Annotated in this window: 94 protein-coding genes, 1 pseudogene and 1 riboswitch; of the genes and pseudogenes, 54 read left to right on the top strand and 41 right to left on the bottom strand. The window is 62.4% G+C overall.

From position 1 onward, the window contains the following. Positions 1 to 554: 554 nt before the first annotated feature. Complete coding sequence (locus tag VWZ87_RS19425; protein ID WP_416537062.1) at positions 555 to 1292, bottom strand: hypothetical protein; 738 nt, start codon at positions 1290 to 1292, stop codon at positions 555 to 557. A gap of 299 nt (positions 1293 to 1591) precedes the next feature. Here VWZ87_RS19425 and VWZ87_RS19420 point away from each other — a divergent pair. Beyond that, positions 1592 to 2250: pseudogene (locus tag VWZ87_RS19420) on the top strand (IS5 family transposase); the annotation flags it as partial. A 23-nt stretch (positions 2251 to 2273) separates the two neighbouring features. Here the strand turns inward: VWZ87_RS19420 and VWZ87_RS19415 are convergent. Together VWZ87_RS19415 and VWZ87_RS19410 are read right to left on the bottom strand one after the other, a co-directional pair. After that, positions 2274 to 3377 carry a Hint domain-containing protein gene (locus VWZ87_RS19415; protein WP_416536714.1) on the bottom strand — a complete coding sequence of 368 codons (1104 nt, stop codon included), beginning with the start codon at positions 3375 to 3377 and terminating at the stop codon, positions 2274 to 2276. A gap of 1216 nt (positions 3378 to 4593) precedes the next feature. Next, positions 4594 to 4905, bottom strand: coding sequence for an ETC complex I subunit (locus VWZ87_RS19410; RefSeq protein WP_416536713.1), 312 nt, complete (start codon positions 4903 to 4905; stop codon positions 4594 to 4596). 228 nt (positions 4906 to 5133) lie between these two features. Here VWZ87_RS19410 and uvrB point away from each other — a divergent pair, with 228 nt between their 5' ends. Next, positions 5134 to 7332, top strand: a complete 2199-nt coding sequence (gene uvrB, locus VWZ87_RS19405; protein ID WP_340547280.1) for an excinuclease ABC subunit UvrB — start codon at positions 5134 to 5136, stop codon at positions 7330 to 7332. A gap of 125 nt (positions 7333 to 7457) precedes the next feature. Here the strand turns inward: uvrB and VWZ87_RS19400 are convergent, their stop codons facing one another. After that, entirely contained in the window at positions 7458 to 7763 is a 306-nt protein-coding gene (locus VWZ87_RS19400; protein WP_340547281.1) for a hypothetical protein, read from the bottom strand. Positions 7764 to 7912: 149 nt separating this feature from the next. Here VWZ87_RS19400 and VWZ87_RS19395 point away from each other — a divergent pair, with 149 nt between their 5' ends. Further along, positions 7913 to 8098, top strand: coding sequence for a PLD nuclease N-terminal domain-containing protein (locus tag VWZ87_RS19395; RefSeq protein WP_340547282.1), 186 nt, complete (start codon positions 7913 to 7915; stop codon positions 8096 to 8098). A gap of 154 nt (positions 8099 to 8252) precedes the next feature. Here the strand turns inward: VWZ87_RS19395 and VWZ87_RS19390 are convergent, their stop codons facing one another. From VWZ87_RS19390 to VWZ87_RS19380, 3 genes are all read right to left on the bottom strand, one after another. Then, entirely contained in the window at positions 8253 to 8519 is a 267-nt protein-coding gene (locus tag VWZ87_RS19390; RefSeq protein WP_340547283.1) for a zf-TFIIB domain-containing protein, read from the bottom strand. A gap of 107 nt (positions 8520 to 8626) precedes the next feature. Continuing rightward, entirely contained in the window at positions 8627 to 9034 is a 408-nt protein-coding gene (locus tag VWZ87_RS19385) for a universal stress protein (protein WP_260098957.1), read from the bottom strand. Between the two features lie 100 nt (positions 9035 to 9134). After that, on the bottom strand, positions 9135 to 9452 hold the full coding sequence (locus VWZ87_RS19380; protein ID WP_061049879.1) for an antibiotic biosynthesis monooxygenase family protein: 318 nt from the start codon (positions 9450 to 9452) through the stop codon (positions 9135 to 9137). A gap of 146 nt (positions 9453 to 9598) precedes the next feature. On the opposite strand from VWZ87_RS19380, the gene VWZ87_RS19375 reads away from it, so the two are divergent. Continuing rightward, positions 9599 to 10327 carry a hypothetical protein gene (locus VWZ87_RS19375; protein WP_340547284.1) on the top strand — a complete coding sequence of 243 codons (729 nt, stop codon included), beginning with the start codon at positions 9599 to 9601 and terminating at the stop codon, positions 10325 to 10327. 15 nt (positions 10328 to 10342) lie between these two features. On the opposite strand, the gene VWZ87_RS19370 is transcribed toward VWZ87_RS19375, so the two are convergent. The 3 genes from VWZ87_RS19370 to VWZ87_RS19360 all read right to left on the bottom strand — a co-directional run bounded on the left by VWZ87_RS19370 (position 10343) and on the right by VWZ87_RS19360 (position 14980). After that, positions 10343 to 12628 (bottom strand): glycosyl hydrolase family 28-related protein, encoded by a 2286-nt coding sequence (locus VWZ87_RS19370; RefSeq protein ID WP_416536712.1) that lies wholly within the window; start codon positions 12626 to 12628, stop codon positions 10343 to 10345. A gap of 147 nt (positions 12629 to 12775) precedes the next feature. Beyond that, positions 12776 to 13189 carry a DUF4864 domain-containing protein gene (locus VWZ87_RS19365; RefSeq protein ID WP_416536711.1) on the bottom strand — a complete coding sequence of 138 codons (414 nt, stop codon included), beginning with the start codon at positions 13187 to 13189 and terminating at the stop codon, positions 12776 to 12778. 147 nt (positions 13190 to 13336) lie between these two features. Next, positions 13337 to 14980, bottom strand: a complete 1644-nt coding sequence (locus tag VWZ87_RS19360) for a lysine--tRNA ligase (protein WP_416536710.1) — start codon at positions 14978 to 14980, stop codon at positions 13337 to 13339. Positions 14981 to 15413: 433 nt separating this feature from the next. Here VWZ87_RS19360 and VWZ87_RS19355 point away from each other — a divergent pair, with 433 nt between their 5' ends. Further along, positions 15414 to 15836: a tellurite resistance TerB family protein gene (locus VWZ87_RS19355; protein WP_416536709.1), complete on the top strand. Its 423-nt coding sequence runs from the start codon at positions 15414 to 15416 to the stop codon at positions 15834 to 15836. A gap of 147 nt (positions 15837 to 15983) precedes the next feature. On the opposite strand, the gene VWZ87_RS19350 is transcribed toward VWZ87_RS19355, so the two are convergent. Next, complete coding sequence (locus VWZ87_RS19350) at positions 15984 to 16526, bottom strand: winged helix-turn-helix transcriptional regulator (protein ID WP_416536708.1); 543 nt, start codon at positions 16524 to 16526, stop codon at positions 15984 to 15986. 39 nt (positions 16527 to 16565) lie between these two features. On the opposite strand from VWZ87_RS19350, the gene VWZ87_RS19345 reads away from it, so the two are divergent. Then, positions 16566 to 16940 carry a VOC family protein gene (locus VWZ87_RS19345; protein ID WP_416536707.1) on the top strand — a complete coding sequence of 125 codons (375 nt, stop codon included), beginning with the start codon at positions 16566 to 16568 and terminating at the stop codon, positions 16938 to 16940. A gap of 85 nt (positions 16941 to 17025) precedes the next feature. On the opposite strand, the gene dacB is transcribed toward VWZ87_RS19345, so the two are convergent. Continuing rightward, positions 17026 to 18510, bottom strand: a complete 1485-nt coding sequence (gene dacB, locus VWZ87_RS19340; RefSeq protein WP_416536706.1) for a D-alanyl-D-alanine carboxypeptidase/D-alanyl-D-alanine-endopeptidase — start codon at positions 18508 to 18510, stop codon at positions 17026 to 17028. 153 nt (positions 18511 to 18663) lie between these two features. Here dacB and VWZ87_RS19335 point away from each other — a divergent pair, with 153 nt between their 5' ends. Further along, positions 18664 to 19470, top strand: a complete 807-nt coding sequence (locus tag VWZ87_RS19335) for a DMT family transporter (protein WP_416536719.1) — start codon at positions 18664 to 18666, stop codon at positions 19468 to 19470. On the opposite strand, the gene VWZ87_RS19330 is transcribed toward VWZ87_RS19335, so the two are convergent. Continuing rightward, the gene (locus tag VWZ87_RS19330) at positions 19450 to 20064 is read right to left on the bottom strand and encodes a nicotinate-nucleotide adenylyltransferase (RefSeq protein ID WP_416536705.1); all 615 of its coding nucleotides are present in this window, start codon (positions 20062 to 20064) and stop codon (positions 19450 to 19452) included. The genes VWZ87_RS19335 and VWZ87_RS19330 overlap by 21 nt on opposite strands. Before the next feature lie 210 nt (positions 20065 to 20274). Here VWZ87_RS19330 and ettA point away from each other — a divergent pair, with 210 nt between their 5' ends. The 4 genes from ettA to VWZ87_RS19310 all read left to right on the top strand — a co-directional run bounded on the left by ettA (position 20275) and on the right by VWZ87_RS19310 (position 23278). Then, entirely contained in the window at positions 20275 to 21930 is a 1656-nt protein-coding gene (gene ettA, locus VWZ87_RS19325; RefSeq protein ID WP_340547292.1) for an energy-dependent translational throttle protein EttA, read from the top strand. A 263-nt stretch (positions 21931 to 22193) separates the two neighbouring features. Next, entirely contained in the window at positions 22194 to 22445 is a 252-nt protein-coding gene (locus VWZ87_RS19320) for a hypothetical protein (RefSeq protein ID WP_416536704.1), read from the top strand. Positions 22446 to 22644: 199 nt separating this feature from the next. Beyond that, a complete protein-coding gene (locus VWZ87_RS19315) occupies positions 22645 to 22845 on the top strand; it encodes a hypothetical protein (protein WP_340547294.1) in 201 nt (66 codons plus the stop codon). A gap of 214 nt (positions 22846 to 23059) precedes the next feature. Next, positions 23060 to 23278 (top strand): hypothetical protein, encoded by a 219-nt coding sequence (locus tag VWZ87_RS19310; protein ID WP_340547295.1) that lies wholly within the window; start codon positions 23060 to 23062, stop codon positions 23276 to 23278. A gap of 76 nt (positions 23279 to 23354) precedes the next feature. Here VWZ87_RS19310 and trxC read toward each other — a convergent pair whose 3' ends face one another. Continuing rightward, complete coding sequence (gene trxC / locus VWZ87_RS19305; protein WP_340547296.1) at positions 23355 to 23780, bottom strand: thioredoxin TrxC; 426 nt, start codon at positions 23778 to 23780, stop codon at positions 23355 to 23357. Between the two features lie 115 nt (positions 23781 to 23895). Beyond that, positions 23896 to 25137 (bottom strand): hypothetical protein, encoded by a 1242-nt coding sequence (locus VWZ87_RS19300; RefSeq protein WP_416536701.1) that lies wholly within the window; start codon positions 25135 to 25137, stop codon positions 23896 to 23898. A gap of 412 nt (positions 25138 to 25549) precedes the next feature. Between VWZ87_RS19300 and VWZ87_RS19295 the strand changes: the two genes are divergently transcribed. Beyond that, entirely contained in the window at positions 25550 to 26101 is a 552-nt protein-coding gene (locus VWZ87_RS19295; RefSeq protein ID WP_340547298.1) for a L,D-transpeptidase, read from the top strand. Positions 26102 to 26396: 295 nt separating this feature from the next. Then, entirely contained in the window at positions 26397 to 26603 is a 207-nt protein-coding gene (locus VWZ87_RS19290; protein ID WP_014875536.1) for a cold-shock protein, read from the top strand. 111 nt (positions 26604 to 26714) lie between these two features. On the opposite strand, the gene VWZ87_RS19285 is transcribed toward VWZ87_RS19290, so the two are convergent. Beyond that, positions 26715 to 27356, bottom strand: coding sequence for an arylesterase (locus VWZ87_RS19285; RefSeq protein ID WP_416536700.1), 642 nt, complete (start codon positions 27354 to 27356; stop codon positions 26715 to 26717). 51 nt (positions 27357 to 27407) lie between these two features. Between VWZ87_RS19285 and VWZ87_RS19280 the strand changes: the two genes are divergently transcribed. Continuing rightward, positions 27408 to 28124 carry an ABC transporter ATP-binding protein gene (locus VWZ87_RS19280; RefSeq protein ID WP_416536699.1) on the top strand — a complete coding sequence of 239 codons (717 nt, stop codon included), beginning with the start codon at positions 27408 to 27410 and terminating at the stop codon, positions 28122 to 28124. Then, positions 28121 to 30640 carry an ABC transporter permease gene (locus tag VWZ87_RS19275; RefSeq protein WP_416536698.1) on the top strand — a complete coding sequence of 840 codons (2520 nt, stop codon included), beginning with the start codon at positions 28121 to 28123 and terminating at the stop codon, positions 30638 to 30640. The genes VWZ87_RS19280 and VWZ87_RS19275 overlap by 4 nt, the downstream gene beginning before the upstream one ends. A 91-nt stretch (positions 30641 to 30731) precedes the next feature. On the opposite strand, the gene VWZ87_RS19270 is transcribed toward VWZ87_RS19275, so the two are convergent. Next, positions 30732 to 31196, bottom strand: coding sequence for an RrF2 family transcriptional regulator (locus tag VWZ87_RS19270; RefSeq protein WP_416536697.1), 465 nt, complete (start codon positions 31194 to 31196; stop codon positions 30732 to 30734). 231 nt (positions 31197 to 31427) lie between these two features. On the opposite strand from VWZ87_RS19270, the gene VWZ87_RS19265 reads away from it, so the two are divergent. Together VWZ87_RS19265 and VWZ87_RS19260 are read left to right on the top strand one after the other, a co-directional pair. Then, the gene (locus VWZ87_RS19265; RefSeq protein WP_416536696.1) at positions 31428 to 32015 is read left to right on the top strand and encodes a gamma-glutamylcyclotransferase family protein; all 588 of its coding nucleotides are present in this window, start codon (positions 31428 to 31430) and stop codon (positions 32013 to 32015) included. Further along, positions 32012 to 33211, top strand: a complete 1200-nt coding sequence (locus VWZ87_RS19260) for a DUF2254 domain-containing protein (protein ID WP_416536695.1) — start codon at positions 32012 to 32014, stop codon at positions 33209 to 33211. The genes VWZ87_RS19265 and VWZ87_RS19260 overlap by 4 nt, the downstream gene beginning before the upstream one ends. 278 nt (positions 33212 to 33489) lie before the next feature. Here the strand turns inward: VWZ87_RS19260 and gltX are convergent, their stop codons facing one another. Next, positions 33490 to 34815 (bottom strand): glutamate--tRNA ligase, encoded by a 1326-nt coding sequence (gltX, locus tag VWZ87_RS19255; RefSeq protein WP_416536694.1) that lies wholly within the window; start codon positions 34813 to 34815, stop codon positions 33490 to 33492. Positions 34816 to 35009: 194 nt separating this feature from the next. On the opposite strand from gltX, the gene VWZ87_RS19250 reads away from it, so the two are divergent. Beyond that, positions 35010 to 36527: a diguanylate cyclase gene (locus VWZ87_RS19250; protein ID WP_340547306.1), complete on the top strand. Its 1518-nt coding sequence runs from the start codon at positions 35010 to 35012 to the stop codon at positions 36525 to 36527. A 110-nt stretch (positions 36528 to 36637) separates the two neighbouring features. Here VWZ87_RS19250 and VWZ87_RS19245 read toward each other — a convergent pair whose 3' ends face one another. Further along, complete coding sequence (locus tag VWZ87_RS19245; protein WP_416536693.1) at positions 36638 to 38296, bottom strand: NAD+ synthase; 1659 nt, start codon at positions 38294 to 38296, stop codon at positions 36638 to 36640. Positions 38297 to 38466: 170 nt separating this feature from the next. Here VWZ87_RS19245 and VWZ87_RS19240 point away from each other — a divergent pair, with 170 nt between their 5' ends. Together VWZ87_RS19240 and VWZ87_RS19235 are read left to right on the top strand one after the other, a co-directional pair. Continuing rightward, positions 38467 to 39954, top strand: coding sequence for an MORN repeat-containing protein (locus VWZ87_RS19240; protein ID WP_416536692.1), 1488 nt, complete (start codon positions 38467 to 38469; stop codon positions 39952 to 39954). Positions 39955 to 40330: 376 nt separating this feature from the next. Next, positions 40331 to 41902, top strand: coding sequence for a 2-isopropylmalate synthase (locus VWZ87_RS19235; RefSeq protein WP_340547309.1), 1572 nt, complete (start codon positions 40331 to 40333; stop codon positions 41900 to 41902). 88 nt (positions 41903 to 41990) lie between these two features. Here VWZ87_RS19235 and VWZ87_RS19230 read toward each other — a convergent pair whose 3' ends face one another. Next, a complete protein-coding gene (locus tag VWZ87_RS19230; protein WP_340547310.1) occupies positions 41991 to 42791 on the bottom strand; it encodes a 23S rRNA (adenine(2030)-N(6))-methyltransferase RlmJ in 801 nt (266 codons plus the stop codon). A gap of 72 nt (positions 42792 to 42863) precedes the next feature. Continuing rightward, positions 42864 to 43934: an agmatine deiminase family protein gene (locus tag VWZ87_RS19225; RefSeq protein ID WP_416536691.1), complete on the bottom strand. Its 1071-nt coding sequence runs from the start codon at positions 43932 to 43934 to the stop codon at positions 42864 to 42866. 336 nt (positions 43935 to 44270) lie between these two features. Here VWZ87_RS19225 and VWZ87_RS19220 point away from each other — a divergent pair, with 336 nt between their 5' ends. From VWZ87_RS19220 to rodA, 5 genes are read left to right on the top strand one after another with little or no spacing between them, the layout of a single operon-like run. Further along, positions 44271 to 45317 (top strand): rod shape-determining protein, encoded by a 1047-nt coding sequence (locus VWZ87_RS19220; protein ID WP_061049901.1) that lies wholly within the window; start codon positions 44271 to 44273, stop codon positions 45315 to 45317. A gap of 52 nt (positions 45318 to 45369) precedes the next feature. Further along, positions 45370 to 46305 carry a rod shape-determining protein MreC gene (mreC, locus tag VWZ87_RS19215; protein ID WP_340547312.1) on the top strand — a complete coding sequence of 312 codons (936 nt, stop codon included), beginning with the start codon at positions 45370 to 45372 and terminating at the stop codon, positions 46303 to 46305. Then, on the top strand, positions 46295 to 46831 hold the full coding sequence (locus VWZ87_RS19210) for a rod shape-determining protein MreD (protein ID WP_340547313.1): 537 nt from the start codon (positions 46295 to 46297) through the stop codon (positions 46829 to 46831). The genes mreC and VWZ87_RS19210 overlap by 11 nt, the downstream gene beginning before the upstream one ends. After that, positions 46831 to 48780: a penicillin-binding protein 2 gene (gene mrdA / locus VWZ87_RS19205; protein ID WP_416536690.1), complete on the top strand. Its 1950-nt coding sequence runs from the start codon at positions 46831 to 46833 to the stop codon at positions 48778 to 48780. Before VWZ87_RS19210 ends, mrdA begins: the two co-directional genes overlap by 1 nt. 45 nt (positions 48781 to 48825) lie before the next feature. Further along, entirely contained in the window at positions 48826 to 49965 is a 1140-nt protein-coding gene (rodA, locus tag VWZ87_RS19200; protein WP_340547315.1) for a rod shape-determining protein RodA, read from the top strand. A gap of 7 nt (positions 49966 to 49972) precedes the next feature. Here rodA and VWZ87_RS19195 read toward each other — a convergent pair whose 3' ends face one another. After that, positions 49973 to 50797 (bottom strand): LysR family transcriptional regulator, encoded by an 825-nt coding sequence (locus VWZ87_RS19195; RefSeq protein ID WP_416536689.1) that lies wholly within the window; start codon positions 50795 to 50797, stop codon positions 49973 to 49975. A 92-nt stretch (positions 50798 to 50889) separates the two neighbouring features. On the opposite strand from VWZ87_RS19195, the gene VWZ87_RS19190 reads away from it, so the two are divergent. The 3 genes from VWZ87_RS19190 (at position 50890) to VWZ87_RS19180 (ending at position 54490) form a co-directional block, all read left to right on the top strand. Beyond that, complete coding sequence (locus VWZ87_RS19190; protein ID WP_416536688.1) at positions 50890 to 51300, top strand: VOC family protein; 411 nt, start codon at positions 50890 to 50892, stop codon at positions 51298 to 51300. Beyond that, on the top strand, positions 51297 to 52223 hold the full coding sequence (locus VWZ87_RS19185; RefSeq protein ID WP_416536687.1) for a 2-hydroxyacid dehydrogenase: 927 nt from the start codon (positions 51297 to 51299) through the stop codon (positions 52221 to 52223). The genes VWZ87_RS19190 and VWZ87_RS19185 overlap by 4 nt, the downstream gene beginning before the upstream one ends. Positions 52224 to 52804: 581 nt before the next feature. Next, the gene (locus tag VWZ87_RS19180) at positions 52805 to 54490 is read left to right on the top strand and encodes a tryptophan halogenase family protein (RefSeq protein ID WP_340547319.1); all 1686 of its coding nucleotides are present in this window, start codon (positions 52805 to 52807) and stop codon (positions 54488 to 54490) included. A 110-nt stretch (positions 54491 to 54600) separates the two neighbouring features. Here VWZ87_RS19180 and VWZ87_RS19175 read toward each other — a convergent pair whose 3' ends face one another. The 8 genes from VWZ87_RS19175 to VWZ87_RS19140 form a co-directional block, all read right to left on the bottom strand. Then, positions 54601 to 56616 (bottom strand): M3 family metallopeptidase, encoded by a 2016-nt coding sequence (locus VWZ87_RS19175; protein ID WP_416536686.1) that lies wholly within the window; start codon positions 56614 to 56616, stop codon positions 54601 to 54603. 96 nt (positions 56617 to 56712) lie between these two features. Next, a complete protein-coding gene (locus tag VWZ87_RS19170) occupies positions 56713 to 57546 on the bottom strand; it encodes an amino acid ABC transporter permease (RefSeq protein WP_416536685.1) in 834 nt (277 codons plus the stop codon). Between the two features lie 65 nt (positions 57547 to 57611). After that, complete coding sequence (locus VWZ87_RS19165) at positions 57612 to 58424, bottom strand: transporter substrate-binding domain-containing protein (RefSeq protein WP_416536684.1); 813 nt, start codon at positions 58422 to 58424, stop codon at positions 57612 to 57614. A gap of 49 nt (positions 58425 to 58473) precedes the next feature. Further along, entirely contained in the window at positions 58474 to 59580 is a 1107-nt protein-coding gene (locus VWZ87_RS19160) for a HesA/MoeB/ThiF family protein (RefSeq protein ID WP_416536683.1), read from the bottom strand. Further along, positions 59580 to 60035 (bottom strand): dUTP diphosphatase, encoded by a 456-nt coding sequence (gene dut, locus VWZ87_RS19155; RefSeq protein ID WP_340547324.1) that lies wholly within the window; start codon positions 60033 to 60035, stop codon positions 59580 to 59582. Before dut ends, VWZ87_RS19160 begins: the two co-directional genes overlap by 1 nt. A gap of 42 nt (positions 60036 to 60077) precedes the next feature. Beyond that, entirely contained in the window at positions 60078 to 61280 is a 1203-nt protein-coding gene (gene coaBC, locus VWZ87_RS19150; RefSeq protein ID WP_340547325.1) for a bifunctional phosphopantothenoylcysteine decarboxylase/phosphopantothenate--cysteine ligase CoaBC, read from the bottom strand. A gap of 100 nt (positions 61281 to 61380) precedes the next feature. Then, positions 61381 to 62340 (bottom strand): ChaN family lipoprotein, encoded by a 960-nt coding sequence (locus tag VWZ87_RS19145; protein WP_416536682.1) that lies wholly within the window; start codon positions 62338 to 62340, stop codon positions 61381 to 61383. Next, positions 62337 to 63215, bottom strand: coding sequence for an RNA polymerase factor sigma-32 (locus tag VWZ87_RS19140; protein ID WP_340547327.1), 879 nt, complete (start codon positions 63213 to 63215; stop codon positions 62337 to 62339). Before VWZ87_RS19140 ends, VWZ87_RS19145 begins: the two co-directional genes overlap by 4 nt. Positions 63216 to 63507: 292 nt before the next feature. Between VWZ87_RS19140 and cobU the strand changes: the two genes are divergently transcribed. From cobU to VWZ87_RS19120, 4 genes are all read left to right on the top strand, one after another. Next, a complete protein-coding gene (cobU, locus tag VWZ87_RS19135; RefSeq protein ID WP_416536681.1) occupies positions 63508 to 64026 on the top strand; it encodes a bifunctional adenosylcobinamide kinase/adenosylcobinamide-phosphate guanylyltransferase in 519 nt (172 codons plus the stop codon). Continuing rightward, entirely contained in the window at positions 64023 to 64628 is a 606-nt protein-coding gene (locus VWZ87_RS19130; protein ID WP_416536680.1) for a histidine phosphatase family protein, read from the top strand. Before cobU ends, VWZ87_RS19130 begins: the two co-directional genes overlap by 4 nt. A gap of 58 nt (positions 64629 to 64686) precedes the next feature. After that, a complete protein-coding gene (locus tag VWZ87_RS19125) occupies positions 64687 to 65370 on the top strand; it encodes a glutathione S-transferase (protein ID WP_416536679.1) in 684 nt (227 codons plus the stop codon). A gap of 144 nt (positions 65371 to 65514) precedes the next feature. Beyond that, a complete protein-coding gene (locus VWZ87_RS19120) occupies positions 65515 to 67017 on the top strand; it encodes a YifB family Mg chelatase-like AAA ATPase (protein ID WP_416536678.1) in 1503 nt (500 codons plus the stop codon). Positions 67018 to 67038: 21 nt separating this feature from the next. Here the strand turns inward: VWZ87_RS19120 and gshB are convergent, their stop codons facing one another. The 3 genes from gshB to rsmI all read right to left on the bottom strand — a co-directional run bounded on the left by gshB (position 67039) and on the right by rsmI (position 69336). Next, positions 67039 to 67971: a glutathione synthase gene (gshB, locus tag VWZ87_RS19115; RefSeq protein WP_340547332.1), complete on the bottom strand. Its 933-nt coding sequence runs from the start codon at positions 67969 to 67971 to the stop codon at positions 67039 to 67041. Between the two features lie 97 nt (positions 67972 to 68068). Next, a complete protein-coding gene (locus VWZ87_RS19110; RefSeq protein WP_340547531.1) occupies positions 68069 to 68425 on the bottom strand; it encodes a YraN family protein in 357 nt (118 codons plus the stop codon). 50 nt (positions 68426 to 68475) lie between these two features. Next, positions 68476 to 69336 carry a 16S rRNA (cytidine(1402)-2'-O)-methyltransferase gene (gene rsmI, locus VWZ87_RS19105; RefSeq protein WP_416536677.1) on the bottom strand — a complete coding sequence of 287 codons (861 nt, stop codon included), beginning with the start codon at positions 69334 to 69336 and terminating at the stop codon, positions 68476 to 68478. Between the two features lie 84 nt (positions 69337 to 69420). Between rsmI and VWZ87_RS19100 the strand changes: the two genes are divergently transcribed. From VWZ87_RS19100 to murJ, 3 genes are read left to right on the top strand one after another with little or no spacing between them, the layout of a single operon-like run. Beyond that, entirely contained in the window at positions 69421 to 70593 is a 1173-nt protein-coding gene (locus tag VWZ87_RS19100; RefSeq protein WP_340547334.1) for a penicillin-binding protein activator, read from the top strand. After that, positions 70553 to 73381, top strand: a complete 2829-nt coding sequence (locus VWZ87_RS19095; RefSeq protein WP_340547335.1) for a [protein-PII] uridylyltransferase — start codon at positions 70553 to 70555, stop codon at positions 73379 to 73381. The genes VWZ87_RS19100 and VWZ87_RS19095 overlap by 41 nt, the downstream gene beginning before the upstream one ends. Next, positions 73378 to 74931: a murein biosynthesis integral membrane protein MurJ gene (murJ, locus tag VWZ87_RS19090; RefSeq protein ID WP_416536676.1), complete on the top strand. Its 1554-nt coding sequence runs from the start codon at positions 73378 to 73380 to the stop codon at positions 74929 to 74931. The genes VWZ87_RS19095 and murJ overlap by 4 nt, the downstream gene beginning before the upstream one ends. 146 nt (positions 74932 to 75077) lie before the next feature. Here the strand turns inward: murJ and bhcR are convergent, their stop codons facing one another. Beyond that, positions 75078 to 75902, bottom strand: coding sequence for an HTH-type transcriptional regulator BhcR (gene bhcR / locus VWZ87_RS19085; RefSeq protein ID WP_416536675.1), 825 nt, complete (start codon positions 75900 to 75902; stop codon positions 75078 to 75080). 210 nt (positions 75903 to 76112) lie between these two features. On the opposite strand from bhcR, the gene bhcA reads away from it, so the two are divergent. From bhcA to VWZ87_RS19055, 6 genes are all read left to right on the top strand, one after another. Then, on the top strand, positions 76113 to 77303 hold the full coding sequence (bhcA, locus tag VWZ87_RS19080; protein ID WP_416536674.1) for an L-aspartate--glyoxylate aminotransferase BhcA: 1191 nt from the start codon (positions 76113 to 76115) through the stop codon (positions 77301 to 77303). Continuing rightward, a complete protein-coding gene (bhcB, locus tag VWZ87_RS19075; RefSeq protein WP_416536673.1) occupies positions 77303 to 78277 on the top strand; it encodes a beta-hydroxyaspartate dehydratase BhcB in 975 nt (324 codons plus the stop codon). The genes bhcA and bhcB overlap by 1 nt, the downstream gene beginning before the upstream one ends. 41 nt (positions 78278 to 78318) lie before the next feature. After that, positions 78319 to 79482: a 3-hydroxy-D-aspartate aldolase BhcC gene (gene bhcC, locus VWZ87_RS19070; RefSeq protein ID WP_416536672.1), complete on the top strand. Its 1164-nt coding sequence runs from the start codon at positions 78319 to 78321 to the stop codon at positions 79480 to 79482. A gap of 86 nt (positions 79483 to 79568) precedes the next feature. Continuing rightward, complete coding sequence (gene bhcD / locus VWZ87_RS19065) at positions 79569 to 80561, top strand: iminosuccinate reductase BhcD (RefSeq protein WP_340547341.1); 993 nt, start codon at positions 79569 to 79571, stop codon at positions 80559 to 80561. A gap of 343 nt (positions 80562 to 80904) precedes the next feature. Further along, the gene (locus tag VWZ87_RS19060) at positions 80905 to 81951 is read left to right on the top strand and encodes a TRAP transporter substrate-binding protein (protein WP_340547342.1); all 1047 of its coding nucleotides are present in this window, start codon (positions 80905 to 80907) and stop codon (positions 81949 to 81951) included. A gap of 78 nt (positions 81952 to 82029) precedes the next feature. Continuing rightward, positions 82030 to 84096, top strand: coding sequence for a TRAP transporter large permease subunit (locus VWZ87_RS19055; RefSeq protein WP_416536671.1), 2067 nt, complete (start codon positions 82030 to 82032; stop codon positions 84094 to 84096). Between the two features lie 96 nt (positions 84097 to 84192). Here VWZ87_RS19055 and VWZ87_RS19050 read toward each other — a convergent pair whose 3' ends face one another. Then, entirely contained in the window at positions 84193 to 84879 is a 687-nt protein-coding gene (locus VWZ87_RS19050; protein ID WP_416536670.1) for a rhomboid family intramembrane serine protease, read from the bottom strand. Positions 84880 to 85007: 128 nt separating this feature from the next. On the opposite strand from VWZ87_RS19050, the gene trpS reads away from it, so the two are divergent. Both trpS and VWZ87_RS19040 read left to right on the top strand, forming a co-directional pair. Continuing rightward, positions 85008 to 86036, top strand: coding sequence for a tryptophan--tRNA ligase (trpS, locus tag VWZ87_RS19045; RefSeq protein WP_416536669.1), 1029 nt, complete (start codon positions 85008 to 85010; stop codon positions 86034 to 86036). A gap of 54 nt (positions 86037 to 86090) precedes the next feature. Continuing rightward, the gene (locus VWZ87_RS19040; protein ID WP_014875579.1) at positions 86091 to 86297 is read left to right on the top strand and encodes a cold-shock protein; all 207 of its coding nucleotides are present in this window, start codon (positions 86091 to 86093) and stop codon (positions 86295 to 86297) included. Positions 86298 to 86501: 204 nt separating this feature from the next. On the opposite strand, the gene VWZ87_RS19035 is transcribed toward VWZ87_RS19040, so the two are convergent. The 4 genes from VWZ87_RS19035 to paaG are packed head-to-tail and all read right to left on the bottom strand — an operon-like array spanning position 86502 to position 89662. Further along, positions 86502 to 87098 (bottom strand): TetR/AcrR family transcriptional regulator, encoded by a 597-nt coding sequence (locus VWZ87_RS19035; protein WP_416536668.1) that lies wholly within the window; start codon positions 87096 to 87098, stop codon positions 86502 to 86504. A 6-nt stretch (positions 87099 to 87104) separates the two neighbouring features. Continuing rightward, positions 87105 to 88415 (bottom strand): phenylacetate--CoA ligase PaaK, encoded by a 1311-nt coding sequence (gene paaK, locus VWZ87_RS19030; RefSeq protein ID WP_416536667.1) that lies wholly within the window; start codon positions 88413 to 88415, stop codon positions 87105 to 87107. A 33-nt stretch (positions 88416 to 88448) separates the two neighbouring features. Next, positions 88449 to 88874, bottom strand: a complete 426-nt coding sequence (paaI, locus tag VWZ87_RS19025; RefSeq protein WP_416536666.1) for a hydroxyphenylacetyl-CoA thioesterase PaaI — start codon at positions 88872 to 88874, stop codon at positions 88449 to 88451. Between the two features lie 2 nt (positions 88875 to 88876). Further along, complete coding sequence (gene paaG / locus VWZ87_RS19020) at positions 88877 to 89662, bottom strand: 2-(1,2-epoxy-1,2-dihydrophenyl)acetyl-CoA isomerase PaaG (protein WP_416536665.1); 786 nt, start codon at positions 89660 to 89662, stop codon at positions 88877 to 88879. Positions 89663 to 89785: 123 nt separating this feature from the next. Here paaG and paaZ point away from each other — a divergent pair, with 123 nt between their 5' ends. From paaZ to VWZ87_RS18990, 6 genes are all read left to right on the top strand, one after another. Continuing rightward, positions 89786 to 91816 carry a phenylacetic acid degradation bifunctional protein PaaZ gene (gene paaZ, locus VWZ87_RS19015; RefSeq protein WP_416536664.1) on the top strand — a complete coding sequence of 677 codons (2031 nt, stop codon included), beginning with the start codon at positions 89786 to 89788 and terminating at the stop codon, positions 91814 to 91816. Positions 91817 to 91882: 66 nt separating this feature from the next. Then, entirely contained in the window at positions 91883 to 92704 is an 822-nt protein-coding gene (locus tag VWZ87_RS19010; RefSeq protein WP_416536663.1) for a PaaX family transcriptional regulator C-terminal domain-containing protein, read from the top strand. An 80-nt stretch (positions 92705 to 92784) separates the two neighbouring features. Then, positions 92785 to 92999: riboswitch (cobalamin riboswitch) on the top strand. Positions 93000 to 93102: 103 nt separating this feature from the next. Continuing rightward, positions 93103 to 93546, top strand: coding sequence for a DUF1636 family protein (locus VWZ87_RS19005; protein WP_416536662.1), 444 nt, complete (start codon positions 93103 to 93105; stop codon positions 93544 to 93546). Next, positions 93543 to 94328 (top strand): ABC transporter ATP-binding protein, encoded by a 786-nt coding sequence (locus VWZ87_RS19000; RefSeq protein ID WP_340547353.1) that lies wholly within the window; start codon positions 93543 to 93545, stop codon positions 94326 to 94328. The genes VWZ87_RS19005 and VWZ87_RS19000 overlap by 4 nt, the downstream gene beginning before the upstream one ends. A gap of 15 nt (positions 94329 to 94343) precedes the next feature. Next, positions 94344 to 95324 carry an ABC transporter substrate-binding protein gene (locus VWZ87_RS18995; protein WP_416536661.1) on the top strand — a complete coding sequence of 327 codons (981 nt, stop codon included), beginning with the start codon at positions 94344 to 94346 and terminating at the stop codon, positions 95322 to 95324. Between the two features lies 1 nt (position 95325). Beyond that, positions 95326 to 96405 carry a FecCD family ABC transporter permease gene (locus tag VWZ87_RS18990; protein WP_416536660.1) on the top strand — a complete coding sequence of 360 codons (1080 nt, stop codon included), beginning with the start codon at positions 95326 to 95328 and terminating at the stop codon, positions 96403 to 96405. 60 nt (positions 96406 to 96465) lie between these two features. Here the strand turns inward: VWZ87_RS18990 and VWZ87_RS18985 are convergent, their stop codons facing one another. Beyond that, a complete protein-coding gene (locus VWZ87_RS18985; RefSeq protein ID WP_340547356.1) occupies positions 96466 to 96813 on the bottom strand; it encodes a RidA family protein in 348 nt (115 codons plus the stop codon). Positions 96814 to 97106: 293 nt separating this feature from the next. Here VWZ87_RS18985 and VWZ87_RS18980 point away from each other — a divergent pair, with 293 nt between their 5' ends. From VWZ87_RS18980 to VWZ87_RS18960, 5 genes are read left to right on the top strand one after another with little or no spacing between them, the layout of a single operon-like run. Continuing rightward, a complete protein-coding gene (locus tag VWZ87_RS18980) occupies positions 97107 to 98138 on the top strand; it encodes a BMP family protein (protein ID WP_416536659.1) in 1032 nt (343 codons plus the stop codon). 10 nt (positions 98139 to 98148) lie between these two features. Next, positions 98149 to 99729, top strand: a complete 1581-nt coding sequence (locus VWZ87_RS18975; RefSeq protein WP_416536658.1) for an ABC transporter ATP-binding protein — start codon at positions 98149 to 98151, stop codon at positions 99727 to 99729. Further along, positions 99719 to 100768, top strand: a complete 1050-nt coding sequence (locus VWZ87_RS18970) for an ABC transporter permease (RefSeq protein ID WP_416536657.1) — start codon at positions 99719 to 99721, stop codon at positions 100766 to 100768. The genes VWZ87_RS18975 and VWZ87_RS18970 overlap by 11 nt, the downstream gene beginning before the upstream one ends. Before the next feature lies 1 nt (position 100769). Then, positions 100770 to 101714: an ABC transporter permease gene (locus tag VWZ87_RS18965; RefSeq protein ID WP_416601207.1), complete on the top strand. Its 945-nt coding sequence runs from the start codon at positions 100770 to 100772 to the stop codon at positions 101712 to 101714. Further along, positions 101714 to 102994: an amidohydrolase family protein gene (locus VWZ87_RS18960; protein WP_416536655.1), complete on the top strand. Its 1281-nt coding sequence runs from the start codon at positions 101714 to 101716 to the stop codon at positions 102992 to 102994. The genes VWZ87_RS18965 and VWZ87_RS18960 overlap by 1 nt, the downstream gene beginning before the upstream one ends. A 6-nt stretch (positions 102995 to 103000) precedes the next feature. Here VWZ87_RS18960 and VWZ87_RS18955 read toward each other — a convergent pair whose 3' ends face one another. Beyond that, a complete protein-coding gene (locus tag VWZ87_RS18955) occupies positions 103001 to 103582 on the bottom strand; it encodes an exopolysaccharide biosynthesis protein (RefSeq protein WP_416536654.1) in 582 nt (193 codons plus the stop codon). Between the last annotated feature and the right edge of the window lie 528 nt (positions 103583 to 104110).

Here is a 104110-nt window from a genome sequence, read left to right as displayed (position 1 = left end):
CTTGTCCGTGAAAGCCAGAGATCGGGAAAGCTTAGCCTGTAATGGGCTTCTGTGTGGCGTAGTGAAACACTGGTGAAGTCCAATCGCAACAAACGCTTTGCTCGGCATCGGTGCCGTTCGATCCGAGTGCAGCATTCTTCACTATGGGCTCACTGCCGCCTTGCGGCGATGCGGCAGCTCGGTTGCAGCGATACCGCACTTGGTTTCTGCTGCCAGATAACACCAGTCAGCCCAATCACGACATTCAGGCAGGGCGCAGCGCAGGGGCCGCTGCGAGCGCGAAAGGTCTCCTGAAAGCGGACCTTCAAGCCTGTACAATTGATCCAGGCGATACTGCGATCAGTGTAGACGTCAGCGACGCGCAGAAGCGCCCTTTGCAAACTCAGCCGTTTGACGCAACTGGCCGAGGGTTTCTGCTGCGGCGCGGCCCGCCGTTCCTGCCGTTCGCTGCGGCTGCGAGGTGTTGGACCTGGTGAATTCACACACAGCGGGACGAAGCTGTCATTCGCTAGTGCTGGTGCAACGACCGCTTTGTTCTAAAAGGCGCTTTACGATCAGCGCGTCTCTGCGTCAATTGCAGTCATTGCTACTCCAGCTTCAGGATCAAGCAATACTTCGCGATAAAAGAGCTCTTTTTGAACCCCATACACGCGAAGGTCTCTCTCAATACTTCGCCAGAATTTGGACGTCATTAAATCGATAGAGAACATCGCGTCTCGCAAACTGGCGGCTGGGAACGGGCCAATCTCCATTTGAACTTCGCCGTTTAAAAAATTGAGCTTGAACTTGCATTGTGGAAACCGCCGTGCATCGGAGCGCCGACGGTACAGGGTTCCGCATTCTACTTGTCCTACAACCTTACCAGCGTGCCAAAGCCAGAACTCTCGATACTCCAAATCAAATTGGGACGACTCATCAAGTGCCAATGATGCCTGCCATCTGTCACGATGAAAGCAAAAGAACCAGGGTTCATCGGGTGACAAGAAGGTAACAAAAACAGCATTCTCGAAGTCAGTCCCATCGATTGATTTCCGCCACTTATCCAAAGCTATGAGGGCGCTTTCATCGCAACGTTTGTGAACGGAGAAATGCTCGCTCTCAAATGTTGAGCTTCCAAGGAGATTCTTCAAGCTGTGAGACAGAAAAGTCGTGTCTATGACATAAGTTGCTTCATCGCGCGTGAATGGAGCCTGGATATACTGAAACACCAAGCTATCGCAGGCGGCGGGTTCAAAGTTCTTTCGACAGTTGGGGATCAATGCGCTCTGAACCCAGATAATCCTCTCGCTCACCTCTCGATCACGCTCGCTAAGGTCCAAAGTGTTTAGCAGCTCTTGATGCTGAGAAGGTGTTTGCGACCCAGCGACGCCTGCGAAGCACAGAAGTAGACTGCATGCGAGGTGCCCTATGCTCTTCATTTCAATGCTCCTTCGGATTAGTCTGGAAGTAACATCAGCTGCGGATGTTGGCCATTCGCTGCAAAGCGGAAATCATGCAGGTTGGGCTCAGAGCCGCCTTGCGGCGATGCGGCGCCTGGCTGCACGCCGCGCCTGTGTTCCTGGCCAACCGTGATCGGCTCCAGCGGTAATCCTTCCCGAAGTCGCACGGCAAGCCACGGGTTGATGACAGACGGGTTCTGAATGGGATTATCTTCATTAATCGCGATGGGTTGCGCTGGCGGGATGCGCCGCGGGAATATGGTCCGCACAAAACGCTTTACAGCCGATGGAAGCGTTGGAGCGAGAAAGGCATCTTCGCGCAGATGATGGTCGGCCTGGCTGCCGAGCACGGCGAGGAGAAAACCGTGATGATCGACGCGACCTAGCTCAAAGCCCACCGCACTGCGACCAGCATGCCCGCGAAAAAGGGGGGCGTGGGCGCCTGATCGGCCGAACCAAGGGCGGCATGAATACCAAACTGCATGCCATCTGCGACAGCCACGGGCGACCGCTCAGCCTGTTCGTCACCGCTGGGCAGGTCAGCGACTACATTGGTGCGCGGGCGTTACTGAGTAGCCTGCCCAAGGTCGACTGGCTGCTCGGGGACCGCGGCTATGACGCCGACTGGTTCCGAGAAGCGTTGCAAGACAAAGGGATACGCGCATGCATCCCCGGCCGAAAGCAACGAAAGACACCGGTTCGATACGACAAACGACGCAACCGGCGGCGCGTGGCGACACGCTATGATCGCTGTCCCAAGGTCTTCCTCTCAGCCATCGCTCTGGCAGCGACCGTCATCTATTGGTTATGAATCCTGACCCTAGTAAGATATGATCACGATCGATGACGCCCAATCTCATTTAAGGGTTCATACCCCCTGGTGGCGTAAAGGTCCCGCCGCTGCAACGGCTGATTGTTCTCGTTATGTCGGACTGCCATTCGACTGGCTTTACCTAATAGTACATTCGCTGCTTGGGCTGCATGGTGCAGTTCCATTTTTTCAGCTTTGCCGGGTAGAAGGGTATCAATTTCTTCCAGCTGATCACTTGACAATATTTCGACCGCCTGCGTTCCAAGAAACAGCGTTTCCGAAAGGCAGCCATTGGCTACTAGAATTTCGTGACGTTTACAAAGGATATGGTGATAAGTTACACCGCCATCGGGAACAATCTGTTCAACCCCCTTAAGGCTCAGTAATTTTTTAGCTGCAAGAAGAACCTCACTCACGCCAAACATACGCTCTACGATGGGTGAGGAGATGAGAATTCTATGCTGCGGTGAAACCAATAGCGGAACTTCGGGTGTTCCAGGTCCAAGAGCATTTTCATGAATTAAGATTGGTCGAATCTTCTCGTTTAACAACAAAGACATGTATGTCTTGCTCTGACAACCCGTCCAGATCACTGGCTGTGGCCCACTGTCTCGGGTCAATACCAAGTCACCCTTTTTCAAGCTCTCCACAGGGATTTGACCGCCTGGCGTTTCTATGAGCGTGCCCGATGTGAAGCAAACGTATAGGTTGCTGTATGGAGTGGCGGGCGTTTGATTCTCTCCTGAAAGCGTGTACGTTTCTCCTGCGATTGGTTTAAAATCGAATGTAAACGCTTCGATATCGCTCAGGTTCGAGTTGTTGAGCGTGATTGCATACATCTCCCCCATGAACTGTCCATTTGAATCATAAATGTAATATGAGAACTCTGGGTTAACCATCCCATTATCGATTGATTGCCCATCAAGCTGCCCCCGGATGCGGTTGGTGACGAATCCATGGTCCCCAAAACTTCCCGTAAAGCTATCTTGGTCAATATATTCAACAATATCACCAGATACTGGAGGCAATGAGAAAGATTGACCTACCAGATCACTGGAAGTTCCCGTCTGTGGAAGAGATGGGAAGATATCATTCCAGGAAAATACGAGAAGATCATATGTGGCCATGGTCATGAGTTCCCTTCAGATGGCGGGTGAACGGAGAAGTCAACATGTCTATTTTTGGAGAGTAACCTGGATTAATTATTCACCCTAGTAACCAACTGGGTAATGGCACGAAATTGCAGGTTGCCATGCTCCGACGTCTCCTCACTAATCAACAGGCGCACATACACGCCCTTACTTTTGACGACAAAGTATGAATAATTGGTGGCAAAATGGCGAAAACACTTGGAAGTGCTATTTAATTTTCAGGCTGGAGGAGGCTTTGTTGCAGGCCTGCCCCTGGTCGTCGCTCGCTCATAGCGAGAGGCTCCGGGGTCAGTTTGTGTAGACGTCGGTTTTCCGACCATCTGGAAATCTTTCTTGGAACGAGACATGAGCACTGCCGGGCGTGCGAGGAAACCAATTTCAGTAGGCCGCAAGAGTTACCTGTTTGTCGGTCGCCAGGGCGGTGGGACAGCTGCTGCTTGAATGCAAGATTCGTGCCGCCGGACCGAACGGCAGCAAAGTCCCGCATCACGTCCGTTCGATGATGGTTGGTGGCTGCACTTGCGGCGAAGGTCTGCTCCATCCGTTGCTCGTGTAGCATAGGACCTCCGTCTGGCTGGCAGATTCCACGACTTTGCAAAGGTCACTAACTGCGCTTCGCGGTCCCCTTGGTGCCGACCTCAGCATCAGCCAAGGCTGCCACGTCTCTCTGCATGGCAACTATGGGGTCTGGAGGGATTTCTGCGCCTGCAACAGGCCGAAGCCGCGCGAAGCACGAATGTGTAAAGCAGCCCTTGGGTACGGCTCCGCCTCCTAGAGGCGCTGAGCAATGAGGCTAACTGCAGACCAATCGTGCTTACCGCCGATCAGGAGCAGTCTGTCGCAAGAGAGGGCGCCGATGCTGACAAGGCATGGGTGTTACTGAGCCGCTTTATCAGATGATCTGCCGAAGTTTTGGTGTAAATCCTAAGCTTTGCTTGACGTTCACGACTGTGAATTGATCAGGTTTCGAACCCAAAAAGGCACCCACTGGGTCGACTTGTATCCTCAGAAAATTGCGTCTGCCGGGTCTTGTGGACCATCCGGCCGCAACTTGATCCCGATTTACAACTGCCGCCACAGCTACCCTAGAAGTAGACAGGGCACCCTGTGAGCACCCTACATGCTGATTGGAGCTCGACTTCGCAACATCCTTGCCCCAATTTCGAGACAACTTTGCCCCGATTTACAGACTCTAGTGAGTCCAGGGGGCGCGGCGGTTGGTGGCGAAGTTTTCGCCGTAGCCGCCCGCCCGGATGTTGGCCTTGCGGGTCTTTGGTTCGGTCACGATGGCGTCGATGCCATTGGCCTCGGCGTATTCCAGCGCCGCTTCCTTGGTGTCGAACCGCAGGCGGACCTGGCTTTGGGTGTCATGTGAGGAGGTCCAGCCCATCAGCGGATCCACTTCCCGCGCGCTGGAGGGCACGAAATCCAGGACCCATTTGCGGGTCTTGGCCATACCGGAGGTCATGGCATTCTTGGCTGGCCGATAAATCCGCGCTCGCATGGGATATCTCCTCTCAGATCTCTGCCCCCTATATGCGCTGAACCCTGATCACGGGCAAGGTGGCAAATGCCGCAGATTGCACGGGTTTGGCAGGAAAAACCGGGATTTCCACCCTCAGCGACCGGCATTTTGCGCCGCTGCGAAGCCATCGCCGGGCGCGGGGTGGAAAAAGCCCCTTGAATAAGAACAAAAACAGACCAATCTCTGCCCCTAGCAGGAGAGAGCCATATGCCATACGCCCATTCCGACAAATCCATGCCCATGATGGCCGACCGCGCGCCGCAGCAGCGTCCCAAGCTGGAAGGCGGGCGGAAATTTGTCATGCACACCGAGTTCGATCCGGCGGGCGACCAGCCCACCGCCATCAAGGAGCTCTCCGAAGGTGTGCTGGAGGGCGAGCGCAATCAGGTGCTGCTGGGCGCCACCGGCACCGGCAAGACCTTTACCATGGCGAAGGTGATCGAGGAGACCCAGCGCCCGGCCATTATCCTTGCCCCAAACAAGACGCTGGCAGCGCAATTATACGGCGAATTCAAAGGCTTCTTTCCCGAAAACTCGGTCGAATACTTCGTCTCCTTCTACGACTATTACCAGCCGGAGGCCTATGTCGCGCGCTCTGACACCTATATCGAGAAGGAAAGCCAGATCAACGAACAGATCGACCGGATGCGCCACTCAGCGACCCGTGCGCTGCTGGAACGGGACGATGTGATCATCATCGCGTCGGTCTCCTGCATCTACGGCATCGGTTCGGTCGAGACCTATTCGGCGATGACGCAGGACCTGAAGGTCGGCGACGAATATGACCAGCGGCAGGTGATGGCCGATCTGGTTGCCCAGCAGTACAAGCGCAACGATCAGGCGTTTCAGCGCGGCTCCTTCCGGGTGCGCGGCGATTCGCTGGAGATTTTCCCGGCCCACCTTGAGGATCGCGCCTGGCGGCTATCCTTCTTTGGCGAGGAGCTGGAAGGCATCACCGAGTTCGACCCGCTCACCGGGGAAAAGACCGGCAGCTTCGACCAGATCCGGGTCTATGCGAATTCGCATTACGTGACGCCGAAGCCAACGCTGAAACAGGCGGTGATCTCGATCAAGGAAGAGCTGAAAATGCGGCTCGACCAGCTGGTTGGTGAGGGCAAGCTGCTGGAGGCGCAGCGGCTGGAACAGCGCACCAATTTTGACATTGAAATGCTGGAGGCCACCGGCCATTGCAACGGGATCGAGAATTATTCGCGCTATCTGACGGGCCGCGCACCGGGCGAGCCGCCGCCGACCCTGTTTGAATTCATTCCCGACAATGCCATTGTTTTTGCGGATGAATCCCATGTCTCCGTGCCGCAGATCGGCGGCATGTACAAAGGCGACCATAGGCGCAAATTCACCCTCGCGGAACATGGTTTCCGCCTGCCATCGTGCATGGACAACCGTCCCCTCAAATTCGAGGAATGGGACGCGATGCGTCCGCAGTCGGTGTTTGTTTCCGCCACGCCCTCGGCCTGGGAAATCGAACAGTCCGGCGGCGTCTTTGCCGAGCAGGTGATCCGCCCCACCGGCCTTCTGGATCCGCAGGTGGAGATCCGACCGGTCTCGATGCAGGTGGATGATCTGCTGGACGAGGTGCGCCGTGTCACCGCCGATGGGTTCCGCACCCTTGTGACCACGCTGACCAAACGCATGGCCGAGGACCTGACCGAATACCTGCACGAACAGGGCATCAAGGTGCGCTACATGCACTCCGACATCGACACGCTGGAGCGGATCGAGATCCTGCGCGATCTGCGGCTTGGCGCTTTTGACGTGCTCATTGGCATCAACCTCTTGCGCGAGGGGCTGGATATTCCCGAATGCGGATTGGTCGCGATTCTCGATGCCGACAAGGAGGGTTTCCTGCGCTCGGAGACCTCGCTGATCCAGACCATTGGCCGCGCCGCGCGGAACGCCGAGGGCCGCGTCATCATGTATGCCGATCGGATCACCGGCTCGATGGAGCGCGCGCTTGGTGAGACCAACCGCCGCCGTGACAAGCAGATCGCCTATAACCTTGAACATGGCATCACGCCTGCGACGGTGAAAAAGAACGTCGAGGATGTGCTGGCCGGTCTTTATGCGGGCGATGTGGATATGAACCGCGTGACCGCAACCCTCGACAAACCGATGCACGGCGCCAATCTGGAGGCCCATCTGGCCGGGCTGCGCGAACAGATGCGCAAGGCGGCGGAGAACCTGGAGTTCGAGGAGGCAGCCCGGCTGCGCGACGAGGTCAAACGGCTGGAAGCGGTGGATCTGGCGATTTCCGACGATCCGCTGGCGCGGCAGTCCGCCGTCGAAGCCGCATCGGAGGCGGCGGTCAAATCACGGGGCCGGTCCACTGCGGGCAAGGCCGGGACACGGGCCTATCGCGGCAAATCGCAGAAGAAATTTTCATAGGCGCCCACCGTTGCGGCGCGGCCTCGGCCCGGTCCGCAGCACCGGCGATCGGATAGGGGTCCAAAACGAAAATACCCCCCGCAAATGCGGGGGGCAGTGAATGCCGGGTCACAGGCGGACTGGCATTAGTTGGATTCGGCGGCAACTTCGTCAGCAGCGTCTTCCGGCGGGGTCACTTTCAGACCGGGCACCGAGATTTCGGCTTCTTCCATGGTCACATCAACGTCGGGAACCTTTACGGTGGCGGTTTCCTCGGTGATGGAGACGGAACCGACTTCGGCATCAAATTTCGGCAGGTTGCCACCTTCGACGCTGACATCCACGTCAGGCAGGCTTGCCTCTTCGGTCTGGTCGACGTCGACCATGTAGATGCCGACCGCAATGGCGATTACAGCAACAATACCCATAATAATTCCGGTAGCGGTTTTCATAGCGTGGTTCCTTTCAGATTGCGATACATCTCAGTGATGGTTCGAGAAGCAAACAACCCACCTCACAAAAAGGTTCCCAAAAATTTTAGCGGAACCTTTCTGGCGTCTGAAAGGTTGAGCAGACAGAACAAAATTGATGGAGAGAGAAAATGGGTTACAGTCTTCTTGGTCTGCTTATTCTTATCGCTGACCTCTACGCGATCTACCAGGTCCTGACATCCGGCGCATCGACCGCAGCCAAGGTGATCTGGACCCTTGTCATCCTGGTCCTGCCGGTGATCGGCCTGATCGCATGGCTAATCGCAGGCCCACGCGGCAGCAAAGCTCATATCTAACAGTGCGTTAGATAATGCCCCGGCAGCCAGATCATGGCGCCGGGGCATATTTTTATCTGCACTAAGTGGTGCGGCAGGCTGCCCGCGCATCTCACCAGACAGCTATGAACAAACCGCCCTTATTTACAAAAGGCGGTTTTCTGCATTTTTTAGATCAGAAATCAAACAGGTCCTCAAGAAAGCCACCTCGTTTTTTCTTGTAGCGTTTTTCCGAATAATGCCGGTCTGAATCGCGTTTTTCAGGGCGATAACTGTCCTGCTGCCGGGGCTGCGGCTGCGGCGCTGGCTGGCTGGACCGTTCGATGATTTTATCCAATTCACCGCGATCAAGCCAGACACCCCGGCATTGCGGACAATAGTCGATTTCCACACCGGCCCGGTCGGTCATTACCAGCTGGGCGCCGTCAATTGGACATTGCATCGTTTTCTCCTCGCTAAACCTGATTGCAATCCAAGTGGGGTCGGCTGCCGCGCGGGACAAGCCTGTCGGCGACGAATTGCTGGCCTCGCGTCAAAAAACCGCAAGTCTCAGCGCACGACATGCACCGCACAGGCCGCGTGGCGCACCACCTGCGTGGCGGTCGATCCCAGCAGCAGGTCCTGCATCCCCGGCCGGTGCGAGGCGATGATGATCAGGTCGGGTGCGTTCTGTTCGGCCCAGTCCAGAATCGAACGACCGGAATGGCCATCAATCAGCAGCCCGGTCGCGTTGGGCAATGTCTGGGCCAGGCCGTCCAGCTCAGCCTGAAGCGCCTTGCGTGTGCCCTCCAGATAATCGACCGGCATATAGGAAATCGCATAAGCCGGCACCTGTTCGACCACATGCAGAAGGGTGATCCGGGCCTCTGGCGTGGCCAGCAGCCCCGCCAGCTTTAGCGGGGCGCTCACATCGCGGTCGGGATCAAACGAAATCGGGACAAGAATATTATGATACATTTGCGGTCTCCTCTGTCTGCGGCACCCCCATCATGAGGCCGCGCCCACCGGCCTGCCTTGATCGAGATCAGCCGCGTACAACAGGGAAACGCACCAGAGATCAAAAGGTTGCGGCAACCTCATACATCACCGGTTCAAAACTGCGACAAAGCTCGTTGATCTTGCGATTTCGGTTGCGCATCTCGGTGCTGCGCAGCATGGCCATAAAATCCTCCCGCCGCCGCCACTGCGAATAATTGGCGATCCGCGTCTGGGCGTCATTCACATGCAGCCCGGCAGAGATAAAGCCCGGCTGATGCGAAATGAACTCCGCATAGGCTTCGGTCAGGGCATCCAGCAGATCCTGACAGGTGCCCGGCGTCATCTCAAAGGTGGTGATCACGGTTTGGGTTTCGGTATTGGTCGCTATCGTCGGCATGGCTTCCTCCGTTGTCCATCTCCAGCCTACGCCGGTTTGAGGAAATCCGGCAGAGGTTTTTGCCCGTTCCGGCAGGATCGCCGATCCTTGTCCAACAGACGCAGAAAAAGAGTGGTCAAAAATAAAATCAACTTTAAAGTGTTTTTATGCTGCACGGGTTCCTACGCTTACTGGCTGTCCTTGCCCTCTGCCTGATGCCGCTGGCCTCGGTTTCCGCCGGGGCGTGGTTGCAGCAGGAGGGTCAGGGGTTCAGCGCGACCAGCCTGACGCTGCGCCGCGACCTGGCCGCGCTGAAAGGGCTGAGCGAGGGGCAGCGCCTGCCGGCAGAGATCGGATTTTACGGGGAATTTGGCCTGCATCCGCGCTGGACCCTCGGCGCCGATCTGAATGTCAGCCGCGGCAGCTCCGCCCATGCGCTGCTGTTTCTGCGCCACCCCCTGCCCCGTCTGGGACAGGCAAATACCGCGGTGGAGCTGGCGCTGGGGGCCAATCAGAGCAGCGGGGTCTGGGCGCCGATGCAGCGGATCACCCTGTCCTATGGGCGCGGGTTCGACATCGCCCTGAAAGGCAGGCCGCTGTCGGGTTGGATCGCTCTGGATCTGGGTCATGAATGGCGCAGCAAGGGGCGGCAGCAGACCTGGAAACTGGATGCCACGCTGGGGCTGAACCGCCCCGGCAAGCTGGCGCCGCTGCTGCAGGTGGAAACCAGCAGGACAGCGGGCGCGCCGCTGTCCTTTTCCATCACCCCCAGCCTGCGACTGCCACTGGCAAAGCGGTTCGGAAAGAGCGCGCCGGAGCTGGTGATCGGCCTCCAGCACAAGCGCGCCGAAACACGCGCGCTGGGGATCAAACTGGCGATCTGGCACCGGTTCTGACCCCAGCGCTGCGGATCACCTGTCCACACGCACCGTTACCTGCACCGTGCCGCGCACCGCCTCCGGCCAGACCAGCTGGACCTGATCGCGACGGCTGCCGACGCGCAGCTTGGCATAGGGCATAGCATGGCGATCGGCGCCGCCGCCGAGCTCTACCGGGCCAATGGCGACGACGCTGTCGATGCCCCGTGCCTGACCGCGAAATGGCAGCGCATCCTGGGTGTCGACGGTCCAGGTCGTGGCCGCGCTGCCCTGCACATGTTCAATCCTGAGCGGGTTGGCCACCGCGGTTGAGACGTTGTGATAGGTGTTGCCCTCGTAGAAGATATCCCTGGTGCGGCTGAAATCGAGGTCGGAGAAGCTGGTATCGACCCGCTCTGCCCGGTCGATGGTGCCGTTGATGGAGCGGAATTTATTCCCCGACACGGTCATCCCGTTCAGAAAATGGCCGCTGCCATAAGGCTTTACCACGATGTAGCTGAACCAGGGGGCGACATCGCCGGACAGGAACACATTGTCGGTGATCGACAGGGCGCTGAAGGAGAAGCCGCTGGTGAAATCGGGGCGGGCATCGCGTTCATTGGTCCATTCGACAAAACAATTGTCGATGTAATTGTCCGACACGGTCGAGGCGCAATTGGTGCTGGTCAGGATCAGACCGGCGGTGCGGCTGCCATCGGCAACGGTATCGCCCTGAAAGAAGTGATTGCCGGTCACCGTCTGGTTCTGGCCACCCAGCAATGCGAAATGGCGGAACTTGGTGGCGCGATTGTTGCGCAGCTTGGCATCATTGGCGTTGACGTTCAGCGCGATGGATTGCCGGGCGCCGACATTCAGCGGCTCTTCATCGGACAGGAACTGGCAATTGTCGATCAGGATACCCTGACAGCCGGATCCGATGGAGGTGATGCCGCGGTTTCGTGGCCGCGAGATAAAGCAGTGGTCCAGGCTGAACACGGTGCCGGCCGGGGCCAGACGAATGCCGCTACAGCGCCCGTCGCACTGAATCTCGACCTCGGTCATGCCGAATTTACTGAGCGCGCTGAAGCCGCTGAAATCCAACATGTATTTGAAGTCGCGAAAGGTGTATTGCTGGGTGCCCACCGCATCATAAAGCGGCGCGGTCAGGGTCAGTTCGCCCGCGCCCACGTTCTTGTCCCTGACGTAGATTTCGCGCCCGACGCCGCTGCCTTCGACAAGCGCGCCAACGGGAATATTGGCGATATTGGCGACATTTGTCAGCTTGCGGGATGCGCTGGTGCTATAGGTTGCCTGAGCGGTGATGGTATCGGTGTCCCAGGCGGCATTGGCGGCAGCCTCCAGCTGGCCGTTGCGGATCACCCGGCGGGTCGCGTAGCTGGTCTTGTTGGGGACCGCCGCCTGCATATCGACGGGTCCGCGCAGGGTGACCTTGCGCCCGCACAGATCCAGCGATTCATGGTCGGCATTGTTCAAAAGCGCCTGAAACGCCTTCTTGAAGCCCAGTTCCTCATCCCCGAAAGCCGCGGCATAGCTGGGGAAATCGAAATTGCGGGTCAGCAGCAGCATCCGGCTGGTGGGCATGCGGACGGTGCCTTCAAACTGGACCTCATGGTTCATCGACACGGTGCTGCCGAGGTAGAATTCCCCCGCAGGGACCAGTACACGACGGCCGGCGGCCGCGGCATCAGCCGCCTCAAAGGCGGCGGTATTGTCGGTGCTGCCATCACCGATTGCGCCATAGTCGGTCACATCCACCAAGCTGATCATATTGCGCAGGAAGACCCCGGTGACATCGCGTACCTCGATATCATCGACCCGCACCACGCCGCCATTTGGCCCGATCAGATCCAGCCCCACATGGGCAAAGCGCCCCTCAAGCCCCCAGGCCATATCGACGCCATTGCGGCTGCCGGTGCCGATAATAGCCGATACCTCAACCACTTTTCCGTAGGTCGACAGGCTGGTGCCCGCCCCGCTCTCGACCACGCCGCCCAGATGACCGCCGCCCGACTGCCCGGCCCAGGCCGCGATGCGAACGGTTGGCAGGGCACCGCTGACCGCCTTTACCCGCGCGGTGACCTGCAAATAGCAGCCCGGCGTCAGCATGGTGCGGGTCATATTGCGCAGTTTCTGCACCGAAGCGGTCTTTTGCAGTTCCAGACAGCCGCCAAAATCGGCATCCGCCGCGACAAAGGCCGCATTGGCCGCGCCCTGATAGGTGTCCGACCCCGGTGTGCCATTGCCGCTGGACCAGTTGTTGAGCCCCTCGGCAAAGGCCGGGGGCATCAGCTCTACGCCGTCAGTGATCGCTATGTTCATCAGTCACCCTTTCTAATACCGCCGTTTCCGGCTGATCAGGCCGCAGCCCGGTTCACTCAGGGAAAGGGTTGTAAAGGACGGGGTTTAACGCGCCCTCAGAGGGGCGTTCGCAGGGTATGCACCGGGGGGGGAGAATCAGGCGATGGATCAGGTCGCGGGCGCATCCTCCGTCAGCAGCTGAACGGCGTTGATCTTCCAGCCGGCCGGGGTCTCAACCATCTGATAATCCAGAAGATGTACCCGCCCCTCTGGATCGGTGATCATCACCCGCTGCCACAGGCCACCGGCCACGGTGCGCAGCCCCAGATAGCGCACCTCATCCGGTTGCCAGACCATCGGGTAGCCCGACTGCACCATCTGTGCAAAACGCTCGGAATTGCCGAACAGCCCCTGAATCATCGGCGACGCATGGGCAAAGGCGGCCTCGGAATCACGCCTGAGAAAGGCGGCGATCTGATCTGCGATCACCCCGGTTATCGCGCTATCGCGCCCCTCGGCGGCGCCCGGAACCGGCAGCGACAACAGGGCGACAGAAACACTCATCAACAAAAACTTGCGCATGGCAGATCTCCTCTGATGCCCCTGTCAGCTAGCCCCGGCGCGGGCGCGGTCAATCACCGCTGCCTGTTTTGCCGCGCCGCTGCGCCCTGCCCGAAACAAAAAGGGCGCCCGTTACAGGCGCCCTTCCGTTGACATATGGCTGCGGAGTCAGACCAGCTCACCCGCCAGCGCCTGATCAATCAGCGTGATGGTGTCCTCGACCCCGTAAAGGGCGATGAACCCGCCGAAACGCGGCCCCTGCGTGGCGCCCAGCAGCACCTCGTAGATGGCCGAGAACCAAGCGCGCAGCGGCTCGAACCCGTGGATCTTGCCGATGGCAAAGACAACGGATTGCAGGAATTCCTCATCCGCGAAATCGGCCTCGGGCAGCGGGTCGGTGCTGCCTGCGATCTCGTTCTTCTTGGCTATCGCGGCCAGCGCGGCTTCGGGCGATTTCAGCGCATCCGCCAGATCCTGAAGCGCCGCACGCTCCTGATCGGTGGGCAGGCGATAGGTCTTTGCCGGTTTCACGAAATCGTTGAAATAGGCCACCGCAAAGCCCGCCGCCTGATCCATGGTCGGATTGCTCTCTGGCGTCGCGTCGGGGGCGTATTTGTTGATGAAGCCCCACATGGTTGCCTTGTCCTCGGCGCTGGAGGCCGAAGCGAGGTTCAACAGCATCGAGAATGGCACCACCATATCCGACTGCGGCACATCGCCTGCGTGGATGTGCCAGACCGGGTTGTTCAGCTGTCCCTTCAGATCCTGGGTGTGATAGGCGCGCAGCTGCTGGTGGTATTCGTCCACCGCCTTGGGGATCACATCGAAGTGCATCCGCTTGGCCGTCTTGGGCTTCAGATACATGAAATAGGCCAGGCTCTCGGTCGAGGCATAGGTTAGCCATTCATCAATGGAAATCCCGTTACCCGAGGTCTTGGAGATCTTCTGACCGTTGGCATCGAGGAACAGCTCATAGGTGAAATGCTCCGGCGCCGGGACGCCCAGCACCCGGCAGATGCCATCATAGATCGGCGTATTGGTGGAGTGATCCTTGCCGTACATCTCGAAATCAACGCCAAGTGCCGCCCAGCGGGCGCCGAAGTCGGGCTTCCACTGAAGTTTCACGTTGCCGCCGGTCACCGGCAGGGTCCATTCCTTGCCGTCCTCGTCATCAAAGGTGATGGTATAGGTCTCGGCGCAGACCTTCTTCATCGGCACATAGAGCACGCGGCCGGTGTCCGGGTGGATCGGCAGGAAGATCGAATAGGTCTGACGGCGCTCTTCGCGCAGGGACTTCAGCATGATCGCCATGATGTCGTCGTATTTGTCGACGGCGCGCTTCAGGATCTCGTCGAACTGACCGGAGCCGTAGAATTCGGTGGCCGAATAGAACTCGTACTCAAAGCCGAAGGTATCAAGGAACCGGCGCAGCATGGCGTTGTTATGATGGCCAAAGCTCTCGTATTCGCCAAAGGGATCCGGCACCGAGGTCAGCGGCTTTTGCAGGTGGTCCTGCAGGCTGTCGGCATTTGGCACGTTGCCGGGGATCTTGCGCATCCCGTCGAGATCATCCGAAAAGCAGATCAGCTTCGTCGGAATATCCGAGATCACCTCGAAGGCTTTCTTGATCATCGTGGTGCGGGCCACCTCGCCAAAGGTGCCGATATGCGGCAGGCCGGAGGGGCCATAGCCGGTTTCGAACAGGACATAGCCCTTTTCCGGCGCGCCCTTGGCATAACGTTTGAGAACCCGGCGGGCTTCTTCAAACGGCCAGGCTTTGCTCTTCAGAGCTTCTTCGCGCAGATCAGACATCATGTTCTCCATCGGCAACCGGAGGTGGCTCCGGTCGGACTGCTAGCCCCCCGTCTGCGGCGCTGTCTCGGGCGCCGGTGACTGCAGGCGGCTCACCACTGCCGGGCGCCCCATGCACCCGGTCGGCCTCACCTATGGTGAGCGGCGATACGTGTCAAGAAACCGCAGTGTTTCAGCACCAGAATAGCGCCCCAACAGCGCCCAAACGGCCCCAATGTCGCGCGATTTGCGCGGTCCCGGCGGGCGATCCCGCAGCGGCCTGCATTCTGCTGGCCCCTCGCCCCGCCCCCGCCTGCTGCGCGCCCCTCGCCGCACCGGTGAAGAGCGGGAGGCGGCAGCGGATTTCACCCGGTGACGCATTGACCCGTTGATTGGGCCGGGGGGGATGCCTATTCTTGTTCACGAACCCGTGCCAATTTACTGGAATCCCACAATGAACACCCAGACCGCCCACCCCTTTACCCCGCAGGATTGCCTCGTTGCGCTGATGGTGGCGGTCTCGGCCTCGGATGAGAATATCCGCACCGCCGAGCTGGTGAAAATCCAATCCGCCGTCAACATGCTGCCGGTCTTTGCCGATTACGACATCGACCGGATGAACCGCACCTCGCAGACGGTGTTTGACCTTTTTGAGCAGGAGGACGGGCTGGATGCGCTGTTCGGCCTGATCCGCGAGGATCTGCCCGAGCGGCTGTTTGAGACCGCCTATGCACTGGCCTGCGATGTGGCCGCGGCCGATGGCAGCCTTGCCGAGTCGGAGCTGCGGCTGCTGGAAGAAATCCGCTATGAGCTGAATATCGACCGGCTGCACGCCGCCGCTATTGAGCGCGGCGCCCGCGCCCGCCATATGGTCTGAGGCAGGCACCACGGCAGCACCGGGCGCGAACCCCACAGAAGATCCGCTGCCGGGGCCAGAGAACGGCCGCGAACACTCACGCGCTCAAGGGGCCGCGAGGCGGGGGCTTGCCCGACCTCAGCCACCTGTGACTAAATCGCCTGTTGTCTAGATGCCGGTGAATTCTGGGGCCATGACCCGGCTTATCAGACCACCGGTGTTCACCGCGTGATAGATGGACCGGGGCGGGCGGGCCGCACCATCCACGCTGCGGCACACCCAGCTTTTTGCTTCCATTGATTTCAATGACTGCGACAGGGCCCGATCCGTTATTGTCGGCAGGTTTCGCTTGATGTCGCTGAAATGACTTGGTCTGTGAAGCGTTGTCAGAACCGGCAAGGTCCATGACCGGCGCAGCAGGGGCCGGTCGTCCTCGCACGCGACATCGTGGATCTTGCAAGCGATGGCTGCGGCTGCCGCGCCTGATTGAGTGAGCCGAAATTCGGGGCGTAGCGGATGACCGTAGCCCGGATTGCGCTCAATCAGGCCAAGGTCAATCAAATGATCCATACTTTGCGCAAAGGCGGTCCGGCTGGCACCGGTCGCAGCCAGCAACGGCGCCTGCCGCCCGGCGATACCGGAACTGAGGCTCGACAGAATGGGCATTGCCCAGGCCCTGGATGTGATGTTGACAAGCGTCATTATGTCCATAAAGTATAGTTAGTATATTTTAGCTCATAAGGAAAGCCCATGTCACTCGTTTCAGTAGATCAAACCATCACCATCGCAATGTCGGTCAAGGATCGCCACGCCAGCGCCAAATGGTACGAAACCATGTTGGGCTTTGAGTTGCTCTATCATGCTGACGAGGCAGGCTGGTCCGAGGTTCAAACCAACACGCCCGGAGTCGCAATCGGCCTTGGCGAGCACACGAAGCCCGCGCCGGGAAACTGCGTCCCTGTCTTTGGCTGCGCTGATCTGGAGTCGGCCCGGCAGAAACTGGAACAGGCCAACGTCAAATTTGATGGCGAAACGGATGTGGTCGAAGGCATGGTCAAAACCGCGACCTTCTACGACCCCGACGGCAACGCGCTGATGCTCGCACAGGATTTGACCGGCGGTTAAAGCTGATCGGCCGGAGCCGTGGCAGAGCAGCAAACCAGTAACGGGCCACGCCTGATACGCCCGCGCGCATTTGCATCTCCACGGCTCAGCTGCCGTAGACGCGGCCCCAGCGTTCGATCAGGCTCTGTTGCAGTTTTTTGGCGCGGCGATTCCAGCTTTGCGCGCCTTTGGGGCGCTCGCGTTCGGCGCGGGGTATGCGTGCGCGGGCCTGCTGGTCGGCGCTGAATATGGCAAAGGCCAGCACGGTGCCGTCGGTCGCGGTCATGAAGCCGCCCAGACCCGATACGAAATTGAGCGTGCCGGTCTTGGCGGTGACCTTGATCGGATGCGCTTTCAGCACACGCCCCTTGCTGTCGCGCATCGGGAAGGATTTGAGCAGCGGTTTCAGCCGCCCGTCCCGATAGGAGGCCACCAGCGCGCTGACCATGTCATCCGGTGTGATCCGCGACGCCTCGCCCAGACCGGAATGATCCACCAGCCGGGTATTGGTCATGCCATAGGTTGCCGCAGCCCAGCTGTTCATCGCCGCCGCCGAATCCTTCAGCGTGCGCGGCCGGCCACCACGCGCCTGCGTTGCCGCCAGGCCGATCATCTCGGCCATCAGGTTGTTGGAATATTTCAGCGTCGCCTTCAGCATCAGATCAAGCGGTGGGCTGTTGTGATGGGCCACCACCTGCCCCGAGGGCGGCGCGTTGGCCGGTTTCGGCGCGCCCAGCTTGATCCCGTTGGCGCGCGCCATGGTGCGGAACACATCGGCGGCATAGGCGCCCGGATGGCGCACCGGCAGCCAGCGCGCGCCGCCTTTGCCCAGAGCCTGGCTGGCGACGGTCCAGTGATCGGTGTCGTTGCGTTCGGAATAGCTGTAGACTGGCAGGCTGCGCTGCGCGATCTTCATCGTGGCAACGGAGACTTCGGGGCGATATTTCTCGGTGCGGGCATCCATGGTCACCGCCCAGCCCTGCCCTGCGCGTTTCCATTCGAAATGCACCCGGTTGTAATTGAGCGCGAGGCCAGAAATGGCCGGGCTGTAGCCGACGTGATCGGGCTGACCCGGGTCGATCGAGGCGATCTGCGGCAGCGCCCCCTCCCAGATCCGGAAGGCACCGCGCACCTCGCGGACGCCGGCCGCCTTCAGCGCCTGCGCCAGCCGCGCGAGATTGTCGGTGTTGAGCATCGGATCGCCGCCGCCCACCAGCACCAGATCGCCGCCGACCACGCCGCCGCTGATCCCGCCGGTGGCCACAATCTGCGTGGTAAAGCGATGGTCCGGCCCCAGCGCATCGAGCGCATAAAGAGCGGTCAGCGCCTTGGCGACGCTGGCCGGCGGCAGGGCTGACGCGGCGCCCTCGGCCTCAAGCCGCAGTCCGCTTTTGACGTCCGCCACGGCGCAGGCAATCTGCCCAGAGAGGCCCGCGCGCGCCAAGAGCCCCTTCAGCCCGCCGCCGGCGCTGATCAGGCTGGCAGGATCCCGTGCCACCGGGCGCAGAGAAACAGCCGGCGCATTGGCCAGGGCTGTCTGCGCCGCCACCGAAGCAAGGCCGGAGGTCAGAAAAAATCGTCGCGAAATCATATCAGCAATAGTCTACTCAAAACCCCTACAATTCTGCAAACATGCGGCAGGTTATTATGCCGCAGCCCGACAGCCCCCCGACCGCAAACTGGCGGCTTTTCTTTGACCGAGCCGCCTGCTACCGCTGACGCGATGGTACGGGCAGTGATGATCATGTTTGTCGCCATGTCAATGATCCCTGCCGGGGACCTTTGCGGGAAACTGCTCACATCGGGCGGTCTGGCGACACCGGGATTCGTGGCCTGGTCTCGATTTGCAATCGGCACAGCGATGGTGGCGCCGTTTGCCTTGCGCAGTGCCTATCCGCTGCTGGCCGACTGGCGGCTGTGGCTGCGCGCGGCGCTGCTGAGCGGCGGCATCCTGTCGATCCAGATCGCATTGAAGACCGAACCGCTGGCAAATGTGTTTGCCGCCTTTTTTGTCGGGCCGATGGTCAGCTATGTGCTCTCCGTCCTGCTGCTGCGCGAACCTGCGACGCTGGCGCGCAGCCTGCTGATGGCGCTGGGATTCTGCGGCGTGCTGCTGGTGGTGCGGCCCGGGCTGGGGGGCTCGGTCAATCTGATCTGGGCGGTTCTGGCGGGGGTATTCTACGGCGGATTTCTCACCACCTCGCGCTGGCTGTCGCATCTTGGCACGCCGCTGCAGCTGAGCCTGACCCAGCTGTCGATCAGCGCGCTGCTGACGCTGCCGCTGGGGCTGACCGCCCTGCCCGCGCCTGGACTGGCGACTGCGGCGCTGACCTTTGGCAGTGCGGGGTTTTCGATGCTGGGCAATCTGCTGCTGCTCTTTGCCTATGCGCAGGCACCCGCGTCACGGCTGGCGCCGCTGGTCTATTTCCAGCTGATCGCCGCCGTCTCGCTCGGCTGGCTGGTCTTTGATCAATGGCCTGATGTGCTGACCTGGGCCGGTCTGTGTGTGGTCATCAGCGCCGGTCTGGTCTCAGCGCGGCTGCGTCGCTGACCAATCGCCACGCGCCCGGATCGCGCTTGAGCTGATATTGACCATCGGCACATTCACAAAACACCAGGCCGGGGCCTCGGCATGGGCCAGCAGACGGCTCTGCCCACCTTTCAGCCGATACGGTGCATAAAGCCGCGCGGCAGGCGACAGCCGCGCCGAGATCCGCTCACCCGGTCGCGCCAGCACTCCGACGGGTACGGTGTCCAGAATCTGCCGCCAGTCTTTCCAGCGGTGGAAATCGGCCAGATTATCCGCCCCCATCAACCAGACAAAGCGCACGCCGGGATGGCGCTGCCGCAGCAGGCGCAGCGTCTCGGCCGTGTAGCAGGTGCCGACATCGGCCTCGATCCCGCTGATCTGCACACGCGGATGGTCCATCAGCGCCCGCGCGGCGGCAATCCGGCGGTCAAGCGGCGCTGGCGGGTGCGCCTTCAGCGGATTGCCGGGCGACACCAGCCAGACCAGCTGATCCAGCCCAAAGCGTTTGAGCGCTGCCAGCGAGATGGCACGATGCCCCTGATGCGGCGGATCAAAGGACCCGCCCAGAAGGCCAACAGTGGTACCGGGCGGAATATGGGGCAAGCGGTGCATCATGCCTGCCTTGATGCACATAGTTGCAAGAGAGATCAATCAGCTGTTGCAGGCTCTGGTTGCGAAACTGTGAAAGCCGCCCCGCCAGTCTTTGCGATCATGGCGGCAGGCGTGCACGCCCCGCGCCCCCGCCCCTGCATCCCGCATTGCCCCCGCCTTTCCCATCCGCTATCACACCAGCCAGCAAATTCCCCCCTTACACGGAGCTGTCTCATGGCTGCCTATCAATACGTCTACCACATGCAGGGGGTCTCCAAGACCTACCCCGGTGGCAAGAAATGCTTTGAAAACATCCACCTGTCCTTTCTCCCCGGTGTGAAAATCGGTGTTGTCGGCGTCAACGGCGCCGGTAAATCAACGCTGATGAAGATCATGGCCGGGCTCGATACCGATTTCACCGGTGAGGCCTGGGCCGCCGAGGGCGCCAAGGTTGGCTATCTACCGCAGGAGCCGAAGCTGGACGAAAGCCTGACCGTGCGTGAAAACGTCATGCTGGGCGTCGCCGGGAAAAAGGCCATTCTTGATCGCTACAATGAGCTGGCGATGAACTACTCGGACGAGACCGCCGAGGAAATGGCCGAGCTGCAGGACAAGATCGACGCCGAGAACCTCTGGGATCTGGACAGCCAGATCGACGTCTCGATGGAGGCGCTGCGCTGCCCGCCGGATGATGCCGAAATCGCCAACCTGTCTGGTGGTGAGCGCCGTCGCGTGGCGCTCTGCAAGCTGCTGCTTGAAGCCCCCGACATGCTGCTCCTTGACGAACCGACCAACCACCTTGATGCGGAAACCATCGCCTGGCTGCAACAGCATCTGATCGACTACAAGGGCACCATCCTCTGCGTCACCCACGACCGTTATTTCCTGGATGACATCACCGGCTGGATCCTCGAGCTGGACCGGGGCCGCGGCATCCCCTACGAGGGCAATTATTCCAGCTGGCTGGAACAGAAGGCCAAACGTCTGGAGCAGGAAGCGCGCGAAGACAAATCCAAGCAGAAGACGCTGGAGCGCGAACTGGAATGGATGCGTCAGGGCGCCAAGGCGCGTCAGGCCAAATCCAAGGCCCGGATCAACGCCTATAACGATCTGGCCAGCCAGTCCGAGCGCGAGAAACTGACCCGCGCCCAGATCGTCATCCCCAACGGCCCGCGTCTGGGGTCCAAGGTGATCGAGGTCTCGGGCATCTCCAAACATTACGGCGACAAGCAGCTGGTGGAGAACCTGTCCTTTGACCTGCCCCCCGGCGGCATCGTCGGCGTGATCGGCCCCAACGGTGCGGGTAAATCGACCCTGTTCCGGATGCTGACCGGCCAGGAACAGCCCGATGAGGGCAGCGTCAGCTATGGCGATACCGTGAAACTGTCCTACGTCGACCAGTCGCGCGACGATTTGAACGACAATGACACCGTCTGGGAAGCCATCTCCGGCGGCGCCGAGATCATCGAGCTGGGTGACGCGCAGGTCAACTCCCGCGCCTATTGCTCGTCGTTCAACTTCAAGGGCGGCGACCAGCAGAAGAAACTGTCGCTGCTGTCGGGCGGTGAGCGCAACCGGGTCCATATGGCGCGGCTGCTGAAAGAGGGCGGCAACGTGCTGCTGCTTGACGAACCGACCAACGATCTGGACGTCGAAACCCTGCGCGCGCTGGAAGACGCACTGGTCGATTTCGCCGGCTGCGCCGTGGTCATCTCGCACGACCGTTTCTTCCTCGACCGGATCTGTACGCATATTCTGGCCTTTGAGGGCGACGCCCATGTGGAGTGGTTCGAGGGCAACTTCGAGGACTACGAAGAAGACAAGAAACGCCGCCTGGGCCCCGACGCGCTGGAGCCCAAGCGTCTGAAGCACAAGAAGTTCGTGCGATAAGTGAGCTTCAGGGGGTGATGCGATACCAGCTCACCCCCTGAAGTCTTCAAATCACTCCTTCCCCAAACGGCTTATTCGGCGTCGCCCTCTTAATAGAGGCGGGCGTCGCCTCTTATCCGGCTTTCCAGATCGTCGTCTTCCATTTGTCGGAACCAACCCGTTCCCACAGCCGCCATGACCCCGGCATAATTTGAACAAAATTAACCCTATTCTGAGATTTGCCGGGGCCTGTGCCCGTCGGCGAACCACAGAAGGGTGAGAGCATGGCAGGAATCGGGATCTTGGTAGGCGTCATTGGCGGGCTGAATGCGGCCGTATTGGGCTATACGCTGATCGGCCTGTCCTTCGGCATGAGCCTGCTGCTCTATCCGCTGTTCGGAGTGCCCTCGGCGATGCTGGCCATCCTGCTGCTGTGGACGCAAAAGGCCGCCCGCGATGCGCTGGCGGACAAGGCCGGGGACAAGCGGGCGCACGGAGCACATCAGGGGCTGTCGGCGAAACCCGCGCGGGCCTGATTTCCGCCGCAGCCGACCACTCCACGGGTCAAATACGTGCGATATGCGCACCAGAACAGCCCGTCGCGGCCATAATGCCAGAATAAGCTGCAACACATACCAATATACTCGCCATCTGACCGTAAGACATATTGATTGCATCGCCTGTTTCAGGGCAATTTCCCCTCAGTTGAGTGAGGGTGATATGGCTTGGTTGGCGATGTTGACGAGTACCGGTGTGACGATGATGGTCACGGTGATATACTATGTGGCGTACAACCTGCCCATCTGGGGGCTTCTTCTGCTCTATAGTGGCATCAGCAGCCTGCTTGGCGTCGGCCTCACCGTGGCGCTGGTTCTAAAAAGCGGCGGCTTCCCGCGCAAACGCCCAGAGCAAAATTCGCAGGATACATCAATTTGATACCTTCCACACCCGCAGCGAAGATCGCGCATCCATCTGATATTTTCAATTGAAATCATAGTATTACACACAATTCAGCAGATCCCATCACCTGCGCCATCCCCGATGTTAACCAAATTTAAAGACAATTTGAGCTATCTTGCTCGAACACAGAGAGTTGCACTCTGCCTGAAAAATTGTAGATTAAATGCGACTCAACCTAAGAGGTATAAACATGGCATGGATCGGGATCATTGTCGGTACTTTTGCAGGGATTTTCTCTGCGGTCGCCGCCTATACCCTCTATGCGCTGCCACTTTGGTATAGTTTGCTGCTCTACCCCACCGTTGGCACAACCGCCGCCATTGTGACCATGCTTGCAATGCTGCATCTGCCGCCGGGTCTGCGCCCGATGATGCCGCCGGACGGGGATGAAACCCACCGCATGGCCTGAGCCGACCGCAGGACCTGAGCCAACCGCAGGGCCAAAGCCCCCTTATCCGCGTTTCGATATCAGCCGAGCCTCCGGCTCATCCCTTCGCCCAGCTCACGATCTGGCCTGCGCGCAGGGCGCCTGCCTGCCGTTTCTGTTCCTTGCCGCGCACAAAGCGGACAAGTGTCGGGATCCCCTTGATCCGGTAGCGTGCGCCGGTGGACTGATGGGTCTGGGTGTTCAGCTTGACCAGCCGCACCTGCCCCTGCAGCGTTTTTGCCGCCTTGGCATAATCCGGGGCCATCATCTTGCAAGGACCACACCAGGGCGCCCAGAAATCCACCACCAGCGGCAGGTCATCCTGCGCGGCGGCCTTTTGCAGGGTCGCCGGGTCGACATCGACCGGCGTCGAGGGGATCAGCGCAGCCCCGCAGGTGCCGCATTTGGGGCCGGCGGCCAGACGGTCCTCGGGCACGCGGTTCAGCTGGGCACAGCTGAGGCAGGTCAGGGTCTTGGCACCCATGGGGCAATCTCTCCTTCGCATCACTGACCGCCGGGGCGGCGTGGCGCCTGTATTCAGGCCAGATATACTGGCCAGAGGCGGCAGGACAAGCCCTGCCCGCGCTGGTGCCCACCCGCTAGAAGGTGAGCTTGGCGCCCAGAATGACGCTATGCGAGCGCACGCTGGCATCGCCTGTGCGCCGGGGCAGGATCAGCGGCACAAAGCCATCGTTGAACAGGTATTCCGCCCCCAGCGTGACATTCGGGGCCAGCGCAACCTCCATCCCGAGGATGATCTGCGACATCGACTCCCATTCGGTGCCGGAGGCGCCTTGCCGCCCGTGGCTGGCGGAGAGTGAATAGACCGCCGGACGTCCCAGCACCTCCCCCCGGTAGCGCCCCTGCAGCGTCAGCGCGCTGACCTTGTGATCGGTGGCAGGCCAGCGGTCGGTGGTCTGGGTGAACTCGGCCATGACGTCGAAGCGCTCTGCGCTGAGGGTGGCGTGAATATCCCAAGCGCCGTTCCAGCCCCGGTCGATGCCGCTTCCGGGGGGATGATGGGCAATGGTGCTGTCGTAGATCGTGCCGCGCAGAAAACCGGCCCCCAGTTTCAGCCCCATACCATTGGCCAGCGGAATGCGATGGGAGGCGTTCAGCGCGTAATTGGTGTAGTGATCATCGTTCTTCGGGCTGCTGATCACCCGGTTGCCCCGGTGGTTGCGAATGATCGACAGCGCCAGTTCGGTACGCTCGGTGATATAACCGATCTCGATCAGCGGATCCTTGGTCTGGGCCCAGAAGTAATGGCTGTTATGGGTATGGGTGAAGGGCGCATAGCTGGCAAAATTGCCGAAATTCACCGTCTTGCGCCCAACCGCCAGATAAAAGGGCGACCGGTCCAGATCACCAACCGCCAGCCAGGCCTTGCGCAGCTGGATGTCGTTCTGGCCGGGATATTCGACCTCGGTATATTCGCCCTGCACAACCGCTGTCAGCAGCGGGGTGGTGGCGGTCGCGATCAGCGAGATATCATTGATCACACCATAGGTATCGGTGGTGCCGCTGGTGTGGGTCGGCGGCAGCCGCGACAGGATCGGAAATTTGCCGGGCGTATTGGTATTCTCATAGATCACCGTGCCTAAGAAGCGCCCGCCAAAGGTGATCCGATTGACCCCGAGCTGCCCCGATTGCCGCGCGCGCAGGGCAATGGCGACCTTGTTGGTCACATCTTCCTGACGGTCCAGCATCCGTTCTGAATAACGCAGTGAGGTGGCGAGAAACCCCGCATCTTCCTGAGCCTCAACCCGGTCCGCAGCCGCGAGGCCGACAGCCATAATCAGCGCGGTCACTGCCGCGCGCCCCCCAAATGAAACAGTCACAATGGTTACTCCAGTATACCCCCGACAAACCGCCAGACGGGCTGTAAACAGCCACCGGCCGGTTTCGGACGGGATCGCAGACCTGAAACGCAGAAGCCGAGAAATAGCCCCTGTCCGGGCCTGAGATCTCCGGCAGAGCTGCCCCCGCAGCCGTGCCGACATGACGCCCTCAAACGAGAAACCCGCCGGAAATGACGGTGGATCAGAAACGCGATCCGATCACAGGATATCACAGCTTCGTGATATCACGAAGCCTGATTTGCCAATGTCCTATGGCCCATCAGGGCATCGCGCTGTTGCACCAACGTCGCGCCGTCTGCCCGCAACGGCGGCCGTGCGGGCGCCGCTATTGACCGGATTGTTCGCGCACCGCAGACTGATGGCATCTGTTCCAAAACCGAAAGAGCCACGCATGTTGTCACGCCGCGCCTTTCTGGCCAGCTCCGCCGCCGCCTCTCTCTGGCCTCAGATCGGGTCAGCCGAAACGGCCTTTGACCCCACTCCGCAGGAGGTCCGCATCAAGAAGCAATTCGCCCCCGGGCAAATTCTGGTGCTGCCGCGATCCTATTACCTTTATTATGTGACAGAGCCGCGCCGGGCGCGCCGCTATGGCGTTGGCGTCGGGCGGGCCGGTCTTGAATTCACCGGCACCGCCGTCATCCAGGCCAAGAAAGAATGGCCAACCTGGCGCCCGACGGACGAGATGATCGAACGCGATCCGCGCAGCTATGCCCGCTTTGTCGATAATAAATACATCCAGCCCGGTGGCACTGATAACCCGCTGGGCGCGCGCGCGCTCTACCTGTTTCAGAACGGCATCGACACCTATTTCCGTATTCACGGCACCAATCAGCCGCAAACGATCGGCCATTCCGTCTCCAACGGCTGCATCCGCATGACGAACGAGCATATCGTCGACCTCTACGAACGGGTGCCCTTGGGAACCGTGGTGACGGTGCTCTGATCAGGACCAGACCAAGGTGGCAGCGCGTGATCTGGCGGCGCATCGGCGCCAGCTTGCCTGTCCGGGTGCCAAGCCCCGCCGATGGCCATCCACAGCGCCTCTGGCAGCGCCAAACTGACAGGCACCCCCCGCTATAACACTTGCACCGAGAGGACATTGGCGACAAGATCGTTCCCGCAAGGTTACGCAGAACTCATCGCTGTCCTAGGAGGCTCGGTCATGAATACGCAATGACATTGCCGGGCTGTCGCATGTCGCGGACAGGGATTTAGAGTAAGACTGGGAGAAGAAGACGATGGCCACAGGCACCGTCAAATGGTTCAACACCACCAAAGGTTACGGTTTCATTGCACCCGATGCGGGTGGCAGCGATGTGTTCGTACATATTTCCGCCGTTGAGCGGTCGGGGCTGACCGGCCTCGCGGACAACCAGAAAGTGACCTATGAGCTGCAACCGGGCCGTGACGGCCGCGAGTCTGCGGTGAATATCGAGCTGGCCTAACCCGCCTACCCGAAGAAGATCAGCTGTCGGCCCCCTTTCGGGGCCGTCTTTTGTTGTGGCGCCCAGTCATCTGCCGCAGCACCTCTGCGGTCATCCCGTGGCGCCCCCGCGTCAGCGGTCCACCCTGGCCACCAGATCCAGCACCTTCGGGCCGATGGCCGCCACATTCAGCGCCACGCCTTTTGCGTTGGGGTGAATCCCGTCCTCCTGCAGATACGGCCCCGCCGCCTGCGGATCATTGCCGGTTGCCGCGCGGATCCCGGCAAGGCTGTCGTCATGCAGCAGCGCGCCATAGTCGCGCGCCAGCTCGGGGAAGATTGCGTCGAATTCTGCCTTGAAGTCGGCGCCATAGTTGCCCGGCGCCGCGATACCAACCAACAGCACCGGCACCGCATTGGCCTTGGCGACCTCCAGAATACGGACGAGATTTGCGCGGCTCTCAGCCGGGGCGATCCCGCGCAGCAGGTCATTGCCGCCCAATGCGACGATCAGCGCATCCGGCCCGTCGGCCAGCGTCCAGTCGATCCGCGCCGCGCCACCCGCCGTGGTATCGCCGGAGACACCGGCATTGATCAGGCGCACCTCAGCCCCCTGTTCCCCCAGCCAGCGCTGCAGCTGCGGCACCCAGCCCTGCCCCTGCGGCAGCCCGTAGCCCTGCACCAGACTGTCCCCCAAAGCCGCCACCCGAACCGGATCGGCCTGCGCAACTGCGGCAGTTAATATAAAAATCAATCCGGCCATTATCTTGCGCATTGGTAGAAAGGCTCCATATCGAGAGTGATCCCAAAACAGGCGCGACGTCACATGCAGTCCAGCACGATCCCCCAGTCCGACCCTATCCTGAACCTCCAGCATGCGTCTTTGTCGCTGGTTGGCAATACCGGACCTGTCGAAATCCTGCATGACATCTCGCTCGCGGTCGAAAGCGGCGAGACGCTGGGCCTGATTGGTCCCTCCGGGTCGGGCAAATCCTCGCTGCTGATGGTGATGGGCGGTCTGGAACAGGCAACCGGCGGCACCGTCTCGGCGCTGGGGCAGGACCTGACCTCGATGGATGAGGATGCGCTGGCGCGGTTTCGCCGCGACAATATGGGTGTCGTGTTCCAGAGCTTTCACCTGATCCCCACCATGACGGCGCTCGAAAATGTCGCCACCCCGCTGGAACTGGCCGGGCACAGGGATGCCTTTGACCGCGCGCAGGCCGAACTGGAGGCCGTGGGGCTCGGCCATCGTGCCGGTCACTTCCCGGCGCAGATGTCAGGTGGTGAACAACAGCGTGTGGCACTGGCACGCGCCCTGGTGACCCGCCCGCGGATCCTGCTGGCGGATGAGCCGACGGGCAATCTGGACGCCACCAACGGCGATGCGATCATGGACCTGCTGTTTGACCTGCGCGACCGCTATGGCGCGACGCTGATCATGGTCACCCATGCGCCGGAACTGGCGGCGCGCTGTGACCGGGTGATCCGGCTGCGCGATGGCCGTCTCGACCTTGCCGCCGCGCGCGAGGCCGCTGAATGAACACCTTGTCGCTGGCGACACGCTTTGCCATGCGGGAGCTGCGCGGCGGGCTGCATGGGTTTCGCGTTTTCCTGATCTGTCTGGCGCTGGGGGTGGCGGTGATTGCCGGGATCGGCTCGCTGCGCTCGGCGATTGAAACCGGGCTGAGCGAGGAAGGCGCGGTCTTGCTGGGCGGGGATGCCGAACTGGGCTTCACCTATCGGCGCGCCAGCCCAGAGGAACAGGCCTGGATGCAGGCCACTGCCCTGCGCCGCTCCGAGGTGATCGACTTCCGGTCGATGGCAGCTGTCGGTGAGGAACGCGCCCTGACGCAGGTGAAGGCGGTGGACAGCGCCTATCCACTGGTTGGCACGGTGCGGCTCTCGCCGGATCTGCCGCTGCCACAGGCGCTGGATGGTCCCGGGGACCTGCCCGGTGGCGTGATGCAGCGGGTGCTTGCGGATCGGCTGGGCCTCTCTGTTGGTGACCGCTTTGCCCTTGGCACCCAAAGCTTTGTTCTGACCGCACTGCTGGAGAATGAACCGGATGCCGCCAGCGCAGGCTTCACGCTGGGGCCACGCACCATCGTGCGCAGCGCTGACCTGGCCCGATCCGGCCTGTTGCAGCCCGGCACGCTGTTTTCCAGCAAATACCGGCTGACCCTGCCCGAAGGCACCGATCTGGAGCAGCTGAAATCCCGCGCCGAAGCCGAGCTGGACAACAGCGGTATGCGCTGGACCGACGCCCGTAACGGCGCACCGGGCATCGCCACCTTTGTCGAGCGGCTGGCCGGGTTTCTGGTGCTGGTTGGCCTCTCCGGGCTGGCTGTGGGCGGCATCGGCGTCTCAGCCGCCGTGCGCGCCTATCTGGCGGGCAAGACCGCGACCATCGCCACCCTGCGCACGCTGGGCGCGGACCGCCGGACGATCTTTCTGACCTATTTTCTGCAAATCGGGGCGCTGGCGCTGCTTGGTGTTGCGATTGGCCTCGTGATCGGCGGGCTGGCCCCGGTGCTGCTGGGGCCGCTGATTGCGGCGCAGCTGCCGTTTCCTGCGGTCTTTGGCATCTCGGTCCCGGCGTTGAGCGAAGCGGCGCTTTACGGGCTGCTGACGGCCTTTGTCTTTGCGCTCTGGCCGCTGGCCCGCGCCGAGCGGATCCGCGCTGCGGCGCTGTTTCGTGACGCGCTGGACAGCCGCAGCCGCTGGCCTGCCCCCCGCTATATCGTCGCCACGGCTGTCTCGGTGGCGGTGCTGATTGGTTCTGCCGCGCTGTTCAGCGGCGCGATTGAGCTGACGCTCTGGACCGCTGCGGGGCTGATCGGCGCGCTGGCGGTGCTGTTGCTGGCCGCACTGGTGCTGGGCTGGATCGCCCGCCGCGCCGCGCCGCTGACCCGTGGATATCCGGCGCTTCGATGGGCGCTTTCGGCGATTGGCACCTCCCGCGATGGCGCCGTGCCGACCGTGCTGGCCCTGGGGCTGGGGCTGACCGTTCTGGCCGCGATTGGTCAGGTCGACGGCAATATGCGCCGCGCCATCGAAGGCAACCTGCCCGATGTGGCGCCCTCCTATTTCTTCGTTGATATCCAGCGCGATCAGATGCCGGATTTCCTCGCCCGCGTGGAGCAGGACCCGGCGGTTGAGCGCGTGCAGAGCGCACCGATGCTGCGCGGCATTCTCACCAACATCAACGGCCAGCCCGCAACCGAGGTGGCAGGCGATCACTGGGTCGTCCGGGGCGATCGCGGCATCACCTATGCCGCCAAACAGCCAGACACCACCCAGATCGTCGCGGGCGCGTGGTGGCCCGAAGAGTACACCGGCGCGCCGCAGGTCAGCTTTGCCCGCGAAGAGGCCGAGGAGCTGGGTCTCAACCTTGGCGACACGCTGACGCTCAACGTGCTGGGCCGCGACATTACCGCCACCATCACCAGCCTGCGCGAGGTCGATTTTTCCACGGCGGGCATGGGCTTTGTCATGGTGCTGAACGAAAGCGCGCTTGCAGGGGCCCCGCACAGCTATATCGCCACGGTCTATGCCGAACAGGAGGCCGAAGCCCAGATCCTGCGCGATCTCGCCAAGGCGATGCCGAACATCACCGCGATCCGGGTCCGCGATGCGCTGGACCGGGTGTCGGACCTGTTGCGGCAGCTCGCATCTGCCACCGCCTATGGTGCCGCGGCAACGCTGCTGACCGGTTTCATGGTGCTCATTGGCACCGCCGCCGCCGGCGAACCTGCCCGCCGCTACGAGGCGGCTGTGCTCAAGACGCTGGGCGCGCCGCGACGGCAGATCCTGATCAGCTTTGCGCTCAGATCGGTGTTTCTGGGCGCCGGGGCCGGCCTGGTCGCGCTGACGGCCGGAATGACCGGGGCCTGGGCCATCAACACCTATGTGTTCGAAAGCGATTATCAGGTGATCTGGAGCAATGCGCTGGCGATCATCAGCGGCGGCATCCTGACCACGCTGCTGGCTGGGCTGGCCTTTGCCTGGCGGCCCCTTCAGGTGCGCCCGGCCCGGATCCTGCGGGCCCGCGACTAGGCCACACCGCGGCCTCTGGGGCCGCGCTTGCGGGGCCGCAGCCACAACACCAGCCACGACGTCAGCCACGGCGGGCGGGCGCCAGAGCATCTCAGCTGGCGTAGCGCGCGCAGCCGGTCGAAACCGGCGATTGGAACAGGGCAAATAGCGCATCATTGTCGCAGACCAGCGCCTCCAGGGTGATCCCGTCCAGCGACCGGTAGAAGGCCTGCGCCGCATCGGTGAGGGCAATCCGCAGCCGACAGGCCGAAACCAGCGGGCAGGTATTGTCGGCATCGGCAAAACACTCGACCATCGGCACCGTGCCCTCGACCGCGCGAAAGACATCGCCAATGCCGATTTCCGCCGCGGGCCTGCCCAGCGACATGCCCCCGTTACGCCCACGCTGCGTATGCAGATAGCCCAGCTGCGCCAACTGGTTGATCACCTGCGCCAAATGGTTCTCCGAGATATTGCAGCGCGCGGCAATTTCGGATTTGGTAACCAGGCGGTCCGCATGGGCTGCACAATACATCAACAGCCGCACTGCAATATTTGTCCGTTTCGTGATCCGCATGATCGCCCCTCCGAGGTGCCTTGTCGCAAGATCATGACATGGCCGCACAAAGGCCACTTTGACATGTATCAAAGCCGCACGCGCTTTCGCCTGCCCCTGCCCCTGACCCTGCCGGGTCCCGCTGCGCCGCCCGCAGGCAGCGCCGACGCAGGGCAAACGGTGGGCAACAGACCCCGCCTGCCTGTGGCGGTCAGCGCCGCTGAGACAGACATCGCCAGTCAGGAGATCTGAATGCCCGCCCCCGTTTCCCCAGCCCCCTATTTCTTTGGCTACGGCAGCCTGGTGAACACGCGCACCCATGGCTACGGTCAGGCCCGCCCCGCGCGGCTCAGCGGCTGGCGCCGGGCCTGGGTGCATACCGATCTGCGCCCGGTTGCCTTTCTCAGCGCCGTGCCCTGTGACAGAACCACCATCGACGGGCTGATCGCCGAGGTGCCGGGGGCCGACTGGGCGGCGCTTGATGACCGCGAATTTGCCTATGAACGGCTGCCTGCCAGCGGCGCGGTCCAGCATGATCTGAACCCGGAGACCGATATCGCGGTCTATGCGGTGCCCGGCCACAGCCAGCGCGCGGCCAGCCTGCGCCATCCGATCCTGCTCAGCTATCTCGACGTGGTCATTCAGGGCTATCTGGACGTCTTCGGCGCCAATGGTGTCGCCGCCTTCGTGCGCACAACCGATGGCTGGGACGCGCCGATCCTGAACGACCGCAGCGCCCCGCGATATCCCAGAGCGCAGAGGCTGACTGCTGAAGAGCTGGATCTGGTCGATCAGCATCTGCTGGCGCTTGGCGCGACCGTTATCGGGGCAGATCAGTGATTTCCCGCACCCTGCTCTATGTCCGGCGGATCACCCGGCAACTGTGGTTCCGGGTTGTGCTGCTCTCGGCCTGTTCGCTGCTGGCGCTGGCCATCGCCCCCTGGCTCACGCCCTTCATCCCCGAAGATCTGGGCGAACGCTTTGGCCGCGAGGCGGCGCTGCCGGTGCTGACCATCCTTGCCTCCGGGATGCTGGCGGTCACCACATTCTCGCTCAATGTCATGGTCTCGGCCTATCGTACGGCCGCCGCCACGGCGACGCCACGGGTCTATCGCCTGCTGCTGGAGGATACGATCACCCAGAGCGTATTGGCCACCTTTGTCGGCGGGTTTGTCTTCAGCCTGAGTGCGGTGATCCTGTTCCGCGCCGGGTTCTACAGCGAGGATGCCGCCATCGTGATCTTTGCCATCACCGTCGGAGTGGTGGCGCTGATCGTCGTGGCGATTTTGCGCTGGATTGACCATCTGTCGGGACTTGGCAGCATGGATCACACGCTGCGCCTGATCGAAGAGCGCAGCCGCACCAGCCTGCGCCAGCGGGCCGAAGCGCCCTGTCTGGGCGCCGCCTGCGCCGAGGATGACACCAGATTTCAGCAGCAGGGCCGGGCCATCCCGGCGCAGGCCTCGGGCTTTGTGCGGTTTGTCGATGTCGCAGGGTTGCAGACGCTGGCCGAAGAGGCCGAGACCAGGATCGCCATCCACCGCACCCCCGGCGAATTCGTGCTGCGCGGGCGGCCGGTGGCCTATGCCGAGACCGGCGAGGAGACGCTCTGCGAGGCGGCCAGCCGCTGCATCGAAATCGGTGATGTGCGCAGTTTCGATCAGGATCCCTCCTTTGGCCTGACGCTGCTGGCGGAAACCGCACAGCGCGCCCTGTCGCCCGGTGTCAATGATCCCGGCACCGCGCTAGAGGTCATGGGGCGGCTGGAACGGTTGCTGTGGGAGAATACCCCGGATGAGGCCGAGCCTGACGCGTGCGACGTGTCCTTTGACCGGGTGATGATGCCTGCGGTCTCGGCCCGGCACCTGCTGTCCTGCGCCTTTCCGCCCATCGCCCGCGCCGGCGGCGACGACCCTGCGGTGATCGACTGGATGGACAAGGCGCTCTCGGCGCTGGCGCATCATCCCAACCCGGCCATGGCCAAGGCCGCCGCCGACCTGCGCGATGGCAAGCGGAAGGGAGATGACCAAGAGTGAGACCAGGAGGGAGAGCTGAAGTGACACCCGGAGGCGGGTCCGAAGGGCGGCGGCCAAGGCGGCTCCCGCCCGCGCAACAGGGCAGATCTGCCTTGCCCTGAGCGCAGTTGGGCATGGCAGACCGCCTACAGGCGGTCTGCGGCGCCGCGCCGGCGCGCGGCGCCCGGCCCAACCGCAGAGGTGGCTTCTGTGATGCCACCGATGTGGGCGGGAGCACCCCGGACAGCACAAAGGCGGCCCCCTATGGTGCCGCCTTTGCATCAGACAGCCGTCAAAGCTCAGCCGCGGGCGCGGACCGTTTCCATCAGCGCCAGCAGGGCGGACATGTCGGGGCCGCGCTCCATGCCGGTCACGGCTTTGCGCAGCGGCATGAACAGCCCCTTGCCCTTGCGGCCCGTCGCCTCTTTCACAGCAGCGGTCCATGTGCCCCAGCTCTCGCTGTCGTAAGGGCCTTCGGGCAGCAGCTCCATCGCCTCGGCGATGAAGTCCTTGTCCTCATCCGCCACCAGCGGCTCGGCGCCGTCGCGGCACAGATCCCACCAGCCCGCCAGATCCTTCAGCGTGGTGATGTTCTCCTTGGCCATATCCCAGAATGCGGCCTGTTTCTCTGCCGGAACTCCCAGCGCGTCCACATGGGACTGCACGGCCTCCAGCGGCAGGGACTGCAAATACCGGGCGGTCAGCGGGTAGAGATCCTGCACATCGAACTTGGTCGGCGCAGCGCCAAAACGGTTGATGTCGAAACCCTCGATCAGCTCTGCCAGTTCCGCGCGCAGCTCAACCGGGTCGGAGGAGCCAAGGCGCGCCATCAGGCTCAGCAGCGCCATCGGCTGCACGCCCGCTTCGCGCAGATCGCGCAGGGCCAGCGTGCCGAGGCGTTTGGACAGCGCCTCACCCTGCGGGCCGGTCAAGAGCGAGTGATGCGCAAAGGAGGGGACAGTGCCGCCGAGCGCCTTGATGATCTGTATCTGGGTGGCGGTGTTGGTGACATGGTCAGAGCCGCGCACAACATGGGTCACGCCCATTTCCGTGTCGTCCACTACCGAGGCCAGCGTATAGAGGAACTGGCCGTCGCCACGGATCAAGACCGGGTCCGAGACCGAAGCGGCATCGATGGAGATATCGCCCAGGATACCATCGGTCCACTCGATCCGCTCCTGATCCAGCTTGAAGCGCCAGACACCATCGCCGCGCTCGGCGCGCAGCTTGGCCTTGTCGTCCTCCGACAGGTTCAGCGCAGCGCGATCATAGACCGGCGGCTTGCCCATGTTCAGCTGCTTCTTGCGCTTCAGGTCCAGTTCAACCGGCGTTTCAAACGCCTCGTAGAACCGGCCGATCTCGCGCAGCTTGTCGGCAGCGGCGACATAACGGTCGAGACGTTCGGACTGGCGTTCGACACGGTCCCAGGTCAGGCCCAGCCATTCCAGATCCTGCTTGATGGCATCGACGTACTCTTCCTTCGACCGTTCCGGGTCGGTGTCGTCGATGCGCAGGATGAAGCTGCCGCCGGCCTTGCGGGCGATCAGATAGTTCATCAGCGCGGTGCGCAGATTGCCAACGTGGATATAGCCGGTCGGCGACGGGGCAAATCGGGTGGTTGTCATCACAAGTCTCCTGTTGCCCTGCCCCATGTCACATAGGCGACGTTTTGTCCAGTTGCGGCGCAGTCGTTGGCGGTTGATCCCAAGTCGTCTCAAACTGTCCGCGTTTTTCAGGGGGCGGCTTAGATTTCGTTCAGACTTCCTGTGTCAGCCTGTCGCAGCACTGACGATTATTGGTACGAAGAATGGGGTCTCCCGTGAACAAAGTGATCCCGAGCGACATGTTGCAGGCGGAGAGTTTGCCTGAACCCTCCCATGCGCGGCTCATGGATGTGTTGAACAAGCTGGATCAGGGCGTGATGGTCTGGACCGAGGACGGGCATTGCCAGGTCTTCAACGAACGGCTGCTCACCCTGCTGGAGCTGCAGAATGGCGACATCTTTCCGGGCTATTCGCGCGAGGCGTTTTTTGCCACCGCCGTCAGGCTGGGCCATGTGACCGAAGACAGCGCCAGACAGGCCGAACAGGATTTCAGCTCTGACAAGGAGCGGTTTTCGGCGACCCGCAGGATGCCGTCGGGACGGCGCCTTCAGATCGACACCCGCAGGCTGTCCACCGGCGGCTTTGTCTCCTGCTACACCGATGTGACCCAGATCGAGCGCAGTGCGCGGGACCTGACACTGGCGCGCCAGGCCGCCGAGGAGGCGGAGCTGACCGCGCTGAAGACGCTTGCGGCGGAACAGTCCTGGCGCGAAGAGGCCAAGCTGCTGTCGCAGCTCGACGTCTGGCTGCATTCCTGCAAATCCCAGGAGGAGCTGTTCCGCATTGTCAGCGCCTTCATGGCGAAGCTGTTTCCGCAATCCCAGGGCGAGCTTTACATCTACTCCAACTCGCGGGACGTTCTGGATGGCAAATGCCACTGGGGCGGGGCGGAGGTCCATGACCACATCTTTGCCGATGCCTGCTGGGCGCTGCGGCGCGGACGGCAGTATCTCTATTCTGCGGATAAGATCGCCTTTCCCTGCGCCCATGTCGAGGAGCAGCCTGCCACCGATGAGCATGGCGATTACGTCTGTTTTCCGGTGGTCGCCCATGGCAATACCGTCGGTCTGCTGCATGTGAAATTTGCACCGGAAACCGACCCCAAGCGCAAGGTGGCGCTGCATCGCCTCGCCCTGCGCTGCGGCGAACATATCTCGCTGGCGGTGGCCAATGTCCGCCTGCGCGACGAATTGCACGACCAGTCCACCCGCGATCCGCTGACCGGTGTCTACAATCGGCGCTATTTCCTCGGCGAGCTGCGCAATGCGGTGGCGCTGGCCGACCGGCGCGCCAGCCAGCTGGGAGTGCTCAGCTTTGATGCGGACCGGTTCAAGACCTTCAACGACACCCATGGCCACGATGCGGGCGACATGGTGCTGCGCGCCATTGGCGACACGCTGAAGGATCTGTTCCGCAATGGCGAGATCTGCTGCCGGATGGGCGGCGAGGAATTTGCCGTCTTCCTGCCGGATACCGACAAGGAACAGACGATGGAGGTCGGCGAAGCGCTGCGTGTCGCGATTGAGGAAATCACGCTGCGCTATGGCTCCGGCACGCTGCCGCGTGTCACCATCTCCATCGGCGTTGCCAGCTTCCCCGAGGATGGCCTGCTGCCGCAGGATCTGATGCACGCCGCTGACCGCGCGCTTTACGCGGCAAAGGATGCAGGCCGCAACTGCGTCGTGGATTGCCAGGAAGCCGATCCCGCCAACGGCCCCTTCTCCGGCAGCTGACCCCGACCGAACGTATGCGATGCTCCCGCCTTTGGCCGCACCTTTGGCCGCAGGGACCAGCCCGATATCGCTGGCACCAACTGGCGGATCACCAGCGCCTTACTGGTCGGTCAACTGGGGTCGCGCCAGCGGTTCACGATCGGATACCGACGATCCAGCCAGAACGCGCGCGGTGTGAGCCGCGCACCGGGGGCTGACTGAAAGCGTTTGTATTCGCTGATATAAATCAGGTGTTCCACGCGTTTTGCCGTCTCCCGCGAGAACCCGGCCGCAACGCAATCAGCAATCGAACCGTCCCGATCCACCAGGATCTCCAGCAGCGCGTCCAGTTCAGGGTAATCCGGCAGGCTGTCGCTGTCCTTCTGATCGTCGCGCAGCTCGGCGCTCGGCGGCTTGTCGATGACCGAGGGGCGGATGACCTCCCCTTCCGGCCCCATCATCCAGTCGCGGTGATTGGCATTGCGCCAGCGGCAGGTCTCGAACACGCGGGTCTTGTAGAGATCCTTGATCGGGTTGTAGCCCCCCGCCATATCGCCGTAGATCGTGGCATAGCCCACGGCGACCTCGGATTTATTGCCGGTGGTCAGCAGCATCTCGCCAAATTTGTTGGACATCGCCATCAGGAGAAGCCCGCGCAGGCGCGACTGGATGTTCTCCTCGGTCAGCCCCTCCTCCATCCCGGCAAACAGCGGCGCCAGCGTGTTGGTGATCGCGGCGCGCCCCTCGGCAATCGGGACGTAGTCGTAGCGCACGCCCAGCGCCTTTGCCACCGCTTCGGCATCGTCAAGCGAGGCCTGCGAGGTATATTCGGACGGCAGCATCACGCAGCGCACATTCTCAGCCCCCAGCGCATCGACCGCGATCGTGGCGACAATGGCGGAATCGACGCCACCGGAGAGCCCCAGCAGCACTTTCTTGAAGCCGGTCTTGCGCATGTAATCCCGCAGCGAAAGCGTCATGACGTGGTAATCCTGCTCCCACTCATCCGGCAGCACCGCCTTGGGGCCATCCACGGCGCGCCAGCCCTCGGCGGTCCGCTCCAGATCCAGATGGCAGATATCTTCGCGCAGGACCGGCATCTGCAAGGCCAGCGCCCCGCCCGGATTCAGCACAAACGAACCACCATCAAAAACCTGATCATCCTGGCCGCCCACCATATTGAGGTAGATCACCGGCAGATCGGTCTCGATCGAGCGGGCCACAATATGGTTGAGCCGCACATCCATCTTGTTGCGATAATAGGGCGATCCATTGGGGATCAGCAGGAACTCCGCGCCGGTTTCGGCCAGGGTTTCGGCCACATCCTCATACCAGCTATCCTCGCAGATCGGGCTGCCGATCCGGGTATCGCCAACCGCATAAGGACCGCCCAGCGGGCCCGCATCAAAGATCCGCACCTCGTCAAAGACGGTGGCATTTGGCAGGTGATGTTTCAGCACCTGCGTGGTGATCTTGCCGCCCTTCAGGATCAGATAGGCGTTGTACAACCTGTCGCCCTCGACCCACGGGCTGCCGATCGCCAGCGCCGGACCATCGGCACAATCGGCGGCCAACCGCTCAACCTCGGCAATGGCAGCACGGTGGAAAACCGGCTTCATCACCAGATCCTGCGTGTTGTAACCGGTAATGAACATCTCTGGCAGGGCGACCAGATCAGCACCTGCCTCGCGGCCTGCGGCCCAGGCCTCGCGGGCCTTATCTGCATTGCCAGCCAGATCCCCGACGGTGGGGTTCAACTGGGCCAGTGTCACGCGAAAACGATCAGCCATCCTGCTTGCGTCCTTCGATAATCCTGCCTTCTGCCATTAAACAGATCACGCTGCGAGGGAAAGACCGCAGTGGCAAAAGACATTGCGACGGCGGCGGCTGTGGCATAGTTTCCTGTCAAACCGATCAACAGGCCCGCACCCCGGCTCCCCTTATGGCAAGCAGATATTCCATGACCCGTTTCACCACCGCCGCTCTTCTGACCTCCGCCCTGGCGCTTGGCGCTGCCGGGGTCGGACGCCCGGCCCTGGCCCAGGATGGCAAGGTGCTGACCACGCAGGATGAAATCGGCGGCATTTATGAGGGCACCTTTCGCGGTGGCCTGCAACATGGCACCGGCACCTACCGGCTGCCCAACGGCTATGAATATACCGGCGACTGGGTCGATGGCGAAGTCCGCGGTCGTGGCGTTGCGCGCTTCCCCAACGGATCCATCTACGAGGGCGAATTCGTCAAAGGCAAACCCGAAGGCGCAGGCAAGATCACCTTTGCCGATGGCGGCACCTATGATGGCGAGTGGTCGGACGGCGTAATCAATGGCCAGGGGGTTGCGGTCTATGCCAATGGCGCGCGCTATGAGGGCGGCTTTCGCGATGCCAAGCACCATGGCAAAGGCATCATGCGCAATCCCGGCGGCTATGAATATGACGGCGACTGGGTCGATGGCCGCAAGGAAGGCACCGGCAAGATCACCTACCCGGACGGCGCCACCTATGAGGGCGACATCCGCGACGGCCAGCTGGAGGGCAAAGGCAAGCTGATCATGCCCGATGGTCTGGTTTACGAGGGCGATTGGTCCGCAAACCAGATGGATGGCACCGGCGTGTTGACCCAGCCCAATGGCGATATCTACGAAGGCCCGCTGGTGGCCGGCCGCCGTCAGGGCGAAGGCAAGCAGATCCATGCCAATGGCGATGTCTATATCGGCAATTTCGAGGATGACCTGCGCCACGGCGAAGGCACCTTCACCAAGACCGACGGCTATGTCTACACCGGCGAATGGCTGGCCGGTCAGATCGAGGGCAAGGGCCGCGTCACCTATCCCGACGGTTCGGTCTACGAGGGCCAGTTCCGCGATGATCTCGCCGATGGCGTGGGCAAGATCACCTATCCTGACGGCTCCACCTACGAAGGCGACTGGGTGGCCGGCGTGATCGAGGGCAGCGGCACCACAACCTATCCCAACGGGCTGGTCTACACAGGCGAGTTCCAGAACGCCAAGAACCACGGCCAGGGCGTGATGACCTACCCTGACGGCTACCGCTACGACGGCGGCTGGAAAGAGGGGCAGCGCCATGGCGAAGCGGTTGTTACCTACCCCGACGGATCGGTTTATACCGGCAGCTTTGCCAACAGCCAGCGCCACGGCACCGGCAAGATCGTGATGACAGATGGCTTCAGCTATGAGGGCGACTGGACCGAAGGCAAGATCAGCGGCCAGGGCGTCGCGACCTATGCCAATGGCGATGTCTACGAGGGCAGCTTTCTCAATTCCAAACGTCAGGGACCGGGTGTGATGCGTTATGCCAGCGGTCAGCAAGCCGAAGGCACCTGGGAGAACGGCGCGCTCAAAACCACCGGTGCGGCGGCACAGGACAGCGATGATGCCACAACAGCCGACCCGGCCACCGCCACCGACGATGCAAACGCCAGCAACTGATTACCGCTGACCCGCAGCACGGCCGACCGGATAGGCTGGCGCGCCCCACCGCAAAAAGGCGTAGCGGAGCCGCCGCACAGCGCGCGCCCAGCCATAAGGCGTAGCATGTCTGATCCGGGCCAACGGGTTACAGTCGCAGGCTTTGCCCCTGCCCGGTCAATTTCTGTCTTTCCATTCGTCTTTGGCTCTGTATAACTCTGCGTCATGATGATGCGTGCAGATATCCCTTGCTTTGCCACCGCCCCGCGCGGTGCAGATCTGCGCGCCCTACTGATCCTAATCCGCCTCTGAGCGTGCCATCCGGCGCGCCCGCTCAGAGGGGAAGGCATGCGCGCCACATGGATTGGATTTTAGGACAGACAAGAAAGATACCGACATGACGACTGCAGCTGACAAAGATCGCGTTTTGATCTTCGACACCACTTTGCGCGATGGCGAGCAGAGCCCCGGCGCAACCATGACCCATGATGAAAAGCTCGAGATTGCCGAGCTGCTGGATGACATGGGCGTTGACATCATCGAAGCGGGCTTCCCCATCGCCTCCGAAGGCGACTTCAAAGCGGTGAGCGAGATTGCCGAACGTTCCAAGAATGCCGTGATCTGTGGTCTGGCGCGCGCCAACTTCAAGGATATCGACCGCTGCGCCGAAGCCGTGCGCAAATCCGCACAGCCGCGCATCCACACCTTTATCGGCACCTCGCCGCTGCACCGCGCCATTCCCAACCTCACCATGGATGAGATGGCCGAGAAGATCCACGAGACGGTCACCCACGCCCGCAATCTGGTGGACAATGTGCAGTGGTCGCCTATGGATGCCACTCGCACCGAATGGGATTACCTCTGCCGGGTGATCGAAATCGCCATCAAGGCGGGCGCCACCACCATCAACATCCCCGATACCGTCGGCTATACCGCCCCGGTCGAGAGCGCCGATTTGATCAAGCGCCTGATCGAAACCGTGCCCGGTGCAGATGACGTGATCTTTGCCACCCATTGCCACAACGACCTCGGCATGGCGACCGCCAACGCGCTGGCTGCCGTTGCAGGAGGCGCGCGCCAGATCGAATGTACCATCAACGGTCTGGGCGAACGCGCGGGCAACACCGCGCTGGAAGAGGTGGTGATGGCGCTCAAGGTGCGCGGTGACATCATGCCCTTTACCACCGGCATCGACACCAAGAAGATCATGCACATCTCGCGCCGGGTCTCCACCGTGTCGGGATTTGTCGTGCAGCCGAACAAGGCCATCGTCGGCAAGAACGCCTTTGCCCATGAAAGCGGCATCCATCAGGATGGTATGCTGAAGAACAAGGAAACCTTTGAAATCATGCGGCCCGAGGATGTGGGCATTGCCGGCACCTCGCTGCCGCTTGGCAAACATTCCGGCCGTGCGGCGCTGCGCGACAAGCTCAGCCAGCTTGGGTTTGAGGTGGGCGACAACCAGCTGAAGGATCTTTTTGTCCGGTTCAAGGAACTCGCCGACCGCAAGAAAGAGGTGTTTGACGACGACATCATCGCGCTGATGCGCACCAGCGGCGATGAGGATGACCACCTCAAGCTGGTGTCGATGAAAGTCGTCTGTGGCACCGGCGGTCCCGCCGAGGCCACCATCGAAATGGAAGTCGACGGCAAGGATGTGACCGAGACCGCAGAAGGCGACGGCCCTGTCGATGCCGCCTTCAAGGCGATCCGCAAGATCCACCCGAACTCGGCCCATCTTCAGCTCTATCAGGTCCATGCGGTCACCGAAGGCACCGACGCGCAGGCCACTGTGTCTGTCCGACTGGAAGAAGACGGCGTGATCGCCACGGGCGAGAGTGCGAACACCGACACGGTTGTCGCCTCTGCCGCCGCCTATATCAGCGCCCTCAACCGCCTGATCATCCGCCGCAGCAAAATGGGCGAAGGCGCCGACACCCGCGAGATTTCCTACAAGGACATCACCTGATCAATGCGTTGATCTGAAACAGCAAAGGCCACCCGACGGGTGGCCTTTTTGGTTCTGCCCAGGGCCAACCGCCTCTGTTGGCCGCATCTCAGCCCAGACGGCTGAACAGTTTGGTCAGCCGCGCGGCTTCTTCCTCGGTGCCATAGGGCGCATTCACGATGAACATGCCCGAGCCGACCATCCGGTGCCCCTCCCGCGCCGGGGGAAACCGCACCTCATGACGCAATGCGCCGGCCAGCCCCTGCGCCTCCAGCGCGCTCAGCATCGGCTTATGCGCCCCGTCCGTCAGGATCGGATACCACAGCGCAATGACGCCGACGTTCCACTTGCGGTGCAGCTTGGCGATATGGCCGGGGATCTGGGCGTAGTCGCGCTTTACCTCATAGCTGGGATCAATCAGCAGCAGCCCGCGACGCGGCGTCGGCGGCGCCAGCGACTGCGCCAGCTCAAACCCGTCCTGCTGATGCACATGGACCCGCCGCCCCAGCCCATGCGACCACAGCGCCTGCCGCAGGGCGGCGTTTTCCTGCGGGTGCAGCTCGGCAAAATTGAGACTGTCGGCCTCGCGCAGCAGATGCGCTGCAATCAGCGGCGACCCCGGATAGGCCATCTCCCCATGAGCGCTGCGGGTTGCGGCAATAGCAGCGGCCAGGGGGTGATCCTCGGCCAGCAGGGCCTGATCCAGCAGGCGGCTGATCCCCGCCGCCGCCTCGCCGGTCTTGACCGCCTCTGCCGCATCCAGCTGATATAGCCCGCGCCCGGCGTGGGTCTCGATATAGCTGAGCGGCTTGTCCTTCCGCGTGAGATAATCCAGCATCCGCGCCAGCAGCGCGTGTTTCTGAACATCGGCCAGATTTCCGGCGTGATAGATATGTTGATATGACAGCATCCCAGCCCTCTACCGCCAAACCGCCCCGGACAAAAGCCCCTTGCCGCAGCGGAGGGCGTTGGATCTGATGCCTCAGACCGCTGGCATCTGCTGCGTTGCACAGTGAATGCCGCCACCCAATTCGCCCAGCGGGTCCACGTTCAGCGTGACTATTTCCCGTCCCGGATAGTGACGCGCCAGCGCGTTCCGCGCGATCTCATCGGTTGCACCATCCCCGAATTCCGCCGCGACCACCGCACCATTGCAGACGTAATAATTGGCGTAAGAGGCGACAAAATCGAACCTTTTGATCCGACGGATATGAGGTTCGGGGATAACCTCAACCTCCAGCCCCGCCCCAACCAGCCGGTCATGCGTGTCCAACGCAGCCATATGGAACGGATCGGCGCTATCAGGGGTATCGGGCAGGTTCATAAGAACACGCCCCGGCCCGGTGAAACGTGCGAGGCTATCGATATGATAATCAGTGATATCCTCCCCCCGGACCCCCTCGGCCCAGATCATGCGATCCGCCCCATAAGCCTCCAGCAGCCGTTGTTCTATCTGATCGCGTGACAGCCCGGGGTTCCGGTTTTTGTTCACCCAGCTGCTCTCATGTGCCATCAGCAGCCCGTGCCCATCCTGCTCCACGCCGCCTGCCTCGCCATGCAAACCGGTTGGCAACAGCGGCAGCCCCAAACGCTCGGCCACCCGTCCTGCGATCTGGCTGTCCCGCCGGTTGACCTGCTTTTTGCCCCAGCCGTTGAACTGGATATGGCTGATCGCCAAGCCGCCTGCGCCATCGATCACAAAGATAGGCCCTGAATCGCGGCACCACAGATCCTCGGTCGGGATATCCCACAGCTCAACATCCGCAGACAGCTTGGCGCGCGCGCCGCTGTGATCCGCTGCCGCCGCGAGCACTGTGACAGGTTCAAACGCCGCAATCGCATTGGCGATATCTGCAATCGACTGCTGCGCCATGTCGCGGAACACAGGATCTGGATGCACCTTCCTGCTGACCGGCCATTGCATGAAGGTGCGCTGATGCGGCGCTTCCTCCGGTGGGACAAAAAATCCGGACCCGGCAACGGCGGTTTGTCCTGTGATCAGATTTGCCATGCCGAAGGCCCCGCCAGCCAGTAAGAAATTTCGCCGCTTCATCGCCGTTCCCTTCGCCGACCAAACATCCGTAAGGATCAAGCTTAACAACGCTGTGCAAACAAGAGAAGCAACATCGCGCGGCCCTTTACCGCCTCCGATAGTTGCCGGAGGCGTGCGGTTTTGAGGGGCGCGCTTATCAGATCCGCGCCACACCTGCCCACACTGCCAATCGGATCGGTTGTCTGCCTTTCCCATGGGGCACCCCGCAGTGGCGGCGAAAAGGCGCCTTTTGATCGGAATCCGCCCTTTCGCCACCTCCCGGCGCTGCTTATAAGACATAAAGCCCGCGCTCAGCAGAGTCGCGGGACAGGTGGCAGTTTTACAGGGTCCTAATACATGTCGATCTTTGGAAGTCTTGGCGGGTTGTTCACGTCTGATATGGCAATTGACCTCGGCACGGCGAACACGCTCGTCTATGTCAAGGGTCGCGGTGTCATCCTGTCGGAACCCTCCGTTGTCGCCTATCATGTGAAGGACGGCGTGAAAAAAGTGCTCGCAGTTGGCGAGGATGCCAAGCTGATGCTGGGCCGCACCCCCGGCTCCATCGAGGCGATCCGCCCGATGCGCGAAGGGGTGATTGCCGATTTTGACACCGCCGAAGAGATGATCAAGCATTTCATCCGCAAGGTGCACAAACGCTCCACCTTCTCCAAGCCCAAGATCATCGTCTGCGTCCCGCATGGCGCCACCCCGGTTGAAAAACGCGCGATCCGCCAGTCGGTGCTCTCCGCAGGCGCCCGCCGCGCCGGGCTGATCGCCGAGCCGATCGCCGCCGCCATTGGTGCCGGGATGCCGATCACCGATCCCACCGGCAACATGGTCGTGGACATCGGCGGCGGCACCACCGAGGTTGCGGTTCTGTCGCTGGGCGACATCGTCTATGCGCGCTCGGTCCGCGTTGGTGGCGACCGGATGGATGAGGCGATCATCAACTACCTGCGCCGTCAGCAGAACCTTCTGGTGGGCGAGGCCACGGCCGAACGCATCAAGACCTCCATCGGTACCGCCCGGATGCCCGACGACGGCCGCGGCCAGTCGATGCAGATCCGCGGCCGCGACCTGCTGAACGGCGTGCCGAAGGAAATCGAGATTTCGCAGGCCCAGGTCGCCGAAGCGCTGGCGGAACCCGTGCAGCAGATCTGCGAAGCGGTGATGACCGCGCTGGAAACCACACCGCCGGATCTGGCGGCGGATATCGTGGATCGCGGCGTGATGCTGACCGGCGGCGGCGCGCTGCTGGGCGATCTGGATCTGGCCCTGCGCGAACAGACCGGTCTGGCGGTCTCCATCGCCGATGAAAGCCTGAACTGCGTGGCGCTTGGCACCGGCAAGGCGCTGGAATACGAAAAACAGCTGGCACATGCCATTGATTACGACAGCTGAGCGGTCCGGCCATCGCTAGGATGGCCGACGCCCGGCGCCGGGAAGGAATACCTTGGCCAAAGACCGGTCCCAGCGTGATGACTATACCGCCCCGCTGCGCCGCCTGCTGACCGGGGTTATCTGCCTGTGCCTGCTGGCGATTTTCCTGATCTGGCGGATCGACAGCCCAAGGGTCGAGAGGTTTCGCGCCCAAATCGTCGATGCCGTTGTTCCCAGCATGGACTGGGCCATGGTCCCGGTTGAGGGCGCCATCAACCTGCTGCGCGATTTTCAGAGCTATCAGCGGCTTGCCGAACAGAACCGCGAACTGCGCAGCGAATTGCGCCAGATGAGCGCCTGGAAAGAAGCGGCGCTACAGCTGGAACAGGAAAACGCCCGCCTGCTGGATCTCAACAATGTGCGGCTCGACCCCCGCCTGACCTTTGTCACCGGTGTGGTCATGGCCGACAGCGGCTCGCCCTTTCGCCAGTCGGTGATCCTGAACGTCGGCGCGCGTGACGGGGTGCGCGACGGCTGGGCAGCGATGGATGGCATCGGCCTTGTCGGGCGGATCTCCGGCACCGGGCAGGATACCGCGCGGGTGATCCTCCTCACCGATGCTGCCAGCTCCGTCCCCGCGCTGATCCAGCCCTCCGGGCAAAGCACGCTGGTGGCTGGCGACAACAGCCCGGCGCCGGTGATCGACTTTCTCGAAAACCCCGATCTGGTCCGCCCCGGCGACCGGGTGGTCACCTCGGGCGATGGCAAGGTGTTCCCGGCAGGTCTGCTGATCGGGCAGGTCACGCAGGACCGTTTTGGCCGCCTGCGGGTGCGCCTTTCGGCCGATTACGAGCGGCTGGAATTCCTGCGGGTGCTGCGCCATCACGGATCTGAGGTGATCAAGGATCCCGGCGGGCTGGTGGTTCCGGCACCGGGCATCAATATTCCGCAACCCCGGCCCGAGGGGCTGGGCGATGGGGCGGCGGCGGAGGCCGGAGATGGCCAATAACGCCCCGGCGCGGATCTGGCTCATGCGCGCGGCCTTTCCGGCGCTGGCCCTCGTGATCATGTTCTTTCACCTGCTGCCGCTGGATACGCTGCCCTCTCGCTGGGCGCCGCCGGATCTGATGCTGGCGCTGGTCCTGGCCTGGTCGCTCCGGCGTCCCGACTATGTGCCGACGCTGCTGATTGCCCTCACCTTCCTGCTGGCCGATCTGCTGTTCCAGCGGCCACCGGGCCTGATGGCGCTATTGGTGGTTCTGGCCTCCAGCTTTCTGAAATCACAGGTTCAGCCGCACCGTGAAACCGCCTTTCTCGGCGAATGGTTCACGGTGGCGGTGACCGTCACCGCCGTGACCCTGCTCAACCGGCTGATCCTGGCGATTCTGGGGGTGGTGCAGCCGTCGCTGGGGTTGATTCTGATCCAGATGGTGGCAACATTGCTGATCTATCCGCTGGTCGCGCTGGCCAGCCAAAGCCTGCTGGGGGTGCGCAAACTCTCCCCCGCCGAGGCAGAAGCCCTGGGAAGCCGCTGATGAAACGCAACGTCAAGGATGTCGAGGCCTCACATCGCAAACTCAGCCGTCGCGCCCTGCTCTTGGGCGGGTTGCAGCTGGCCTTTGCCGGTGGTCTGGCGATGCGGATGCGTCACCTTCAGGTCGATCAGGCTGACCAGTTCCGCCTCTTGGCCGAGGAAAACCGCATCAACCTGCGCCTGATCCCCCCGGCACGGGGGCAGATCTACGACCGCAACGGCACAATTCTGGCGCAGAACGCGCAATCCTACCGGATCACCGTGGTGCCCGAGGATGCCGGCGATGTGGGCGACGTCATCGACAAACTGTCGCGACTGCTGACGCTGGACCCCGAAGACATCGAACGCGCCATGGCTGAAATGCGCCGCTCGCCACCGTTCCTGCCAATCACCCTGGCCGATCAGATCAGCTGGGACGACATCTCCAAGGTTGCGGTCAACGCCCCCGCCCTGCCCGGCATCACGCCCGAGGTCGGCCTCACGCGGGTCTATCCGCAGCATGAGGATTTTGCCCATGTGATCGGCTACGTCGGGCCGGTCTCGGATTATGACCTCAGCAAGATGGAAGACCCAGAACCGGTGCTGATGATCCCGCGCTTTCAGATCGGCAAGGTCGGGTTTGAGGCCAAGCGCGAGGATGTGCTGCGCGGCAAGGCCGGCGCCAAACGTGTCGAGGTCAACGCCACCGGTCGTGTCATGCGCGAGCTGGATCGCCGCGAAGGCGAGGCCGGCGCCGACATGCAGCTGACCGTCGATGCCGATCTGCAAAACTACACCCAGGCGCGGCTTGGCCTCGAGAGCGCCAGCGCCGTGGTCATCGACTGCGAAAACGGTGATGTGCGCGCCATTGCCTCTTCGCCCAGCTTTGATCCCAACCTCTTTGTGCGGGGTATCTCGGTAGCCGACTACCGGATGCTGACCGAAGACCCCTATCGCCCGCTGGCCAATAAATCCGTTCAGGGCACCTATCCGCCCGGATCGACCTTCAAGATGATCACCGCCCTTGCCGCGCTGGAAGAAGGCCTGATCGGCACCGAAGATACCGTCTGGTGCCCCGGCCATCTGGAGGTCTCGGGCCGCCGCTTCCACTGCTGGAAACGCGCAGGCCATGGCCATGTCGATCTCAATACATCGCTCAAAAGCTCCTGCGACGTCTATTACTACGATCTCGCCATCAAGGTCGGCATCGACAAGATTTCCGCCATGGCAAAACGCTTTGGCCTTGGCGTGCGCCATGATCTGCCAATGTCTGCCGTGGCCAAGGGGATCGCCCCCAACAAGGAATGGAAATCAAAGACCTACGGTCAGGACTGGCTGGTTGGTGACACCGTGAACTCCTCTATCGGGCAGGGCTATCTTCTGGCTTCGCCCATGCAGCTGGCGGTGATGACCGCACGTCTGGCCACCGGGCGTTCGGTGACGCCTCGCCTGCTGAAATCCATCGACGGGGTGGAACAGCCCAGCGGCGCCGGAGAGCCGATTGGCGTCAACGAGAACAATCTGCGCACGATCCGCCGGGGCATGTATTCGGTCAGCAACGAACGGCGCGGCACCGGCTACGGCTCCCGGATCATCGCCGAGGGCATGCGCATGGCGGGCAAGAGTGGCACCAGTCAGGTCCGCAATATCACCGCCGCAGAGCGCGCCGCCGGGGTGATCCGCAACGAGGACCTGCCCTGGGAACGGCGCGACCATGCTCTGTTTGTCAGCTACGCGCCCCATGACAACCCGAAATTCGCCGTTGCAGTGGTGGTGGAACATGGCGGTGGCGGCTCCAAGGCGGCGGCGCCGATCGCCCGCGACGTGCTGCTACAGGCGCTCTACAATGGCACGCCACCGCTTGAGGCCTACCCCAAGAAGGACCGCAGCCGTATCGAAGCCCAGCAGGACCGTCTGGAACGTGAACGCATCCAGCGCACCAGCCGCAACAGCGACAGTGGTCAGGCCTGAGATGGGTCTGCGTGAACAGGGGCAGACAGCGACAAGAGGACAGCCATGAGCTATCTTGCCAATAACGCGCAATCGGTGCCGACCGGCCTGCGCAAGATCCTCTATCTCAACTGGCCCTTGACCCTGCTTCTGGCCAGCGTCGCCAGCGTCGGTTTTCTGATGCTCTATTCGGTGGCGGGCGGCAGTTTCTCCCCCTGGGTGGAACCGCAGGTCAAACGCTTCCTGCTTGGGCTTTCGGTGATGCTGGTGGTGGCCATGATCCCGATCTGGTTCTGGCGCAATATCTCGGTACTGGCCTATCTGGTCTCGGTGCTCTTGCTGGTGGCGGTGGAATTCTTCGGCACCGTTGGCATGGGGGCACAGCGCTGGATCGACATTGGCTTTATGCGGCTGCAGCCGTCGGAGCTGATGAAGATCACGCTGGTGATGCTGCTGGCCGCCTATTACGACTGGCTGCCGCCGGAGCGCTGTTCACGGCCCCAATGGGTGATCCTGCCGGTGATCCTGATCCTGCTGCCCACCTTTCTGGTGCTGCGCCAGCCCGATCTTGGCACCTCCATCCTGCTGATGGCCGCCGGAGGGGGCGTGATGTTCCTTGCCGGTGTGCACTGGGCCTATTTTGCCGCCGTCATCGGCGCCGCAGTGGGTCTTGTTGCGGCCGTGTTCAAAAGCCGGGGCACCGACTGGCAGCTGCTGAAAGACTATCAGTTCCGCCGCATCGACACCTTTCTCGATCCCTCGCAGGATCCGCTCGGCGCCGGCTACCACATCACCCAGTCGAAGATTGCGCTGGGGTCCGGCGGCTGGTCCGGCCGCGGTTTCATGCAGGGTACCCAGTCACGGCTGAACTTTCTGCCCGAGAAACACACCGATTTCATCTTCACCACCCTGGCCGAAGAATTCGGGTTTATCGGCGGGTTCACCCTGCTGTTCATCTACATGCTGGTGATCCTGTTCTGCATTGCCACGGCGCTTGCCACCAGGGACCGGTTCTCCTCTTTGGTCACGCTGGGCGTCGCCATCACATTTTTCCTGTTCTTTGCGGTGAATATGTCGATGGTGATGGGGCTGGCACCCGTGGTCGGCGTGCCGCTGCCGATGGTCTCCTACGGGGGGTCGGCGATGCTGGTGCTGCTGGCCGCCTTTGGTCTGGTGCAAAGCGCCAATATCCACCGCCCGCGATAGGCGTCGGCTAGAGCGCTGCCAGCAAGACCCGCGTCAGCGCGCTGTCCGCATCGCGCTGATGGAGAAGCACGCCCAGCCGCCGTTCCGCATCATCAAAGGGCGTGAACCGCAGCCCGCCATATCGCCCCACCCCCTCCCAAAGCGGCACAACCGCCTGCGCGGTGCCCTCTGCCACCATCTGGGCAATTAGTTCCAGCGCATCCAGTTCCGCCAGGATCTCCGGCGCCTCGACCCTCTGCGTCAGCGCCTGCCAGCAGCGCGCGCCACCCCAGGCGTCCCGGCTGTAGATCAGATAGGGCAGCGACTCTTCAGCGGCCTTCTCAGCCTGCAACAGCCCGATGGGTTGCCGGGCAATCTCGGTGAACACATAGGATTTTGGCAGCAGAAAGGGCGGTTCGATCAACAGGGCTGCATCGACCTGCCCCTGTTCCATCGCCGCATAAAGCCCCTCAGAGGTGCCGGGCACCAGCTGCAACGCAACCTCCGGCGCGGCGGCTCTCAGATGCCGCAGGATCGCGCCCGCGTAATCTCCCATCGCCGTCGATACCGCGCCCAGCCGCAACCGCCCGGTCAGCGCGGCGCCGCGCAGCTCTCCCCGCAACTCGGCTTCTGCCCGCAGCATGTCACGCATCCGTGGCAGCAGCCGACGACACTCCGCCGTTGGCTGCATGACCCGGCCCGCCCGGCACAGCAGCGCCACGCCCACATCAGCCTCCAATGCGGCAATCCGCTGCGAGATGGCCGAGGCGGTGATCCCCTCACGCCGCGCCGCCGCCGCAAGGGAGCCTTCTTCAATCGTGGCAATCAGGCTGGTGAGAAATCGTGTGTCCATAGATATCCTTATGTCTGAACATAGAAAAACAAGCTACCCTTTGCACGCCTCACCGCCTATCCCCTTAGGCACAGAGTTAAGGGAGCACAGAGATGAGCATTTTTCACCTCGCCTATCACGTGGATGATCTCGACAGGGCACGCGGCTTTTACGGGGAGCTGCTGGGCTGTCAGGAAGGGCGCAGCACCGAGACTTGGGTCGATTTCAACTTCTTCGGCCATCAGATTTCGCTGCACCTCGGGCCAGTTTTTGCCACCGCCAAGACCGGCAGGGTCGGCGATCACATGGTGCCGATGCCCCACCTCGGGGTGATCCTGCCGCAGGGTGACTGGCGCGCGCTGGCTGACCGGCTGGAGGCGGCGGGTGTTGACTTCACCATCGCCCCCACCACCCGGTTTGCGGGCGAGCCGGGAGAGCAAAGCACGATGTTCTTTCATGATCCCGCAGGCAACCCCATCGAAATCAAGGGATTTGCCGATATGGACGGGGTGTTTGCCACATGATCAACGTCCAGTTCGCCGCCCTGTCCGAACGCTGGGCCAGCTATCAGGCACCTTTGCGCGCCGCCTTTGCCGAGGCCGGGCTGGAGGTTGATCTGCGCCTAGATCACGCGCCGGGAGAGGTCGATTATGTGGTCTATGCCCCCAATTCCGACCTTCAGGACTTTACCCCCTATACCCGCTGCAAGGCGGTGCTGAGCCTCTGGGCCGGGGTGGAAAAGATCGTCGGCAACCAGACCCTGACGATGCCGCTCTGCCGGATGGTGGATCCGGGGCTGACCGCAGGCATGGTGGAATGGGTCACCGGCCATGTGCTGCGCTATCACCTCGGCATCGACCACACGATCCGCACGCAGGACAGATGGGACCCCGTGGTGCCGCCGCTGGCCGAGGAACGGCCGGTCACCGTGCTGGGCCTTGGCGCATTGGGGCAGGCCTGCGCGCAGATGCTGGCAAAGCTGGGCTTCCCGGTCACCGGCTGGTCGCGATCCGAAAAATCCATCGACGGCATCACCTGCCGCCACGGCGAGGCCGGGCTGCGCGCGGCGCTCAGCGCCGCCGAAATCGTGATCCTGCTGCTGCCCGATACACCGGCCACCGAGAATACGCTGAACCGTGACACGCTCGCCCTGCTGCCCCGTGGCGCGCGGATCATCAACCCCGGACGCGGCCCGCTGATTGAGGATGATGCCCTGCTGGCCGCGCTCGACAGTGGCCAGATCGGCCATGCCACGCTGGATGTTTTCCGGGTGGAGCCGCTGCCGCTGGATCATCCCTATTGGGCCCATCCCAATGTGACCGTGACGCCCCATATCGCGGCCGAAACCCGCGCCATCACTGCCGCACGGGTGATTGCCGAAAACATCCGCCTGGGCGAGGCCGGACAGCCCTTGCGCCATCAGGTGGACCGCAATCTGGGCTATTGATCACCCAGGTGGGCGGCAGATCTTAACATCCAGCAAACCTGCCGCCCGCCCCGCTCAGAATCGTTTCAGACCCTTGCGCTAGTCTCTCGGGCAATCGCGATTGCAGGATCCGGGTCTGGCACCCCGGCTCCGACCAGGAACCGGGCCTCAGTGTGTGAGGCTGTGCAGAGAATTTGAGCACGCGGGCCATCAACCCGCCCCTCTCCGCCCCCGTGGCGGCGCCGTCCACTTTATGCCGCAACCGCCCGGTTGCAGAACAAGTCCCCAGTTCCAAGACTGGCAGATCAGCACGGCAGCATCCCCCGGACGACCACAGGTCGCGCCGGTGATGACCCGTGTCTGGACAACAGCCACCCCGACGCACCATGCCGGGCCGCGTTTGCACAGCACCGATCATCATCGAAATTTCCAAATAGTGCAGCCCCAATCCGCCCCCGGCCATGTCCCCGCAAAACCACGATCAGCGCGACGTCGGGTCCGCTCAGCCCCGTCCAGACCGGCTGAGCGCCATAATGGCTGGCCAAATGCGAGAAACTTGCGCTACGGTTCTTCAAAAAACATAAAAACAGGGACGGAACTAGATGAACAATCGCTTAAGGAAGATCACCATCGTTGGCGGCGGCACGGCGGGGTGGATGACGGCGCTGATCCTGGAGACGGAATTCTCCCGCACCTCGGCACCAAAGGACTGCCCGCGGATCTGCCTGATCGAAAGCCCAAATATCGCCACGGTCGGCGTCGGAGAGGCAACGGTGCCACGGATGCCGAAGACGCTTCGTCAGGCGGGCATATCCGAACGCAATTTCTTCCGCGAAACCAACGCCTCCTTCAAGCTCGGTGTGAAATTCTGCAACTGGAACAAGGACCCGAAGGGCAATCGCATCGACTATGTGAACCCCTTTGCCCATGGTCAACTGCTGGAGGGGCTGGAGGCCGCTGAATATTTCCTGCGCTTTGGCAACGGCGACCGGGATTTCACCCAGTCCATCGCGCCACATGATGATCTGGGCCGCCTGTGCAAGGGTGCGCGCCCCTTGGGTCAACCGGAGTTCGAACAGCGGTTCGGCTATGCCTATCATCTGGACGCGGTGAAATTTGCAGGCATGCTCACCAGGGTCTGCACCAAACGCGGTGTTGAGCATATTCAGGACGAGGTGACATCGGTCGAACTGGATGAACAGGGCAATGTCAGCCACCTGATGCTGGAACAGCGCGGCCGCCACGATATCGAAATGGTCATCGACTGCACCGGTTTCCGCGGGCTGATCATCAATCAGGCGCTGGGTGAGCCGTTCATGGATTATTCCGACTACCTGCCCAATGACCGCGCCATGGCCTTGCAGATTGAACATCCCGACCCGGAAAAAATCGAAAGCCTGACCCGCTCCACCGCCCTTGGGGCCGGCTGGACGTGGCGCGTGCCGCTCTACAATCGCGTGGGCACCGGCTATGTGTTCTCCTCGGCCCATCGCACCGATGATCAGGCGGCGGATGAATACCTTGAATGGCTGGGCGACAGTGGCAAAGGGGCGACGCCACGGGTGATCCCGATGCGGATCGGACGCGTGCGCAATGCCTGGGTCAAGAACTGTCTGGCCATTGGTCTGGCCGGCGGGTTTATCGAACCGCTGGAAAGCACCGCGATCCACATGATCGACCACGCCGTGCGCTGGTTTGCCGAACATCTGCCAACGCGCGAGATCGCCCCCTCCCTGCGCAGCCGATACAACCGGCAGATGGACAAGCTCTATGACGAGGTGCTGGAATTCATCTGCCTGCACTACCGGCTGGGCAACCGCACCGATGACCAATACTGGATCGACGCCCGCACGGAGATGAAGATCCCGGATCGCCTTGCCGAGAACCTTGAACTCTGGCAGCACCGCCTGCCGATGCCCCATGATATCGAATTTGCCACCCTGTTTGATTACCGGGTCTACCAGACCGTGCTTCTTGGAAAACAGGTCTATGATACCGGCTATGGCCCCGGCATCCGGGATCGTCTGCGCCCATTGAAGAAACCGATCTGGTTCCAGTGGTGGAAGGGCGCGAAGGTGGATCTGGCGAACATCCTGAAGTCAATGCCGGATCACAAAACCCTGCTGCGCGACATCCGCGGCGAACTGGACCAGCCAAGCTTTGGCATGGCGGCGGCGATGAAACCGACAGTGCCGATGCCCGGCGCCGCCCCGGTGCCCTGGGCGATCCAGAACATGCCGAGCTTCAGCGAGATTGAGAGCGGTCAGAAAGACCTGCAACTGTTCTAGGCAGGCCTGCGCCCCCCCTCACCGCAGATCACGGGGGCACAACCACAAACGAGAGAGGGCAGACGCATCGCACCTGCCCTCTCACATTTCAGAAAAAACCAGTGTGCGGATTATTTTGCCGCCAGCCCCCGCCCCTTCAGCAACGCATCGACACCGGGCAGTCGGCCCCGGAACGCCGTGTACAGCTCCGCCGGATCGCGCGAGCCGCCGGTCGACAGGATATGCGCCTCCAGCGCCTTGGCGCGTTCGGGGTCAAAAGCACCGCCCGCCTCCTCAAATGCGGCAAAGGCATCGGCGTCCATCACCTCCGACCACATGTAGCTGTAATACCCCGAGGAATAGCCGTCGCCCGAGAACACATGGGCGAAATGCGGGGTGGCGTGGCGCATGATGATCGCCGACGGCATCCCGATCTCGGCCAGAACCTCGGCCTGTCTTGCCATCGGATCCTTCGGCGCAGGCCCGTCGTGAAATGCCAGATCCACCAGTGCAGAGGCCACATATTCCACCGTCTGGAACCCCATATCAAAGGTCGAGGCCGCCAGCACCCGGTCGCGCATCTCCACCGGCATCGGTTTGCCGGTTTCCGCATGGGTGGCGAATTTGCCCAGAACCTCCGGCACATCCAGCCAGTGCTCATAGAGCTGCGAGGGCAGCTCGACAAAATCGCGCGCCACCGAGGTGCCGGAGATGCTCTCGTAACTCACATCCGACAGCATCTGGTGCAGCGCATGGCCGAACTCGTGGAACAACGTGCGCGCATCATCATAAGACAAGAGCGCCGGATCCCCCTTGGCAAAGTTGCAGACGTTGATCACAACCGGTGTCTGCACCTTGGGGAAATTCGCCTGGCTGCGCATTGCCGAACACCACGCACCGGAGCGTTTGGAGGAGCGGGCGAAATAGTCACCAATGAACACGGCCACATGCGCGCCATTGCGGGTCACCTCCCAGGCGCGGCAATCCTCGTGATAGAGCGGCACATCAAGCGGCGTGAACTCCAGCCCGAACAGCCGTGTCGCGCAGTCAAACGACGCCTCGATCATCCGGTCCAGCTGGAAATATGGCTTCAGCTCCGCCTCATCCAGATCATGCTCTGCCTTGCGCCGTTTCTCCGCGTAATAGCGCCAGTCCCAGGGCTCCAGCTCGCCGTTGATGCCATCATCCTGCATCATCTTCGTCAGCACCCAGGCATCCGCTTCCGCCTGCGCCTTGGCCGGTTCCCAGACCTGCATCAGCAGATCGCGCACCGCGGCCGGGGTCTTGGCCATCTCGGTCTCCAGCTTGTAGGCCGCGAAATTCTCATAGCCAAGCAGCTTGGCCCGCTCTTCGCGCAGGGCCAGAATTTCGGCGGCAATCTTGCGGTTGTCGCTGTCGCCGCCATTGGCACCACGCGCGGCCCAGGCCTCGAACGCCGTCTTGCGCAGGTCGCGGCGGGGCGAGAATTGCAAAAACGGAGTGATGAGCGAGCGCGACAGCGTGACCGCCGGCCCCTCCAGCCCCTTGTCCTTGCCCGCCGCGCGAGCCGCATCGACGACAAACTGCGGCAGGCCGGTCAGATCCTCTTCGCCGAGCTCCATATACCAGCTGCGTTCATCCGCCAGCAGGTTCTGGGTAAACTCGGTCCCAAGGGTCGCGAGCCGGGATTTGATCTCCTGCATGCGGGTGTCATCCGCGCCTTCCAGCGCCGCACCCCCGCGTACAAATCCGCGATGGGTCAGCATCAGGACGCGCTGCTGTTCCTCGGTCAGATCCAGCGTATCGCGCTGATCCCACACCGATTTGACGCGCGCATAAAGCGCCTTGTTGGCGGTGATGGCGGAAAAATGCGCCGCCAGCTTCGGGGAAAACGCCCGCTGCAACGCTTCGCGCTCGGGGTTACTGTCCGCACCAGCCACGCTGTAGAACACCGACAAAACCTGCTCCAGCTCGCGGCAGGGGGTTTCCAGCGCCTCGATCACATTGGCAAATGTCGGCGCCTCGTCCGAGGCGGCAATGGCGTCAATCTGCGCCTTATGCGTAGCCAGCGCCTCATCCAGCGCAGGGGCAAAATCACTGTCCTTGATCTGGTCGAAGGGGGCAATTTCAAACGGCGTGTCCCAGTTGGACAGCAGCGGATTGGTCATGGCAAATCTCCTTTGTGAGGAAGCTATGCCCGCCCCTGCCCGCCGTCCAGAGGCACAGTCGAGAGAATTTCACCGATTGCCGCCGGAGCCTGCCCGCTACCGGCGCTCCTCGCGGCGACGCAGGTGTTTCTCAAACCGCCTGAGCATCAGCGACAGGCCAATTGTTAGCGTGAGGTAAATCAGCGCCACCACATTATAGGTCTCGAAATAACGGAAATTGCCCACCGCCGTGATCTTGCCCAGCTGGGTGACATCGGCGACCCCCAGCACAGAAACCAGCGAACTGTCCTTTACCAGTGCCACAAAATCATTGCCAAGCGGCGGCAGGATGGTGCGGATCGCCTGCGGAAACACGACAAAGCGAAAGCGGTGCCAGCGGCTGAGACCCAGAGCCTTGGCCGCCTCGATCTGGCCCGCATCCACCGATTGCAGACCGGCGCGGAACACCTCTGAAATAAAAGCGGAATAGGCGATCATCAGCGCGATAATGGCCCGCCACAGCAGTGGGAAATTGCGGGTACGGATCGGGTCCAACCCGATCTGCGCGCCGATCCAGTTGCGCAGTTCCACCAGCGCTGGCGCCAGCACAAAGGCGACGTAAAGCAGCAGCACGATGATCGGGATGCCCCGCACCACCTCGATATAGAACCGCGCACCCTGCCGGATCACCAGCCAGCGCGATCCCGCAGCCAGCGCCAGCCCAAGCCCCAGAAGAGAGGCCAGGAAAAAGCTCACCAGCGTGACAAAGATCGTCAGCTGGACGCCGCGCATCAGGGTGCTGAGGATATTGAGATAGAGATCATCCGAAACCACCCGCCAGATCAGCGTCGCCCCGATCAGGATCACCGCCGCCAGCCACCATGGGAAATCTTCTTTTTTGCTGTCCGCCCGACGGTTTTGCCTGCCCGGTCTTGGCTCTTGCTCGTTCATCTCTGCCCCATGATGTGGAAATCCCCGGCGCTAGGGCCGGGGATTGGTCATAGTCTGCCGCCGGGTCAGCCGCCCAGCTTATACTCCAGGAACCACTTGGTGTTCAGCGCATCGAGCGTGCCATCCGCCTCCATCGAGGCGATGGCGGCGTTGATCGGCGCCACCAGATCGCTGCCCTTGGGGAAGATGAAGCCGAAATCCTCGGTCCCGAGCGGCTCGCCCACGATCTTCAGCGCCCCGTCCGAGGCCTGCACATAGCCATTGGCGGCGGTGCTGTCCGACAGCGCCAGATCCACATCGCCCGTGCGCAGCGCCTGAATCGCCGCGCCAAAGGTTTCAAACAGCTTGATCCGCGGGTTGGCCTCATCGCCGTCAAGGATATCATAGACGGTCACATAAAACGGCGTGGTGCCGGGCTGGGCCCCGGCCAGAAGATCCGCATTGGCAGCAAAACTGGCGGCATCGTCAAAGCGGCTCTCATCCCCGGCCACGATCATGCGCATCTGCGAGGTCAGGTATTTGTCGGAGAAATCCACTTTTTCCTTGCGGTCGTCGCGGATGGTGATGCCCGTCATGCCCATGTCATACTGGCCATCGCTCACCGCCGGGATCATTGCGTCCCAGCTGGTGGTTTCATAGACGACTGTGATGTTGATCCGCTCGGCGATCTCCGCCATGGCGTCATATTCCCAGCCGATGGCCGTGCCGCTGGCAGGGTCGACAAATTGCAGCGGCGGATAGGCGTTCTCCACCGAGACCACCACTTCGCGCCCCTCAAGGTCCGGCAGATCCGCCGCTGTGGCAGCGGTAGACAGCAGGGCCAGGCCTGCGGCAGCGGCGATGGTTTTCACCGCGCCCTGGGTCATGTTGAATGTCATTTTGTCCTCCCCTTTGGTTTTGATTGATCAATCGCTGCGTCTGGTTCCGTCAGACCCCCTCCGCGCGCCTGCTGATGAGCGCCGCGTGAGGCTCCACGCCGGCATCGGCGCCACCGGCACAGATCGGGCAATCGGGCTGGCCGCGCAGGGTGATCTTGCGGCTTTCGGCATAAAGGCCGTCATAGATCAGCATCTCACCACGCAGCACCGCACCGGCACCGGTCAGCGCCTTCACCGCCTCCAGCGCCATCATCGCGCCGATGACACCGGGCAGCGGCCCGACCACCCCGGCCTCGGAACAGCTGGGCGCCAGCCCGGCCGCAGGTGCTTCGGGAAAGATGCACTGATAGCAGGGGCCGCTGACCGAGGGCTGGAACAGCGAGATCTGCCCCTCCCACTGCGACAGCGCGCCTGAAATCAACGGCTTGCCCAGCGCCACCGCCGTGCGATTGGCCAGATAGCGGGTTTCGAAGTTGTCGGTGCCGTCGAGAATCAGATCGTAATCGGCAAAAAGATCCGCCGCGATCTCGGCATCCAGGCGGCGATGATAGGGGCGCACCTCCACATAGGGGTTCTGCGCCACCATCGCGGCCTGCGCCGAAAACACCTTGGGCCGCCCGATATCATCATCGCGGTGAATGACCTGCCGTTGCAGATTGGCGTTCTCCACCAGATCATCGTCGATGACGCCGATGGTGCCGACGCCAGCGGCGGCCAGATATTGCAGCGCAGGCGCGCCCAGACCACCGGCTCCGATCACCAGCACGCGGGCGTTGCGCAGTTTTTTCTGCCCGGGGCCACCCAGCTCGCGCAGGACAATATGGCGGGCGTAGCGTTCCAGCTCTGTCTCGGAGAATTTCTGCGACCGGGGCGGGGTCGCCTCACTGTCGGCCGCCTCCGGCTGCGCCCGATTGCGCAGGACACGCAGCCCCTGACGGTAGCCCAGCACCAGCGCCACAGCCCCCGCCAGCATCAGCCAGGGGGCGGCGGTTTCCCCGGTGGCCAGCCGCAGCGGCGCGGTCGCAGGCAGGGTCAGATGCAGCGTCAGGATCGCACCATAGAGCAATGCCAACAGGCTGAACCGCAAACGGCGTCCCAGCCCCAGGAAGTGGCCGCCCCACCAGATCAATGCTGCAAGGACAAGGATCGACAGCATCAGCCCTGCCCCGTCGAGCCGAAACCGCCAGACCCGCGCGGCGTCTCATCCAGCGTTTCGACCAGCTGGAACTCCGCCCGCAGCACCGGTGCCACCACCATCTGCGCAATGCGGTCCCCATGGGCGATGTCAAACGCGGCCTCGCCGGCATTCATCACAATCACCCCAAGCGGACCACGATAGTCGCTGTCGATGGTTCCGGGGGTATTGGGCAGGGTGATGCCATGTTTCAGCGCCAGACCCGAGCGCGGGCGGATCTGCACCTCATAGCCCTCGGGGATCGCCAGCCGCAGGCCCGTGGGCACCAGCGCGCGGGCACCGGGGGCAAGCGTCAGGCTGGCGCGATCCGGCAGATTGGCGCGCAGATCGGCGCCTGCCGCGCCGCTGGTCTGATAGGCGGGCAGCGGCACCTCCCGGTCTGCGCCTTCGTCATATGTGATACGGATATCGACCATTCTGTGCCTGATCCCTCTTGGTTTCGTCCTGTGCGGCTCTGTTCAGCCCGTCTCCGCCAGCGCCTGTGCAATGCGGTCGGCCAGCTTGCGGGCAACCGCGTCCTTGTCCATGCGCGGCCAGCTTTCGGCGCCTGCATCGGAGATCAGGATCACCGCGTTCTCACGGCCGCCCATGATACCGGTTGCCGGGGAGACGTCATTGGCGACAATCCAGTCGCAGCCCTTGCGCAGGCGTTTGGCGGTGGCATTGTCAACCACATCATTGGTCTCCGCCGCAAAGCCGACGACAAGTCCCGGTCGCCCCTGCTCCAGCCGCGACACGGTCTTGAGAATGTCGGGGTTCTCGGCAAATTCCATCACCGGCAGCCCATCCTTGGATTTCTTCAGCTTGCGATCCGATGCGCTGGTCACACGCCAGTCGGCAACCGCCGCGGCAAAGACACCGGCATCTGCGGGCAGCGCCGCTGACACCGCCTCGGCCATCTCCCGCGCGGTCTCAACGGCCACCACTTCGACGCCATCGGGCGGCGCAACGCTGGCCGGGCCCGTGATGAAGACCACTTCAGCACCCAGATCGCGCAGAGCACGGGCCAGCGCTGTCCCCTGCGCGCCCGACGATCGGTTGGCGATGTAGCGCACCGGGTCGATCGGCTCATGCGTCGGGCCGGAGGTCACGACGATGCGCCGCCCCTTGAGCGGTCCATCGGACAGTTTCGCGGCAATGGCGGCAACAATGGCGTCCGGTTCCGCCAGACGGCCGGGACCAAATTCGCCGCAGGCCATGCCGCCCTCATCCGGGCCGACGCAGGACACACCATCCGCCATCAGGCTTGCCAGATTGCGCTGGGTCGCGGGGTGCTGCCACATGCGCACATTCATCGCAGGAGCCAGCAGCACCGGAGTATCTGTGGCCAGCAGCAGGGTTGAGGCCAGGTCATTGGCGTGACCATGGGCCATCTTCGCCATCAGATCCGCCGTGGCCGGGGCCACCACCAGTAGATCCGCACTGCGCGACAGCTGGATATGGCCCATCTCCGCCTCGGCGGTGAGGTCAAAGAGATCGCGGTGCACCGCCTGCCCGGCCAGCGCCGAAACGGACAGCGGAGTTACAAATTCCTCGCCCGCCTTGGTCAGGACCGGCACCACCTCGGCACCCTGATCCTGCAGGCGGCGGATCAGCTCCAGCGATTTATAGGCGGCAATCCCGCCACCGATGATCAGGAGAATACGTTTGTTCGCCAGCATTTGCCTATCCTTGCCGCAGATCCCGGCAAACTCTACTGCGCCCTGTCGCCAGTGTGAAACGGTTTTCCGCAGGGCGTCTGCCGCAGCGCGCGCGTGCCCCTCACTGGAACGCCAGACAGGGATCGGCGCGCGGGACTGGATCTGCCTCCATCACCACATCAAACGTCCCCTCGATCTGCCCGCCCTCGGACTGGCCCAGAGCGGTGATCTTCAGCGCCGGGCGCGCCTGCCGCAAGGCCAGCGGCGCGCCACGATCCAGCCGGGCATGGCCATTGCCGGTCACCACCACGACCGGCCCCGGATTCTGATCGCCAGATTGCCTGACCGGGTCTGCGGCGACGTGATCCAGCGCCGCCACAACAGCGCGGGCCAGCACCGCATCGCGCAGCCGCTGAAGCTCAACCAGAACCGGCAGCATCTCGTCCGGCATCGCATTGCAATGGCTGGCCAGCTGATCGGCTTCACGCGCCGCCTGCTCTGCCTCATCCAGCGGGGTGGAGAGCCCAAAGGCCACCGCATCAGGACCAAAGACCCCCGCCACGCCCTGTTCCATCGCGCGGCGGGTTTCCGTTCGCGGGACCAGCGCGCCGAACTGCGCCGCCCCGTGACTGGCGGCAAAGACCGGTTGATAAAGCGCGAACTCAGGCCAGCCGGACTGCGTCCAGTCGAGCGTCTCTGCCAGTGCCGGACCATCCTGCAACAGATCCGGTGTCAGCGCTGCCGCCTGCGTCGCCGTGATCATCTCCCAGACCACAGTGGCGGGCTGGAGCGCGGTGATGATCTCTGCCTGCACCGCGTGATGGGCGGGGTTGTCGTGGATCTCGCCCAGAAACACCACGTCAGCCCCGGCCAGAACCGGCAGCACCTCCGCCACCGAGCTGGCCAGCACCGCAGGCGGGCGGACCTGTCCACTGTGTTCGTCCGCGCGGGCCGTGCCGGTCATGACGGCAGCCGCGACAAGAACGCCGACGGCGATCGGTCGCCATGCCGCCGCGCAGATGCAAAAGGCGCGCCCGAAGTCGGACACGCCTTTGATCATGATAGGTATGTGAGATGTCATAGGAGGAAGTTCTGAACTTCCCGTGAGCAGGTTTCAAGCGATTTGCGCATCTTCTGAAAGGCGCCCGCCTCGAGCTGGCGGACACGCTCCTTGGACAGGCCCAGCTCCGTGCCGAGGCTCTCCAACGTGCGCGGCTTGTCCCGCAGCTTGCGTTCGGTGATGATGAAGCGTTCGCGGTCGTTCAGCGCCTGCATCGCCTCCACCAGCCAGATCCTGAGCTGCCTGGTGTCATGGCTTTCCTCGACCAGCTCAGCGGCCTGGGCGCTGTCGTCCTCCAGCGCTTCGATCCATTCGCGGCCCTCTTCCTCGGCCGATTGCACCGCATTCAGCGAGAAATCCGCCCCGGCCAGCCGCCCGTCCATCATCTGCACATCGCGCAGCGGCACACCGATTTCGGTGGCGATCTTCTGATGCAGCTGGTGCTGATCCAGCTGGGTGCCCTCGGACTGGGCCTGACGCTCCAGCTGGGCCTGCACCCGACGCATATTGAAGAACAGCGACTTCTGAGCCGAGGTCGACCCGGTCCGCACCATCGACCAGTTGCGCATCACATAATCCTGAATCGACGCCTTGATCCACCAGACCGCATAGGTCGAAAAGCGCACCCCACGGTCAGGGTCGAATTTATCGGCCGCCTTCATCAGGCCCAGCCCGGCCTCCTGAATGAGATCATTCATCGGCGCGCCGTAGCGGCGGAATTTGGAGGCCATGGAGATCGCCAGTCGCATATAGGCATTGATCAGCCGATGCAGCGCCTGCACGTCCCGCTCATCCCGCCAGGCGTAGGCCAGTCGCAATTCGGTCTCAGCGTCCAGCAATTCCGCCTTCATTGCCCGCTTGGGCAACGGGTTTTCGATCATGGTATCAAGAGCCATTTTTCTTCCCCGTAGATGAATTTTGATCTAAATACGGGCGATGCGCCCTCTTGGATCACTTCAGTCTTGGTAAATTCCCGAAAATCAGGCTCGGGACTGTCGTCTCGGCCCCCAGCGTGGTTGGACAGGCGCGAAATGCGCCGCCACAGCGGGCCGGTCCGGGTGCAATCAACCTCTGAAATCAGCGTCATCTCTGCTGGCCTGACGCGCGCCCGTGGTCAACACATCTTGTGTTGCGCCGCACCCGTGGCTACCCAGTCACGCAACACTCGATAGCTTCAGGGTAATAAAAGTGCCGACTAAAGTCACATTCATTCTGGGCGGTGCGGCATCGGGCAAATCGGCCTATGCCGAGGAAATCTGCCTAAACTCAGGGAAAGACAGGGTTTATCTGGCCACTTCACAAGTGTTTGACGAGGAGATGCGGGCCAAGGTGGACCGCCATCTGCATCAGCGCGGCGCCGGCTGGACCACCCATGAGGCGCCACGGGACCTCGCGCCGCTGCTCGACTCGCTGCGCGCCGACCAGATCTGCCTGCTGGACTGCGCCACCATGTGGCTCAGCAATCAGATGCTGGCGGAGGCGGATCTGATTGCTGAGCAGGCAGCGCTGATGGCCGCCTTGCAGCGCTGCGCCGCCGAGGTGGTGGTGGTGTCAAACGAGGTGGGCCATGGCATCGTCCCCGACAATGCGCTGGCCCGGCAGTTCCGCGAGGCGCAGGGCCGACTGAATATCGCATTGGCCGGGGTGGCCGACCGGGCTGTGCTGGTCACCGCCGGGCTGCCGCAGGTGCTGAAAGGAACGCTATGAGCAACGATGCGATCACGAGACTGTTTCTGGTCCGTCACGGCCCGACCCATGCCAAATCCATGGTTGGCTGGTCCGATCTGCCCGCCGATCTGTCCGATACCGCCGCGCTGGACCGGCTGCACGGGTACCTGCCCCCCGAGGCGCTGGTGGTGTCCTCGGACCTCAGCCGGGCGCGCGATACGGCGACGGCCATCGGGCGCGACCGGCAGCGGCTGGCGGACCAGCCGGCGCTGCGCGAAATCCATTTCGGCGCCTGGGAGTTGCGCAGCTGGCGCGAGATTGATGCCGAAGACCCCGAGCGTATCCGCGCCTATTGGGAAACCCCCGGCGATGTGACCCCGCCCGGCGGCGAGAGCTGGAATCAGGTATGCGCGCGGGTAAACGCAGCCATCGATGGTCTGATCGAGGCGCATCGCGGCCGGGATCTGGTGGTGGTTGGCCATTTCGGCCAGATCCTGACGCAGATCCAGCGCGCCGAGCAGCTGACCGCCGAGGAGGCCTTTTCGCATCGGATCGACAACCTGTCGGTCACCGAGATCACCCATCAGGGCAGCAGCCGGGATCGCGGCTGGGGGCGTGGTAGAATAAATCACATTCCGTGATGGGTTAGCGCACAAATATTCTGTTTCAGAATAACTTGAGGCACGCTAACCTCGCGACATGACTTATCAACTCTATATCGGTGATCGCAAGTATTCCAGCTGGTCGTTGCGCGGCTGGCTGATGCTGGAAAAATTCAACCTGCCTCATGAGGTCTCGCTGGTCGAGATGTTCTCGGGCACCATGGCGGAGAAGATGGCGGCACTGGCCCCGGCACGGCTGCTGCCGACGCTGCAATTGCCGGATGGCACGGTGATTGGTGAAACCGTCGCCATCGCCGAAACGCTTGCGGAACGGCACCCGGAGGCTGGCATGTGGCCGCAGGATCCGCGCCAGCGGGCAACGGCACGCTGGCTGGTGGCCGAGATGGCCTCGGGCTTTGGTGCGCTGCGCAGCGCCTGCCCAATGCAATTGGCACATATCTATCAGGGGTTTGAACCCTCTGACGCGGTGCTGGCAGATCTCAAGCGGATTGAAACACTGTTCGCCCATGCACGCGATGTGTCCGGCAGCAAGGATGGCTGGCTGTTTGGCAGCTATTCCATCGCGGATGCGTTCTATGCGCCAGTGGCGGCTCGCATCGTCGGCTTTGATCTGCCTGTTTCGGACGAGATGCGTGCCTATTGCCGCGTCACCCTGTCCGACCCCGTGCTGCGCCGCTGGCAGGACCGCATTGACGAGGTGAGCTATGCAACCGATCCCTACCCGATTGATCTGCCGCGCAAACCCTGGCAGCTGAGCTGACCTCACTGTCCCCGGCATCGCCCCGGCGCCCCCTGGCATCAGGGTGAATAAAACGTAAAACCGCAGCGGCATCGCCGGTGCGTTAACGACTCCGAAACCACGTTGGCCAAGCATCTCTCCCCACCCACAGCGGAAAGGGGAGAGATGATTTCGCGCGCCTATTCCGTTGCGTTTCAAGGCGTCGAGGCCCGCCCGGTCGAGGTGCAATGTGCGGTCGCCCTAGGTCTGCCGGCTTTCTCCATCGTCGGCCTGCCGGATAAGGCGGTCAGCGAGGCCCGCGAGCGGGTCCGGTCGGCGCTGGCGACGATGTCGATTGCCCTGCCCTCGCGCCGGATCACCGTAAACCTGTCGCCTGCCGATCTGCCCAAGGAGGGCAGCCATTTTGATCTGCCGATCGCGCTGGCGCTGCTGGCGGCGATTGGGATCATCCCGCCCGAGGCGGCCTCTGAGACCATTGCCCTGGGCGAGCTGTCGCTGGATGGCAATCTGGTGCCGGTGGTGGGTGCCCTGCCTGCCGCCATGGCCGCCGCCAGCGAAGGACGGCGGCTGCTCTGCCCGAAAGCCTCGGGTGCGGAGGCGGCCTGGGTCAGCGATGCGACGGTGATCGCGGCGGGCGGTCTGGCGGATGTGGTGGCGCATTTCACCGGGCAGATGGTGATCCCCCCCGCCGCCCCCGGCGAGGTGATTGATCCCCCCGCGGGAAAGGATCTGCGCGATGTGAAGGGGCAGGAACGGGCCAAGCGCGCGCTGGAGATTGCCGCGGCCGGTCGACATCATCTCTATATGGTCGGCGCGCCGGGATCGGGGAAATCCATGCTGGCGGCGCGGCTGCCCTCGATCCTGCCGCCGCTAAGCGCGGCCGAAGCACTGGAGACCTCAATGATCCAGTCGCTTTGCGGGTTGATCGACGAAGGCGGCATTCGGCGCAGCCGCCCCTACCGCGAGCCGCATCACACCGCCTCGATGGCGGCCATTGTCGGGGGCGGGCGCAGGGCGCAGCCGGGCGAGATCAGCCTGGCGCATAATGGTGTGCTGTTTCTTGATGAGCTGCCGGAATTCAGCCGGGCAGTGCTGGAGACGCTGCGCCAGCCGTTGGAAACCGGCCATGTGAATGTGGCACGTGCAAATGCCCATGTCAGCTACCCGAGTCGGTTCATGCTGGTGGCGGCGGCCAACCCCTGCAAATGTGGCGCGCTCAGCGATGCCAATCGCGCCTGTGCAAGGGCGCCGCAGTGTTCGGCGGATTATCTCGGCCGTATCTCCGGGCCGCTGATGGACCGGTTCGATCTGCGGGTGGATGTGCCGCCGGTCGGCTTTGCCGATCTGGATCTGCCGGGTGATGGCGAGACCTCGGCGGAGGTGGCCGTGCGGGTTGCCATCGCGCGGGAGGTCCAGGCCAGCCGCTACCGCCAACATCCCCAGCTGCGGCAGAATGCCGATGCCGAGGGCCAGCTGCTGGAGGAGGTGGCGACGCCCGACAGCGAAGGCCGGGCCCTGCTGTTGCAGGCGGCGGACCGGTTCGGGCTGACCGCGCGTGGCTATCACCGGGTGCTGCGCATCGCCCGCACCATCGCCGATCTGGATGGGGCGCCGGATGTCCGCCGCCCCCATATCGCCGAAGCGATCAGTTTTCGGATTGCCGCCTGAGGCGTGTTCTCACGCGAGAGCTCAGAGCTTGGCTTCGATCGCCTGCCAGATCTTCTCGGCGATATTGACGCCGTCGAAGCGTTCCAGCTCCTGAATGCCGGTCGGCGAGGTCACGTTGATCTCGGTCAGGTAGTCGCCGATCACGTCGATACCGACAAAGACCTGCCCTTTTTCGCGCAGCAATGGCCCGATGGCGGCGCAGATTTCGCGGTCGCGGTCGGTCAGGCCGATTTTCTCCGGCCGGCCGCCGACATGCATGTTGGAACGGGTTTCCCCCGCCGCAGGCACCCGGTTGATTGCGCCGACGGCTTCGCCATCGACCAGGATCACCCGTTTGTCGCCATTGCTCACATCCGGCAGGAATTTCTGCACGATCAGCGGCTCGCGGCTGAAGCCGGTGAACAGCTCATGCAGCGAGGTCAGGTTGCGGTCGTCGCGGTCCAGCCGGAACACGCCGGCACCGCCGTTGCCGTAGAGCGGCTTCAGAATGATATCGCCATGTTTTTCCTTGAACGCCTTGATCGTCTCAAGATCGCGGGCAATGGCGGTGGGCGGCGTCAGCTCCGGGAAATCCAGAACCAGCAGTTTCTCCGGGTAGTTACGCACCCAGAAGGGATCATTGACCACCAGCGTCTGACCCTTCAGCCGGTCCAACAGATGGGTCGAGGTGATATAGTGCATGTCAAAGGGCGGATCCTGCCGCAGCCAGACCACGTCGAAGTCGCTCAGGTCGACTTCGCGACGCGGACCCAGCTCCGCCGGGTGTCCGGCCACGCGCTGAACGGTCATATCATGGCCGCGCGCGGTGATGCGGCCCTCCTGATAGGCCAGCTGGTCGGGGCCATAGAAAAACAGGCTATGCCCGCGCGCCTGCGCTTCCTCAGCTAGGCGAAAACTGCTGTCGGCATTGATATCAACGTCGGTGATCGGGTCCATTTGAAAGGCGATTTTCATAATGTCAGTCCCTCATGACATGGGCAAAATGACATGGGCAAACCGCCCACGCCGAATACATGACCCAGCTTGGCGACAGGTTCAATGGCAGAGACGCTCAACCTTGACCATAGGCGTTTTCCATCACCTCAACCCTGCCGGTTCCATCAACCACCGCCACATCCAGCCGCGACTCGGTCAGCTGCCCGGCAGGTTCGCCGGCCAGAAACCCGGCGGCGCTGGTCATCATGCGCTGCATCTGGGTGCTGTTGATGCGGGCGATCGCCTCATCGCGGCTGACGCTGTGCTTGACCTCGACAAAGACCACCATCGCCCCAAGCCGCAGGATCAGGTCGATTTCGGCGCCACCGCCGCGCCAGCGGCGCGCCGCGACCGTGTATCCCCCGCGTTCATAGAACCGGGCGACCAGCTCTTCCGCGGCGTACCCGGCGTGATGGGATCTAGATCCACGCAGCCCGCGCGCAGAGGGCCGTCCGGGCGGGGTATCTGCCCGCCCGGCCATGCTCAGCCTGCGTCCTTGGCCATGTCGAGCGCCAATTGATAGATCTTGCGGCGCGGCAGATTGTGCATTTCGGCAACGATGGAGGCGGCGTCTTTCACGGAGTTGTCCTTTAGGGCGGCGCGCAGATCGCTGTCGAGATCGCCATCGCTGACACTGGCGCCGCGCGCACGGTCCACCAGAACCACAATTTCGCCTTTCACCGGGGATTGTTCCAGTCCTTCGGCGAGGGTCAGCAGGGTATCGCGGCGCACCTCCTCGAATTTCTTGGTGATTTCACGGCAGAGCGCCGCCGGCCGGTCGCCCAATACGCCCGCCATGTCGCGCAGCGAGGCGGCAATCCGCTTGGGCGATTCGTAAAACACAAGCGTGCCGGGGACGGCGGCCAGCTCCTCCAGCCGTTTGCATCTTGCGCCACTGGCGTTGGGCAGAAAGCCTGCAAAGAAAAACGCATCCGTTGGCAGTCCGGCCAATGTCAGCGCCGCCAGCGCCGCAGAGGCGCCGGGCGCAACCGTGACCATATGCCCGGCCTCGGCGGCGGCGCGGCTGAGATCATAGCCCGGATCGGCAATAAGCGGCATACCCGCCTCGGAGGCATAGGCCACGGATTGACCCGCCTCCAGCGCCGCCAGAAGCCGTCCGCGCGCACCAGCGCCGCTGTGATCGTGATAGGCCACGATCTGCCGCCCATTGAGCGGAACACCGTGGATTTCCATCAGCTTACGCAGAGAACGGGTGTCCTCGGCGGCGATCATGTCAGCGGAGGCCAGCACGTCAAGCGCCCGCAAAGTGATGTCGCGCGCGGTGCCGATGGGCGTCGCGACGAAGTAGAGCCCGCATGGCAAATGGACGATCTTGTGATTCACGCTGGACCCGCCTTGTTGGTCGTTTATGATCCCTCAGGTACCAACACGGCGTACGCCGCCGGACAAGGGAGTTTCAAGTCCATTATGTTTGCTGTTTTTCAACACGCCCGCAAGGCGGCACTGGCCGCTGCAACCGTTGTTTCGACGCTGGCACTGGCCGCCTGTGACACCTTGCCGACTGGCAGCGGGCCGTCGATCAACACGACCAAACCCGTTCCGGTCGCCCTGTTGGTTCCGCGTGGCTCGGCGCAGCCCGGTGACGCGCTGCTGGCCAAGAGCCTTGAAAACGCTGCCCGCATGGCGATCGCCGATCTCAACGGGGCGCAGATCGACCTGCGGATCTATGACACCGCCGGCGTACCGCAGCAGGCCGCAACCGCAGCAACCACCGCGATCAACGATGGCGCGCGGATCATTCTGGGGCCAGTCTATGCCGAGGCCGCAAATGCCGCAGGTCTGGTCGCCGCACAGCGCAACGTCAATGTGCTGGCGTTTTCCAACAACACCGCCATTGCCGGCGGCAATGTCTTCATCCTCGGGCCGACCTTTGACAATACCGCGCGACGCCTGACCAGCTATGCCAGCCGTCAGGGCAAGGGCAATATGGTGATCGTCAGCGGCAGTGACCCAGCAGGTCAGGCCGGCCGCGTGGCGATCGAACGTGCCGCCGCCGGGACCGGAGCAAATATCAACGGCTCCGTCAGCTATGAGCTGTCGCAGCAGGGCGTGATCAACGCGATCCCGACGATCCGGTCAACCGTTGCCAGCAGCGGCGCGCAGTCGGTGTTCCTGACGGCAAATACCGCAGGCGCCCTGCCCCTGCTGACGCAGCTGATGCCCGAAGCCGGTGTCGATCCTGCGGTAACGCAGTATATCGGCCTCACCCGCTGGGATATTCCGGCGCAGACGCTGGCCCTGCCGGGTGTGCAGGGTGGCTGGTTCGCAATGCCCGACACCAACCGGTCGCAGCAGTTCCGCAGCCGCTATCAGGCCAGCTATGGCGCCGCGCCGCATCCGATCGGTGGTCTGGCCTATGATGGGATTGCCGCAATCGGTGCGCTGGTGAGTGCCGGCAAATCCGACGCGCTGACCGGCGCGGCACTGACCCGTGGCAACGGGTTCCAGGGCACCGGCGGCATCTTCCGCCTGCGCCCAGATGGCACCAATGAACGCGGCCTTGCGGTTGCGACAATCCAAGAACAGAAGGTTGTGGTTATTGACCCAGCTCCCAGCAGCTTCGCCGGTGCCGGATTCTGATCCAGCGCTGCCGGACACCGTCCATCTGCCACCCTTGCTGGGGCCGCTGATCTGCGACCCCGGCAAAATTTTTGACGCCGTTGCCGTGCGCGCCGCCATCACCGCCCTGTCGCGGGATTGCTCGGCGGCGGAGCTGCGCGCTGGCGTTGTGAAAATCCTACGCGAGGCCAATCTGGCCGGGCGCGCCGCCATCGCCGAGGCCTTTGCCGAGGAGCCCTTTGCGGCGCGGGCGCTGACCCGGTCTTATGTCTATCTGACCGATGGGCTGGTTACTGCCGCCTATTTCACCGCCACCAGCCTGCTGCATCCGCTGGCCAACCCGACCCAGGGCGAGCGGATCGCGGTGATTGCCGTTGGCGGCTATGGCCGTGGTGAAATGGCACCGCAGTCCGATGTGGATCTGCTGTTCCTCACCCCCTACAAGATCACCGCCTGGGCCGAGAGCGCGATTGAATCGATGCTCTATATCCTGTGGGATCTGCGCCTGAAGGTGGGCCATTCGAGCCGCACCATCCGTGACTGCATCCGTCTGGGGGGCGAGGATTTCACCATTCGCACCGCCATGCTGGAACAGCGGTTTCTGGATGGCGATGCCGGGCTGGCGGCTGATCTGGATCGGCGGCTCAATGCGGAGCTGTTTTCCAAGGACGCCCGCGATTTCGTCGAGGCCAAGCTGGCCGAGCGCGATGCGCGCCACCTGAAACAGGGCGAACGCTATGTGGTGGAACCCAACGTCAAGGAAGGCAAAGGCGGGCTGCGCGACCTGCAATCGCTCTATTGGATCGCCAAATACCTGTACCAGGTGCAGGATGTCGCCGAACTGGTGCCGATGGGGCTGTTCAGCCCGGAAGAGCTGGATTCCTTTGCCAAGGCGGAGAATTTCCTCTGGGCGGTGCGGGCGCATCTGCATCTGCTGACCAAACGCGCCACCGAGCAGCTGAGTTTCGACCTACAGGTCGAGGTCGCCGCCCGTATGGGCTATGAGGATCGGGCTGGTCGCCGCGCCGTCGAGGTCTTCATGCAGGAGTATTTCCGCCACGCCACCAAGGTGGGTGACGTGACCCGGATCTTTCTCACCAAACTGGAAGCCACCCATCAGAAGAGCGAGCCGCTGCTGGAGCGGATTTTCCGCCGTCGCCCGAGGGTCAAACCCGGCTATGTGGTGGTGCACAACCGGTTGGATGTCTCTGATCCCGAAGCCTTCTGCGCGGATAAGCTGAACCTGTTGCGGATCTTTGAGGAGGCGCTGCGGACGGGGATGCTGATCCACCCGGATGCCATGCGGCTGGTGACCGCCAGCCTGCATCTGGTCGACGACGAGATGCGCAACGACAAGGAAGCGCGGCGGATTTTTCTGGATCTGCTGCTGAAACACGGCAACCCGGAACGCGCGCTGCGGCGGATGAACGAACTGGGGGTGCTCAGCGCCTTTGTGCCCGAATTCGAGCCGATCGTGGCGATGATGCAGTTCAATATGTATCACTCCTACACAGTGGATGAGCACACCATTCAGGTGATCTCCAACTTTGCCGCCATCGAGCGGGGCGAGCTGGAGGACGAGCTGCCGCTGTCCTCCACCGTGATCCGCAAGGGGGTCAATCGCAAGGTGCTGATGGTCGCCATGCTGCTGCATGATATCGGCAAGGGGCGCGAGCAGGATCATTCGATCCTGGGGGCACAGATTGCCCGGCGTGTGGCGCCCCGGCTTGGTCTCAACAAAAGCGAAAGCGAAACCGTTGAATGGCTGGTGCGCTATCACCTGCTGATGTCGGATATGGCGCAGAAACGCGATATTGCCGATCCGCGCACGGTGCGCGGCTTTGCCAAGGCGGTAAAGACGATCAAGCGGCTGGACCTGCTGCTGCTGCTGACGGTCTGCGACATTCGCGGCGTCGGGCCGGATACCTGGAACAACTGGAAGGCCGCGCTACTGCGGGCGCTTTATAACCAGACCCGCGAGGCGCTGGAGAATGGCGTAGAGGCGCTGAACCGCGCCCATCGCGGCACCGAGGCCAAGAAGGCCCTGCGCGCCGCCCTGCCCGACTGGCCCAAGGCCGATCTGAAGATCGAGACCGCCCGCCACTATGACCCCTACTGGCAGGGGCTGCATGTGACGGCCCATATTGATTTTGCTGAGATGCTGCGCGAACTGACCGATCTGGACGACCCGGGTGGGGTGATCATCCGCCTGCACCCCGATGAGGATCGCGACGCCACCCGCGCCTGTTTCTCGATGGCCGATCACCCCGGCATCTTTGCCCGGATTGCCGGCGCGCTGGCACTGGTGGGCGCGAATGTGGTGGATGCGCGGTCCTATACCACCAAGGACGGCTATGTGACGGATGCCTTCTGGATCCAGGATTCCGAAGGTCACCCCTATGAGGCCGCCCGGCTGCCGCGTCTGCGCGAGATGATCCACAAGACCCTGAAGGGCGAGGTGATCACCGGCGAGGCGCTGAAATCGCGCGACAAGATCAAGAAGCGCGAGCGGGCGTTTAACGTGCCGACGCATATCACCTTTGATAATGATGGCTCGGAGATCTACACGATCATCGAGGTCGACACCCGCGACCGCCCCGGTCTGCTCTATGATCTGGCGCGCACACTGGCGGGGGCCAATATCTATATCGCCAATGCGATCATCGCGACCTATGGCGAGCAGGTGGTCGATGCGTTTTATGTGAAGGATATGTTCGGGTTGAAATACTACTCCGAATCCAAACAGAAATCGCTGGAGGCCAAGCTGCGCAACGCCATCGCCGAAGGGGCAAAGCGGGCCGGATCATGAAGCCGATCAAACTGCTGTCGGGCTTTCTCACCGTCGGATTCTGGACGCTGGCAAGCCGCATCCTGGGGTTTCTGCGTGAAATCCTGATCACCGCCTATATCGGGCCGGGTCCGTTGATGGATGCCTTTGTGGCCGCTTTCCGGCTGCCGAACATGTTCCGCCGCTTCTTTGCCGAGGGCGCGTTCAACGCGGCTTTTGTGCCGATGTTTGCCAAGCGACTGGAGAGCGGCGAGGATCCGCAGGGGTTTGCGCAGGAGGCGTTTAACCTGCTGGCGGTGACCGTGCTGCTGCTGGTGGGGATTGGCATGGTGTTCATGCCGGCCCTGGTCTGGGCCACGGCGGGCGGTTTTGTTGGCGATGCGCGGTTTGATCTGGCGGTGGGCTACGGGCAGATCGTCTTTCCCTATATTCTGTTCATGTCGCTGGCGGCGCTGTTTTCCGGCGTGCTGAATGCCACCGGTCGGTTTGCGGCGGCGGCGGCGGCGCCTGTCTTGCTCAATATCTTTGCCTGCGCGGCCATGGTGGCGGGCGCGGTGCTGGGGGGCGAGGTGATCACCTGGCTGGTCTGGACCATTCCGGTTGCAGGGGTTGCACAGCTGGCGCTGGTGTGGATCGCCGCCAGCCGGACCGGTATCCGCCTGCGCCCCGGCCTGCCGCGCTGGACCCCGCGCATGAAGAAGCTCGTCCGTGTGGCGCTGCCGGCAGCACTGGCGATGGGGGTCACGCAGATCAATCTGGTGGTCGGCCAGCAGGTGGCCTCTGACATTGAAAACGCGGTGAGCTGGCTGTTTGTCGCCGATCGCCTCTATCAGCTGCCGCTGGGGGTGGTGGGGATTGCGATTGGCATCGTGCTGCTGCCGGATCTGTCGCGCCGTCTGCGGGCGGGGGACGATGCGGGCGGGCGCGATGCGTTTTCCCGTGCCGGGGAATTTTCGCTATTGCTGACCCTGCCCTCGACTGCGGCGTTTCTGGCGGTGCCTGTTGTGCTGGTGTCGGTCCTTTATGAGCGTGGCGCCACCGGGGCCGAGGATGTGGCCGCCATTGCGCTGGCGGTGGCGATCTATGGCGCGGGCCTGCCGGCATTTGTGCTGCAAAAAGTGCTGCAACCGCTGTTCTTTGCCCGCGAGGACACCCGTTCGCCATTTCACTATGCGCTGGTGGCGATGGTCATCAATGCCGCTCTTGCCTTTGGTCTGAAACCCTATCTGGGCTGGATCGCCCCCGCCATCGCGGCGACGGTGGCGGGCTGGGCGATGGTCGCCTGCCTGTGGCTGGGGGCCCGCCGTATGGGAGAGGTCGCGCGCTTCGATCAGCGCTTCTATGACCGGAGCCTGCGCATCCTGGCGGCCTCCGCCATCATGGGGCTGGCGCTATTCGGCGTGGTACAGAGCTTTGGCTGGCTGTTCTACCTGCCCAGCTGGCGCTACCTCGCACTGCTGGGCCTGATCGTGCTGGGCGCGGTGGTCTATTTCGGCGTCGGCCAGATCATCGGGGCGGTGCGCCTCGGCGACCTGAAACGCTCGGTCCGCCGGGGCGGCGACACGGGGTGACGGGGGTGCGGCCGGTGCGTCTGTAGCCCCCGCCAAGTTGGGTTCTGGCAGAGGTTCGTGTTGCTGCGCATCGCGCTGATTGGTGAGGTGCGCGGCAAGAGAGCTGGGCAGAGAGCCCATCGCAACCGGCGCTGCACTCATCCGGGTCAGATCTGCTCCGGGATAACGCCGCCGCTCCTGAGGGTAATTTCGGCGGCGGCCTTGGACACCGCTGCGCCGAACTGTGCAACATGCGCGTCATCAAACCTGATGCTGGGGCCTGAAATTGACACACCGGCACAGGGTTTGCCGAATTCATCAAAGATCGCGCTGCCGATGCACGACATGCCTTCGTAGCGCTCTTCGCTGTCAAAGGACCAGCCACGCGCGCGGATCTGCGCAAGATCCTCGAACAGGGATTTCGGGCTGGTATGGGTATTGGCCGTGAATTGCTGCAGGCCCGCTTTTGTCAGCAACTGGGTGACTTTCTCTTCTGACAGCTGTGACAGAATGGCCTTACCGGTGCCGGACGCATGCATGGCCGTGCGCGTGCTCGGCGGGAAGAACGCGCGGATCGGATTATGTGTTTCGACCTGCCCGATAAAGACAACCTCCGCGGCGGCGGGCACCGCCAGATTCGCAGTCTCGCCGGTCTGCTCCATAAGCAGCTGCATGACGGGGCGCCCGATCTCGGCAAGGTTTCGGCGTTTCAGAAAGGACGAGCCGGTGCGAAAGGCCTCGATCCCTATGAGCCAGTCCTGGCGGTCTTCATCGAAGGTGACGAAGTTGTGCTTTTGCAGGGTCATCAGAATGCGATGGGTCGTGGCTGTGGGAACGCCGACGGTCAACGACAAATCCGTCAGCGTCAGACGATCCGCGCGTGCAATGGCTGTCAGCACACCAAGGGCACGATCCAAAGACTGAAGCGTGCCTGCACTGCTTTCGGTGAATTGTGACTTCGGTCTGCCACGGGACCGTTTCTGTTTTTGCATCGTCATTCCTGGCTCATACCTCGCGATGTCTCAAAGTTATCGAAGTGAAAAATATTTTCAAGAAGAACTAAGGTCGGGATATGAAAAATGTAAAATTCATTAATATCAGTGGCTAAGTGAATATTCTTCAATACTGGAAATCTTTTTCAAGAAAATTGCAGCATGTCTTCGAACTGGTAATATTAACTTACCAAAGCGGAGAATCGAGTGATGTCAGATCAAAATCCAGTCTTTATTCCAGGCCCCACCAACATTCCCGAGAGGCTCTTGTCGGCGATGCATGTTCAGACGCGCGACCACCGCGCTCCGGATTTTGTCAGCACGTTTGCACCGGTTCTGGAGGGCACAAAGAAAGTGTTTGGTTCGACGAATGGCAAGATCATCACCTTTCCCGCAAGCGGGACCGGTGGCTGGGAGGCCTCTGTCACAAATACCCTCAGCCCCGGCGATACGGTTCTCGTGGCGCGCTACGGCATGTTCAGCCACCGCTGGATCGACCTGTGCCAGCGTCATGGTCTGGATGTTCAGATCATCGAATGCGCCTGGGGTAGCGGTGCGCCAGCCGAGAAATTCGAAGCCGTGCTGAGCGCAGACAAGGACCATAAGATCAAGGCCGTTCTGGTCACCCACAACGAGACAGCGACCGGCGTGCGGTCGGACATCGCGGGCGTTCGCAAGGCGATGGACGCCGCCAGCCACCCGGCGATGCTGTTTGTGGATTGCGTCAGCTCGCTGGCGTCGATGGAGTTCCGCTTTGACGATTGGGGCGTGGATATCGCGGTATCCGGGTCGCAGAAGGGCTTCATGCTGGCCACCGGCATGGCCATCCTGTGTGTCAGCCCCAAAGCGCTGGACGCAATGGCAACCGCCACATTGCCCCGTACCTTCTTTGATTTCCGCGACATGATGGCGGCCAACGCCTCAGGCGGATTTCCCTATACGCCGCCGTTGCAGCTGATTTACGGCATGGGCGAAAGCCTGAAGATGCTTTTTGAAGAAGGGCTGGAGAATGTTTACGCCCGCCACTTCCGGCTGGCGGAAGGCGTGCGCCGCGCGGTTCAGGCATGGGGCCTGAAGCTGGTCGCCCAATCGCCCGAGCTCTACTCGGACACGGTGAGCGCGATCTATGTGCCAGAGGGGTTCGACAGCAATGCGCTGACCGAGCACGCCTTTGACGCCTACGGCGTGTCCTTCGGGATTGGGCTGGGCGAGATGAACGGCAAGGCCTTTCGCATCGGCCATCTGGGCAGCCTGACCGACGTCATGGTTCTGTCCGGTCTTGCCACCATTGAGATGGCGATGGCCGATCTCGATTATCCGGTCCAACTCGGCAGCGGGGTGACTGCCGCACAGGAGTACTTCCGCAGAACCCATGCAACCGCAGCCAAAGCGGCCGCGTGATGAAGGATATCCAACCCATGTATATCCCCACCTACGAGGACATGCTGGCCGCGCATGAGCGGATCAAGCCACATATCCGCCGTACACCGGTTCGGACGTCGGATTACCTGAACGAGATCGCCGGGTGCGACCTGTTTTTCAAGTGCGAGAACTTTCAGGAGCCGGGTGCTTTCAAAGTGCGCGGTGCCTCGAACGCCGTATTCGGCCTTGATGATGACCAGGCGGCAAAGGGTGTTGCGACGCATTCCTCGGGCAACCATGCCTCCTGCCTGAGCTATGCGGCGATGTTGCGGGGCATCCCGTGCAATGTGGTCATGCCGCACACCGCGCCACAGGCCAAGAAAGACACGGTGCGCCGCTACGGCGGCAAGATCACCGAATGTGAGCCCTCTACCACCTCGCGCGAGGAGACCTTTGCCAAAGTGCAAAGCGAAACCGGCGGTGACTTCGTGCACCCCTATAACGACCCGCGCGTCATCGCTGGCCAGGGGACCTGCTCGAAGGAACTCATGGAACAGACCGGCGGCCTCGATATGGTTGTGGCCCCGATCGGTGGCGGCGGCATGATTTCGGGAACCTGCCTGACCCTGTCGACACTTGCGCCGGAAACCAAGGTGATCGCGGCCGAACCCGAACAGGCCGACGATGCGTTTCGCAGCTTCAAGGCCGGATATATCATTGCCGATGACGCACCCAAGACCATTGCGGACGGGCTGCTGGTGCCGCTCAAGGACCTGACCTGGCACTTCGTTTCGACCCATGTGTCCGAGATTTACACAGCCTCCGAGCACGACATCATTGATGCGATGAAGCTGGCCTGGAAGCACCTGCGGGTGGTCATGGAGCCATCATCGGCGGTTTCGCTCGCAACGGTTCTCAAGAACCCGGAGGCCTTCAGGGGCAAGCGCGTCGGCCTGATCATAACCGGTGGCAATGTCGACCTCGACAAGCTGCCCTGGCTGACCGCCGCCTGATCTCAATCATCTTACTGAAATCCCGACAGAGGAGCACGGACATGAAGGACATGACCAATCTCGACGCATTCGAAGTGGGCTACGACATCCCGGCCAAACCGGGCATGGACGAGGCTGACATACAGACCCCATGCCTTGTGCTGGATCTGGACGCGCTGGAGCGCAACATCAAGAAGATGGGCGACTATGCCAAGGATCACGGTATGCGTCACCGCACCCACGGCAAGATGCACAAGTCGGTCGACGTGCAGAAGCTTCAGGAAGAGCTCGGCGGCGCCTGCGGTGTCTGCTGTCAGAAGGTCTCTGAAGCTGAGGTCTTCGCCCGGGGTGGTATCAAGGATATTCTGGTATCGAACCAGGTGCGCGACGCCGCCAAGATCGACCGTCTTGCGCGTCTGCCGAAGCTGGGCGCCCGCGCGATCTGTTGTGTCGATGATATCGACAATGTGGCTGACCTTTCGGCTGCGGCCAGGACGCATGGGACCCAGATTGAATGCCTCGTCGAAATTGACTGTGGCGCAGGACGCTGTGGCGTGTCGAGCACGCGCGATGTCGTGGAAATCGCCAAGGCCATCGACGCCGCAGAAGGTCTGAAATTTGCCGGCATCCAGGCCTATCAGGGCGCGATGCAGCATCTTGACGACTATAACGAGCGCAAGGCGAAGATCGACGTTGCGGTCGCCATGGTCAGGGATGCGGTCGACACGCTGAAAACCGAAGGCCTGGAGTGTGACATCGTCGGTGGCGGCGGCACCGGATCTTATTACTTCGAGTCGAACTCGGGTGTTTACAACGAATTGCAATGTGGCTCCTACGCCTTCATGGATGCCGACTATGGCCGCATCCTCGACAAGGACGGCAAGCGCATCGACGCTGGGGAATGGGAGAACGCCTTGTTCATCCTGACCACGGTCATGAGCCACTCCAAGGCCGACAAGGCCATCGTGGATGCAGGCCTCAAGACCCAGTCCGTGGACAGTGGGTTGCCCTTTATCTACGGCCGCGACGATGTCGAATATCTCAAATGTTCGGATGAGCATGGCGTTGTCGCAGATCCCGGTGGAGCCCTGAAGGTCAACGACAAGCTCCGGCTCGTGCCCGGTCATTGTGACCCGACCTGCAACGTCCATGATTGGTATGTCGGCGTGCGGGGCGGCAAGGTCGAAACCCTCTGGCCCGTCTCCGCCCGCGGCAAAGCCTATTAACGCCAGCCCTCCTCCCACTGGCGCGCGGGGTGCGGCGTGGTGCTAGACGCCGCCCCCGCAAAATGAACTCACAAAGGAACAAGACGATGACCAACCCAACTGACACCGATGGATTGCTGATTGTCAGCGAGGAGATCTGCGCAAAAACCGTCAGCCGTGCTGATGCCTTTGACGCGGTAGAGGCTGTTTTTGGCGCCATGGCGCGCGGAGACGCTTACAATTTCCCGGTGATCCGCGAGGCGATCGGATACGCCGATGCGCTCTATGGGTTCAAATCGGGTTTTGACCGGGCGGGGAAATCTCTGGGTGTGAAATCCGGTGGCTTCTGGCCCGGCAACATGGACAAGGGGCTGACCAACCACCAGTCCACCATCTTTCTGTTTGATCCAGATACCGGTCGTCTTCAGGCGCTGGTCGGTGGCAACTACCTGACAGCAGTCCGTACCGCTGCCTCGTCATCCGTCTCAATTGCTCATCTGGCGCGACAGGACGCCAGAGTCCTTGGCATGGTGGGCGCAGGTCATCAATCCACCTTTCAGCTTCGGGCCGCTGCCGAACAGCGCGATTTCGAGAAGGTCGTCGCCTGGAACCCGCATCCCGACATGCTGCCGCGTCTGGGCGCCGTGGCTGAAGAGCTGGGTCTGGAGTTCGAAGCCGTAACGCAAGAAGAGCTGGGCGCGCAGGCGGATGTGATCATCACCATTACATCGGCGTTTGAACCGCTGTTGATGGCCGACTGGATCAAGCCCGGCACGCATATTGCCTGCATGGGCACAGACACCAAGGGCAAGATGGAAGTGGACGCGGCGCTCTTTGGCAAGGCCACCGTCTTTGCGGATGAGATCGCCCAGTCGATCACCATTGGCGAGGCGCAACATGCAATCGCATCCGGGCTGATCGACGAAGCTGACATCACACCCATCGGTGCCGTGATCAACGGCGACCATCCGGGCCGCAGCAGTGACAGTGAAATCACTGTGTTTGATGGCACCGGTGTGGGCCTTCAGGATCTGGCCGTCGCCTCGGTCGCGGCGCGGATCGCTGATGAAAGAAATCTGGCGACACGCGTCGCTTTGTAAAAGCGGCCCTCCGGTGAAGAGATCGGAGGCTCGGACGCGGAGAGTGCGGCCCAACCGGGCCACGCCGTCGAAATCGCCGGGGATGTCGGGGTCGGCAGACCGCAGGATCCGGGAAAGTCAGATGCGGGTCAACATATGTTTGATCGCCGTTGGCTGCTGACCCTGACCAGAGTGTTCCCTTTGGAAGCACCCGCAAAACCACGCGCACCCGGTCGGGTGCGCGCCCAATCTCGACAGGTTTCAAGATGCCTTGCGAGGCGCACATGGCCGGGACGTGATCCCCGGCTTACCCAACCGGGTCTGCAAAAAGATCCGGACACATGTCATCAAGGAGGAAAACGACATGAAGAAAGTAGCAACAGCTCTCGCCGCAGCGGCCCTGGCCGCGGCACCGGCCTTTGCCTCAGACAAAATTCTGCTGAAAACGCCGGTCGCCTTTTCAACTGAACTGCCTGGGCTTGGCACACCGATCGTTCGCGTGTCGGAGGATCTTGCGGCTATCTCAGGTGGGGCCATCAAGATGAAGGTCTACGAGCCCGGCAAGCTGGTTCCGGCGTTTGAGATTCTTGATGCGGTGTCATCCGGCAAGATCAACTCGGGCTTTGCCACCGCTGGCTACTGGGCCGGCAAGATTCCGGCAGCGCCGTTGTTCTCGGCTGTCCCATTTGGCCCCGAAGCAGGCGAATACATGGCCTGGCTCTACTACGGCAATGGCATGGATCTGTATCAGGAGATGTACGATCAGGCCGGTTTCAACGTCAAAGTTCTTCCCTGCACCATTATTGCCCCGGAAACCTCGGGGTGGTTCGCTGAAGAAATCACATCGGTTGAACAGCTGAACGGCCTGAAGATGCGCTTCTTCGGTCTGGGCGGCAAAGTCATGCAGAAACTGGGCGTTGCCACATCCCTGCTGCCCGGCGGTGAGATCTTCCCGGCCCTGGAAAAAGGGGCAATCGACGCCACCGAGTTCTCGATGCCCGCCATCGACCAGCGTCTCGGTTTCCACAAACTGGCGAAGTACAATTACTTCCCGGGCTGGCATCAGCAGGCCACCATCTTTGAACTGATCATCAACAAGGATGAATGGAACGAGCTGAACCCGACCTTGCAGGCCCAGATTGAGCTGACCTGCCGTGCGCAGATGACCGAGAGCTTTGCCGAAGGTGAGGCGATCCAGTTTGCAGCGATGCAGAAGAACGTCGATGAAAACGGCGTGACCATTGTCGACTGGACACCCGAGATGCTGGACGTCTTCCGCGCGACCTGGACCGAGGTGGCCGAGGAAGAAGCCGCAAACGATGAGTTCTTTGCAAAGGTATACGCCGACCTGAATGAGTTCAGCGAAGGCTACGCCCTGTGGAAAGCCCACGCATTCCTGCCACGCCAGTAACACATCTAACCCGGACCGGCTTTGCGGTCCGGGTTTTTGATCTGATCGGGGGAGGCCCGGTTCAGGGGAGGAAAAGAAATGACATCGACATCTCACGATCACCAAGACGCCCACTATGACCCGCTTTGGGAAGAAATCGAAAACGACGACCGGAAAGACCCGAAATTCGCAGCCACGCTGGACCGGCTGGTAAAGGGCGTCGGACACGTCGTTATGTGGGCAAATGTGCTCCTGATCCTTGCTATCATAGTGCAGGTTGGGATGCGCTATACGCTGGATCTGAATTTTCCAAAGCTGGATGAATTGCAGTGGCATCTCTATGCGCTGACAACCATGGTCGGCGTGTCCTATGCGCTGAGCACCGACGCCCATGTCCGCGTCGACGTTTTGCGTGCCGGCTTTTCCTTCCGCGCCCGGCGGGTGATCGAAATTGTCGGGATCGTGGTTCTGATCTTGCCGTTCTGCTACCTGATGATTGATCAGGGTCTCGATTATTTTCAGGACAGTTACCGGGTCAACGAACGGTCCGACAGCCCCACCGGCCTACCGGCGCGCTGGCTGCTGAAGGCTGTTATCCCGGCCAGCTTTGTTCTGATTGCCATGGCTGCTGTCGCACGCTTGATTCATGACCTCTACATGCTGGTGACCCGCGCCGATCCATCGTCGGATCGTGCTGGTCTGAAACCCCTCATGTGGATGATGATTGGCTTCGCCATCGTGACGTTCACCCTGATGCGGCTGGTGGAGGCGCCTGAGGAAAAGCTCGTAATCGCAATGTTCATGTCCTTCGTCGGCGTCCTGTTCACCGGCATTCCGGTCGCCTGGGTCCTGTCGGGCATCGGCGTTCTTTACTGTGGTATTGCTTACCTCGGCGACAATGACATGCTGCTCTGGACGGGCATGGAGGCCACGTTTACGGGGCTCGATTACCTGACACTTGGCGCGGTTGTGAACCGTGTTTACGCGACGATGTCCAACGCCGTTCTTGTTGCCCTTCCCATGTTTATCTTCATGGGGCTGATGCTGGACGAAAGCGGCGTGGCACAGCGGCTGATGACCTCGATGCAGAGATTGTTCGGCACCATGCGTGGGGGCCTGGCCATCACCGTGACCGCGATCGGGATCATCTTGGCCGCCTCGACCGGTATCGTCGGGGCGTCCGTCGTGCTGTTGGGTCTTTTGTCGATGCCCGCGATGATGGAACAGAAATATTCCAAGACACTGGCGGCAGGCGTGATTGCCTCGTCCGGCACGCTTGGCATTCTGATCCCGCCGTCGATCATGCTAGTCATCATGGCCGACCAGATGGCGCTGTCAGTGGGTGATCTGTTTATGGCGGCGCTGTTTCCCGGCCTGATCATCGGGGGCCTTTACATCCTCTACATCGTGGTGATTTCAACCCTGCGCGCTGATGTGGCGCCACTGCCTGAGGGTGCCAAGAAGGTGGACTGGGCGGCGATCTGGGATGTGTTCAAAGCGGTTCTGCCGCCCGTGGCGCTGATCTTTGCCGTGTTGGGGTCGATCTTTGCCGGTCTGGCGACACCGACGGAAGCGTCAGGTGTTGGCGCCGCCGGGGCCACGCTGCTGGCAATAGGCTATCGCAAGCTGACAATCGCGAAACTGGTCGAAGTGACACGGAACACGTTCAAGACAACGGCCTATATCTTTGCGATCTTCCTTGGTGCCACCTGCTTTGCCTTTGTTCTGCGCGAATTGGGCGGCGATGAGCTGATCACCCACACCATCGAAGGCATGGGCCTGGGAGAAATGGGCACGATCCTGTTCATTCTGTTCATCGTATTTCTGCTTGGTTTTGTGTTGGACTGGATCGAGATCACGCTCATCATCCTGCCGCTTGTCGCTCCGATCATTGCGGCAATGAGTTTGTCGGTACCTGGCTATGGGCTGGATAACCCGGAGCTTGTCTGGTTCGTGATCCTCGTCGCTGTAACGCTGCAAACGAGCTTCCTGACACCGCCGGTGGGGTTTTCGCTGTTCTACCTGAAAGGCGTCTGCCCGCCCGAGGTCACGCTGACGGATATCTACAAGGGCGTCGTTCCCTTCATCCTGCTGCAACTGACCGGACTCGCCCTGGTGATCTGGTTCCCGTCGATCGCGACCTGGCTGCCATCGGTGGCCTATTGAGGCCAGGCTTGTGGCGTCCAGAGTGGCGCCACCAGCCCTTTCCCGCTGCCAGTATCGAACTGAGAACGCCCTGTCCGATCCTGCGGCCTTCGCCCCCTACTCCCGGCGGATGCGGTTGCGGATGCGGGCCCAGCCGCCGGGGGCGAGAAAGAAGGAGAGACCAAAGCCGGTGGCAAAGCCGCAGAGATCGGCGACCCAGTCAAGCGTGCCGCCAAACAGCAGGCCAAACAGCAGCTGGATCCCCATCAGAAAGGCAATCAGCGTGAAGGCGCGGCTTTGCTGGGCGCCGACAAGCGACAATTGCCGCCACAGGATATAGGTAAAGGCTCCGATCAGCCCGTAGACGGCGGGAAAGCCACCGATCAGCGGCACCGGCGATTGAGTGAGCAGCGCATAGCCAAAGGCGCCGCCAATGCCGGATATCAGAAACACCAGTATCATGGCCAGATCGCCAAAGATCTCGCCCACCATCTTGCCCATGGCAAGCACGAAAACGCAGACAAACAGCGTCTGGGTAAAGGCCACATGCACAAAGGGATAGGAGACAAAGCGGATCAGATGCTCCACCGGCCATTGCCCGGTCTCCCACATCCACCAGAAGATGTCGGACGAGAACGAATAGGTCTGGATCGCCTGTAGCCGCCAGCCAATCGCCTCGGGGCCGCCGATGATGCCGCGCGCGCCGAGGGAAAATCCGACCTCGATGGCAAAGAGGATCAGCACCAGCGCCACCACCACGGGCGGCAGCGGGTTCACCGGCGACGGCTCTTTTTGATATTCCATCGTGTTCTTGCTCCTGCTTGCCTGCTCTGCTGTTCTGCCCGGCCGCCCGGTTGATCCGCGCGCGGTTGACGAGGGTTGCCGCCATGGTTAAGCCAGCGAGGATCCTAATTCCAGACGGGAGTTTCTTGATGACCGAGACCACATTCACGCCCCGCGTGTTTTCCGGCATCCAGCCATCGGGCAATCTGCACCTTGGCAACTATCTTGGCGCGCTGAAGCGGTTCGTGGACTGGCAGGCCAAGGACGTGGAGAGCATCTACTGCATGGTGGATCTGCACGCGATCACCGTCTGGCAGGATCCGGCGGATCTGAAGAAATCCACGCGCGAGCTTTGCGCGGGCTTCATTGCTGCGGGTCTGGACCCCGAGCAGTCGATCCTGATCAACCAGAGCCAGGTGCCTGAACATGCGCAGCTGGCCTGGATCTTCAACTGCGTCGCCCGCATGGGCTGGATGCAGCGGATGACCCAGTGGAAGGACAAGGCCGGCAAAAATGCGCAGAACGCCTCGCTAGGGCTCTTTGCCTATCCGGCGCTGATGGCGGCGGACATTCTGGTCTATCACGCCACCCATGTGCCGGTGGGCGAGGACCAGAAGCAGCATCTGGAGCTGACCCGCGACATCGCGATGAAGTTCAATCACGACTACGGTGTCAACTTCTTCCCGGAGACCGAGCCGGTGATCGAAGGGGCGGCCACCCGCGTCATGTCCCTGCGCGACGGATCGAAAAAGATGTCGAAGTCCGACCCCTCGGATGCCAGCCGCATCAATCTGACGGATGATGCCGACACCATCGCCAAGAAGATCCGCAAGGCCAAGACCGACCCTGACGCCCTGCCCTCCGAGGTTGAGGGGCTGGAGGGGCGGCCCGAGGCGCGCAACCTGGTCAATATCTATGCCGCCATGGCCGAACTGTCGGTGGAACAGGTGCTGGCCGAAGTCGGCGGCAAGCCGTTTTCCGAGTTCAAGCCGATGCTGGCCGACCTGTCGGTTTCGAAAATGGCGCCGATCACCACGGAAATGGCCCGGCTGATGCAGCATCAGGACGAAATCGACAAGATCCTTGCCCGGGGATCAGAGCGTGCCCGAGAAATCACAGCCCCCATTCTTCGCAAAACTTATGACATTGTGGGCATGGTCGCGCCGGTTACTCTGTGATATCAGGCCTTACGATCCCGCACCCTGCGGGGAGATAGATACTGGAGAATTCGGATGGCCAATGGCACCGTGAAATGGTTCAACGCAACAAAAGGCTACGGCTTTATCGAGCCTGAGTCTGGCGGCAAGGACGTGTTTGTACACATCTCTGCGGTTGAACGCTCGGGCCTTAATGGTTTGAACGACAACCAAAAAGTTTCCTACGAGCTGGAAACTGGTCGTGACGGCAAGCAGTCCGCAGGTTCGCTGGAACTGCTGTAAGGATCGCGGCGCGGAGTTTCCGCGCCCATCCATCTAAAGACATTCTGGCCACAGTGACCTGTGGATAGAATCACCTAAGGCCGCCCGTTTCAGGCGGCCTTTTGCGTATTCGGGTCTTTTGCCTGTTCCGGGGCCTATTCAGGGCCTGTTCTGGGCCTGTTCTGGTCGTGACTCTGGATGACAAGCGGCGGCGATGGTCGCCTGCTAGAGCGCGCGAATGCCGTTCATCGTCAGATCCGCCACCATCTGCGCGTAATCCTCGCGTGCCTCCGGGCCTGCGCCGGAATTCCACATATAGTACCAGTTCAACATGCCAAAAACGGACATGGTCACGGCGCGCAGCCTGGCCGGATCCTTGGCAATTGCTGGCGCGGCCACCCCGGCAAGGGCATCGCTGACCAGCTGCACCAGTTCGCGCTGGTAGGCGCGCAGGAGTTTCTGCTGCGCTTCTGGCAGGGCACCCATGGCGCTGATCTGGACCTGATGCTCATGATCGGCGCCCTGATAGGCCAGCAGGATTTCCGACACGATGCACCGCAGACGCTGCTCGGGCGACAAGCCCGTCACATCGACCGTGCAGACCCGGTCGCGCAGCGCGCTGAGATAGGTATCAAGGAGGCCGAACAACACGGCATCCTTGCTGTCGTAGTAATGGTAGATATTCGCCTTGGAGATTCCGCATTCGCGCGCGAGCTGGGTCATCGACGCACGGTCGAACCCCTCCTCCGCAAAGACTTTCGCCGCGGATTTCAGGATCTGGGCGCGCTTGTGGTCGTGGTCTTTTGCGATGGTGCGGGCCAAGCCGGGTTACTCCTTGCTGCGGTTGTCGACGACGCGCTTGGCCTTGCCCTGGCTGCGCTCCACCGATCCCGGCTCGCCTACAATGATCTCGCTTGAGACGCCAACCATATCCTTGATCCGCTTGGTCAGCATCCGCGCGGCTGCGGTCTTGCTGAGTTCGTCGGCGGCATCCGGGTTGGCCTCCACAAAGACCCGCATCGCGTCCATGCGGCCGGATTTATACAGCTCGATCTGGTAGTAAGGCGCCAGCCCGCCGGTGGCCAAGAGCTGCTCTTCGACCTGGCTGGGGAACACATTGACACCGCGCAGGATGATCATGTCGTCGCTGCGGCCGGTGATCTTCTCCATCCGTCGCATCGTGCGCGCGGTGCCCGGCAGCAGCCGGGTCAGGTCGCGGGTGCGGTAGCGGATCATCGGCAGGCCTTCCTTGGTCAGCGTGGTGAACACCAGCTCGCCCATCTCCCCGTCCGGCAGCACCTCGCCGGTCTTCGGGTCGATGATCTCCGGCAGGAAGTGGTCTTCCCAGATCACCGGACCATCCTTGGTCTCGACGCATTCATTGGCGACACCCGGCCCCATGATCTCGGATAGGCCGTAAATATCGACCGCGTGCATGTCAAAGGCCGCCTCGACCTCCTTGCGCATGGCGTCGGTCCAGGGTTCGGCCCCGAAAACGCCAACCTTCAGCGAGCACTCGCGCGGATCAAAGCCGACCTTGTGGAACTGCTCCAGAATGTTGAGCATATAGGAGGGCGTCACCATGATGCCGTCAGGCTTGAAATCGGTGATCAGGCCCACCTGTTTTTCGGTCTGGCCGCCCGACATCGGAACAACAGTGGCGCCCAGCCGTTCGATCCCGTAATGCGCGCCCAGGCCGCCGGTGAACAGCCCGTAGCCATAGGCGTTGTGCACCATGTCGCCCTTGCGCAGGCCGGAGGCACGCAAGCTGCGCGCCACCAGATCGGCCCAGTTGCTGATATCATTCGCCGTATAGCCCACAACGGTCGGCTTGCCGGTGGTGCCGGAGGACGCGTGCAGGCGGATGATTTCACTGCGCGGCACCGCAAACAGGCCGAACGGGTAATTGTCCCGCAGGTCGTTCTTATAGGTGAAGGGGAACTTCGCCAGATCCGAGAGCTGTTGTAGATCGTCGGGATGCACCCCTGCCTCGTCAAAGCGCGCCTTATACATCGGCACGTTGTCATAGGCGTGGCGCAGCGACCATTTCAGCCGCTCCAGCTGCAGGCTGCGGATTTCGTCGATCGAGGCGATCTCGATCGGGTCCAGATCAGCCTTCTTCGGGCTCAGGTCTTCCATGGCGTTCTCCACAGCTTGTCTTTGCAATAGGGCTTACTCATCAAACAGCTGGCCCTTTATCGCCCGGGAAAAGCCCCGGAATTCGGCGATCTGCTGGCCGTCCTGATTGGTCACTGTCACGTCATAAATACCGCTGCGCCCGGTCAGGGAAATCTCGCGGGCCGTGGCAATCAGCCTGTCGCCCAGCCGTCCCGGCGCGGTGAAGCTGATCACGTTGTGCTGCGCCACGGTCGACTGGTTGCGGCTGTTGCAGGCAAAGGCAAAGGCGCTGTCGGCCAGCATGAAGGTGACGCCGCCGTGGCAGATGCCGTGGCCGTTGCAGTGATGCTGCGCAATGGTCAGCTCCAGCGTCGCCTCGCCCTCGTCCACATGGGTGATCTCCATCCCCGCCCATTTGGACGCATGGTCTTCGCCCCACATGGCGGCGGCGGATTTCTCGGCGCGTTCTTTCGGGGTCATGGTCATTTGCCCTTGAACTCGGGTGCGCGTTTTTCGAGGAAGCTGGCGACGCCTTCCGCATAATCGGCGCTTTCGCCACAGGTCTTCATCGCGTCCGCCTCGATCTCCAGCTGGTCAGACAGCGTGTTGACCGCCGCCGCCTGAATGCACTGTTTGGTCAGCCCCAGGCCCAGCGTCGGGCCATTGGCGAATTTCTCTGCCATCGCGCGGGCCTCTGCCATCAGCGCGTCATCCGGCAGCGCCTTCCAGATCAGGCCCCAGTCCTCGGCCTTTTTCGCGGGCAGCGGTTCGGCGGTCAGTGCCAGCCCCTTGGCGCGGGCCTCGCCCAGCAGGCGCGGCAGATGCCAGCTGCCGCCGGTATCCGGGATCAGGCCAACCTTGGAGAACGACTGGATGAACTTGGCGCTTTCCGCCGCCAGCACCACGTCGCAGGCCAGCGCCAGATTGGCCCCTGCCCCGGCCGCCACGCCATTGACGGCACAGATCACCGGGAGGTCCAGCGAGCGGATGAGGTTCACAAGTGGCGCGTAAAAGGTCCGCACCGTGTGCCCGAGATCGGGGGGACCATCCATCTTGCGGGGGTCGCGGTCGCCAAGATCCTGACCTGCACAAAAGCCACGACCAGCGCCGGTCAGCAGCACTGCACGGGCGCCGCTGTCACGCGCGGCTTCAAGGGCGGCGCGCAAGGCGTGGTGCATCTCTTCGTTGAAAGAGTTCAGCCGGTCCGGGCGGTTCAGGGTGATTTCCACCCAGTTTTCGTGGTCCTTCACCAGCAGCGTCTCAGACATCACAGCGCCTCCCTCGTACATGTGTTAACAAAGACCTTGCATAAACCGACCGGTTGGTCAATATATTTGGAGCTTCTCACCTCAGACCGAACCACATTGGTTCAGATGCAAAGGATCGCGCTCATGAGCCTTCTTGATGTTTCCAGCTTTGTTGCGGGCCAATGGGTTGCACCGGGGGCTGGCGCGCGCAACATCGCCAGCGCCATTACCGGCGCACCTCTCGCCCAGGCCGGCAATGATGCGCTGGATGTGCAGGCAATGCTCGACCATGCCCGCACGGTGGGCGGTCCCTCTTTACGCAAGCTGACATTCCACGACCGCGCCCGGATGCTGAAGGCGCTGGCAGGCCACCTGAACCAGCACAAGCAGGCGCTCTATGACCTCAGCTTTGACACCGGTGCCACCCAGTCCGACCACATGATCGACATCGACGGCGGCATCGGCACCATGTTCGTCTTCGCCTCCAAGGGGCGCCGCGAAATGCCGGACGGGCATGTTTATCTGGACGGCGATGTGGAGCATCTCTCCCGCAACGGCACCTTCCTCGGTCAGCATATCTGCACGCCTTTGCAAGGGGTTGCAGTGCATATCAACGCCTTCAACTTCCCGGTCTGGGGGATGCTGGAGAAGCTGGCGCCGACCCTGCTCGCAGGGGTTCCGGCCATCGTGAAACCGGCGACCGCCACCTGCTATGTCACCGAGCTGGCGGTGCGGCTGATGCTGGACTCGGGCCTCCTGCCCGACGGGGCACTACAGCTGGTGTCCGGCGGCCTCGGCGACATGCTGGACCATCTGACCATGCAGGATGTGGTCAGTTTCACCGGCTCGGCGCAGACCGCGCTGAAGCTGCGGGCGAACCCGGTGATCCTGGAAAACTCGGTCCGTTTCGTGGCCGAACAGGACAGCCTCAACGCGTCGATCCTGGGCCCGGACGCGCAGCCCGGCACGCCGGAGTTTGACCTGTTCGTCAAGGAGGTCAGCCGTGAGATGACCACCAAGGCAGGTCAGAAATGCACCGCCATCCGCCGCATCATCGCGCCGCAGGCGCAGGTGGACGCGGTGATCGAGGCGCTCTCTGCCCGCCTGGCCAAAACCCAGATCGGCGACCCGCGCCTGGAAACCACCCGCATGGGCGCGCTGGTCTCCAACAGCCAAAAGCGTGACGTGCTGGAAAAGGCGGCGATCATCGGCCAGGAAGCTGAGCGTGTCTTCGGTGATCCCGAGAACTTCACCGTCGATGGTGCAGACGCCGACAAAGGCGCCTTTGTGCCGCCGATGCTGTTCCACTGCGCCGACCCGGACCATGCCCAGCGGATCCATGACACCGAGGCCTTCGGCCCCGTCTCCACCATTATGGGCTACCGCGATCTGAGCCATGCGATTGCTCTCGCCAATCGCGGTGAAGGCTCGCTGGTCGCCTCGGTCATCACCCATGATACTGAGGTGGCCCGAGAGGTCGCGCTGGGGGCTGGCGCCTACCACGGGCGGCTTTATTTCAACAACCGCGACTCGATGAAGGAATCGACCGGCCATGGTTCCCCCCTGCCCCACATGGTGCATGGCGGCCCGGGCCGTGCCGGCGGTGGCGAGGAGCTGGGCGGCGTGCGCGGCGTCAAACATTACATGCAACGCACCGCCATTCAGGGCTCGCCCGATATCCTGTCTGCGATTGGCAAGACATGGGTCCCCGGCGGCACAGAGATCAAGGGCCCGGCACATCCGTTCACCCGTAAATTCGGCGAGCTGGCGATTGGCGAGACCCTGCACACCGCGCCGCGCACCGTGACGCTGGAGGATATCGAGACCTTCGCCCATTTCACCGGCGACACCTTCTATGCCCACATGGACGACGACGCCGCCAAGCGGAACCCGTTTTTTCCGGGCCGCGTGGCGCATGGCTACCTGCTGCTGTCGTTTGCGGCGGGCATGTTCGTGCAGCCGGACGAAGGCCCGGTTCTGGCCAATACCGGCCTCGATTCCCTGCGCTTCATGAAGCCGATTTCGGCAGGTGACAGCATCAGGGTGCGCCTGACGGTGAAGAAAAAAACTCCCCGCAACGAGGACTACGGCGAAGTGCGCTGGCATGTCACCCTGACCAATCAGGACGACGAGATTGCCGCCGAATATGAGCTGCTGACGATGAATGCCTTCTGACAGGTGTTTGCAGTGAAACACTCGCCCGGTCTGGCCTAACCGGCCCGGGCGATTTATCTATTCTATATGACCGACCCGCAGACCCTCTGGTTCGACACCGCCGTAACCGCCCTCAGCGATCCGCAGAACCAGCGGGTGTGGTCGATTATTGTCTCGCTGTTTGGCGATCTGGCGCAGCGCGAGGGGGATCAGATCGGCGGCAGCGCCCTCACCCGGATCATCACGCCGATGGGCATCAAGCCCGAGGCGATCCGCGTCGCGCTGCACCGGCTGCGCAAGGATGGCTGGATCGACAGCACACGCTCGGGCCGGGCGTCGGTCCATTTCCTGACGCCGATGGGGCGCAGTCAGTCCGCCGCCGTCACCCCGCGCATCTATGCGCCAACCACCGTGCCCCCCGCCGACTGGCACCTGCTGGTGGCTGCGGATGGGCAGAACAGCGCGCTGGATGCGCTGGTGCAGCAGCCCAATTATGTCGCGATCAACCGTTCGACCCTGCTGGGTCACGGTCCGCTGCCGCAGGGTCGGGACAATTTCCTTGTGGTGGAACAGCCGGAATTGACGGTGCCCGATTGGCTGCGGGACCGGCTGTTTCCCGATGACCTGAGACAGGCCTGCGCCCGGCTCGACACCACGTTGAGCGGTCTGACACCGCCAAAGATGACCGAGCCAGGCGCGCTTGATCCGGCGCAGATTGCCACGCTGCGGACCCTGATCGTGCACCGCTGGCGGCGTGTGGTGCTGCGCCACCCCGACCTGCCGCCACGGTTTCACCCCGCGGACTGGACCGGGGAGCATTGCCGCCAGCGCGTGGCAACCCTGTTGCAGCACCTGCCGCGCCCCCGGCTTGGCGCCGGTGGTGAACTGCTTCAGCCCGAAGAGCCCTGAGGCGCGCATTTGCGCCACCTCCGCCCTGGCGGCACACGCATTGGCAGACGGTTTCCCCTTTACAAACCCCGGCGAGAAATCTACCCAAAACCGGAGATGGTTCCCAAGACCCAAAAGCGGTCACGGGATGAAAAGGGAACGCGGTGTGGTGTAGCCATCAGGCGCCGAATCCGCGACTGCCCCCGCAACTGTGAGCGGTGAGCGACCTCGATTGACCACTGGCGCTGGCGCCGGGAAGGCCGAGGCCCGCAGCAACCCGCAAGTCAGGAGACCTGCCATCGACTGGAAACCTATTGACCGGGCGGGGTGTTCCGGCGGGCAGGACGATTTTGCGTGGCGCTGAGGCATTGCTGATCCCCTTCCCCCTCATCACCTGACCGGATTGCGCGGAGGGCGCTATGGACGGGACAGCACGGCACCGTATTCTGGTGTGCACATCCTGCAAGGGCGCGACCCCGGGCAGCCGTCCGGGGCCGGAGCTGATTGCGGCCCTGCGCCGTGAACTCGACCGGCGTGGCAGCGCGGCGATCGAGGTTGCCGGCGTGGCCTGTATGGCCGGATGCAGCCATCCCTGTACCGTCGGATTTCAGGCGGATGGCAAGGCAAGCTATGTCTTTGGCGATCTCAGCCCCGAGGAGGATCTCGCCGATATCCTGAGTTTCACCGATCTCTACCAGATGCTGGCTGACGGCTGGTGCAGTTCGGTTGACCGCCCCGGAAAACTGCGCCGTTGCACATTGTCGCGCATCCCGGCCCTGGTTCCGGCTGCCCCGGCCGCTGCGATCCCGGCGCCCGCCATCACCGCCCCTGCGGCGCTGCAGCAGGTGGAGCCTGCCGAATGACCGCAGCTGCCGTAACCGTGACCGATGTCAGCTGGGGCCCGGGCCGCATGGCTCCGCTGATCCTGCATCCGACCAGTTTTCATCTGGACGCGGGCCGGGTGCTGGGCGTGGTGGGGCCGAATGGGGCCGGCAAATCCAGCCTGCTGCGGGTGATCTACCGGTTCAACCAGCCGCGCAGCGGCAGGGTTGAGGTCGGCGACAGCGACATCTGGGCCCTTCCGCCCAAGGCCGCAGCGCAGCGCGTTGCCGCTGTCTTGCAGGAGCAACCCACCGATTTTGCCCTGACCGTGGCCGAGATTGTCGCGCTGGGGCGCGCGCCCTACCGGTCCGGTTTTGCCACGCCGGGCGCCCGCGATGCGGCGATTGTCGACCGGATGCTCCATCGTCTGGAACTGGGCGAGATGGCCGATCGTGCCTTTGGCACCCTGTCGGGCGGCGAACGTCAGCGGGTCATGGTGGCGCGTGCGCTGGCGCAGGAGCCGGCCCTGCTGGTGCTGGACGAACCCACCAACCATCTGGACATTCGCCATCAGCTTGATGTGCTGGAGCTGATCCGGGATCTCGACGTGACCATCATCACCAGCCTGCATGATCTGAACATAGCAGCCGGGGTCTGCGACGACATCCTGCTGATGGCGCAGGGCCGCACGCTGGCCTTTGGCGCACCGCGCGACGTTCTGAGCGAAGATACCGTTAGCGAGGTCTTCAACGTCGCTGCGAGGCGCGAGACACTTGCCCCCTCCGGGCAGGATCACCTTACCTTTCATCTCCCTGTTTCATAAGGACACCACCTGATCATGTTTGCCCGCCTTTCCACTGTGATGCCGCTGCTTGCCGCCACCCTACTTGGTGCCTCCCTGGCCCCGGCGGCGCAGGCCGAGACCACCGTGCAGAGCTGCAACCGCAGTGTCAGTTTTGCGGCACCGCCAAAACGCGCGGTCTCCAACGACGTCAATCTCACCGAAATGATGCTGGCACTGGGGCTGGCTGACCGCATGGTCGGCTACACCGGTATTTCCGGCTGGAAAACGCTGGATCCGGTCATGCGCGCAGGCGTGGCGGAGCTGCCGGAACTATCGGCCAAATACCCCTCCAAGGAAGTGCTGATCGGCGCCGGTGCGGATTTCTACTTTGCCGGGTGGAACTACGGCATGAAAGTGGGCGGAGAGGTCACACCCGAGACGCTCGCGCCGTTTGACATCAAGGTCTATGAGCTGACCGAGAGCTGCATTCACATCGGCGAAAAAGCCAAGGTCAGCATGGATGACATGTATAATGACCTGCTGAATCTGGGCCGGATCTTTGCGGTCGAGGACACCGCCGAGGCGCTGGTGGCTGGCTATAAGGACGAGCTTGCCGCCTTTGCCAAGGACCGCCCCGAGACGGGTGAGCCGCTGCGGGTCTTTGTCTATGACAGCGGCGAGGATTCGCCCTTTACCGCCGGGAAATACGCCATGCCCACCGCGCTGATCGAGGCCGCGGGCGGCAGCAATGTGATGGATGATCTGGAGAAAAGCTGGGCCACCGTCACCTGGGAAGCCGTGGTCGAGCGCAACCCCGAAGTGATTGTCATCGTCAACTACGGCTCGGTCACCGCCGAGGAAAAACGCGCCTTCATGCGGGGCAACCCGGCCTTTGCCGAGATCGACGCGGTGAAGAACGACCGTTTCGTGACGCTGGAATATGTCGAAGCCACACCGGGTCCGCGCAATATCCGCGCGATCAAGACACTGGCCACCGGTTTTGACGCCGCCCGCGCGGATGCGGTAAGCAACTGATATGTCCACAGCCGACGCACATCACGCATCTGAGCCGCGCCTGAGCGCGCGTGCCCGGCGGCGCCTGCGCGGGCGGCTGGCCTGGATCCTGGGCGGGGCCGTGCTGACGGCCCTGACCCTGTCGATTGCGGTCTCCGTGGGCGCGGTCGGCATCCCGCTGACCTCCGTCTGGGGGATCATCGCCGACAAGCTGGGCGGCGGATCGGGCGCCGATTTCGCCGCAGGCTGGACCAAGGGTCAGGCGGCCATCGTCTGGGATATCCGGTTTCCCCGCGCGCTGCTTGCGATGATGGTCGGGGCCGGTCTGGCCATGGTGGGTGCCAGCCTTCAGGCGGTGACCCGCAACCCGCTGGCAGATCCGCATCTGCTGGGCATTTCGGCCGGCGGTGCGTTTGGTGCCATTCTGGCGCTGCTGCACACCGGGTTGTTTCTCGGGCTTCTCACAGTGCCCTTGCTGGCCTTTGTCGGCGCATTGGGCGCAACCGCGCTGGTCCTTGCGGTCTCCCGCTTTGCCGAGGCGACAACAGCTGACCGGCTGGTTCTGGTTGGCGTGGCGGTCTCCTTTGTCATCATGGCAGGCGCCAATATTCTGATTTTCCTTGGAGATCCGCGCGCCACCCATACCGTGGTGTTCTGGATGCTGGGCGGGCTTGGCCTCGCGCAGTGGAGCCACCTGGCCTATCCGCTGGTGGTGCTGCTGCTCTGCGGGGGGTGGCTCTGGTCCCGCTCTGGCGATCTCAATGCGATGACCGTCGGTGACGAAACGGCAACAACCCTGGGCATACCGGTGGCGCGGTTCCGGTTGATGACCTTTTGCGTCGGCGCGCTGGTCACCGGGGTGATGGTGGCCTTTTCCGGAATGATCGGCTTTGTCGGGCTGATCGTCCCGCATGTGGCGCGGCTGATCGTTGGCGGTGATCACCGCCGGGTGCTGCCGGTCTCGGCACTATTCGGCGGGCTGTTTCTGGTCTCTGCCGATATCGCCGCCCGCACCCTGATGGCGCCAGAGGACATGCCGATCGGGCTGGTCACCGGGCTGGTCGGCGGCGTCTTCTTTATCTGGCTGCTGCGGCGGCGCTAAGGTCGCCCGATCCCAAAGAAGGCCCCCATCGCTGACGGGGGCCTTTTGCAATTATCAGCCTCAGGCCGCGGCAACGACGATCATCTCCACCAGAAACTCGGGGCGCGCCAGCTTTGCCTCGCCGCAGGCCCGGGCCGGGGTATGACCCTCGGGCACCCAGGCGTCCCACACCTCGTTCATCGCAGCAAAATCAGCCATGTCAGACAGCCAGATGGTGCATTGCAGGATACGTGTTTTGTCGCTGCCCGCCTCTGCCAGCAGCCGGTCGATATTGTCGAGGCAATCCTGCGTCTGCTGCGCGACGCTGGCCCCGGCGGTGCCGACCTGACCGGCCAGATAGATGGTATCGCCATGTTTGACGATCTGGCTCATGCGGGGGCCGGTGTGGCTGCGTTCAATCTGTGTCATGTGATCCTCGTTCGGTGTCGGCCGCGCCGACAGGGCGGGTCCGCACCATGGATACCGCCCCATCGAAAGCAAGGCAATGCGCAGGGCAAGCGGTTCAAATACCGCACAAATTTCGATATCTGAATTCATCCTTGCCCAAAAGAGAAGCGCGCCCCTATAGTTTCCCCTGCGGAACACAGGGCGCGTATTGCCGGGGTCACGACCAGCCCCCTAGCGTCGACACCACGCGGGCATGACCGGCGACGTTCCAAAGAGCCTGCATCAACGCAGGGCCATCGACAGGGGGAAATGACATGACACAGACCAAGACCAGCGCGCGAATGTCGCGCCGCCACTTTCTGCTCAGCTGTGCCGCCGGAGCGCTGACCGTCGGGCTTGCCGCCTCGCTGCCGCTTCGGGCCACAGCGGCCGAGCCGATCAAGGTTGCAGGCATCTACACCGTGCCCGTCGAACAGCAATGGGTCAGCCGGATCCATGTTGCCGCCCTCGCCGCAGAGAACCGTGGCGACATCACCTATACGTTTTCCGAAAACACCTCGAACACCGATTATCCGCGCGTGATGCGCGAATATGCCGAACAGGGGCACAAGCTGATCATCGGTGAGATCTTCGGCGTTGAGGCCGAGGCCCGCGAGGTGGCGGCAGATTATCCCGATGTGGCCTTCCTGATGGGCTCTTCCTTCAAGGAGGATCCGGCGCTGCCCAATCTGGCGGTCTTCGACAACTACATTCAGGATGCCTCCTACCTGTCGGGGATCGTGGCCGGGGCCATGTCGGAGAGCGGCAATATCGGCATGGTCGGCGGTTTTCCCATTCCTGAGGTGAACCGCCTGATGCACGCCTTTATGGCGGGCGCGCGGGAGATGAACCCCGATATCAAATTCCAGGTCTCGTTCATCGGCAGCTGGTTTGATCCGCCCAAGGCCAAGGAAACCGCATTCGCCATGATCGAGAACGGTGCCGATATGCTCTATGCGGAACGCTTTGGCGTCTCCGACGCGGCCAAGGAGAAGGGCGTGCTGGCCATCGGCAATGTGATCGACACCCAGAGCGACTATCCTGACACGGTGGCGGCCTCGGCGCTGTGGCATTTTGAGCCGACCCTGGATGCAGCCATCGCCAAGGTGCGCGACGGCAATTTCACCGCTGCCGACTATGGCATCTATTCCTTCATGAAGGAGGGCGGAGCCTCGCTGGCGCCTTTTGGCACCTTTGAGGGCAAGATCCCGCAGGAGGCACTGGATCTGATCGCCAGCCGCAGCGCAGCGATCAAGGATGGCTCTTTTGTGGTGGAGATCAACGACACCGAGCCCGGCTCCTCCTGAGCAGCTGCGCATGACGCCGGACCAGACGGTGCAGGCATCGGGCAGTGGCCCGGTGCTGCGCCTGCAACACATCACCAAGCATTTTGGCAGCGTCACCGCAAATGATGACGTGAGCTTTGACCTGTTTGCAGGCGAGGTGATCGCCCTGCTGGGAGAGAATGGCGCGGGCAAGACCACGCTGATGAATATTCTGTTCGGACAATACACGGCGGACGCTGGCGGCGTGGAACTGTTCGGCACGGCCCTGCCCCCCGGTGCACCGCGCGCCGCGCTGGATGGCGGCGTCGGCATGGTGCATCAGCATTTCACGCTGGCGGATAATCTGACGGTCTGGGAGAATATCACCCTTGGCGTGGAGCCGCTGCTGGGTCTGGGCCTGCGGGCAGGACCGGCAAAGGCCCGTATCCGCGCGCTGGCGGAGCAGTTTCATCTGAAAGTCGATCCCAACGCCAAGGTCTCGCGGCTCACCGTCGGCGAACGCCAGCGGGTGGAAATCCTGAAGGCGCTGTACCGCGATGCCCGGATCCTTATTCTGGACGAGCCCACAGCGGTTCTGACACCGCAGGAGACCGATGCGCTGTTTGCCACGCTGCGCGAAGCCATCGCCCGTGGTCTGTCGGTGATCTTCATCTCGCATAAGCTGCATGAGGTGATGGCAATCTCCGACCGCGTGCTGGTGCTGCGCCATGGCCGGCTGGTGGCCGAGCGGCGTACCGCCGAGACCAGCCGTGACGAACTGGCGGCGCTGATGGTGGGGGCAGAAGTGACGCCGGCGGATTTCACCGCCAACGCCCCCGGTCCTGCCCTGTTGCAGCTGCATGAGGTCTCCACCCCCAGCATTGGGGCAACACCCGGATTGCAGCGCGTGTCACTGGAACTGGCGGCGGGTCAGATTACCGGATTGGCCGGGGTGTCCGGCAATGGTCAGGCCGCGCTTTCTGATCTGGTCTCGGGGCTGATCACGCCGCAGTCCGGCAGGCTGACCCTGAACGGCGCCGCCCCGGCAGGCTGGTCCCCGCGTGAGGCGATCAACAGCGGGATCGCTCGCATCCCCGAAGACCGGCACAAAACCGGCACGATTGCCGATTTTGACCTGACCGAAAACGCGATCCTTGAAACCTATGCGACCCGCTTCAGCCGCCGTGGCTGGCTCGACTGGCGGGCCGCGCGTGACTTTGCCAGGACGGTGATTGCGGGCTATGACGTGCGCTGTCCCGGCCCCGACACGCGCATCCGGCTGCTGTCGGGCGGCAATATGCAAAAGCTGATCCTTGGCCGTGTGCTGGAACAGGCCCCGCAGATCATTCTGGCCAACCAGCCGGTGCGCGGGCTGGATATCGGCGCGGTCACCTATGTGCATGAACAATTGGCCAAAGCCTGCGCGCGCGGGGCGGCGGTTCTGCTGATTTCCGAGGATCTGGACGAAATCATGCAGCTTTCCGATGTGATCCATGTGATCAGCGAAGGGCGTCTGAGCCCCGGTTTTGCCCGTGGCAGCAAACAGCCCGAGGAACTGGGCGCCTGGATGGCCGGCCATGGGTTTGACGATCGGTCGGATGCCCCACAGACGGAGGATGGCCATGCGGCTTGAACCGATTGCCGCGCCAAGCTGGCAGCGGCGGCTGCTGCCGCCTGCCCTTGCACTGCTGGCGACATTTGTCATTGCTGCCGCGCTTGCACAGGTCGCCGGGGGGGAACCGCTGTCGATCTTTGGCCTGATCCTGAGCGGGGCATTCGGGTCGAAATTTGCGCTGCTTGAGACGTTGAACCGCGCAACCCCGCTGATTTTCACCGGTCTGGCGGTTGCGGTCGCCTTTCGTGCCAAGCTCTGGAATATCGGAGCCGAGGCGCAGCTCTATGCTGGGGCTGTGATCACCGTTGTTCTGGGCACCGGCGCGCTGAACTTGCCTGCACCGCTGCTGCTGCCCCTGCTTGGTGCGGCGGCTCTGATCGCGGGGGCTGTGCTGCTGCTGGGGCCTGCGCTGCTTAAAACGCGACTGGGGGTGGATGAGGTGGTCACCACGCTGCTGTTCAACTTCATATTCCTGTTGTTCGTCTCCTACCTGCTGGAAGGGCCGCTAAAGGATCCGATGGGCATGGGCTGGCCAAAATCACCCCGGCTAAGCGCCGACGCGCGGCTGCCCCGGGTGGTGGACGGGCTGCGGCTGCACTGGGGGTTTGCGCTGGCGCTGATTTCTGCGCTGGTGATCTGGGTGATCAACACCCGCACCACGCTGGGCTATGAGATGCGCGCAGTTGGCCAGAACGCCGAAGCCGCGCGATTTGCAGGCATTCCGGTCACAAAGGTGATCCTGAAAACCGCGCTGTTGTCCGGCGGGCTGGCCGGGCTGGCGGGTTATTCGGAGGTGGCCGGTCTCAAGGGGGCGCTGACGCTCGATCTCAGCCCCGGTTTTGGCTACACGGGCATCGTTGTGGCCATGCTGGCGCTGCTGCATCCGATTGGCGTGGTTTTTGCAGCGCTGTTTGTCGCCGCGATCTTTGTCGGAGCGGACAGTATGAGCCGCGCCGCAGGTGTTCCCAGCTATCTGGCCGATATCATGCTGGCCTCGGCTCTGCTGCTGATGGTGATGGCGATCCTGCTCAGCAAATTCCGGCTGCGGAGGGACTGAGATGGACATTCTCGAAATCCTGCTTTCCGCCAGCTTCTGGGCCGCTGCGATCCGCATCGCCTCGCCGCTGATCTTTGCCACGCTGGGGGAGCTGATCTGCGAACGCGCGGGCGTGCTCAATCTCGGGATCGAGGGGATCATGGTCGCGGGTGCCTTCTCCGGCTGGATCGCGGTCTGGGCCGGGCTGCCCCTTTGGGGCGGGGTTGGTGTGGCGCTGCTGACCGGCATGGCCTTTGGCCTGCTGCATGCGACGCTCAGCGTGCCTTTCGGGCTGTCGCAGCATGTGGTGGGCATCGGGCTGACACTGTTGGCGACTTCGCTGACCTTCTACACCTACCGCGTGGTGCTGCCGGAGGTGTCCTCGCCGCCCAAGATCGAGGCGTTTCAGCCCTATGAAATCCCGCTGCTGTCGGATCTGCCGCTGATCGGCCCGGCCCTGTTTTCACAGACGCCGCTGACCTATGCCGCCTTTGTGCTGGCGGCGCTCTGTGCCTATGTGCTCTACCGAACGCCGCTGGGGCTGGCGGTGCTCGCGGCGGGTGAGAACCCATCGGCAGTGGCCGCACAGGGGCTGTCAGTGACCGCGATCCGCATGGGGGCGGTGGTGGTGGGCAGCGGCCTGATGGCGGTGGGAGGCGCGTTCCTGACGCTTTCGGCCTTTGACAGTTTCTTTTTCGATATGGTGAACGGGCGCGGCTGGATCTGCATTGCGCTGGTGGTCTTTGGCGCGTGGCGACCGGGCAAGGCGGTGTTGGGCGCCATCCTCTTTGCCGCCTTTGATGCCTTGCAGATCCGCCTGCAACAGACCGGGATCGGCGCGGTGGTGCCCTACCAGCTGTTCCTGATGATGCCCTATATTCTGTCGATACTGGCGTTGATCGTGATGTCGCGCCGCGCCGAGGTGCCTGCCGCATTGATGGTGCCATTCAACAAGGGAGAAAGATGATGTTGGATCTGTTGATCAAGGGCGGCACGCTGCCCGATGGCTCGGTCGCGGATATCGGCATCACCGGTGACATCATCACCGAGGTGGCGCCGTCCATTGACGCGGCGGCCAGAGAAACCATCGAGGCCAGCGGCGATCTGGTCACGCCCCCCTTTGTCGATCCGCATTTCCACATGGATGCGACGCTCTCCTACGGGCTGCCGCGGGTCAATGCCTCTGGCACACTCCTGGAGGGCATCAGCCTTTGGGGAGAGCTGCGCGAGGAGGCCAGTGTCGAGGATATGGTCAGCCGCGCCCTGACCTATTGCGACTGGGCGGCCAGCATGGGACTGCTGGCGATCCGCACCCATGTCGATACCACGCCCGACCACCTGCGGGGCGTGACCGCGATGCTGGAGGTCCGCGAGGCGGTCAAGGAGTACATCGACCTGCAATTGGTCGCCTTTCCGCAGGATGGGTTGTACCGGGCGCCGAATGGTCGCGAGAACCTGATCCGCGCGCTGGATATGGGCGTCGATGTGGTGGGCGGCATTCCGCATTTCGAACGCAGTATGCAGGATGGTGCGGAGTCTCTGGGCGATCTATGCAAGATCGCTGCGGATCGTGGGTTGCAGGTCGACATCCATTGTGACGAAACCGATGATCCGCTGTCGCGACACATCGAGACACTGGCGCAGGAGACGCTGCGCCACGGCTTGCAGGGGCGCGTGGCCGGCAGCCATCTCACCTCCATGCACTCGATGGACAACTACTACGTCTCCAAGCTGTTGCCGCTGATTGCCGAAGCCGGGATTGCCGCCATCCCCAATCCACTGATCAACATCGTCTTGCAAGGTCGCCACGACAGCTTTCCCAAGCGGCGCGGCCTGACCCGCGTGAAGGAATTGCTGGCCCATGGCGTGACGGTGGGCTGGGGGCAGGATTGCGTACTGGATCCCTGGTATAGCCTTGGCACCGGCGACATGCTGGACGTGGCTTTCATGGGGATGCATGTGGCGCAGATGACCCACCCGGACGAGATGGCGCAGTGTTTCACCATGGTGACCGAGAACAATGCCGCGATCATGGGGCTGGCCGGCTATGGGCTGAAGAAAGGCGATTGCGCCTCGCTGGTGGTGCTGGATGCGGCGACCCCGACCGAGGCACTGCGCCTGCGGCCTGCCCGTCTGGCAGTTGTGGCAAAGGGCAAGGTGATCAGCCGCAGCGCACGCGGCGATGCTGCGCTGTCGCTGCCCGGTCGCCCTGCACAGGTCCGGCGCCGCCACACCCTGCCGGGCTGATCCCCGTCATAGCAGCAGGTAAGGCAGGCCGACGCCCGCTACCGCCAGCAGCGCCAGCGCCACCAGCATTACCAGCCCGTCGCGGGTCAGCATCGCGACGGCAAGGCTGCTGACCACCGCCCCCAGAGTGGAAGAGCTGAAGGGCACCAGTTCAAGAAACGGCATCGCCAGCCCAGAAAGGGCGCACAGGATACGCGGCACTGTGACAAAGGGCTGGCGCAGCAGGATCTTCACCCGCGCCTCGGTATGGCGATCGAGAAATCGGGCCATCCGGCGCATAGGCCCCAGCACCCTGCGCGCCCGCTCCGAGGAGATCCGCTGTCGGCGGAGCCAATCCGGCAGCCACAGGTGATCCCGGCCAAGCGCCATTTGCCCGGCGATGAGAAAGATCAGCAGCCCGCAGACAGTCGAGAACAGCGGCACGCCACTGAGCGGCGACACCACCGCCATCGCGGGCAGCAACAGGGTAGCCGCCATAGAGGAATGGCCAAGATCCTCGACAACCTCGGCAACGCTAATGCTGTCCTCTTCCAGCAACTCGGTCGTCGCCTCGATTATCTCGCCGACGGGATGGTCCTGCGCTGTCATTGTGATCTGCCTCCTGTCTGGCCTGCGGTTCGCGCTTCGGAGCTCTGTCCGACCTGTCACGCCTCGGGTTCCGTGTCTGTTCTGTGTCTCTGGAGAGCAAACGTTTCGACGCGCCTGCGGTTCCAGCGAGCGCCGGACAATGCGCACGACAACACCGCTCGCCCCCGAGGCAGGTCAGGTGTTTTTCTTTGTCGTGTCCGCAAATCGTGTTGGCTACTGAATGAGCCTTTGCCCATTCCCAGAAAAGTGTCTCGAATAGTTTCTTTATCGGGGTCTTTGGAAACATCTCCATAAGGCATCCGCCCACGCACGGCGCGGATGTTAGCGAGCATCTATCGCCTAAGGTTGACGATGTCTCGAAGTCTGAGGATTTTCTCCTGGGCGCGAAGGGACGACGAGCGGAACACCACCCCTCTCTGATAAGCCCGATCTCGCGGAAAGGAAGATCGGATGGATTTCGACTTCACCACCCTGACGTCGGTATTTGATCTTGTTCAGTCCGCATTGCGGGTTGCGATAACGATCAAG

This window comes from Phaeobacter sp. JH20_37 (assembly GCF_048056015.1).
Lineage (GTDB): Bacteria > Pseudomonadota > Alphaproteobacteria > Rhodobacterales > Rhodobacteraceae > Phaeobacter > Phaeobacter bryozoorum.
This window is presented reverse-complemented; position numbering and strand designations above follow the sequence as displayed.

Coding starts and splice junctions, on each gene's coding strand:
- VWZ87_RS19415 (WP_416536714.1), bottom strand. CDS start 3,377: ATGGCCACATATGATCTTCTCGTATTTTCCTGGAATGATATCTTCCCA.
- VWZ87_RS19410 (WP_416536713.1), bottom strand. CDS start 4,905: ATGCGAGCGCGGATTTATCGGCCAGCCAAGAATGCCATGACCTCCGGT.
- uvrB (WP_340547280.1), top strand. CDS start 5,134: ATGCCATACGCCCATTCCGACAAATCCATGCCCATGATGGCCGACCGC.
- VWZ87_RS19400 (WP_340547281.1), bottom strand. CDS start 7,763: ATGAAAACCGCTACCGGAATTATTATGGGTATTGTTGCTGTAATCGCC.
- VWZ87_RS19395 (WP_340547282.1), top strand. CDS start 7,913: ATGGGTTACAGTCTTCTTGGTCTGCTTATTCTTATCGCTGACCTCTAC.
- VWZ87_RS19390 (WP_340547283.1), bottom strand. CDS start 8,519: ATGCAATGTCCAATTGACGGCGCCCAGCTGGTAATGACCGACCGGGCC.
- VWZ87_RS19385 (WP_260098957.1), bottom strand. CDS start 9,034: ATGTATCATAATATTCTTGTCCCGATTTCGTTTGATCCCGACCGCGAT.
- VWZ87_RS19380 (WP_061049879.1), bottom strand. CDS start 9,452: ATGCCGACGATAGCGACCAATACCGAAACCCAAACCGTGATCACCACC.
- VWZ87_RS19375 (WP_340547284.1), top strand. CDS start 9,599: ATGCTGCACGGGTTCCTACGCTTACTGGCTGTCCTTGCCCTCTGCCTG.
- VWZ87_RS19370 (WP_416536712.1), bottom strand. CDS start 12,628: ATGAACATAGCGATCACTGACGGCGTAGAGCTGATGCCCCCGGCCTTT.
- VWZ87_RS19365 (WP_416536711.1), bottom strand. CDS start 13,189: ATGCGCAAGTTTTTGTTGATGAGTGTTTCTGTCGCCCTGTTGTCGCTG.
- VWZ87_RS19360 (WP_416536710.1), bottom strand. CDS start 14,980: ATGTCTGATCTGCGCGAAGAAGCTCTGAAGAGCAAAGCCTGGCCGTTT.
- VWZ87_RS19355 (WP_416536709.1), top strand. CDS start 15,414: ATGAACACCCAGACCGCCCACCCCTTTACCCCGCAGGATTGCCTCGTT.
- VWZ87_RS19350 (WP_416536708.1), bottom strand. CDS start 16,526: ATGGACATAATGACGCTTGTCAACATCACATCCAGGGCCTGGGCAATG.
- VWZ87_RS19345 (WP_416536707.1), top strand. CDS start 16,566: ATGTCACTCGTTTCAGTAGATCAAACCATCACCATCGCAATGTCGGTC.
- dacB (WP_416536706.1), bottom strand. CDS start 18,510: ATGATTTCGCGACGATTTTTTCTGACCTCCGGCCTTGCTTCGGTGGCG.
- VWZ87_RS19335 (WP_416536719.1), top strand. CDS start 18,664: ATGTTTGTCGCCATGTCAATGATCCCTGCCGGGGACCTTTGCGGGAAA.
- VWZ87_RS19330 (WP_416536705.1), bottom strand. CDS start 20,064: ATGATGCACCGCTTGCCCCATATTCCGCCCGGTACCACTGTTGGCCTT.
- ettA (WP_340547292.1), top strand. CDS start 20,275: ATGGCTGCCTATCAATACGTCTACCACATGCAGGGGGTCTCCAAGACC.
- VWZ87_RS19320 (WP_416536704.1), top strand. CDS start 22,194: ATGGCAGGAATCGGGATCTTGGTAGGCGTCATTGGCGGGCTGAATGCG.
- VWZ87_RS19315 (WP_340547294.1), top strand. CDS start 22,645: ATGTTGACGAGTACCGGTGTGACGATGATGGTCACGGTGATATACTAT.
- VWZ87_RS19310 (WP_340547295.1), top strand. CDS start 23,060: ATGGCATGGATCGGGATCATTGTCGGTACTTTTGCAGGGATTTTCTCT.
- trxC (WP_340547296.1), bottom strand. CDS start 23,780: ATGGGTGCCAAGACCCTGACCTGCCTCAGCTGTGCCCAGCTGAACCGC.
- VWZ87_RS19295 (WP_340547298.1), top strand. CDS start 25,550: ATGTTGTCACGCCGCGCCTTTCTGGCCAGCTCCGCCGCCGCCTCTCTC.
- VWZ87_RS19290 (WP_014875536.1), top strand. CDS start 26,397: ATGGCCACAGGCACCGTCAAATGGTTCAACACCACCAAAGGTTACGGT.
- VWZ87_RS19285 (WP_416536700.1), bottom strand. CDS start 27,356: ATGCGCAAGATAATGGCCGGATTGATTTTTATATTAACTGCCGCAGTT.
- VWZ87_RS19280 (WP_416536699.1), top strand. CDS start 27,408: ATGCAGTCCAGCACGATCCCCCAGTCCGACCCTATCCTGAACCTCCAG.
- VWZ87_RS19275 (WP_416536698.1), top strand. CDS start 28,121: ATGAACACCTTGTCGCTGGCGACACGCTTTGCCATGCGGGAGCTGCGC.
- VWZ87_RS19270 (WP_416536697.1), bottom strand. CDS start 31,196: ATGCGGATCACGAAACGGACAAATATTGCAGTGCGGCTGTTGATGTAT.
- VWZ87_RS19265 (WP_416536696.1), top strand. CDS start 31,428: ATGCCCGCCCCCGTTTCCCCAGCCCCCTATTTCTTTGGCTACGGCAGC.
- gltX (WP_416536694.1), bottom strand. CDS start 34,815: ATGACAACCACCCGATTTGCCCCGTCGCCGACCGGCTATATCCACGTT.
- VWZ87_RS19245 (WP_416536693.1), bottom strand. CDS start 38,296: ATGGCTGATCGTTTTCGCGTGACACTGGCCCAGTTGAACCCCACCGTC.
- VWZ87_RS19240 (WP_416536692.1), top strand. CDS start 38,467: ATGACCCGTTTCACCACCGCCGCTCTTCTGACCTCCGCCCTGGCGCTT.
- VWZ87_RS19235 (WP_340547309.1), top strand. CDS start 40,331: ATGACGACTGCAGCTGACAAAGATCGCGTTTTGATCTTCGACACCACT.
- VWZ87_RS19230 (WP_340547310.1), bottom strand. CDS start 42,791: ATGCTGTCATATCAACATATCTATCACGCCGGAAATCTGGCCGATGTT.
- VWZ87_RS19225 (WP_416536691.1), bottom strand. CDS start 43,934: ATGAAGCGGCGAAATTTCTTACTGGCTGGCGGGGCCTTCGGCATGGCA.
- VWZ87_RS19220 (WP_061049901.1), top strand. CDS start 44,271: ATGTCGATCTTTGGAAGTCTTGGCGGGTTGTTCACGTCTGATATGGCA.
- VWZ87_RS19210 (WP_340547313.1), top strand. CDS start 46,295: ATGGCCAATAACGCCCCGGCGCGGATCTGGCTCATGCGCGCGGCCTTT.
- mrdA (WP_416536690.1), top strand. CDS start 46,831: ATGAAACGCAACGTCAAGGATGTCGAGGCCTCACATCGCAAACTCAGC.
- rodA (WP_340547315.1), top strand. CDS start 48,826: ATGAGCTATCTTGCCAATAACGCGCAATCGGTGCCGACCGGCCTGCGC.
- VWZ87_RS19195 (WP_416536689.1), bottom strand. CDS start 50,797: ATGGACACACGATTTCTCACCAGCCTGATTGCCACGATTGAAGAAGGC.
- VWZ87_RS19190 (WP_416536688.1), top strand. CDS start 50,890: ATGAGCATTTTTCACCTCGCCTATCACGTGGATGATCTCGACAGGGCA.
- VWZ87_RS19185 (WP_416536687.1), top strand. CDS start 51,297: ATGATCAACGTCCAGTTCGCCGCCCTGTCCGAACGCTGGGCCAGCTAT.
- VWZ87_RS19180 (WP_340547319.1), top strand. CDS start 52,805: ATGAACAATCGCTTAAGGAAGATCACCATCGTTGGCGGCGGCACGGCG.
- VWZ87_RS19175 (WP_416536686.1), bottom strand. CDS start 56,616: ATGACCAATCCGCTGCTGTCCAACTGGGACACGCCGTTTGAAATTGCC.
- VWZ87_RS19170 (WP_416536685.1), bottom strand. CDS start 57,546: ATGAACGAGCAAGAGCCAAGACCGGGCAGGCAAAACCGTCGGGCGGAC.
- VWZ87_RS19165 (WP_416536684.1), bottom strand. CDS start 58,424: ATGACATTCAACATGACCCAGGGCGCGGTGAAAACCATCGCCGCTGCC.
- VWZ87_RS19160 (WP_416536683.1), bottom strand. CDS start 59,580: ATGCTGTCGATCCTTGTCCTTGCAGCATTGATCTGGTGGGGCGGCCAC.
- dut (WP_340547324.1), bottom strand. CDS start 60,035: ATGGTCGATATCCGTATCACATATGACGAAGGCGCAGACCGGGAGGTG.
- coaBC (WP_340547325.1), bottom strand. CDS start 61,280: ATGCTGGCGAACAAACGTATTCTCCTGATCATCGGTGGCGGGATTGCC.
- VWZ87_RS19145 (WP_416536682.1), bottom strand. CDS start 62,340: ATGACATCTCACATACCTATCATGATCAAAGGCGTGTCCGACTTCGGG.
- VWZ87_RS19140 (WP_340547327.1), bottom strand. CDS start 63,215: ATGGCTCTTGATACCATGATCGAAAACCCGTTGCCCAAGCGGGCAATG.
- VWZ87_RS19130 (WP_416536680.1), top strand. CDS start 64,023: ATGAGCAACGATGCGATCACGAGACTGTTTCTGGTCCGTCACGGCCCG.
- VWZ87_RS19125 (WP_416536679.1), top strand. CDS start 64,687: ATGACTTATCAACTCTATATCGGTGATCGCAAGTATTCCAGCTGGTCG.
- VWZ87_RS19120 (WP_416536678.1), top strand. CDS start 65,515: ATGATTTCGCGCGCCTATTCCGTTGCGTTTCAAGGCGTCGAGGCCCGC.
- gshB (WP_340547332.1), bottom strand. CDS start 67,971: ATGAAAATCGCCTTTCAAATGGACCCGATCACCGACGTTGATATCAAT.
- VWZ87_RS19100 (WP_340547334.1), top strand. CDS start 69,421: ATGTTTGCTGTTTTTCAACACGCCCGCAAGGCGGCACTGGCCGCTGCA.
- murJ (WP_416536676.1), top strand. CDS start 73,378: ATGAAGCCGATCAAACTGCTGTCGGGCTTTCTCACCGTCGGATTCTGG.
- bhcR (WP_416536675.1), bottom strand. CDS start 75,902: ATGCAAAAACAGAAACGGTCCCGTGGCAGACCGAAGTCACAATTCACC.
- bhcA (WP_416536674.1), top strand. CDS start 76,113: ATGTCAGATCAAAATCCAGTCTTTATTCCAGGCCCCACCAACATTCCC.
- bhcB (WP_416536673.1), top strand. CDS start 77,303: ATGAAGGATATCCAACCCATGTATATCCCCACCTACGAGGACATGCTG.
- bhcC (WP_416536672.1), top strand. CDS start 78,319: ATGAAGGACATGACCAATCTCGACGCATTCGAAGTGGGCTACGACATC.
- bhcD (WP_340547341.1), top strand. CDS start 79,569: ATGACCAACCCAACTGACACCGATGGATTGCTGATTGTCAGCGAGGAG.
- VWZ87_RS19060 (WP_340547342.1), top strand. CDS start 80,905: ATGAAGAAAGTAGCAACAGCTCTCGCCGCAGCGGCCCTGGCCGCGGCA.
- VWZ87_RS19055 (WP_416536671.1), top strand. CDS start 82,030: ATGACATCGACATCTCACGATCACCAAGACGCCCACTATGACCCGCTT.
- VWZ87_RS19050 (WP_416536670.1), bottom strand. CDS start 84,879: ATGGAATATCAAAAAGAGCCGTCGCCGGTGAACCCGCTGCCGCCCGTG.
- trpS (WP_416536669.1), top strand. CDS start 85,008: ATGACCGAGACCACATTCACGCCCCGCGTGTTTTCCGGCATCCAGCCA.
- VWZ87_RS19040 (WP_014875579.1), top strand. CDS start 86,091: ATGGCCAATGGCACCGTGAAATGGTTCAACGCAACAAAAGGCTACGGC.
- paaK (WP_416536667.1), bottom strand. CDS start 88,415: ATGGAAGACCTGAGCCCGAAGAAGGCTGATCTGGACCCGATCGAGATC.
- paaI (WP_416536666.1), bottom strand. CDS start 88,874: ATGACCCCGAAAGAACGCGCCGAGAAATCCGCCGCCGCCATGTGGGGC.
- paaG (WP_416536665.1), bottom strand. CDS start 89,662: ATGTCTGAGACGCTGCTGGTGAAGGACCACGAAAACTGGGTGGAAATC.
- paaZ (WP_416536664.1), top strand. CDS start 89,786: ATGAGCCTTCTTGATGTTTCCAGCTTTGTTGCGGGCCAATGGGTTGCA.
- VWZ87_RS19010 (WP_416536663.1), top strand. CDS start 91,883: ATGACCGACCCGCAGACCCTCTGGTTCGACACCGCCGTAACCGCCCTC.
- VWZ87_RS19005 (WP_416536662.1), top strand. CDS start 93,103: ATGGACGGGACAGCACGGCACCGTATTCTGGTGTGCACATCCTGCAAG.
- VWZ87_RS19000 (WP_340547353.1), top strand. CDS start 93,543: ATGACCGCAGCTGCCGTAACCGTGACCGATGTCAGCTGGGGCCCGGGC.
- VWZ87_RS18995 (WP_416536661.1), top strand. CDS start 94,344: ATGTTTGCCCGCCTTTCCACTGTGATGCCGCTGCTTGCCGCCACCCTA.
- VWZ87_RS18990 (WP_416536660.1), top strand. CDS start 95,326: ATGTCCACAGCCGACGCACATCACGCATCTGAGCCGCGCCTGAGCGCG.
- VWZ87_RS18985 (WP_340547356.1), bottom strand. CDS start 96,813: ATGACACAGATTGAACGCAGCCACACCGGCCCCCGCATGAGCCAGATC.
- VWZ87_RS18980 (WP_416536659.1), top strand. CDS start 97,107: ATGACACAGACCAAGACCAGCGCGCGAATGTCGCGCCGCCACTTTCTG.
- VWZ87_RS18975 (WP_416536658.1), top strand. CDS start 98,149: ATGACGCCGGACCAGACGGTGCAGGCATCGGGCAGTGGCCCGGTGCTG.
- VWZ87_RS18970 (WP_416536657.1), top strand. CDS start 99,719: ATGCGGCTTGAACCGATTGCCGCGCCAAGCTGGCAGCGGCGGCTGCTG.
- VWZ87_RS18965 (WP_416601207.1), top strand. CDS start 100,770: ATGGACATTCTCGAAATCCTGCTTTCCGCCAGCTTCTGGGCCGCTGCG.
- VWZ87_RS18960 (WP_416536655.1), top strand. CDS start 101,714: ATGTTGGATCTGTTGATCAAGGGCGGCACGCTGCCCGATGGCTCGGTC.
- VWZ87_RS18955 (WP_416536654.1), bottom strand. CDS start 103,582: ATGACAGCGCAGGACCATCCCGTCGGCGAGATAATCGAGGCGACGACC.